Origin of the sequence: Nonomuraea sp. KM88 (assembly GCF_052245635.1) — a bacterium.
Classification (GTDB): Bacteria; Actinomycetota; Actinomycetes; order Streptosporangiales; family Streptosporangiaceae; genus Nonomuraea.
In genome coordinates, this window is sequence record NZ_JBQQCC010000004.1 from 446,875 (window position 1) to 559,656 (window position 112,782).

Consider the following 112,782-nt stretch of genomic DNA (forward strand, 5'->3'; position numbering starts at 1 on the left):
GCCGTACGCCAAGGACGGCACCCCGCTGACCGACGTCTACCTCTACGACCAGGACGGCAACCCGCTCACCACCGACCCCGAGCAGTACGGCTACACGGTCGACAGGTCGTGCGGCGAGCCGATCCTCAACCGCTACCCGCTGCCGCTGACCAGGCCGGACTACGTGAGCACCGGCTCGCCGTCGCCGTCGCCTTCCTGCGCGCAGCCGGCGCCGAGCGCCACCCCGTCGGCCGCCGATCAGGAGCCGACGTCCACGGCGACGCCGAGTCCCAAGGCGACGCGCTGATCGGGCACCATCGGTGTCATGAGCTTCGTACCTCCCGGCACCGGATGGCCAGGCGATCCGGCGACCCCTGACACTCCCGTCGCGCTCGACCCCGCGGACGTGCGCCGCCTGGCCTCCGCCAGCGACACCCTCGCGGAGCTCACGGCCAGGCAGTCCGTCTGCCGGGCCTGCCCCCGCCTGGTGGAGTGGCGCGAGGAGGTCGCCAGGGTGCGCCGGCGCGCGTTCGCGGACGAGACGTACTGGGGCCGTCCCGTCCCCGGCTGGGGTGACGAGCATCCGCGGATCCTGATCGCGGGGCTCGCGCCGGCCGCCCACGGCGGCAACAGGACCGGCCGGATCTTCACCGGCGACCGCAGCGGCGACTGGCTGTTCGCCTCGTTGTACCGCACCGGCCTGGCCGCGCAGGAGACGAGCACGCACGCGGGCGACGGGCAGCGGCTCATCGGCGCGCGGGTGGTGGCGCCGGTGCGCTGCGCGCCGCCGGCGAACAAGCCGACGCCGGCGGAGAAGAGCGCGTGCTTCCCGTGGATGGCGCGGGAGCTGGCGCTGGTCGCGCGCGACGTGCGGGTGGTGGTGGCGCTCGGCGGCTACGCCTGGCAGGCGGTGTGGCCGGCTCTCAAGGACGCGGGCTACGCGCTGCCGCGCAGCAGGCCGCCGTTCGGGCACGGCGCGGAGGTCGAGATCGCGTACGACGGCGCGCCCGTCACGCTGCTCGGCTGCTACCACCCGAGCCAGCAGAACACGTTCACCGGCCGCGTCACCGCCCAGATGCTGGACGAAGTCTTCGCCCGTGCCAGGTCACTGGCTGTGTGACGCGTCGCACCATGCCAGGAATGGCTTCATCGGACATCCTTGGCGTAGGCTTGTGAATGCTTTCACAAGCACTCCATGAGGGATGTGGCTCAGGATGAACCAGCACATTCTTATCGTCGGCGGAGGATACGTCGGCCTCTACACGGCGCTCCGGCTGCAGCGCAAACTCCACCGTGAGCTGCGCAGCGGCGAGGCGCGCATCACGATCATCGATCCGCAGTCCTACATGACCTACCAGCCGTTCCTGCCCGAGGCGGCGGCCGGCAACCTGTCCCCCCGGCACATGGTCGCGCCGCTGCGGCGCGTGCTGCCGAAGGTGCACATCCTCAACGGCACGGTCACCAAGGTCGACCACGCCGAGCGCACCGCCACCTTCCAGCCCGCCGAGGGCGAGCCGCGCCAGGTGGCCTACGACGTGATCGTCATGGCCGCCGGGTCGATCTCCCGCACGCTGCCCATCCCCGGGCTGACCGACATCGGCATCGGGTTCAAGACCGTGGGTGAGGCCATCGCGCTGCGCAACCGCGTGCTGCACCTGCTCGACGTGGCCGAGTCGGCCGACGACCCCGAGGTGCGGCGCAGGGCGCTCACGTTCGTCGTGGTCGGCGCGGGCTTCGCGGGCGTGGAGGCGCTGGCCGAGCTGGAGGACATGGCCAAGCACTCGACGCGCTACTACCGCAACATCAAGCCGTCGGACCTGCGCTGGGTGCTCGTCGAGGCCACCGACCGGGTGCTGCCCGAGGTCGGCCCCGAGATGGGCAGGTGGACCCTGGAGCAACTGCGCGAGCGCGGCATCGACGTCCGGCTCGAGACCCGCCTGGAGTCGTGCGAGGGCGGCCACGTGGTGCTCTCCGACGGCTCGGAGTTCGACGCCGAGACCCTCGTGTGGACGGCGGGCGTCAAGCCGAGCACGGTGGTCAACGACAGCGACCTGCCGCTCGACGAGCGCGGCCGGATCAAGGCCACGGCCATGCTGACCGTCGCGGGCACGGAAGGCGCGTTCGCGGCCGGCGACGCGGCCGGGGTGCCCGACGTGACCAACCCCGGCCAGTACTGCGCGCCGAACGCCCAGCACGCCGTGCGCCAGGCCAAGGTGCTGGCCGACAACATCGTGCGGTACCTGCGCGGGCAGCACCTGGCGGAATATCGCCACAAGTACGTCGGATCGGTCGCGGGGCTGGGCCTGCACCAGGGCGTCGCGAACGTCTATGGCGTCAAGCTTCGCGGATTCCCTGCATGGTTCATGCACCGCACTTACCATCTGTCGCGGGTGCCGACGCTGAACCGCAAGGTCCGCGTCGTCGTCGACTGGACCCTGGCCCTGTTCTTCAAGCGGGAGACGATCTCGCTGGGTGAGATGGAGCACCCGCGAGACGGCTTCAGGGCCGCAGTGGCGACGACTCGCCGCTAGCCCGGGAACGGCAGCGCCCCGGTGAGCCTCGCCGGGGCGTGCGGCGCCCCTGGTCGCATGAGCGGAAGGGGAACCACGGGTGGGGCTCTCAGCGGTGACCGTGCTCGGAGTGGACCGGCCCGGCGTGATCGCCGCGGTCACCGGTTCGCTCGCCGACTGCGGGGCGAACATCCAGGACTCGACCATGACGCTGCTCGGCGGCCACGTGGCGATGATGTTGCTCGTGTCGGGAGAGGTGGACGCGGCCGAGCTGAGCAAGCGCCTGTGCGCGCCCGACCTCGTGGTGACCGCCTCGGCGATCGAGGCGCGCCGCCACTTCTGCGACGACGGCGGCGGCCTCGGCTACGTGCTGACCGTCCACGGCCCCGACAGGCCCGGCATCATCTCCGCCATCAGCGCCGTGCTCGCGGCCGACGGAGGCAACATCACCGGCATGAGCACCCGGCTCACCGGGCGGCTCTACGTGCTGATCGCCGACGTCGAGCTGCCGAAGGAGGTGGACGTGGCGGCGCTCATGCGCAGGCTCGCCGCGGTCGGCGCCGGACTCGACTCCGAGATAACGTTTCGACCCGTCGAACCGGATCTGTTGTGACCCGGCCGGCGGACGGAAAGCACCGCGAGGTGATCGACGCCCCGCACCCGTTGCTGTCCACCCCCGCCGAGCCGGTGGACCCGACCGCCCCCGAGGTCGTGGCCGCCGCCGCCGATCTGCGGGCCACCCTGCGCCACGAGCCCTCCATGACCGGCCTGGCAGCCCCCCAGATCGGCCTGAGCTGGCGGCTGATCGCCTTTGACGCCGGGCGCCACCCCAGGAGCCGGTCGTGCGCCGGAGAGGTCGTCATGGCCAATCCACGGCTCGCGACGGCCGCCCGCTGGAACCACCTGCGCGAGGGGTGCGTGTCCGTCCCCGGGGTCACCGCCGACGTACGTCGTGCGACGCGCATCACCGTACATGGGCATTTGCCAGGCACGGGCGAGCCGGTCACCATCGAGGCGGATGCCGTGGAAGCCCGTTGCATTCAGCACCAACTGGACCATCTGGACGGTCTACTCTTCTTGGACAGAGTGGTGGGAGCACTATCACTTCACCGCAGTCATCACAGTTGTGACGCCTGATACGAAGTTGTGCTCCTCGGAAGCATGGTCCGTTTCGTATGATTGCGGCGCCCCCGTAGCCCAATGGCAGAGGCAAACCCCTTAAAAGGGTTGACGTGCGGGTTCGAATCCCGCCGGGGGCACCTGCCATCTTTCGCCGCCTTTAGGGCTCTGACCTGGAGGTTTGCCGCGATCGTCGAACGGGCCCCTTCGACCGTTTCCCGGCTGATATCGACTTGTTATGGAGTTGTCGCGTTCTGGGTGCTCCATCGCTGGTGGAGGCCCTGTCCTGGGGTGGGTGGCCCCGTCCGCGGACCGGCGTCCGCGTTTGCCTCCCTGGAAAACTATCCGGGCCGCCGCGACCATATTGACAAACGGGCCGCCTTCTGCTTTCCCGGACCGCCGGAGTTTCTTAGTGTGAATGGTTGACTACGGAATACAACCGCTCGCCCTTTTCCCGTTGGAAAAACTCATCACGCACCGGAAGGGCTCCGTCACGCACCCTCGCGGGAAGGCCCCCGCCGGCCGGGCCGGGATGATCTCGGCGGCTCGTGGCCGACCTCGGGAACTTGGCGCCGGAGACGTTCGTTGTCAACGCTGCCGAAGTCCCGAACCAACATCGATCTGACGCGTCAGTTGACCAAGGTGCCGCCAGGCCCCGTAGGCTCGGCGTCACAGGAGGCAGCGATGGAGAGCAAGAACCCCGTATTCAGCAGGTCGCGGCAGCAGGCCGCGGGCTGGGGCGGACCGACCCCGTCCCCCGACCAGTTGCAGAACATGTACGACGCCCCGTCGTACGCACCGCCGGCCAGGCCCGCACACCGGACCATGACCCTCGATGACGTCGTGGTGCGCGGGTTCCTCACGCTCGGGGTGCTCGTCCTGGCCGCGGCCGCGGCCTGGGTCCTCAACGTCCCGCCCATGGTCGCCATCGGCGCGGCCGTCATCGCGCTGATCATCGGTCTGATCGCCTCGTTCACGATGAGCACCAACCCGGCGCTCATCCTGGCCTACGCGGTGTTCGAGGGCATCTTCCTCGGCAAGATCAGCGCCGTGTTCGAGGGCGCCATCAGCGGCATCGTGCTCCAAGCCGTGCTGGGCACGGCATTCGCGTTCGGCGCGGTGCTGACGGTCTATTCGTTGCGCATCGTCCGCGTCACGCCCAAGCTCGTGAAGTTCGGCATCGCCGCCGCCATCGCGGCCATCGGCCTGCTGCTCGTCAACCTGCTCGTCGGCCTGTTCAACGACGGCGGCCTCGGCCTGCGCACCGACAGCCCGATCGGCTGGGCCTTCAGCATCGTCATGATCCTGATCGGCTGCTTCTTCCTGCTCCTCGACTTCGACGCGATCGAGCAGGGCGTCAAGCAGGGCGCCCCGGAGAAGTTCGCCTGGCAGTGCGTGTTCGGGCTGACGCTCAGCCTGGTGTGGATCTACCTCGAGGTGCTGCGGTTCGTCAGCTACTTCAGCAGCAGCGACTGATCGTTCGTCCCCGCGTCATCCGGGAGGGCTCCGCCGTTCAGGCGGGGCCCTCTCTGCGTACCTGTGTGCGACCGAAAATCTACCCGCCGTCACAAAATGATGCCTGACTCAGGGCTTGCCATTCGCACGCTGGTGTTGCAGTGTCAACGAAAGGAACCTTATCCGCGGAGGTGCCCATGTCCTTGAACCACTCACCGGAGACGCAGACGAAGCTGATCGCAAGGGTCCCGACCATAACGGGACGCGAACTCCCAGAGTGGTTCCAAGCCATCGACAACGGCCCGAGCTTCCTCAGATGCGATGAGCGGGCCAACTGGCTCGCCGACGAGCACGGGTTGACCCACGGCTACGCCGCCGCGATCGTCCACGAGCACGAGCGGCACCGCCGTAACCGCATGGGCTTTGTCTAAGCCCTACCATCCTCGCGCCCGTGTGCTGCACACGGGCGCGTCATCATGAGGGGATGGACGTCGACAAGGCACTGGCCTTTCTCCGCACCCATCATCACGCCATCCTCCTCACCAGGCACCGCGACGGGCGCCCGCAGATGTCGCCGGTCGTGGCCGGCGTTCAGGACGGCCACGTCGTCATCAGCACCAGGGAGACGGCGGCCAAGGTGCACAACGCCCGCCGCGATCCCAGCGTCTCGCTGTGCGCCTTCACGGACCGTTTCTACGGCGAGTGGATCCAGGTGGACGGCACGGCCGAGATCATCTCGCTGCCCGAGGCCATGGACCACCTGGTCGCCTACTATCGCGACATCTCGGGCGAGCACCCCGACTGGGACGACTACCGCGCCGCCATGACCCGCGAACGCCGCGTCATCCTCCGCATCGCCCCCACCCACGCCGGCCCGGATCGCCACGGCTAGACCACGGCCCAGAGCCGGCCACGGCGACCGGGCGACGGGGGCTCGCGTCACGGCGGGCCACCGTCGCCCGGTCAGCGGCCGTTTCCCTGGAGGGGGCCGGCCACGTGCGGCGGTTGGAGAACCGCCGCCTGCCGTACTGGCTGGATCAGGACAGGCGCTCCAGGACCATCGCCATGCCCTGCCCGCCGCCCACGCACATGGTCTCGAGCCCGATGCTCTTGTCGTGGTGCTGCAGGCTGTTGATCAGCGTGGACGTGATCCGGGCCCCCGTCATCCCGAACGGATGCCCCACGGCGATGGCCCCGCCGTTGACGTTGAGCCGGTCGAGGTCGATGCCGAGGTCGCGGTACGACGGGATCACCTGCGCGGCGAACGCCTCGTTGATCTCCACCAGGTCGATGTCGTCGATCGCCATCCCCGCCCTGGACAGCGCCTGCTTCGAGGCCTCCACCGGCCCGAGGCCCATGATCTCCGGCGACAGCCCGGTGACCCCGGTGGACACGATCCTGGCCAGCGGCGTGATGCCGAGCTCGGCCGCCTTGACGTCGCTCATCACGACGACGGCGGCGGCCCCGTCGTTGAGCGGGCAGCAGTTGCCCGCCGTGACGGTGCCGTCAGGACGGAACACCGGCGCCAGGGTCGAGACCTTCTCGTAGGTGGTGCCGGGTCGCGGGCCGTCGTCCTTGCCCACCACGGTGCCGTCCGGCAGGGTCACGGGCGTGATGTCCTTCTGCCAGAACCCGTCGGCCAGCGCCTTCTCGGCGAGGTTCTGCGAGCGTACGCCGAACTCGTCCTGGTCCTGACGGGTGACCCCCTTGAGCTGGGCGAGGTTCTCGGCCGTCTGCCCCATCGCGATGTAGATGTCGGGCACCTCGCCGTCCTCGCGCGGGTCGTGCCACTCGCGCCCGCCCTCGGCGAACGCTTTCGTACGGGCCAGCGCGTCGGTGAAGACCGGGCTCTGGGTGTCGGGCAGCGAGTCGGAGTTGCCCTTGGTGAAGCGTGAGACGGTCTCGACCCCGGCGGACACGAACACGTCGCCCTCGCCCGCCTTGATCGCGTGGAAGGCCATCCTGGTGGTCTGCAGGGAGGAGGAGCAGTAGCGCGTCACGGTGGTGCCGGGCACGTTGTCGAGCCCGAGCATCACCGCCACCACCCGGGCCATGTTGAACCCCTGCTCGCCGCCGGGCAGCCCGCACCCGAGCATGATGTCGTCGATGGACGCGGGCTCGAGCTGGGGCACCTTGGCCAGCGCCGCCTGGATCATCTGCACGGTCAGGTCGTCGGGCCGGATCTCCTTGAGCGAGCCCTTGAAGGCTCGTCCGATGGGCGAACGCGCGGTTGCGACGATGACTGCCTCGGGCATGGCCCCTCCTTTGTCGGCGCTAATAGTAGAACTATATTCCAGTTCTACGTGCAAGCCCCGAGTGGCCCCCGTTATCCGTACATTCCTGGAGCCGTGGCGGTGTGGTCGTTCACGGCGTGGATTGTCCCCTTCTCGTCGCGCCACAACCGCCACCCGTCCTGGCTGCCCGTGAACCAGGCCGGTGGCGCGGGCGCGGGCGAGACCCGCTTGCCGGTGCCGAGGTCGTACTGGCAGATGGCGGCCGTCGAGTAGAAGCCCGGCGCCTGCCCGCGCAAGGTCAGCGGCTTGGGGTCGGTGACGCAGAACGACCACCCCCGCTGCTCCTCCACGGGCACCTGCTTGCCGGTGACGAGGTCGAAGGCCGAGCCCTTGGCGTTGTGCTGGAGGAAGCCGAGTTTGTCCATCTCGTCGGGGAAGGCCAGCCACCAGCCGGAGCCGGGCACGTCGGCCGCCGTGATCTGGCCGACCACCCGCCCCGTCTCGGAGTCGAGCCGGGCGAAGCCGCCGTAGGCGCCCTGGCGGTCGACCGGCCGGACGACCGGGGCGTAGCCGGGGTTGCCGCTGGGATAGACGCGCACCACCGAGGGCCGCATCCAGTTGATCGTCCCGTCGCTGATCTCGATCGAGAACAGGCCGAACGTGGAGATTTTCTTGGTCTGCGGGTTGGTGTAGGGGGCGACGTAGCCGACGAGGTTGCCGCCCGTCGAGCCGAACGCCCACCCGCCCGACATGTCGATGCCGGGGCCGAGCGCCTGCTCGATCGGCTGCTGCCACTGGAGCTTGCCGGTCTTGAGCTCGTACGACTCGACCATGGGGTTGGCCGACAGCCTGAGCAGCAGGACCCGGCGCCCGTCCGACCACTCCACCTCGGCGATGCCGGGCAGTTTCCACAGCTGTTTGCCCGTAGCCGGGTCGAGCACCACCATGCGGGCCTTGGCCAGGGCGGTGTGCTCGGACAGGCAGACGTAGGGGCCGCAGCGCTGAGGCCCGAACGTCGAGTGCACCGGCCTGGTCCACTTGCGCACCCCGGAGAAGGCGTCGCGGGCGACGAGGGTCGCGTTCCAGCTGCCCTTCTTGGCGGGGTCGAGCGCGACGACCACGCTCTGGCCCTCGGAGGTCTCCACGACCGCGGGCGTGGAGACGCCCATGCCGGGCAGGCGGCCGGCCATCGTGGCCGGGTAGGCCCACAGGCGCTTGCCGTCGCGCAGGCCGATGGCGACGGTTTCGAGCGCGCCGTCGGACTTCAGCGACGTGGTCGCGACGACCCCGCCGCCCGCCGCCATCCGGCTGACGGCGTTGACGTCGGTGTTGTGCCAGGTCGGGAAGCTCGTCGTGGCCGCGTCGCTGCCGGAGCATGCGGTCGCGGCGAGGATTCCCGCGAGGGCGATAGACGATTTCCACAAGGGCCGGAGCACAGGCAATTCACTCCAAAATGGACGGAGAGTGACGGCTCTGGCTCGGAGGGTGACCGCGGTCAGGCGTCGTTGAGCGGCTCGCCGAGCCGCCGGCGGAACAACGTCACCCACTTGCCGTGCAGGCCCGTCGCCCGCCCGTCGACCCGGGTCGCGGTGACCTCGGTGCCGGGCTCCTCCGCGGCCGTAGCCGCCGCAAGGTAAATCGGTTGCAGTGCTTCGCCACGTGCGGGTGTGGGTTCAGGCCACAGTCTCAACGCAGCGCACACTGACGGTAGCACCGCGTAAGCGGCCTGTGCGTAACCTTGGTCAGATGGATGGAATCGATCCGGTCCGAACATTTCTGTCGGATTTGTCGCGAACTCCGGCCCCAGGACGTCGGCGAACGCCACCGTACGGCCGCCCGCGTCCACCACCGCCACCGTCTGCGCCGCCGCGAGCTGCCTGCTCCACCGTCGCGTCACCCAGCGCAGCGGCTGCGCGATCGGCCGCACCGTGCCGAGGTCGGGGCACGTGCCCACGACCACCTCCGCGCCCGCGTCCCGCAGCCGCCGCACGGCCTTGGTCAGATGGCGTACGGCCACCGCGGGCGGCGTCTGCGTGATGATGTCGTTCGCCCCCACGAAGATCACCGCCACGTCGGGGCCCATGGCCAGGGCGGCGTCGACCTGCTCGCCCAGCTCGGCCGACGGGGTGCCCGACTTGCCGGCCACGAGAAGGCGCACCGGCCGCTCCGCCACCGCGGCCAGGCCGTTCGCCAGCATGACGCCGGGGGTGTGGCTGGGCCCGCTCACCCCGAGCCCCACGGAGGTGGAGTCGCCGAGCATGGCCAGGTTGAGCGGCACGCCGGGGAAGTCGCCGTACGTGCCGTCGGAGACCGGGCCGTCCAGGCCGTGCGGCTGCCCGATGACCCTGCGGGCGAGCAACCCCTCGGCGATCAGCAGTCCGTATGCCGTGGCTCCCAGGGCGGTCAGCCCGCCACCTCCGAGAGCCGCCGCCGTCGCGATCCTCCGCGCCGCGCGCGCCACGCCAGCTGCCCACACCACGTACGTGACCTCCCTGGTCGAACTCGGCGGTAGCGTTTGCTTGAAAACTAGCTGAGGCCCCGCCACCCCCTTGGGACCTCGGCCCCAGGCAAGCTGATCAAGCTTCGGCAAAGAAGGTGAACACCTCGGTGCGCGTTTACGATTCCCTGGTCGACCTGATGGGGAACACTCCGCTCGTCCGGCTGCACAAAGTCACCGCGGGGTTGCCCGCCCAGGTGGTCGCGAAGGTCGAATACTTCAATCCCGGCGGTTCGGTCAAGGACCGCATCGCGGCACGCATGATCGAAGCCGCCGAAGCGTCCGGCGAGCTGCGTCCCGGAGGCGTCATCGTCGAGCCGACGTCCGGCAACACCGGCGTGGGCCTGGCCATCGTGGCGCAGCAGAAGGGTTACCGGTGCCTGTTCGTGGTGCCCGACAAGGTGGCCCAGGACAAGATCTCCGTGCTGCGCGCCTACGGGGCCGAGGTCGTCGTCTGCCCGACCGCCGTCTCGCCCGACCACCCCGACTCCTACTACTCGGTCTCCGACCGACTGGCCCGCGAGGTGCCCAACGCCTGGAAACCGAACCAGTACACCAACATCAACAACCCCGACTCCCACTACCACTCGACGGGCCCCGAGATCTGGGAGCAGACCGACGGCCGGGTCACCCACTTCGTGGCCGGCATCGGCACCGGGGGCACGATCAGCGGCACGGGCCGCTACCTCAAGGAGGTCTCCGGCGGCCGGGTGAAGATCATCGGAGCCGACCCCGAGGGGTCGGTCTACTCGGGCGGGTCCGGGCGCCCCTACCTCGTCGAGGGGGTCGGGGAGGACATCTGGCCGGCCACGTACGACACCAAGATCTGTGACGAGATCATCGCGGTCACCGACAAGGAGTCGTTCAACATGACCCGCAGGCTCGCCCGCGAGGAAGGGCTGCTGGTCGGCGGCTCCTGCGGGATGGCCGTGGTGGCGGCGCTGCGGGTGGCGGCCACCGCCGCGCCCGACGACGTGATCGTCGTGCTGCTGCCCGACGGCGGCCGCGGCTACCTGTCCAAGATCTTCAACGACGACTGGATGGCCGACTACGGCTTCCTGACCACCACGTCCGACGAAGGGCTGGTCGGCGATGTGCTGGCGCGTAAGGGGGCAGGGCTGCCGGAGTTCGTGCACGCGCACCCGTACGAGTCGGTCAGCACCGTCATCGCGATCATGCGCGAATACTCGGTGTCGCAGCTTCCCGTGATGAAGGAGGAGCCGCCGGTCATGGCGGCCGAAGTGGTGGGCTCCATCGTCGAACGCGATCTCCTCGAAGCCCTCTATCACGGCAGGATCTCCTCCGACGACACGATCGCCGATCACATGTCAGCGCCGCTACCCACGATCGGCAGCGGTGAACCTGTGGCGCGTGCGGTCGAAGCGCTGGAGAAGGCCGATGCGGCCGTTGTGCTGGAAGACGGCAAGCCGGCCGGCCTGATCACCAGGCACGACCTGCTCGCCTTCCTGGCCAACCACTGACCCCCTTTCCCCAGGCCGCCGCCGGACGGCGGCCTGGGGGAGGGCCGTCAGGACTACTCGATCGACCCGGTCGCGGTGCTGAAGCCCTCGTCGCCGCGCCCCTCCGCGTCGGCCCGGTCGAACAACGCGCCCTGCGGCACGGCGCTTCGGACTGCTCAGGGCAGCGCGAACTCGGCGATCACTTCCCAGGCCCCCTCGGGCGACGGGCCCGCATAGAGCCTGCCGCCCAGAGCCTCGACCCGCTCGGCCATCCCGACCAGCCCGAACCCGCCGCCGAGGCGGGCGACCCGGGGATCCGAGGCCGCACCGAAGTTGCGCACCCGCAACGTCACGACCTTCGCGTGCCGCCGTAAGTCGGCCTCCACCCAGGCGGAGCGGGATGCGTGCTTGCGCACGTTCGTGAGTGCCTCCTGCAGCACCCGGTGCAGGGTGGTTATCACCTCGGGAGGCAGCGTACGATCGTCGATCCCCTGGCCGATCTCGAACGCCACCTTCGGCCCGTCGGAGGAGAACTTCTCCGTCAGCATGCGCAGGTCGGCCAGCGTGACGCCGGGCTTGCGGGACGGGTCGTCCTCCGCGCGCAGCACCGTCACCATGCGCCGCATCGAGGTCAGCGCCTCCGAACCGGCCGCGGCGATCGCGTCCAGCGCGGGCGTCACCGCCTCGGGGCTGGTCCGGGCGACCGTCCTGGCGGCCTGGGCCTGGACGACGATGCCCGTGATGTAGTGGGCGACCAGGTCGTGCAGCTCCCTGGCCAGCTCCAGGCGTTCGGCCCTGCGTACCGAGTGGACCGCCTCCACGCGGCGCTCCTGCTGGAAGCGGAGGTAGCCGCCGACGCCGGCGGCCATCGACCAGGCCGCGAACAGCAGGAACGAGAACACCAGCCCCGAGCTGTTGTAGTCGCGCCCGATGGACTCCGACATCAGGACGACCAGTCCCGCGCACGCCAGGGCCGCGGCCCGCCGCACCGGCTCCACGTGTCGCAGCGCGCCGATGAGCAGGATGAGCAGCGACCCGGTCTCCGCCATGCCGGGCACGCCCGCGAGCCCGGTGCCGCCGATCGCCAGCGAGGCGCAGAACGACGTGGCCAGCATGACGCAGAAGCCGCGCAGGCGGTGGCGGCGCCGCAGCACCACGGCCGCCGTGCCCACCGCGCCGCAGACGGGCACCAGCCACTGGACTCCACCGATGGAGTAGGCGAGCGCCAGGTCGATCAGCCACATCATGCCGAGCCAGCCGAGCATCGCCAGCTCACTCAGCCGGCGGACCCAGTACACGACGCGCTTGGAATCCCCCACGCCCCGAGCCTAAGCCGCAAGTCGGACAGGTCGTATCAGCCGTTCGGCCGAGGAGCCGCGTACGAGACCAGCCCTTGAGCTGAGGCGGAAACCGGGCCGTTCGCCGATGCTGGAGAGGTCGGAAGGGGACAGGAAATGGTGGCCATCGGGTTCGCGCTGCTGGGTATCGGGCTGGTCGTCGGGGTGCTGCTCGCCCTGGCCGACCCCGTGCTGCTCTCCCGCATCAACGGGGAGCACGCGGAGGGCGGCAGCGGCCGCTACATCAAGGCGGACGTGGTACGGCTCCCGCCCCGGTCAGGCGGGGACCGTCAGGAACCAAGGGCCGCCTGACCATCCGTGGCTCGCGCGGGCATGGTGCGCGAGCCTCGACGGGAGCCCCTGAGGGGCGGCGTCCCGTCGGCGGCCCCGTGATCCGGAGGGGAACGGATCGCGGGCCGACTTCCGTTAACGTGGCCTGTATGAGCAACGGTTTTGAGACCCTGGCCATCCACGCAGGTCAGGAGCCCGACCCGCTGACCGGCGCGGTCGTGCCGCCGATCTACGCCACGTCCACCTACAAGCAGGACGGCGTGGGCGGCCTGCGTTCGGGATATGAGTACAGCCGCTCCGCCAACCCCACGAGGACCGCGCTCGAAGAGGCGCTGGCGGCGGTGGAAGGCGGGGCGCGCGGGCTCGCGTTCGCCTCGGGTCTGGCCGCCGAGGACACCCTGCTGCGCGCGGTCTGCAAGCCGCAGGACCATGTGATCATCCCCAACGACGCCTACGGCGGCACCTACCGGCTGTTCGCCAAGGTCAACGAGCGCTGGGACCTCCACTACGACCCGGTCCCGTTGCACGACCTCGACGCGGTGGCCGCCGCCATGACACAGAAGACGAAGATCGTCTGGGTCGAGACGCCCACCAACCCGCTGCTCGGCATCGCCGACATCGCCGCGCTGGCGCAGCTGGCCCATGACAACGGCTCGCTGCTGGTGGTCGACAACACCTTCGCCTCGCCCTACCTGCAGCAGCCGTTGTCGCTCGGCGCCGACGTCGTCGTGCACTCGACCACGAAATACGTCGGCGGCCACTCCGACGTGGTCGGCGGCGCGCTGATCGCGGCCGACAGAGGGCTCGGCGAGGAGCTCGCCTACCACCAGAACGCGATCGGCGCCGTGGCCGGGCCGTTCGACGCCTGGCTGACGCTGCGCGGGCTCAAGACCCTCGGCGTGCGCATGGACCGCCACTGCGACAACGCCGAACGCATCGTCCACCTGCTGCTCGCCCACCCGCGCGTCACCAGCGTGCTCTACCCGGGCCTGCCCGAGCACGCCGGGCACGAGGTGGCGGTGAAACAGATGAAGAGGTTCGGGGGCATGGTGTCGTTCCGCGTCGCCGGAGGCGAGGCGGAGGCCGTGGCGGTGTGCGACAGGGCCAAGCTGTTCACGCTGGGGGAGTCGCTCGGCGGCGTGGAGTCGCTCATCGAGCACCCCGGCCGGATGACCCACGCCTCGGCCGCCGGGTCGCCGCTCGAGGTGCCCGCCGACCTGGTGCGGCTCTCGGTCGGCATCGAGACCGTCGACGACCTGCTGGCCGACCTCACCCAGGCGCTCGGCTAGCCCCGCTCACCTGAACCCAGGTGCCCGGCCGGCTCCTGCGCTACCGTCCCTGGGCGCGCGACGCTGAGCCGGCTGGGCGGTTCAGGCCGTCTTGACGACGCCACCGTCGACGATGTAGTCGGTGCCGGTGACGCTGGCGGCGTGGGGTGAGGCCAGCCAGGTGACGAGCGTGGCGATCTCTTCGGGTTCGATGAACCTGCCGGTCGTCACGCCGGTGGCGGCCGGCAGTGCGGCCAGGAACTGCTCCAGCTCCATGCCGTTCAAGCCGGCGAGCAGCTCGCCGTACCGGCCCGGCGCCTCCCACATGGGGGTGCGGACGGCGCCGGGGGAGATCGTGTTGATCCGCACGCCCTGAGGGCCGACCTCCTCGGCCAGTGCCTTGCCGAACGCGGTGAGCGCCGCCTTGGCCGTCGAGTACGGCATCGGTCCGGCGCTCGGCATCCTGGCGGACACGGAGGAGATGTTGATCACGCTGCCGCGCCTCCGCAGCAGGCTGGGCAGAGCGGCGCGGGTGGCGCGTACGGCACTGAAGAGGTTCAGGTCGTACGAGTGCTGCCAGAGGTCGTCGCTCATGGCCACGAGCCCGCCGGCGATGTCGGGGGTCGCCTCGCCGCCGCCGACGTTGTTGACCAGCAGGTCGATCTCGCCCAGCTCGGCCAGCGCCTGCGCGATCACTTCGCCGGGCCCGTGAGCGGTGGACAGGTCGGCCGTCACGGCGGCCGCGCCGGTCTCCTTAAGCTCCGAGCTGATCGTCCGTGCCGCCGCGACGACCCGCATGCCCTCGCCCGTCAGCGCTCGCACGATCGCCAGGCCGAGGCCCTTGCTCGCCCCGGTCACGACGGCTGTCTTGCCGGTGAGTTGCATGTCCATGACAGCTCCCTTTTACGAATCGCATCACTTATGATGCAGAGAAGCCTATGACTTGCATCAGAATGTTGCAAGTTTATGGATAACCAGGGCGATGTCGTATCCTTCGGGGCGTGAGTGAGAGGACCAGGGCGTTGCGCTCCGACGCCGAACGCACGGTGCGGACGATCCTGGAGGCCGCGGAGCGGGTGTTCGCCGAGGATCCGGCGGCGAGCATGGAGCAGATCGCCGAGGCCGCGGGCGTGGCGCGCACGACCGTGCACCGGCGCTTCGCCTCCCGTGATGCGCTGCTGGAGGCGCTGGCCGCGGTGGCGGCCCGCGAGTTCGCCGCGGCCGTGGACGCCGCCCATCCCGAGACCACCCCGCCGCTGGTCGCGCTCTACCAGGTCACGGTCAACGTGCTGCGGGTCAAGCGGCAGTGGCCGTTCGCGCTCGACCTGACCGGACCGGAGGGCGGCGAGCCGGACTGCGCGCATGCCGAAGTGGAGCAGAGGTGCGACCATCTCCTCCGAAGGGCCCAGGAAAGCGGGGTGGTGCGTGCCGACGCCGATCTCGCCTGGGCCAAATGGATCTTCTACGCGCTGATCGGGGTGGCGGCGCGGATCCGCGAGTGCGAGCCCGACGTCGCCGCCACCCGCGTGGTCGACACCCTGCTGTGCGGCGTCGGCACCGGCCAGGGCCTGATCAGGACAGGGTCACAGCCCGGCCAGTGACGCGGCGTAGCGGAGACCGGCAAGGCCGGCGATCCGGGCCATCCGGCCGCGCTGTGGCCCGCGGCCACCGCACGATCTTCTGTCGTTCTCACGAACCCCGAATGATCACGCGGTGGCCGTCGCCAGGTGACCCCAACGCCTCAAGATCGCAAAGGTCGCTGGAGTGCTAGCCGGGCACCACCATCAGGAAGAGGATGACCAGCCAGATCACCGACAGCAGCCCGCTGATGGCGGCGATCCGGCCGTTCTGCACCTTCGCGTCGTCTTCCGTGCCCTCACTGGAGAGCGCGCGGACGGCGGTGCGCAGGTCGCGGTCGATGATGACGAGCAGCACGGCGCCCACGATGAACAACGTCATCGACGCCGTCATGTACCACCGGCCGAGCACCCCGCCACCGAGAACGATGCCGAGGATCAGCCCGAACACGAAGACGCCCAGGCTGCCGAGGCTGTAAACCCTCGTCATGCGCTGGATGTTCTGCAACACGGGCACGTTCTTGTTGCGGATGACGCGCGGAGCGGCCATCGTCGCGGCGGTGATCGGGCCGATCGTGAAGATCGCGAAACCGATGTGCAGCCAGAGAAACAGGGACGACATGCGGGAGAGACTAGTCCCCGGCGATCTCCGCCGGGGATTCGACACTCTCTTCGCCGTCCTCCGCGCAGCGCATGATCAACTCGGTCATCACGATGGCGACGACCATGAGCACGATGAGGAGTCCCGCAATCATGGAAGCTCCTCCTTCCCCGTCTGGACCGTAAATATCGTCCGTAATGACTAGACGAGCCTGCAACGGAATAAGTTCAGCGCGGGTATGGTTGGTCACCGTTCGCTTTTTCTTACCGTAAGGGCACAAGGGGGTGCCGTCCGTGGCCATCAGGCATGTCGAGCCGTACAGCGACGAGTGGTTGCAGCAGCCGATCAGCTACGTGCAGCGGGTCATCGACGTGCTGGGATCAGAGGTGGCCGGTTGGTGGGAGGGCCCGTGTGACCCGCGTGACGTCACACTGAAGCTGGCCGACGGAAGCGCGCTGGTCTGGGACGAAGAGAGCGGCTGGCGCCTGGGCACCTTCGTCTCCGGCGGGCCGGGCCTGCGCAGCGAGCTGGCCGGGGTGCGCTATCTGGGCCACGGGCTGCTGCCCAGGCCTGAGCGGGTGCCGTCGGCGCTCAGCGACGCCAGGGCAGGCGTGGGGGCCAGCTCGGCCTGGCGTCCGTGCTACCGCTCCCACCGCAACTGCCGCGACGGGTTCGACGTCGCCCTCGACTTCTACTGCCGTCTCGTCGACGCCTGACCTCGTCGGCCACCGTTCGCCCCGGACGACGGGGCGAACTCGTCGGCCGGGGAGGCGCAGAGTGGCCGTCAGAGCGGCGCCGGCGGGGTGTGGAGGACGAGCAGGATGTGCTCGTCGTCGCCGTGTCTGACCGTGCCCGCGCGCTGAAAACCGTGCTTCTCCAGCAGCCGGACCGAGCCGGTGTTGGCGTGGAAGGGGTCGGCGTGGAGCGGGCGGATGCGCTCCTGGCGCAGGAAGAGCTCCATGGCCCGGCTGCCGATGCCCCGGCCCCAGAACGCCCGGCCGAACCAGTAGCCGATGAAGCGCCTGTCATCCTCCCACCAGGCCACGAGGTTGCCCGCCAGGTCGCCGTCGACGGTGACCGCCTGGACGAAGACCTTCGGGTCACCGAGGACCCGCGTGGTCCAGTGGCGCATGAACGCCTCCCGCTCCCTGGGCGCGAACCTGGACCGCCGCGCGGCCTCGGCATCGTGCTCGTGGGCCAGGAACACCTCGAGGTCGGCCGTCTCCACGTCGCGCAGGCACACGTCTTCGTTCATGGTCTGCGAGTGTGGCAGAGAGCACCGACAGTTCAGCGGGCCCGGCGCAGCCGGAGGAAGTCGCTGACCACGTATTCGCCCAGCCGCTCGGCGCTGGGGGAGAAGACGCGGCCGCCGTTCCTGCGGGCCACCTCGTCCACGAACTCCTTCAGCCGGTCGTCAGCCGCCAGCATGAAGACGTTGAGGGTGGCCCGCCGCCGGGTCATCTTGTCGACCTCGGAGAGCGTGAGCTCCAGGGTCTCGCTCGACGGCGGCCACTCGAAGGCGGACCTGCCGTTGCGCATCAGGTGCGCGGTGGGCTCGCCGTCGGTGACCACCAGCACCACGGGCTCGAAGTCGGGGTGACGGTCGAGGTGGCGGCCGGCGATCAGGAGCGCGTGGTGCAGGTTGGTGCCCTGGACCATGTCCCAGTCGAGGCCCGCCAGCTCGTCGGGCTGCAGCACCCTGGCGTAGTTGGAGAAGCCGATGATCTGTACGGCGTCCTGCGGGAACTTGGAGGCCACCAGCGCCTGGAGGGCCAGCGCCGTCTGCTTGGCGGCGGCCCAGGTGCCGCGCAGGGCCATCGAGTAGGACAGGTCGACGAGCAGGCACACGGCCGCGGCGCTGCGCCGCTCGGTCTCGGCCACCTCGAAGTCGTCCACCGACAACCGCACGGCCGCCCGCCCACCGTCCCGTCCGGCCCGCGCGGTCTCCTGGCCGGTACGGATCGCGACGCCGCCGCTGCGGACGCCGTTGACCAGGGTGCGGACCACGTCGATGGGCTGCTCGTCGCCGAAGCGCCACGGCCGTGACGAGCCGGTGAGCTCGCCGGCCGAGCCCGCGTCGTGCTGGTCGTGGTCGCCGCGGCGGCCCGCGTCGAGCGAGGAGAAGACGCGGCGCAGGGCCGTCTCGCCGAGCCGGCGCACCGCCTTCGGGGTGAGCTCCAGCTTGCCGCGCCGGCGCAGGAGGTAGCCCTGCTCCTCCAGCTCGCGTTCGATGCGCTTGAGCGCCTCCAGGTCGTCGACCGCGGAGCGGCCCAGCGCACGGCGTACGGCGGCCTCGTCGATGTCGTCGAGCCGCGCGCCCGGGTAGTCCTGGCGCAGGGCGGTTTCCAGCTGGGTGAGGTCGGCGAGTTCTTCCAGGGCGGTGACGGCGTCGCCCATGCCGAGGAGCTCCTCGCCGGTGAGGCGTTCGGGGGCGTTCCAGGCGAGGTCGGGGCGGCGCGCGTGGAGGGCTTCGCCGAGGCGGCGCATCTGCTCGGAGAGCCCGGCCTGGTCGAGGGTCTGGTTGATGAGGCCGGCGAGCTCTTCGCGCTGGCGGGGCGTCATCGAGGCCAGCATGCGCTGCGTGGCGGCGGCGCGGCGGGCCAGGATGTCGACGAGCTCTTCCAGGTCGCGCGGCTTCTCGGGGAACAGGTCGCCATGCCTGGCCATGAAGGCGTCGAAGTCGGCCTGGGTGTGCTCGCCGCGGGCGTCCTTGTCCAGCATGTCGTTCAGGTCCGACATCATCTGGCGGACGCGTTCCATCGCCTCGGGGTCCGGGTTCGCGAGCGCGTCGCGCAGGCCCCTGAACTGGCTGTCGAGGACCTCCCGCCGCAGCAGGTCACGCAGTTCCTCGAACGTCTGGCGCGCGGCGGCCGAACGCCACTCGTACGTGCTCAGCTCCTGGATGGCGGCGGCGGTGTCCTCGGGCAGCGCGTCGAGCCCCGCCTCCCGCAGCCGCGCCTCGTCGGAGGGGTCGGGGAACAGCTCGGCCCGCTCCTGGCCGATGGCCTTGTCCAGCAGCGCCCGTGCCTTCTCCAGCGTGCCGTCGAGCCGCCCCCGCTCGCGCAGGTCACGGCGGCGCCTGCGGACCTGCTTGAGCATGTCGTCGAGGCCCCGGCGGTCCTGCGCGCCGGGCAGACCGCGCTTCAGCAGGTCGCGCAGCGCGTGGACGGGCGTCGAGCCCGACAGGATCGCATCGCCCATCTCGTCGAGCGCCGCCCGCACGTCGTAGGGCGGGGCCAGGGGATCGGGGCCATCGTGGTACTCGCCATAGCGAAAGGCCATCACAGGACCACGCTAACCCCACAAGCGCGGTCACGCGTCCCCGAAAACCTCCCATACCTGGTCGAGGGAGTCGGCTCCGGGGGTGTACTCGATCTTCACCAGCACGGGATGGTGGAGCGACTTGAGCGCCTTCGTCAGGTCGGCCGGGGTGCAGGGCTTCTTGCCCAGGCCGTTCGCGTCCGCGTTGACCGGCCGGCCCGCGAGCCAGCCGCTCCCGCACCGGGCGGTGGTGCGGTAGAAGCTCGTGGCGTACGTGTAGCCCAGCTTGATCTTCTTACCGCCGGACGCGAACACGACGGCGGTGTCGTCGATCCGCTGGATCATGCCGCGCGCGGAGCGCTGGTCGGGCCGGTCGGCGACCACGAACTCGTTGACCCTGGTGACCTTGCCCCCACGGTGCTCGACGCGCACCGGTACGGGGCCGCGCCCGAGGCCGGTGGACAGGTCGCGGGGCGAGCACCTGGTGCGCCCGAGCCCCTTGCGGTCGACGGCCACCCGGCCCTCGGTCTCCTTCAGGTCGCAGGCGACCGTGATCCGCCCGTAGGCGGCCCTGGAGTAGTCGAGCCTGAGCTCCTTGGCGCCCGGGGTCGCCTTGAGGCGGTAGCCCAGGAAACCCTTCTGCTTCACGAACGAGGCGGATCGGGGCACGATGCGCAGGCGGTCCTGCCCGTCGGACCAGGCGTACCCGTAAACGGTCTTGGTGGTGGCGGCCTCGGCTGGCGCGGCGACGCCGCACAGAACGAGAGTGGCTGCGGTGGCGCAGGCAAGCGGGCGCATGGACGGTCTCCCCCGACGTCGTGAGCTGGTATCACGTAAGACGCGGGAGACCGCCCAGATGTTCACGTCCGGTAGACGGTCACTCCGTCAACGTCTTCCTTGGACAGGCGGCGCATGAGGTAGAGGCCTTCGAGCGCGAACTCCAGGGCCGCCGCCGCATGACCCGGCGACTCCTCGCCCGCGCCCATGCCCAGCCTCGACATGACCTTCGCCAGCCCGGTGACCGGCCCGATCCGGTGCAGCAACTCCCCGGCGGGGACGAGCTCGCCCGACTCGACCTGGTTGCCCTCGGCGAACTTGTCGGTCACCGGCGACAGGTCCATGCCGCCCAGCCGGTTCCTGAACGTCTCCGCGGTCGCCCTGCGCAGCAGGTGGGCCAGGATCTCGGTCTCCCGGCCCTCCTCGCTGACCTCGAACTCCACCTTGCCCCGCAGGCTGTGCACCACGCAGGCCAGGTCGACCACGCGCGCGACGGCCTGCTCCTCGCCCGCGAGGGCCGCCCTGCGCACCGCCGAGGCCGCCGCGGTCTCGGCGGCCGCGATCGAGAACCGCGCGGACACGCCGGAACGGGCGTCGACCGCGGTCGACTCGCGGACCAGCCTGGTGAACCGGGCGATCACCTCGACCAGGTGCTCGGGGATGTCGGCCCCGATGTCGGGCATGGACTCCTGGCGGATCAGCGTCAGCTCGTCCTCGACCGCCAGCGGGTAGTGGGTGCGGATCTCGGCGCCGAACCGGTCTTTCAGCGGCGTGATGATCCGGCCCCTGTTGGTGTAGTCCTCGGGGTTGGCGCTGGCGATGAGCAGGATGTCGATCGGCAGTCGCAGGTTGTAGCCGCGCACCTGGACGTCGCGCTCCTCCAGCACGTTGAGCAGCGACACCTGGATGCGCTCGGCCAGGTCGGGCAGCTCGTTGACGGAGAACACGCCGCGGTTGGTGCGCGGGACCAGGCCGTAGTGGACCGTCTCGGGATCGCCGAGCGTGCGCCCCTCGGCGATCTTGATCGGGTCGACGTCGCCGATCAGGTCGCCCACGGAGGTGTCGGGTGTGGCGAGCTTCTCGCCGTAGCGCTCGTCCCGGTGTTTCCACGCGACCGGCAGCTCGTCGCCCAGCTCGCGCGCCAGCGCCTGGCAGCGCGTGCAGGCCGGTGCGTACGGGTGGTCGTTGATCTCGCAACCCTCGACGACCGGCGTCCACTCGTCGAGCAGCCCGGTGACGGTGCGGATGAGCCGGGTCTTGCCCTGGCCGCGCTCGCCCAGCAGGACCAGGTCGTGGCCGGCCAGCAGGGCCCGTTCGAGGTGGGGGAGCACGGAGTCGTCGAAGCCCACGATGCCGGGGAAGCGGGGCTCACCCGCCCGCAGCTTGGCCAGCAGGTTTTCCCGGACCTCGGCTTTGACGGTGCGATGAACGTGGCCGCTCTCTCGCAACGTGCGGAGAATACGTGGCTGATGCACGGGATCGAGACTACGTCCCCCGCGAGGAATGCGGCAGAGTCTTTCGCATCTGGCGGAGATTTCGGATCTTGACTATTGCGTGGCGGTTCGTGCGCGTGCTTGTCCCTTTAGTGGGGAGAATCGGGCCTAGGGAACTTGGACATGTCGAGGGGAGGCGAGACGCGTGGCCTTGATGACGAGCCGCTTCGCCGACGGCCTCGCCGTGGGTTCCGACCTGGTGGAGGCCGCGGAGAGTGCCGTCGGCCGGGCACTGTCGAGGCTCAGCGGCCAAGCCGACCTGGTCTGCTTCTTCATCTGCGGCGACGAACCTGACGACGTCGCCCGCGCCGGCGAGGCCGCGATGAAGCTCGCGCCCGAAGCACACGTGATCGGATGCAGCGCCACGGGAGTGATCGGCGACGGTCAGGGAGTGGAGCTGACGCCCTCCGTGAGCGCCTGGGCCGCGACCCTGGACGGGGCGAGACTGACCACGTTCGCGCTGGAGACGCTGGCCGCCGAGGACAGGTTCGTGGTGGTCGGGCTGCCGGAGCGCAACGGCGACGACCATGTGGCGATTTTGCTGGCCGATCCGTACACGTTCCCGACCGACGCCTTCGTCGAGCGCTCGGCCGACGTGCTGGGCGACCTGCCGCTGATCGGCGGGCTCGCCAACGGGCTGCAGGGCCGGGGATCCGTACGGTTGTTCGCTGACGGAGAGATCTACTCCGAGGGCGCGATCGGCGTGCTGATCAGCGGGGAGGTGAAGATCAGCACCGTGGTGAGCCAGGGCTGCCGCCCTATCGGCCCCAGCATGGTGGTCACCGCGGCGGAAGAGAACCTGCTGCTCGAACTGGCCGGGCAGCCCGCGCTGGCCCGGCTCGAGGACATCGTCAGCGAGCTGGACGAGGACGACCGCGAGCTGGTCGCCTCCGGGTTGCAGATCGGCGTGGCGATGGACGAATACGCCGAACGCCACGAACGCGGCGACTTCCTCATCAGAGGAGTCATCGGCATCGATCCCGAACGCGAGGCCGTGGCCATCGGCGACATCGTGGAGATCGGCAGGACCGTGCGCTTCCAGGTGCGCGACGCGGCCACCGCCGACGAGGACCTCTATGACCTGCTCGACGCCCACCGCGAGGAGATCGGCAAGGTGGACGGGGCGCTGCTGTTCTCCTGCAACGGCCGGGGCTCGGCCATGTTCGGCACCGCCGACCACGACCCGGTCGCCCTGCGCGACACGCTGGGACCCATCGGCGTGGCGGGTTTCTTCGCGGCCGGCGAGGTCGGTCCCGTCGCGGGCCACAACCACGTGCACGGCTTCACCGCCTCCGTCCTGGTGTTCTCCAACTCAGCGGGCGGGCCATGAACCGTACGGCGGGCCGTCGGTGATCCTCGCGATCGACGTGGGCGGCACCAAGATGGCCGCGGGCCTGGTCGCCCACGACGGCACGGTGGTCGAGGCCCGGCGCTCCGCCACCCCGCAGGACACGGACGCCGGCACCCTGTGGAAGACCCTCGTGGATCTCATCGAGCCGCTGTCGCAGCGGGTCGAAGGAGTGGGGGTGGGGTGTGGCGGGCCGATGCGCTGGCCCGAGGGCGAGGTCTCGCCGCTGAACATCCCCGCCTGGCGCGGCTTCCCCCTGCGCGCCCGGCTGGCCGCGCGTTTCCCCGGTTTACCGGTACGCCTCCACAACGACGCGATCTGCCTGGCCGTGGCGGAACACTGGAAGGGGGCCGGGCAGGGTGTCGCCGACATGCTGGGCATGGTCGTCTCGACCGGGGTGGGGGGCGGGCTCATCCTGAACGGCAGGCTGGTGAACGGCAGGACGGGCAACGCCGGGCACATCGGGCACGTGGTGGTCGAGCCGGCAGGAGGGCCGCGCTGCGGTTGCGGCGGCCACGGTTGCCTGGAGGCCGTCGCCCGCGGCCCCGCCCTCACCGACTGGGCCCTGGCCCATGGCTGGACCCCCGGAGCCGTTCCGGCGGACGAACCTGCGCGAGGAACAACCGGCGCAGATGCGCCACCTGCCGCGATGCGGGACGCGGGGGTGGCTTACCGGGAGGATCGGGCCGTCACCGGGAGGGCGCTGGCGGCCGACGCGCTGGCCGGGGACCCGGTCGCGCTGCGGGCCATGAGCCGGGCCGGGCGCGCGATCGGCCTCGCCATCGCCTCCGCGACCCACCTGTGCGACCTGGACCTCGTCACCGTCGGCGGCGGGTTGTCCCAGGCAGGCGAGCCGCTGTTCGGCCCTTTGGAGGAGGCGCTGCGCGAGCACGCCAGGGTGGAGTTCGCCCGCCGGGTCAAGGTCGTGCCCGCCGCTCTCGGCCAGGAGGCCGGGCTGGTGGGAGCCGCCGCGTTGATCCTCGCGACGGACAGCTACTGGAGCACGTGAAGGCCCGGCGGCCCTTCTGCTCGGGAGGGCCGCCGGGCCGGGGAACGGGCCGGCGAATGGTCCAGCGTGAGGGACCGCCGGCCGCGTCAGGTGCGTTATCGGGTCTTGGGGTCGAGGTGGGGCCCCGCGTCCCGGCCCTCCGTCTTGGTCGAGAGGCTCGGCCCGCCGTCCTCGTCCGTGCCCGCGTCGTTCGTGCCCGTGTCGTTCGTGCCCTGCTCGCTCGTGTCGTCCGCGCCGGGGGACGGGATGGACATCGAGGTCGCCTGGCAGGGGGCGACGGAGCCCCTGACCACCTGCAGATGGGTCGCGACCGGCGGCTTGTCGTCGCCGTCCCTGGCCTTGGTGACGGCCAGGACGAGTGTCTCGCCCGCGGGCACCTGCCCCTTCTCTATCGAGAACGAGATGCCGTCGCCCGCCCTGCCGATGCTCACCGCGAGCTGCCCCTTCACGGACCCCGCCCGGCCACGGGACCCTTGGCAGGTCTGCCCGAACGGCAGGTAGTCGACCACGGCCTTCACCCCGGCGCCGGCCAGTTCGGACTGCAGCCCCTCCGGATCGGTCAGCTCGTTGATCTGCACCCGCACTCCGCCGTCGGCGGCCCTGGTCACCGCGTAGGCCGGGCCGCCGGTCATCCCGGTCAGCATCAACACAGCCGTGGTGGCCGCCGCAGCCCCCGCCACCGCGGCGGACAGCCCGATGAAGCGCCGCCGGGAGCTACGCCGAACCGGTGTCACAGTCGTCATCTCATCCTCCGCCGTCCTTGCCGTGATCTCTTCCTTGAGTGCACTGAGAAGGCGCTCTTCGAAGGTGCTCATGCGTGTCCTTCCAGGTACACGGTCGATGGCGAAGCGACGTTTTCCAGAGCACGTCTGGCCCGATGCAGTCTGACTCGTGCGGTCACCTGCTTGATGCCCAGAGCCTTCGCGGCCTCGGTGACGGTGAGCTGATCGATCACGACGAGTTCCAGCACCGCGCGTTCGCCCTCCGGCAGACCCCGCATGGCCTCCAGAGCGCTGCGCATCCGGCGCTCGGCGTCGATCCGCTCCTCCATCCGGACGAGATCGTCGTCGTCCATCAGCCGGCGGCCCGCGACGCGGCCGGCCGCCCGCGCCTCCCTGGCCGCCTGGCGATGTCGTGCCGACACGACGTTGCGCGCGACGCCGTACAGCCATGCGATCTCGCTGCCCCTGCCGGGCACGTAGGCGTGCGCCGAGTCGAGGGCCGCCAGGAAGATGTCCGCCGTCAGGTCGGCGGCGAGATGAGGATCGCTCACTCGCCGGACCACGAACTTCATGACGGCATCGACGTGGCGGCGATAGAAGGCCTCAAAGGCCGCAGGGTCTTCGTTGAGGCGCACTGGCCTCGCTCCCTTCGTCGTTCGCCCTTACATCCGTACTTGGACGGAGCGACGAGAAGCGTTTCCCCGCGGCCCGCGGTCAGGCGGGGCGGCGGGGTTGGTAGAGCCAGGCGGCGAAGAGGGGCTTGAGGTCCTTGCCCGACATCCGCTCGGCCAGCTCGATGAACTGCTCCGTGGTGACGTGACCGTAGCGGTTGTCGGCGGCCCACGCCTTGAGCAGTCTGAAGAACGTGCCGTCGCCGACGGCCCGCCGCAGGGCGTGCAGCGTCATGCCGCCGCGGGTGTAGACGGACTGGTTGAACAGGTCGTCGGGCTTGGCCCGCCCGGGCGGGTATTTCCACATCGGGTCGCCGGCGGGGCGGTTGTGATGGCCCTCGAAGATCTCGTCGGCGGTCTTCTTGCCCTTGTGCTCGGACCACAGCCACTCGGCGTAGGTGGCGAACCCCTCGTTGAGCCAGAGGTCCTTCCAGCGGCGGATGGTCAGGCTGTTGCCGAACCACTGGTGCGCCAGCTCGTGGGCGATGATGCCCTCGTCGGGTTCGAAGCCGCCGTAGAGCGGCTTGGTCTGGTTCTCCAGCGCGTAGCCGGCGGTGTAGTCGTCGACCACGCCGCCGGTCGAGCCGAACGGGTAGGGGCCGAAGACCGTGGACCAGTAGTCGGTGATCTCGCCGGAGGCCTTGTAGAGCTTGTCGAGCGAGGAGGCGAACCGGGGGTCGGCGGCGGCGAGGTTGGGCACGCCCGCGGGCGTGCTGCCCTTACGCAGCTTGAAGGTGCCCATCGTGGCCGTCGCCAGGTAGGTCGCCATTGGATGGCGCTCGCTCCACCGGTAGGTGGTCCTGCCGCCGGACGTCGTGGGCTCGCCGGTCAGCTCGCCGTTGGCCAGCGCGGTGACCCCGGCGGGCACGGTGATCGTGAACGCGAACGTGGCCTTGTCGGATGGGTGGTCGTTGCTGGGGAACCAGGTCTTGGAGCCGTTGGGCTCGGAGGCCACGAACGCGCCGTCGGCGGTCGGGATGAACCCGAACGTGCCGAGGTTGGTGGTGCTCGTGGCCGGCTGGGGGCGGCCGGAGTAGCGGACCCGCGCGGTGAACGTGGCGCGGTCGTCGATCGGCTTGGCCGGCCGCACGGTCAGCTCGCCGCCCTGGTGGGTGAACGTGGCGGGGGAGCCGTTGACCGTGACCTGGCGCACGTCGAGCCCGAGCAGGTCGAGGTTGAAGCTCGACAGGCCCTGGGTGGCGCCGGCCTTGATGGTGGCCACGCCGTCCAGCCGCCTGGTCGCCGGGGTGTAGTCGATCGCGAGGTCGTAGTGGCTGACGTCGTAGCCGCCGTTGCCGTCGTCGGGGAAGTCGGTGTCGCCGATGCCGGACGCGCCTGGCCGGTGCCCGGCCGCGGCCGGCGCGTCCGCGGGCGAGCAGGCCAGGAGGCTGGCGAACGTCGCCAGCAGCGCGATCGCGCGCCTGTGTTGTCGCATGGGCGGACGAGCCCCCTTCGCATCGTGACGAGAATCCTACGGTGAGTCAGGCGAGGACGACGACCGTCCTCGCGACCTTGTCGTGGATGGCCTGCTTCCGGGGGTCGAAGAGGATCCAGGCAAGGTCGAGCAGGAGGCCGACGCAGCAGGCCCAGGCGAGTGCGCTCATCACGGCCTGCCTGATCGCGGCCTGTCCCACGCCTATCTTGGCCCCGTTCTCCTGCACGACGCGGATTCCGAAGAGCTTCTTGCCCAGCGTCTGACCATTCCAGAAGGCATGCAGGAGCCAGAAGTAGAGGAAAGCCACGAGTCCGGCCGCGAAGGTGTGCTCCACCGGATAGCGCTCCCAGCCGCCCCTGGCGCCGTCCCAGGCGTATTCCCAGCTCGTCCAGGTGAAGGGGGCGGTGGCGACGTTGACGATGAGCCAGTCGAGAAGTCCGGCGAACAGCCGCCGCCACCGTCCCGCCAGCCCCGGTGGTGGCGATCCCATGAAGTGCTGATGGCCACCACCGGGTCGGGACAAACTAAAGGTTGCCCCTGCGTTCCTGCTCGCGCTCGATGGCCTCGAAGAGCGCCTTGAAGTTGCCCTTGCCGAATCCGAGCGAGCCGTGCCGCTCGATGAGCTCGAAGAAGACCGTGGGCCGGTCCTGCACGGGCTTGGTGAAGATCTGCAGCAGATAGCCGTCCTCGTCGCGGTCGACGAGGATCCCGCGCTTCTTCAGCTCCTCGATCGGCGCCCGCACCTCGCCGATGCGCGCCCGCAGCTCGGGGTCGTCGTAGTAGGAGGCGGGCGTGTCGAGGAACTGCACGCCGCCGGCCCGCATGTGGTCGACCGTCGTGAGGATGTCGTTGGTGGCCAGCGCGATGTGCTGCACGCCCGGGCCGCGGTAGAACTCCAGATATTCGTCGATCTGCGACTTCTTGCGGCTGACGGCCGGCTCGTTCAGCGGGAACTTGACCTTCCGCGTGCCGTCGGCCACGACCTTGGACATGAGCGCCGAGTATTCGGTGGCGATGTCGTCGCCGATGAACTCCGCCATGTTCGTGAAGCCCATGACCTTGCGGTAGAACTCCACCCACTCGTCCATCTTGCCCAGCTCGACGTTGCCGACGCAGTGGTCCACCGCCTGGAACAGCCGCCCGCCCTTGGCCGCGGGCGGCGCCACCAGAGGCTCGGCCGGGGCGTAGCCGGGCAGGTAGGGGCCGCCGTAGTTGGCCCTGTCGACCAGCGTGTGCCGCGTCTCGCCGTAGGTGGCGACGGCCGCGAGCAGCACCTTGCCGTGCTCGTCCTCCAACGTGTACGGCTCCGCCAGCCCCTCGGCCCCGTGCGCGACCGCGTGGGCGTAGGCCGCCTCCACGTCGGGCACCTGGATGGCCAGGTCGATCACCCCGTCGCCGTGCTCGGCGACGTGCCGCGCCATGTCGGTGCCCGGCCTGATCGAGGCCCGGAACTCGAACGTGGCACTCCCCGAGGTCAGCACGTACGCGGCCACGTCGGGGCTGCCGTTCTCCGGCCCCCGGTAGGCCACCAGCTTCATGCCGAACGCGGTCGAGTAGTAGTGGGCCGCCTGCTTGGCGTTGCCGACGGCGAACACCACGGCGTCCATGCCGTTAACCGGAAAGACATCATTCATAGCTCCAACTCTCGATATTCCTAGACGAGTTGCGCAAGAGTTACCTTGTACGGTGGACAATCTGACTAGCATCTATGGGAGAAGTCCGGTAAATCTGTACAGCATGACGATCGATGACCTGGACGCCCGACTGATCGCCCTCCTGACGGCCGAGCCCCGGCTGGGCGTGCTCGAATGCTCGCGACGGCTCGGCGTGGCGCGTGGCACGGTCCAGGCCCGGCTGGACCGGCTGGTCGCCCGGGGCGTGGTCACCGGGTTCGGGCCCGACGTTTCCCCGGCCGCGCTCGGATATGACGTGACGGCGTTCGTCAGCATGGAGATCAGGCAGGTCGCGGGGCACGACCCCGTGGCCGACCGGCTCGCCCGCATCCCCGAAGTTCTGGAGGTGCACACGATCACCGGCGACAGCGACCTGCTGTGCCGCGTGGTGGCGCGGACCAACGCGGATCTGCAGCGCGTCATCGATCAGATCGTCGATGTCCACGGCGTGCTCAGGACTAATTCGATCATCGCCCTTGACACCCCGGTTCCCTACCGAGTGTTGCCATTGGTCGCCGATGTTCCGCGGCACGGGGCGCTCTAGCCGTACTATCACTGGGGGACGAGGCACCGTCATCGACCGTTTAACCTTGGCATTCGCCCTGCTTGCAGGGGGTCGGGCGGCACGTGACTAAGGGGGTCGAGAGTGCGGAGCGGTGGTGGAAACAGGATGCGAAAACGGCGGATTCTCCGACTTCTGGCCATTTCTTTCGGCGCCGCAATCCTCGTACTTGTCGGACTTTTTGCCATCGCGTGGGCGATGACGCCGATTCCCGACAGCACCCAGAAACAGGCCACCGCACAGGGCTCGGTGATCTATTACCGCGACGGCAAGACCGTGCTCGCCCGGCAGGGCGTCGACCGCAAGAAGGTCGAGCTGGCCCAGGTACCCCGGCACGTACGCGCCGCGGTCATCGCCGCCGAGAACCGCTCGTTCTACGAAGACGCCGGCGTCTCGGTCAAGGGCACCGCCAGGGCCGTCTGGTCGACCATCACCGGGCAGCAGCTCCAGGGCGGCTCGACGATCACCCAGCAGCTCGTGCGCAACTACTACAGCGGGCTCAGCCAGGAACGTTCCGTCACCCGCAAGTTCAAAGAGATCCTCATCGCGATGAAGGTCGACCAGTCCAAGCCGAAGGACTGGGTGCTGGAGCAATATCTCAACACGATCTACTTCGGCCGGGGCGCCAACGGCGTCCAGTCGGCCGCCCAGGCCTACTTCGGCAAGGACGTCGGCGAGCTGAGCGTGGCCGAGGGCGCCTATCTCGCCTCCGTCATCCAGCAGCCCAGCCGCTTCGCCGCGCCCAAGGGCCCCGACCTCGCCGCCGCCAGGGCCCGCTGGAAGTCGGTGATCGACGCGATGGGACAGACCGGCGCGCTCACCCCCCAGCAGGTCGCCGCCCAGCGGTTCCCCGACCTCACCACGCCGAAGAAGCCGTTCGAGCTCAAGGGCCAGGCCCAGTACATGCTGGAGCAGGTCACCGCCGAGCTCAACCGGCGCGGCCACAGCGACGAGGACATCAACTCCGGCGGGCTTAAGATCGTCTCCACGTTCGACAAGAAGCTCATGCAGGCGGCCAAGCGGGCGGTCACGAACGCGCTGCCCGACGCCACGCCGGAGAAGGTCCGCACCGGGCTGGCGGCCGTCGACCCCGCGACGGGCGAGGTCGTCGCCTTCTACGGCGGCCGGCCCTCCCAGTCGGCCTACTACGACAGCGCGTTCTCGGCCAAGGTCATGGCCGGCTCGACGTTCAAGCCGTACACCCTGGCGGCCGCCCTGGACAACGGGTTCGACCTGTCCACCCGGGTCGACGGCAACTCGCCGCTGCAGGTCGCCTCGGCGTCCAAACCGATCCCCAACGACAGCGGGCGCTCGTACGGCCAGATCAACCTGATCAGCGCCACCCAGAACTCCGTCAACACCGCGTTCGTCGACCTCGGCCAGAAGGTGGGCCTGGACAAGGTCGCCGAGGTCGCCGAGGCGGCCGGCATCCCCGCCTCCCAGCTCGACCGGCACAAGACCGCCGCGTCGTTCCCGCTCGGCGTGGCCTCGGTCAGCGCCGTCCAGAACGCCTCAGGGTTCTCCACGTTCGCCAACGAGGGCGTGCACATGGAGGCCCACGTGGTCAGGTCCGTCACCGACGCCGAGGGCCGCGAGGAGGTCGTGAAGCCGGCCTCGACCCGGGTGGTCGGCGAGCAGGCCGCCGCCGACACCACGTACGCGATGCAGCACGTCGTGAAGTACGGCACCGGCGCCGCGGCCAGGCTGTACGACCGTCCGGTGGCCGGCAAGACGGGCACCACGGACAAGTCCAAGTCGGTCTGGTTCAACGGCTTCACCCCGCAGCTCGCGGCGGCGGTCACCATGTTCCGCGACGACAACGCCACCGTCACCATCCCCGGCTACGGCACGCAGTTCGGCGGCCAGCTGCCGGCGCAGATCTGGCGGGCGTTCATGACCGAGGCGATGGAGGGCAAGCCGGTCGAGGAGTTCCCCGAGCCGTCCGACCTCGGCTACGGCTACGACTACTCGGCGCCCACCGACGACGGTGACGTCCCCGAGCAGGAGGACACGCCTCCGGTGAACCCCGACGACGGGGACACGTCCGAGCCGGAGATCACCGCGCCGCCGCTCACCGACGACCCGTCCGCCACGGGGGAGCCCGACGCCGACCGGCAGGAGAGCCGGCCGGACGAGCCGTCCGACGACCCGCCCGCGCTGCTGCCCGAGCAGCCGCTGGGACGGCAGGACGATGCCCCCGCCGACGCGCCCGCCAACAGGGGCGCCCGCTCCGACGACCGCGCCGGCCGCTCACCCGCCGGCTAGCCGTCCGGCAGGCTCGCCGCCCGCCAGATGTCCGGCCGGTTTCACGGGGTCAGCCGGACAGCTCGGCCTGGAGGTCCTCGACCGTGGTGACGGGCATCCGGCAGGTGAAGCCCCGGCACACGTAGGCCGCGGGCGCCCCGCCGACCGGCTGCCGTCCCTCCAGCAGCGCGGGGTACGCCTGCCGGGGCACGAGCGGATCGCCGGAGCCGCGGTCACCGTCACCGGGTCCGAGCGCGACCACCGCGCCCGGCACGTCGGCGAGCAGCGCCGCGCGGTGCAATGCGGCCGTGCGCGGGTCGTCGGGCGGTCCGACGACGGCCACCTCGACGGGCCCGTCGAGCGCCGCGCGCGCCACCGCCAGCCCCCAGCCGGCGAACCGGGCGTGCTGGTCCGCCAGCACGGACACGGTGCCCAGCGCGGCGTGGGCGGCCTCCCGGTGCCGGGTGGAGCCGGTCAGCGCCCCGTAGGAGAGCAGCGCGCCCGCGGCGGCGTACTGGCCTGAGGGGGTGGCGTTGTCGGTCGGGTCCTGGGGGCGCTGGAACAGCCGCTCGGCGTCGTCGGCCGTGTCGTAGAAGCCTCCCGCGCCGTCGGCGAAGCCGTCGAGCACGGTGTCGAGCAGCGTGCCGGCCAGCCGGAGCCACCTGGCCTCGCCGGTGACGCCGTACAGCGTGATCAGCCCTTCCGCCAGGTTGGCGTAGTCGTCGAGCACCCCGTCGTTCGTGCCGGCGCGGCCGTCGCGCGAGGTGCGCAGCAGCCTGCCGTCCACCACGTGGGTGCCGGCGAGCAGGCCGGCCGCATCGGTGGCGGCGGCGACGAGCTCGGGCCGCTCGAACACCAGGCCGGTCTCCGCCAGCGCGGCGATGGCCAGGCCGTTCCAGGAGGCCACGACCTTGTCGTCGCGCCCCGGGCGCACGCGCCGCTCCCTGGCGGCCAGCAGCCGCTCGCGGACGCCGGCGTAGCGGGCGGGGTCGCCGGGGTCGTCCGGCAGCTGCAGCACGGACGTGCCGTGCTCGAACGTGCCGGTCACGTCGAACAGCCCGGCGGCCCACCGGCCGTCGTCGTCGCCGAGCACGGCGCGCAGCTCCTCGGGCGTCCAGACGTAGAACTTGCCCTCCACGCCCTCGCTGTCGGCGTCGAGCGCCGAGGCGAAACCGCCCTCGGGCGTGCGCATCTCGCGCAGCAGCCAGCCGGCCGTCTCCAGCGCGACCCGCCTGGCCAGCTCGCCGCCGCCCGCCTTCCACCAGTGGGTGTAGACGCGCAGCAGCAGGGCGTTGTCGTAGAGCATCTTCTCGAAGTGCGGCACGACCCACTCCGCGTCCACGCTGTAGCGGGCGAACCCGCCGCCGAGCTGGTCGTACATGCCGCCGCGGGCCATGGCCTCCAGGGTCTGCCCGCTCATCTCGCGCTCCCCCGAGCGCAGCAGGAACTCCAGCACCATGGACGGCGGGAACTTGGGCGCCCCGCCGAACCCGCCGCGCGCGGCGTCGAAGGTCTCGCGCAGGTTGGCGATCGCGCGGTCGAGCGTGTCGGCGTCCGGCAGCGGGCCGCTGGGCAGCGTGGTGTGCGTGTTGAGCGCCTCCACCACCTTCGCGCCCTGCCGCAGCAGGCTCTCCTTGTCGCCCGTCCACACGCGGTGCACCTCGGTGAGCAGGCGCTGGAAGTGCGGGCGCGGGAAATAGGTGCCGCAGTAGAACGGGTGCCCGTCCGGTGTCGCGAACACCGTCATCGGCCAGCCGCCCTGGTGCGTCATGGCCTGCGTGGCGCCCATGTAGACGGCGTCGACGTCGGGCCGCTCCTCGCGGTCGACCTTGATGTTGACGAAGTGCTCGTTCATGAGCCGTGCGGTCTCGGCGTCCTCGAAGCTCTCGTGGGCCATGACGTGACACCAGTGGCACGCCGAATAGCCCACGCTGATGAGCAGCGGCACGTCGCGGCGCCTGGCCTGCGCGAACGCCTCCTCGCCCCACGGATGCCAGTCGACGGGGTTGTCCGCGTGCTGGAGCAGGTAGGGGCTCGTCGCGTCTTTCAAGCGGTTCATCACGACCTCCAGCTCCCCACCCTAGACGCCGCCATGAACGAAGATCGTGACCAGGCCCCTCGGCCGCCCGGGCTGACTGGCGCGGTGATGACGGCGTAGGTTACGGATGGTGGACGTGACTCCTCCGCTCCTTGAAGGGAGTGGCTTCTCGCTAAGCCGCTTGCGCAGCCTGGCGGAGGGCAAGCCCTGCCCTCAAGATGTTGACCGCCGCGTTGACGTCGGCGTGCGCGGCATGCCCGCACGCCGTACAGGCGAAGTCGGCCTGGGTGACGCGGTTCTCCTTCGCGCTGTGCCCGCAGCGGGCGCAGGTGCGGGAGGTGCCGGCGGGGTTCGCCGCGATCAGCTCTCGACCGGCGCTTTCAGCCTTGTGCGCGAGGATCGTCAGGAACACCCCCCAGCCAGCGTCCAAGATGCTCCGGTTCAACCCGGACTTCTGCGCGACATTCCGGCCGGGGGCTTCGATCGTGCCGGACGCCGAGCGGGTCATGTTCGCGATCCGCAGGCCCTCGTGCACGATCACGTCATAGGTGCGGACCAGGGCGAGCGCGGCCTTGTGCGCGCCGTCCAGACGTTGCCTGCGCACCCTGGCGTGCAACGCGGCCACGCGGGCCACCGCCTCACGCCGCCGCTTGGAACCCCGCCTCTTCCGGAACCCCGGCGCGCGTCCGGCCCTGACGCGGTCGAAGAACGCGCGGAAGGCCTTGTCGAGCCGTCGCAGGGTGGCCTGCTGCGAGGAGAACGACCAACACCCCTGCCCGTCCGGGTCATCACCCCGGATGTGTTTCAGCTCGGCCGACTGATCGCCGTAACGGACGCTCACCCCCGCCCTGGCCTAGGCGGTGCGCCGGTGCTCCAAGGCGGCGTTGTAGAGCTGGCGGTGGTCTTCCGGACACGCCGCCAGCGCCGCCGCCTGCCGGGCGGTGGGGCGCAGCAGGAATCGGAACGACCTGCGCACACCCACCTCCCATCACGTTCGGTAACGACATCGCCACGATATCGGCTGGCGCCGACTAAATCAGGAAGAACATCCGTGATGCGCAGACCTGACAGGTCAGGGCACACTCGGGCCTTGACGGCCCTCCCGCTCCCGATTCACCCGTCGCCTCAAGGCGACGGTCCCCTCGGGAGACTCTGATGGACGTGGACATGGATTTCGTCTGCCGGCAGGCGGGCCGCCCGGTGACCGCGCTCACGCGCAGGGACGTGGCACGGGCGCTGCTCGCCGTGCCCTCGGGGGTGGCGCTGGTGGCGCTGCCCGACCTGCGGCGCGCGATGATGTCGGCGGGCAACCCGCTCTCCCGCCCGTTCTGGGAGTCCGCCAAGGCCACGCTCCGGTCGATCGAGTCAGGCGTGGCCACCGTGGGCGACGTCCAGCGCTGGATCGAGTCCACCGGCACCGAGCCGATCCTCATGACGCCCAGCTACTTCGTCTGGCCCGAGGAGAACGAGCGCGGGCCCGTCGCGGCCGAGATGTTCGCCCGCCTGGTGGCCTTCCTGGAGGAGCGGGTCGTGTCGGGGGAGATCGATCCCGACGCGCTGGCGGAGGGCGTCCCCGAGGCCCGCAGGGCCTATGAGGAGCTGCAGGAACACTGGCTGAGCACGCCGCTGCCCGACGGCCGGGTGCCCGGCTTCGCGGTCAGCGACGAGCAGGACGAGGAGGTGTTCTCCGCCTGGGACGAGGAGGAGGCCTTCGCGCTGTCCGAGCTGCGGCGCATCATCGCGGGCCTGCCCAGGCAGCCCGACCTGCCCGCCGACGAGCTGGAGCAGGCCGCCGTACGCCTGCGCGCGCTGCTCGCCCTGCCCGGCTACCCCGCCAACGTGTTGCGGGCCTGCGCCGGCTTCGAGGAGCAGCCGATGCCCGACGACGACCAGGACCTGTGGCTGACCGTGGCGGCGGGCGTCGTGGCCCCCGTCTCCGACCTGCTGGAGAACGGCGACCTGCTGGAGGAGTTCGTCGACCTCGACGGGGAGATCGGCATGGAGGACGCGACGCTGGCCCATCTCCACGCCATCCAGTGCGCCGACTGGCTGGCCGGGGTGGCGGCGCTGGCCAGGCTCGGGCCGGGGGTGCTGGCCTCGCCCGAGCGGATCGCCCGGCTCATCGCGGAGTCGGAGGACATCGACGTCGACGAGCAGGACGGCGACGACCTCGGCGCCACCGAGGGGTTGTTCGCGCCGGTGGTGAGCCTGTGGGGCTATCTCGGCATCGTCGACGAGGACGACGTGCTCACCCCGCTGGGCTGGTGGGGGTTGCCCAAGGCGCTCGAACGGGCCTGGTCGCCCGCCGAGTGAGGCTCAGCGGGCGTCGGTGATGTCCTGGAACTCGGGGTGGCGCTCGATGTATTGGGCGACGTAGGGGCAGAGCGGCACGATGCGAAGGCCGGTGTCGGCGCTCATCCGCAGCGCGTGGCCGGTCAGCTTGCCCGCCAGCCCCTGCCCCTGGAACTCCGGCAGCACCTCGGTGTGCGTGAAAACGATCTTTGTGGGCAGCAGGCGGTAGTCGGCGAACCCGGCGACCTTGCCGTCCACGTGGATCTCGAAGCGGCTCTCCGTCGGGTTGTCGACCACGTCCACCGGCATCTACTCGGCCTTCTTCTCGGTCGTGTCGCCTTCGTGCGGCACCTGGATCTTCGTCATCTGCTTGTTCATCGACTTGATCAGAAAATAGAGCGCCAGCCCGATGAGGGCCACCACGGCGAAGCCGAGCACACCCGGACTCACATCACCAGCTGCTAGTAGGGTCACACCTCCAGTCTGCCACCGGCACCCCATGCTCCGGTCAGTGGCAGGCAGGCGAGACGTCGTCGGCGTGGATGCCGGCGAACAGGTCGTCCTCGGGCAGCCCGGTGTCGACCAGCGAGCGCGCCAGGTGGTAGTCCTCGGTCGGCCAGATCTCCTGCTGAAGCTCGCGCGGGCAGACGAACCAGAAGCCGTCGGGGTCGACCTGGGTGGCGTGCGCCAGCAGGGCCTCGTCGCGGATCTGGAAGTAGTCGCCGCACGGCACCCGCGTGGTGACCGGCCACTTGGCGGGGCGGTCCTCCCAGCGGGAGATCCAGTCGGCGTAGGGGGAGCCGAGGCCGCGCTCGGTCATCGCCTCGTGCAGCGCCTCGAAGCGCTCCTTGGTGAACCCCATGTGGTAGTAGAGCTTCAGCGGCTGCCACGGGTCGCCGGCGCCGGGATAGCGGTCGGGATCCCCGGCCGCCTCGAACGCCTCGACGGAGACCTTGTTGGTCATGATGTGGTCGGGGTGGGGGTAGCCGCCGTCGTCGTCGTACGTGATGATCACGTGCGGCCTGAAGTCGCGTACGGCCGCCACCAGCGGGGCGGCGGCGTCCTCCAGCTTCTGCACGCCGAAGCAGCCCTCGGGCAGCTCCTCCTCCTCGTTCTCCGGCAGGCCGGAGTCGACGAAGCCCATGAAACGCTGCTCGACGCCGAGGATCTCGCGCGCCCGCTCCATCTCGGCTCTGCGGACCTCCCCGATGTTGGCAACGATCTCAGGGCGGTCCATCTTGGGGTTGAGCACTGATCCGCGTTCGCCTCCGGTGAGCGTGCACACCAGCACGTCGACACCTTCACGCACATAGCGCGCCATCGTGGCGGCGCCCTTGCTCGACTCGTCGTCAGGGTGGGCGTGGACGGCCATCAACCTCAACGGTGCACTCACGGGCGGGCTCTCCTCAACGGACCGGTCAGTCACCCAGAGACGTTAGTTTCTGCTGGGCGGTCGCGAGGGCACTCCCCCCGCGGGCGACAATTGTCTCGGATAACGCTGAGGGAGTGCAGGGAGATTCCGCCATGGCCACCAGAGATGTCGAGAACGGGCCCGTTCTCGGCACACCCGACGACTTCCCCGATCGTCCGCGGCGAAGGGGGCGGCTCGTCGTGCACCTCGTGATCGGCGTGCTGGTGGCCATCATCGCTGGTGGATGGGGCTACGTGATGTGGTCGATGACGGCGGGCGGCTCGGGCGCGCCGTCGCAGGTCGTGACGTTCAACGTGGACGGCCCGACCCGCGCGGAGATCACCTTTGAGGTGTACAAGCCAGACGATAGAGTGGCTGTCTGCCGCCTGCGGGCGCTGGATGTCAATCATGGGGAAGTCGGCAGCAAGGAAGTAAGAATCCCGGCTGGTGAGGGTAGTAAGCAGCTCAAGGAGAGCCTCGACACCAGCGGTCAGGCCACTTCCGTCCACATCCAGTACTGCAATCTCGTATAGTGAGACATTTGGGGAAGCGTTGGAGCGACTGACTTGTTAGCCTTTCGCAATTCAACCGTACGTAACCTCAAGTGACCTCAGGGCCCCCTAGGCAAGCAAGGAGAACCCGTGGCCGACTCTCGCGATGAGAACGTCACATGGCTGACGCAGGAGGCGTACGACCGCCTGAAGGCGGAGTACGAGTATCTCTCGGGCCCCGGGCGCGTCGACATCGCCAAGAAGATCGAGGCCGCCCGGGAAGAGGGTGACCTGCGCGAGAACGGCGGCTACCACGCCGCCAAGGACGAGCAGGGCAAGATGGAGGCCCGCATCTTCCATCTCCGTCAGATCCTCGACAACGCCCAGGTCGGAGAGGCTCCCAAGGCCGAGGGTGTGGTGGGCCCCGGCATGACCGTCACCATCAGGTTCGTCGGTGACGACGACGAGGTGACCTTCCTGCTCGCCTCCCGCGAGGAGAGCGGGGCGCCGATCGACGTCTACTCGCCCAAGTCCCCGCTCGGGGCGGCGATCAACGGCAAGAAGATCGGTGAGAAGGCGACCTACGCCCTGCCCAACGGGCGCCAGAACACCGTCGAGATCCTCGAGGCTGTGCCGTACATCGGCAACTGAATCCCATGGACAACGACCGCCGGGCCCACGTTGGCCCGGCGGACTTTTCGCATTCATCCGGGATTCGGCAGGACCTTAGCTTTCTGGTCAAGTCGCGTAAGCGGCGTGACACGTACAAACTGGTGCCGTTCATCGTGGTGGCGCTGGTCGCGGTGCTGACCGCTGACGTGCTGCTGCTCGCCCAGTTCCAGGACAGTCCCGCCGTCGTGCGGGCCGAGCCCGAGCAGACGCTCATGGCCCAGCAGCGGCCCCAGCCCGGCCGGCCCCAGCAGCAACCACAGCAACAACCCCAGCAGCAACCACCGTCGGCGAGGACCGTCCAGCCGGTGGCGCCGCTGGACAAGCTGCACAAGCCCAACCTGTTCGTGCTGTCCCGCAAGCCGTTCACGCGGCAGCAGTTAGAGAAGGTGGCGAAGGTGCGCGGCGTGCGGGCGCTCGAGCTGGCCGACGCGGCGTCCGTCACGCTCGACGGCAAGCGGGTGCAGACGCTCGCGGTCGACCCGTCCACGTTCCGGGCCTTCACTCCCAAGGTGACCGCCGCCTCCGACGCGCTGTGGCAGAACGTCGCGGCCGGAGACGTGGCGGTGTCGTTCGTGCTGGGCAACGACGGCGGGCTCTCGCTGCACCGCCAGGTGGCGGGCCCGGCGGGGCCGCTGCGCATCGGCGCCTACGCCACCACCGGTTTCGGCGCGGTCGACGCGGTCGTGTCCAAGGACGTCGGCCGTACGCTGGGGCTGCCGCACGACAACGCGCTCATCGTCAGCGCGCCCAAGACCAACTCCGCCAAGCTGCGTGACCGGATCCTCGCCAAGCTGCCCAAGGGCACGCAGGCGGTCATGGTCAACCCGGTCCTGCCGCCGCCGCAGAAGGTCAAGCAGAACTGGCCGGCCGGCTCGTTCATGACGGGTGAGCAGCTCACGGCGGCGCTGAAGGCGGCCGTGTCCAAGCTCGGCAGGCCCTACGTGTGGGGCGCCGAGGGTCCCGACACCTTCGACTGCTCCGGCCTGGTCCAGTGGGCCTTCGCCCAGGCGGGGGTGCGGATGCCGCGGGTGACCCACCAGCAGTGGGTGACGGGACCGCAGGTGCCGCTGTCGCAGGCGCAGCCCGGTGACCTGCTCTTCTGGCGCAACGACCCGACCAACCCCGCCTACATCTCGCACGTGGCGATCTACTGGGGCGACGGGAAGATGTTGCACGCGCCCCGCACGGGCGACGTGGTCAAGATCGTCCCTGTTAGCCGGCGCAACCTCGCCGGAGTCGTCAGGGTCAGCCCCGCCGCCGCCTCCAGGGTTCGCTAGACCTTCCCGCGCGCGCACACCTTCGTATCCCCGGATGCGATCTACCGAGCAGCGGTGTAATGATGATTACATGGCTACAGATGACGTGACGGCAGAGATTCACGGCTGGTTCGCCGGGAGGCTCCCCGGCGAGTGGTTCACCGGCGCGCCCGAGATCGTCAGGGACCGCGAGGAGATCGCGGTGCTCGGCCGGCTGCCCGACCCGCCGGGTGACGTTCCCGAGGCCGAGCGGTCCGCCCTGATCGACGGGCTGGCCAGACGCTTCAGGGAGGAGACGCGCGAGCGGCGCATCGAGATCGCCAGGGAGGCCGAGCACAAGTTCCGCCAGAAGGTCTCCTGGGGTGTCGTCTGCGGTGGCCGGACTGTGATGTTCACCACACTCTCCGTGCCCGTGATGACCCGCCTGCGCCAGTCGGAGCGCCGCGTGCTCGACACGCTGGTGGCCGCCGGCGTGGCCAGGAGCCGCAGCGACGCGCTCGCCTGGTGCGTACGCCTGGTCGGCAAGAACGCCGACACGTGGCTGAGCGATCTGCGCGACGCGCTCCAGCACGTGGACCGGGTTCGCTCCGAGGGGCCCGACGTCAATTCCTAGAGCACCCAGCGGAAACGGCCGGCGGAATGGACTAAACCACTTCGAAAATTGGTTTAGACCAGCTGAATTGGACTGGACCACTGCCGGAAATCGCTTCTTTTAAATCCGTTCCCGTTGGGTAGGCTCCCCCAATCGTCAGGGTCGCTGCCTGCGACGACGGCGGTGCCGACAGGTCTATGCCAATTGGCTTTCCGACCGTCTCGTCGTTAATGATGACTGGGCCCTGAGAGAGTGGAGGAGTCACCGCCGTGTCCGTTTCCGTGGAAGTGCCCGCACCGACCAGCAATAGAGAATTGGCCGCGTGGGTAAAGGAGATCGCTGCCCTGACCCAGCCCGAGCGCATCGAGTGGTGCGACGGGTCAGAGGAGGAGTGGACGCGTCTCACCAACCTCCTCGTCGAGCAGGGGACGTTCACGCGCCTGGCCGCCAGGCCCAACAGTTTCTACGCCAAGTCCGATCCGAGCGACGTGGCCAGGGTCGAGGACCGCACGTACATCTGCTCGGAGCGCGAGGAGGACGCCGGGCCCACGAACAACTGGATCGCGCCCGGCGAGATGCGCGAGACGTTCGGCGAGCTGTTCAAGGGCTGCATGCGCGGCCGCACGATGTACGTCGTGCCCTTCTGCATGGGCCCGCTGGGCGGGGAGATCTCCCAGCTCGGCGTCGAGATCACCGACTCCCCGTACGTCGCCGTGTCCATGCGCGTCATGACCCGCATGGGCGACAGGGCGCTGCGGCTCATCGAGGAGCGCGGGCAGGGCTCGTTCGTCAAGGCCGTGCACTCCGTGGGCGCGCCGCTGGAGCCCGGCCAGCAGGACGTGCCGTGGCCGTGCAGCTCCACCAAGTACATCAGCCACTTCCCCGAGACCCGCGAGATCTGGTCCTACGGCTCCGGCTACGGTGGCAACGCCCTGCTCGGCAAGAAGTGCTACGCGCTGCGCATCGCCAGCGCCATGGCCCGCGACGAGGGCTGGCTGGCCGAGCACATGCTCATTCTCAAGCTGACGCCGCCGTCGGGCGAGGTCCGCTACATCGCCGCCGCCTTCCCGAGCGCCTGCGGCAAGACCAACCTCGCCATGCTCCAGCCCACGATCCCCGGTTGGAAGGTCGAGACGATCGGCGACGACATCGCCTGGATGCGCTTCGGCGAGGACGGCCGCCTCCACGCGATCAACCCCGAGGCGGGCTTCTTCGGCGTCGCGCCCGGCACCGGCGAGGTGACCAACGCCAACGCGGTCAGGACGCTCTGGGGCAACAGCATCTTCACCAACGTCGCCCTCACCGACGACGGCGACGTGTGGTGGGAGGGCCTGACCGAGGAGCCGCCCGCCCACCTGACCGACTGGAAGGGCCGCTCGTGGACGCCTGACAGCGACGAGCCGGCCGCCCACCCGAACGCCCGCTTCACCACCCCCGCCTCCCAGTGCCCGATCATCGCACCCGAGTGGCAGGACCCCAAGGGCGTGCCCATCTCGGCGATCCTGTTCGGCGGCCGCCGCGCCACCGCCGTTCCTCTGGTGACGGAGTCGCTGAGCTGGGAGCACGGCGTCTTTCTCGGAGCCAACGTCGCCTCCGAGAAGACCGCCGCCGCCGAGGGCAAGGTCGGCGAGCTGCGTCACGACCCGTTCGCGATGTTGCCGTTCTGCGGCTACAACATGGGCGACTACTTCGGCCACTGGCTGGACGTCGGCCGGCGCAAGGGTGCCGTGCTGCCCCGGATCTACTACGTCAACTGGTTCCGCAAGAACGCCGACGGGAAGTTCATCTGGCCCGGCTTCGGCGAGAACAGCCGCGTGCTCAAGTGGATCGTCGACCGGCTCAACGGCGAGGCCAAGGCGGTGCCCACCCCCATCGGCCTGCTGCCCGCCGACCTCGACACCGAGGGCCTCGACCTGTCCGAGGAGGACCTCGAGGCGCTGCTGACGGTCGACCGCGAGGTGTGGCGCGAGGAGGCCGCGCTGATCCCGGCCCACTTCGAGAAGTTCGGCGCGCACCTGCCGAAGGAGCTGTGGGAGGAGTACAACGCGCTGCTCGACCGCCTCGGCTGAGCGCTGTCCCCTTGTGCGGTACGGCCGCGCCGTCTACCTTGGCGGCTTGCCGTACCGCACAGGAGGGCCGCAGTGGACTACGCCCTGATCGTCGCCGCGCTCGTCGTGATGGTCCTGGTCACCGCGGCCGAGAATCGTGTCGAACGCGAGCGGAGACGTGTCCAGGGGACGGCGTCCGCCGGGGCGGGCCACCGGCTGGACCCGTACGAGCTGGCCTATCTGTCCGGCGGGCCGCGCCGGGCGCTCAACACGGCGCTGGCCGTGCTCGCGTCGGGCGGCGCCGTCCGGGTCTCGCGTGGCTCGCGGGTCACCGCCGTGCACGGCGCGCAGCCCTCGCCGGTGCCGCTTGAGCAGGCGGTGCTCGACGCGCTGGCGGCGCGGCCTGGCGGCTACCAGGCGAGCGAGCTGCGCCGCGAGCTGGAGTCGCATCCCGCGCTCACCGAGCTCGCCGCCGGGCTGGAGCGCCGAGGGCTGATCGTGCGGCAGTCGGCGTTCGACACGGCGCGGCGGCACTGTGGCCTGCTGCGGCTCGCGGTGGGCGGGGCCGCGGGCTACCTGGTGCTGGTGATCGTGCTGGCGGTCGCCGGCGTGGCGGGCAAGGAGACGGTGTACGTCGGGGCGGTGTTCTTCAGCCTGTTCGCCGTCGCCTCCGGTCTCATCGGGCTCTACCGGCAGAAGCGCAGGCTGCGCAACGTCGTCACCGGCCAGGGACGCGAGGTGCTGAGGTCGGCCCACGCCCACCATCCGAGGGGCGTACGCGATCCGCGCTCGCTCTCCCTGGCCGTGGGGATCCCGGTCGCGCTGTACGGGCTGAGCGAGTCGGGCGACCAGCTGCTCTGCGACGAGCTGTCCGTCGGAGCACCCGGGGCCGACTGCGCCGGCGCCTGCGGCAGCTTCAGCGGCTCCGACGGCACCACCTTCGGCGGCACGGACTTCGGCGGCGGGTCGTCGGGCTGCGGCGGTGGGTCGTCGGGCTGCGGCGGAGGAGGATCGGGCTGCGGTGGCGGTGGCGGCTCGTGATCGCCGTGACGTAAATGAGCAGAACGAAACCTTGACCTTCGCCCTGGCGTCCTTCTGGTAACAGCCTGTTCCGGCTGTCTGGAGGGAGGCGTCATGGACCTGTTCCTGCTGATCCTCTCGGTGGCTCTGCCCGCCGTCGTCGGTGCCACCGTCTTCTCGATGAAACGCGAGCGTGCCGCCGGCCAGGAGGCCCTGGTGGCCCGTGGTGCTCCCGACCTGGACCACTACGATCTCGCCTATCTGGCGGGCGGGCCCGGCCAGGTGGCAGGCACGGCCATCGCGCTGCTGGCCGGCTCGGGGGACGTGCGCGTGTCACGCGGGGGCCACGTGCACAGCGTGCACGCGCCGTCCGTGACGCGCGACCCCATCGAGCGGGAGACGCTCGCCCAGGTCGCGACGGTGTCCGGGCTCCAGTCGTCCGCGCTGAAGCGCAGGGTGGGCGGGAGCCTGGCCATGGACGCGCGCCGGCGGAACCTCACAGAGCTGGGGTTGGTCCTGCCCGCCCGCCGGGTCAAGCGGCTGGGCCGGCTGGCGATCCGGCTGCGCGCGGTCTCGGGGCTGGCGTTGACGGCGGCGGTGGCATGCTTCGTATCCACCCCGGCGCTGTTCCCCCTGCTCCTCCTGACGGGCACGGGCATCGGCGCGGCGGTGATGGCCGGTGATCACCGCAGGTCCTGGCGGAGCACGCTCACCGCCGAGGGAGCCGAGCGGCTCGACCAGGCAAGAGCGGGCCACCCCAGGGGCACGGGCGACGGTCCCGTGTACATCGCCCTGTACGGCCCGGCCGAGTCGCCCGACCCGCGCCTGCGGACCGAGCTGGGCGTCATGAGGTCGCCGCGCCGGAACTCGCGGCGGGCGACGTACCGTGGCACGGGAGGCGTCGGCTCCTGCGCCGGCGGCGGTTGCGGCGGAGCCTCGCACGGCGGCTCGAGCTGCGGCGGCAGCGCCGGTTGCGGCAGCGGTTGCGGAGGAGGAAGTTGACATGGCCGAGCTTGGAGTGGGCATCGGCTGGCGGAGCGAGCTCGACCTGACGATCGAGCGGATGGACGGCGTCGACTTCCTCGAAGTGGTCGCCGAGAACGTCAGGCCGGATCGGCTGCCCGAGTCGTTACGCGTGCTGCGTGAGCGGGGCCTGCCGGTGATCCCGCACGGGGTGTCGCTCGGGGTCGGTGACGCGGAGCCGCCCTCGCCCGCCAGGCTCGCTCATCTGGCCGCCTGCGCGCAGGCTCTCGGCGCGCCGCTGGTCAGCGAGCACCTGGCATTCGTACGCGGGGGCGGCGTCGAGGCCGGGCACCTGCTGCCCGTGCCGCGCACCCGCGAGTCGCTGCGGGTGGTCACCGAGAACGTGCGGCGGGCCCAGGACGCCCTGCCCGTGCCGCTGGCCCTGGAGAACGTCGCCGCCATCTTCGGCTGGCCCGAGGACGAGCTGACCGAGGCCGAGTTCCTCGCGGAGCTGGTCGCGGCCACCGGCGTCGGGCTGCTGATCGACGTGGCCAACCTCTACACCAACCAGGTCAACCTGGGTCTTCCTGCCGTGGCCGCGCTCGACACGCTCCCGCTGGAGCACCTCGCCTACGTCCACGTGGCCGGCGGGTACGAGCACGGCGGCATCTGGCACGACACCCACACCAAGGTCGCCCCGCAGCCGGTGCTCGACCTGCTGACCGAGCTGTGCGCCCGCGCCACGCCGCCCGGCGTGCTGCTGGAATGGGACGACGACTACCCGAGCGACGCCGTCCTGGCGGCCGAGCTGTCCCGGATCAGGGCGGCCATGTCCCTGGCGGGAGAGCCGCGGTGACCGACGTGCAGGTCCCCGGCGGTGGAGCCGCGGCGACGGACGAGGCGCGGCGGCGGCTGGCGGAGGCGCAGGGGCGGGTGGTGGCGGCCCTGGTCACGGGGGCGGAGCCGCCTGAGGGCTTCGACCGGGAACGGATGCGGGTGCAGGCGGCGAGCCTGCTGGCCAAGCGGCGCGGCATCGTGGCCAGGCTCCGCCCCGACGCGGCCGCCGCCGCGGGCCCCGACCTGGCCGCCGAGTACGCCGCCTACGCGCGTTCCCGCAGCACGCCGCCGCCCGGCTATCGTGCGGACGCCGACGACTTCGCCGCCTGGTTGCGAGCCCGTGGCCGCATGCCCGCGCCGCCCGGGAAGGTCCGCTGGTGGTCTCGTCTCCTGCCCGGGAACGTGGGCCGGTCCCGGCCGGACGGCTGGCCCGGGTAACCGGCGACATCGCCCGCGTTCATCCGGCTGTTCGAGCGGAAACCGTGGACCAGCAGGCGGGCCGGCGTGGAGCGCCGGCCGTACGGCACCACGCGAGGTGTAACTCCGTGTTTCACTCCAGGACGAAACACGGTGACACGCCGGACTGATCGAGGACGGGCTGCTGTCACTGGGAGCGCAGCTACGGCGGCCATGGAGGGCTGCGCGGGCGGCGTCGCGGCTCGTGGCTCCGGCGGCGGCGGGATGCGCCCTGTGGTGGGTCCTGGCTCTGGGCACGCTCCCGCTCCTGCGGGACCCCGGCGGCGTGGCGCTCGTCAACGGCGTGCCCGCCGTGGTGGGGCCGCTCCCGGCAAGGGTGCTGGCCTGGGCCGCGATGGTGGCCGCTGCGGCGACGGCCGGGCTCGGGCTCCTGCTGCCCACCCTGGTGACCATGGCGGCGGGATCGCTCCTGGGGCGCCCCGTACCGTTCCCTGTCGCGTTGCGGGTCGCGCTTCGGCACCGGAGGGCGCTGCTGGTGCTCGCCGCCGGCGGCGCGGCGGTTGTGGCCGGGGTGACGGTCGCCATGACGTTCATGGTGTCCTTCTGGGCGAAGGCGGCGCTGGCGGGGGTGGCGGCGGTCGTGCTGCTGCCGCTGTTGCCCGCCGTACCGGCTGTGGTTCTGGAGGGCCGGACGGCGCGGCAGGCACTGAGCCGCGCGTTCGCCCTGGCGGGCGGGCGCACGGTGGTGATCACGTGCGTGCTGGCGCTCTGCCCGGCGGTGGCGGTGCTCGACTGGTGGCCGCCGGGACGGCTGGCGATGCTGCCCGTGCTCATGGCCTTGATGGCCACGGCGGTGACGCTGGTGTTCCTGCTCGCCCTGACGCACGGCTGGCGCGGTGACGCCCCGATGGCGTTCCGCGCCGTGGTGGACGGGTTGCCGGCCGAGCCGCCTGCCCCGGCCGGGAAGCGTGCCGCGCCGGTGATCGCGCTGGCAGGGCTGGCGCTGCCGGGCCTGCTGCTGATCGGCGTGACCGCGGCCAACCCGATGGACTGGCCCGCCTACCAGCGGGGGGAACGGTCCGGCAGCGGCGAGCTCACGTCCTTCTCCCACTTCTCGGTGTCGGCGGACGGCCGGGCCGTACTGGTCCGCGACGACGCGTTGCTGCTGGAGTGCGCCGACGCTCTGTGCACGGGGCCCGGCAGCTCCGACGTACACGCAGCGGCCCGGCGGGCGACGGCGGTGGCCGGGCGTGCGCTGAAGCTGTGCTGGTATCGCGACAGGGGCTGCGGACCCGGTGACGGGCTGCCCCTTCCGGAGTTCCCGAGCGCGGTCGCGGCGGCGTCCCTGCCGGGCGGGCCTGGCCCGGTGGTCGCCGTCCTCGCAGCCGAGCCTCGGTCCCGCTCGTCCCTGTGGCTGCTGTACTGCGGAGATCCTGACTGCGGCTCCGCCACGCGCAGGCAGATCGCCGAGGTGGAGGAGCCGTTCCGCCCTGCGGACGACCAGCAGCTCGCGGTGGCGGTGACGCGAGATGGACGGCCCGTGGTGGTCCGGCACAACTGGGGCATCGGCGAGGTCGCCGTGTTCAGCTGTGACAGTCCGGAGTGCGGCAGCGTTCGCCGTACGGTGCCGGCCACGTCCGCCCGGCCCGCCGATGCGGAGGCGGCCGGCTGGGGGACACCGCGACCGGCCGTCGCGATCGGCCAGGACGGGTATCCGCGGGTGCTCTACCACGACGCGAGCAGCGCCACCCCGGTGTTGCTGGAGTGCGCAGATGCAGCCTGCGCCGCCGCGCGCAGGGTGCCGGTCCCCGCCGCGGCTTCGCGCGGTGTGCGCAGCACACTCGCCGTGGACGGAGCGGGCCGCACTCTCGTGGCAGTCTTCGCCCCCGGCGGCGTGGTGCACCTGGCGACGTGCGCCACCGGCACCTGTGCGGCACGTCCGGTCGGCACGGTCGACGGCACCGCACGTGCCGTCCACCTGGCGATCGACGGTGCGGGGCGCCCGCTGCTGGCCTGGATGTCGGAGCCGGAGGGCGGCGGCTGGCACCAGACGATCATCCGGCCGGTCACCGGCTGAGGCCCAGCTTCCTCGGCGTGGGCGTGCCCTGGCAGGAGCCGTCCCGCGCGTCCGCTCCGCACGACGATCTCCGCGGGGCCCTGGGCGGCGCCAGCGATCTTCGGCCGGGAAGAAAGCCGAGATCAACTGATCTACAAGCTCGCGCGGGCAGGATCGGCGGCGGAGGAAATCATGTTCTTCAAGATTCTCGGACCGCTGAGTGTCGAACGCGACGGGGACGAAGTGCCGCTCGGGGGCAGCTTCCAACGCGTCGTCATGGCGATGCTGCTGCTCGATGCCAACCGGGTCGTTCCCGTCGACAGATTGATCAACGCTGTCTGGGGCGAGGCCCCGCCGACGACCGCGCGTAACCAGATCCAGATCAAGATCTCCCAGCTGCGTCGTACGCTCGGGGACGTCGCGCAGCCGTACGAGTTCCTCATCACCACACCCCCCGGATACCTGATCAGGGCGGGGCAGGGCCGGCTCGATCTCGCCCACTTCGACGAGCTGACCGGCCGGGCACAGCGAGAGGAGCCCGACCGCGCTGCCAGGAGCCTGCGCGAGGCGCTGGCACTCTGGCGCGGCCCCGCCCTGTCCGACATCAGCAGTGACCTCGTTCAGACGATCGCGCACGGCCTGCAGGAACGCCGGTTGCTCGCCCACGAGCAGTGCATCGAGTTGGAACTGGCGGCGGGCCACCACCAGCGGCTGGTCACCGAACTGCGCGCCCTCGTCCAGGACAATCCCCTGCGGGAGCGGCTGCGCGGCCTTCTCATGCTCGCTCTCTACCGCTCGGGGCGGCAGGCCGAGGCGCTCGACGCCTTTCGCGCCTATCGGGAGATGCTGCTCGACACGCTGGGCCTGGAGCCCGGTGACGAGCTCCGGCGGCTCGAGGTGGCCATTCTCAACCAGGAAGCCGAGCTCGAGAACGCTCCCGTGGTGCCGCGGCGGACGCCGATCCCCAGGCAGCTCCCTGCGGTGATCTCCCGCCTGGCGGGGCGCGACCCGGAACTGCGCCGCATCGGCTCGCTCCTGGGCGAGACAAGCGCGGGCGCCGAGTTGCCCGTCGCCGCCATCGTCGGCCGAGCCGGCGTGGGCAAGACCGAGCTGGCTCTCCAGGCAGCCCATCGGCTGGCGCCGGCATACCCGGACGGTCAGCTCTACGTCGACCTGCAAGGCGGCGAGGTGCAGCCCACCGACGTGCTGAGCCGGTTCCTGCGCGCCTTGGGCGTTTCGGCGGTGCCGCGTCTGGAGGACGAAAGAGCCGCCCTGTTCCGCTCCATCGTCGCCGGCGGCCGGATGCTCCTCCTCGTCGACAATGCGGGCACGTTCGAGCAGATCCGGCCGCTGCTGCCGGGCGGCGCGCCCTGTGCCGTCCTGATCACCAGCCGCCACCGGCCCATCGGACTACCGGAGGATCAGATCATCCGCCTTGAGGTCCTGGACCAGGACAGCGCGGTCGAGCTGCTCACCTACGACATCGGCGCACAGCGCGCCGCACTGGAGCCCTCACCGGTTCGGACGCTCGCCGAGCAGTGCGGCGGGTTGCCCCTGGCGCTGCGCATCGCCGGGGCACGCCTGGCCGTGCGGCCGCTGTGGTCCGTTCAGACACTGGTCGACCTGCTCGGCGACACCCGTAACATGCTCGACGTACTCAGCCATGGCGACCTGGAAGTGCGGGCCGGCCTCGACGTCAGCTACCGCGGGCTGTCACCCCGGGCCCGCGCGCTGTTCCGGCGGCTCGGCCTGCTGGACAGCCCGCAGAGCGCCCCCTGGCTCGGCGCCGCGCTGCTCGGCGACGACGCCGACGGTGCGTTCGACGAGCTGGTCGAGGCGTCACTGCTGACGCGCAGGGGCCATCGGTATGTCATGCATGACCTGGTACGCGTCTACGCCGGCGAGCAGGCCACAACCGACGAGAGCCCGGAGCAGCGTCAGGCCGCGGTCGATCGTGCCTGCACGGCCTTCCTGTCTCTGGCCGACCTGGCGCACCAGCGCTACTACGGCGGCCATTTCACCCTGCTCAGAGGCAAGGCCGTCGGCGACCACCAGGCCGCGGCCCGGGCCGACGAGCTCTTCGGCGATGACCCGCTCAGGTGGCTGGACGACGAGCGGCTGACGCTCCTGGCGACCGTACGGCAGGCCTCCGGACACGGCCTCGACGAGCTCTGCTGGAACATCGCGATGACCGCGATCACTCTCTTCGAGACCCACGGCTACTACGATGAGTGGCGCAGCCTGACCGAGATCGCGCTCGAGGCCTGTCGCCACGCGCACAACAGACGCGGCGAGGCGGCGATGATGTACTCACTGAGCACGCTCGCCATCTTCCAGCAGCGCTACAGCGAGGCGCAGCCCCTGCTGCTGCAGGCCATCGACATCTTCGAGCAGATCGGCGAACCGCACGGCACGGCTCTCGCGCTGCGCAACCTGGCGCTCTCGCAGCGAGTCCGGGGCGATCTCGACGCCGCGCTCGAAAGATACCGTCAGGCACTTCGCCTGCTCGAAGAGGTGGGAGATCGGGCAGCGGAAGGTCATGTCCTGGTGAGCATCGCGGTCATACACCTTGAGGAGGGCCGGCTGGGGGAGGTCGAACCCCTGCTCGACCAGGCGTTGGAGATCTTCAGGGGGGAGGGCGTGCAGCGGGGCGAGGCTCAGGCGCTCAACCGTCACGCTGAGCTCTCCTTGCGGCGCGGCGAGCCGGGAAGGGCGCTGGAGTCGTTCGAAAGGGCTCTCAGCATGGTGCGCGGCATGCGTGACCGGATCGGCGAGGCATACGTCCTGCACGGAATCGGCGCGGCGCAGGCGGCCCTGGGCCGGGCGGCACCCGCCCGGCGGGCCCTGTCACAAGCCCTGGCGCTCGCCCAGGACCTGCGCGAGCGCCATATCGAGGGACGGTCCAGGCTTTCGCTCGGCCTGCTGCTCGAACAGCAGGAGGATCCGGAAGCTGTGACGCACCTTAGGGAGGCCCACGCGTTGTTCGCCGCCATGGAGGCGGAACGGTGGCGGGCGAAGGCCGCCACCGCCCTGTCCCGCCATGGGTGAGTCCCTCACCGCCGCGGATCGTCCGTCCAGCTCATGTCACACGTCCAGGGGAAGTTGGGATCGCATGTGCCCGGGGTGTGATGCACGGCGAAGGCCGGCGTACCGGATGCCACCGCGAAGGCGGCGACTAGCCCGAAGGTGACCAGAAGTTTTCGCATGTCTCCCCGTATCTTGATCTCCCGGCTGTCGCGGCCGGACGCGGGACAACCGTAGACACGGCCGCTTTAGATCGGCTTTCGCGCAGGCAACGTCCTGTGCGTCGCCGCCCGGCCCGGCCAGTCCTGAGCCGGTCGCCCGCGTTTAGCCGACTTTCGTCCGGAAACTGTCAGGGGATGGGGGGACTGCGCTGTGTCGATGGTTCTTATCTGAGCGTCACGCCCATCGCGTGCAGGGACAGCGTCGGCAGGCCGTACGAGATCACTCTGGAGTTGCACCGGGACGGCACGCCTTACGGCAGCGTGGGGGAGCGGTGCGGCTGGCTGCTCGCGCGCCTCGCGCGCGGTGTGGACGAGGCCCGCAGGGACGGCGGCGCGGCCGGGCGGTGGGCCGATCCCGACGATCGTTTCCCCGGCGAGGCGTCCGACAGCGAGCTGTTCTCCTTCCGCTACCGCACGCGCTCCGGCGCGGGCGGCGGTGAGCTCCGCTGCCAGTTGCGCACCATCCCGAGGTGGCAGCCCGTGACCGGGGAGTGGCGGCTGACCCGGCGGGCCTATGTGGAGGCGTGGTGCGCCACGGGCGTGGGCACGCGGGCGGTGCTGACCTCGGCCGAGCTGTCAGGGTTCGTACGCGGGCTGGTGGAGGAGGCCGAGGGGTGTCTGGACGGCAGAGACTTGGCCAGAAATCCAGTCCAGGGGGCAGGCACGGGCGAATCACGGTGATAATTGCGTGTTAGGTCACAGCACCGCTGGGAGGCACGTCCGTGGGCCTGCGCAATCTGGTCTACCGGCTCTATGAGCACCGGCTGGAGGCCAAGCTGTCCAAGGACAGCGTCCCCCGGCATGTCGGGGTCATCATCGACGGCAACCGCCGCTGGGCGCGGGCGATGGGCATGCACGACGTGGCCCGCGGTCATCGCAAGGGCGCGGACAAGATCTCGGAGCTGCTCGGCTGGTGCCGCGAGACCGGGGTCGAGGTCGTCACCGTGTGGATGTTGTCCAACGACAACCTCAACCGGCCGCGGGACGAGCTGGAGCCCCTGCTACGCATCATCGAGGACGTGACGCGGGAGCTCGTGGCCGAGGGCTGGCGGATCAGCCCGGTCGGAGCGCTCGACCTGCTGCCGGACCGGACGGCGAATGTCCTCAAAGAGGCAAAAGAAGTCTCCTCGCACCGTCCAGGCCTGATTGTGAACGTTGCAGTTGGGTATGGAGGAAGGCGTGAGATTGCCGATGCGGTGCGCTCACTCCTCCAGGAGCATGCGAGCAAGGGGGCGAGCATCGAGGACCTCGTCGAGGTGCTCGATGTGGAGCACATCGCGGAGCATCTTTACACTCGCGGCCAACCCGACCCGGACCTCCTCATCCGGACCTCGGGCGAGCAGCGCTTGTCGGGCTTCATGCTCTGGCAGAGCGCCCATTCGGAGTTCTACTTCCACGAGGCCTACTGGCCGGACTTCCGCAGGGTCGACTTCCTCCGAGCGCTGCGCGATTACGCTGCGAGACACCGGCGTTACGGTTCCTGACGCGACATCTGGGTATTCAGGACGTAACGTTGGAAATGTCCGGCCACAGGACGGACATTTCGGAGAGGGCCCGCCTTTGCATCGTGAACTGCCGAGGGGGGCCGGACCCCGGCTCCGACGGCACGTAGCGGTCGGGGATGCGGGTCCGGTCCGATTCCCGCCTCGTCTGCAGGGTGCCCGCACCTATGGGCGCCCGGGGGAGAACGTGTGGCAGTGTCCTCGAGCAACCCTACGACCAAGCCGGCCAAGCGCACGTACGTGCTCGACACCTCGGTCCTGCTGGCCGACCCGGCGGCAATGACCCGCTTCGCCGAGCACGACGTCGTCCTTCCCATCGTGGTCATCACGGAGCTGGAAGGAAAGCGGCACCATCCCGAGCTCGGCTATTTCGCGAGGAAGGCCCTGCGCTACCTCGACGAGCTGCGCGTCCAGTACGGCAGGCTCGACGAGCCGATGCCGACGGGGGATGGAACGATCAGGGTTGAGCTCAACCACAGCGATCCGTCCATCCTGCCCGTGGGCTTCCGCCTGGGAGACAACGACACCCGCATCCTGACCGTGGCCCGCTCGCTGGCCGCCGAGGGCTGCGACGTCGTCCTGGTGTCCAAAGACCTGCCGCTGCGGGTCAAGGCCGCCTCGATCGGCCTGTCGGCCGAGGAATACCGCGCGGAGCTGGTGCACGAGTCCGGCTGGACGGGGATGGCCGAGCTCCAGGTGACCGCCGAAGACGTCGAGACGCTCTTCGACCAGGGCACCGCCGACGTCGAGGAGGGCAGGGAGCTGCCCACGCACACCGGCCTGCGGCTGCTGTCGGCCAAGGGCTCGGCGCTCGGCAGGGTGCTGCCGGACAAGTCGGTCAAGCTCGTACGCGGCGACCGCGAGGTGTTCGGCCTGCACGGTCGCTCCGCCGAGCAGCGCATCGCGCTCGAGCTGCTGATGGATCCGGAGATCGGCATCGTCTCGCTCGGCGGCCGGGCCGGCACCGGTAAGTCGGCGCTGGCCCTCTGCGCAGGTCTGGAGGCGGTGCTGGAGCGTCGGCAGCACCGCAAGGTGGTCGTCTTCCGCCCTCTCTACGCCGTGGGCGGCCAGGAGCTCGGCTACCTGCCGGGCACCGAGGGCGAGAAGATGGGCCCGTGGGCGCAGGCGGTCTACGACACGATGGGCGCGATCACCTCACCCGAGGTGATCGAGGAGGTGCTCGACCGGGGCATGCTGGAGGTGCTCCCGCTGACGCACATCCGCGGCCGCTCGCTGCACGACGCGTTCGTGATCGTGGACGAGGCCCAGTCGCTCGAACGCGGCGTGCTGCTCACGGTGCTGAGCCGGATCGGCGCCAACTCGCGGGTCGTGCTCACCCACGACATCGCGCAGCGCGACAACCTGCGGGTGGGCCGGCACGACGGCGTGGTGGCGGTGGTGGAGAAGCTCAAGGGCCACCCGCTCTTCGCGCACGTCACGCTGACCAGGTCCGAGCGTTCCCCGATCGCCGCCCTGGTGACGGAGATGCTGGAGGACATCACGCTCTGATCACTTGAGCTCGCCGCAGGTGTACCGCCCCTCCGTCTTGGAGGGGCGGTTCTCGTTCTCCCGTACGATCTTGACCAGTTCGAACGCCGCGTCCTGCTGGGCGGTGCAGACGATCTGGGCCTTGCCGAGCTTGGTCAGCGTGCCCTCGCCCCTGATGTAGACGGTCAGCGTCGAGGTGCGCGGGAGCTGCACCTCGTCGCGCTGGATCGGGTTGAGCGAGTCCTTGATCCCGATGTACGTGAAGCCGCGCAGCGCCGTGTCCCGGTTGCCGAGCGGCTTGGTCGACGCGTCGAAGAGCGCCCCGAGCAGGCTGCCGACGGTGTCGTTGTCGACGTCGGCGGGTTCCAGGATGAGCTCGCCGTCCTTGAGCAGGTAGATCGTCTTGGACGGCGGGGGGATCCTGGTGGTCGGGGCGTTGCCGCGGTCCTGGACGTCGGTGGGCGAGATGCCGCAGGCCGCGGCGCCGACGAGCGCGACGACGGTGAGGATGCGTTGGGCTTTCATGCGTGGGGCAACCAGACGGTGAAGAGGGTGCCGGGGTTCTGGGCACGTACGGAGATCGTGCCGCCGTGCAGGTGCACGTTGGCCTTGGCGATGGCGAGGCCGAGACCGCTGCCCTGGCTGCGCGACCGGCCGGCGCCGGCCTTGAAGAAGCGGTCGAAGACGTGCGGCAGCGCCTCGCGGGGGATGCCCTGGCCGTGGTCGCGCACCTTCACTTCCAGGCCGCTCTGCGTGGTTCTTGTGCTGACCAGCACCGGTGGCCGGCCGTGCTTGAGCGCGTTGCCGACGAGGTTGGCCACGATCACGTCGAATCTGGCGGGGTCCAGGTTGACGGCCAGTCCCTGGGGGGCCTTCACGGTCACCTGGTCGCTCCAGCCGCGCACGGCCAGGCAGTCGTCGATGGCCTCGGCCACGTTCACCGGCTCGAGGTTGAGCGTGGCCGTGCCCGCGTCGAAGCGGCTGATTTCGATGAGGTGCTCGACCAGCCCGCGCAGGCGCTCGATCTCCCTGAGCACCAGGCGTACGGCCTCGGCCGGCGCCTCGGGCAGCCGGCCGGCCTCCTCGGAGAGCATGTCGGCGACGGCCGTCATCGAGGTCAGCGGCGTGCGCAGCTCGTGGGAGACGTCCGCCACGAACCTGCGCGACATGGCCTCCAGCGAGCGCAGCTCGGCCACGCTCAGCTCCAGCGCCGCGGCGGCGTCGTTGAACCTGCTGGTGAGCTCGGCCAGCTCGTCCTGGCCGTGGACGGGCAGCCGCGTGTCCAGCCGGCCCTGGCCGAGCGCCTGCGCGGCCGCGCTCAGCCGCCGGACCGGCAGCAGCACCTGCCGGGCCGACAGCAGCGCGACGACCAGCGCGATCAGCACGATGACCACGCCGGCCTGGATGAAGGTGATCCTGAGCGTGGCCAGCTGCCGCTCGTCGTCCTTCAGCGGGAAGAAGACGAACGCCCGCAGGTCCGTCGCCTCGACCCTGCTGCCGGCCTCCCGGTAGACCTCGGCGCCGACGATGAGCCAGAGCTCGCCCCGGATGATCTTGCGCTGGGTGACGACGCTCTGCTTGGCGCGGCCGTGGAGCTCGTTGGGGACGTCGCTCATGGACATCGGGCCCTCGGAGGCGATCAGGGCGCCGTACTCGATGAGGACGCTGCGGCCCGGCCCGTTGAGCGCGTGGGCGAGGCGGCCGAGCTCCCTCGCCGTGGGGGCGGCCTCGCCCGGCCTGAGCCGCCCGATGGGGAAGGTGATGCTGCCGAGCTCCCTGGTGACCTGGTCGAGCGCCGTGGTCTCGGCCCGGGTGACGAGCGCGGTCTTGGCCAGCTCGAAGCCGATCGTGGCGACCAGCAGCGAGGCGGCCACGGCCACGAGCGTGAACGTGATGACCAGGCGGGCGCGCAGCCCGGTGGGCACAGGGATCACGGAGGGCTGAACCGGTAGCCGAACCCGCGCACCGTGTGGATGAAGACGGGTTCGCCCGGCCTTGGCTCGATCTTCGCGCGCACCCGCTGCACGCAGGCGTCCACCAGCCGCGAGTCGGCGATGTGCGTGTGGTCCCACACCTCGCGCAGCAGATAGCGACGGTTGAGCACCTGGCCGGGGTGCCGGATGAGCTCCAGGAGCAGCCGCAGCTCGGTCGGCGTCAGGTGGATCTCCTTGCCGGCGAGCGTGACCTTGAGCGCGCCCCGGTCGATCACGAGGTCGCCGAAGGTGATGCGGTCGGAGGCGGCCGACTCGGCCCGGCGCAGGATGGCGCGGATGCGGGCGTCCAGGACTCTGGGCTCGACGGGCTTGATCACGTAGTCGTCGGCGCCCGCCTCCAGTCCGACGACCACGTCCAGGTCGTCGCCGCGGGCGGTGAGGAGGATGACGGGGAGCTGGTCGAGCTTGCGTATGCGGCGGCACACCTCGATGCCGTCGATCCCGGGGAGCATGACGTCGAGAATCGCGATCTCGGGGCGGCGGGCCCTGATGTGGTCGAGCGCCTCCTCGCCCGTCCCGTAGGACGTGACGGAGTGCCCCTGCCGCGTCAGCGCGAGTTCGAGTGCCGTGCGGACGGAGGGGTCGTCTTCTACAAGAAGGATGCCAGCCACGCGCACATTATTGTTCCATGTCCTAAATATCCGAGTTACGTCACCAAATCGTGACAATCCGTAGATGATGTTATGACGTGCCGAGTGTGGAGCCCGTGTTCGCAGCTAATGCTGCAAAGGTGTGAGGAATGTCACACCGATCGGGAAACTCCACGCTAACCCGACAGTTAGCCAAACTTACGCCAAGCGATTCCCGCGTTTCGGTTGCGGACCACCCCCCAGGACAGGGCAAGCTCGTGGACCGTGAGCCCCGGTCCGCAGTTGAGCGAGCGCCCTCGCGAGCGCCACCCGAAGGATGCCCCTCCCTCGGCGCGGCGACGTTCGCGTGTCACGCCGAAGCGCGTCATCATCGTCGCCGTCACGCTGGTGATCGTCTTCGGCGGCGGTGGCTTCGTCGCCTATCGCGCCGTCCAGAACGCCAACAGGCCGCAGCAGGCCGCGCTCTCCGTCGACGACTTCGCCAAGCTGGCCGGCGGTGACCTGTCGGCACCCGACCCAGAGACCGACGCGCTGAAGAACGCCGCCGAGCAGGCCTACCGCGCCGACCAGCTGAAGAAGGGCCGCTCGGGCAAGGGCAAGGACAAGGACTTCGACTGGGTCGTCCCCGAGCGGGCCCCCGGCGGTGACGGGTTCCCCGCCGCGAACTTCCCGCCGGGCAGCACCCCCTCGCCGGGCAGCAACAAGGCCACCGCCAAGTCCATGCTCGCCGCCAGCGGCTGGGGCAACGACCAGTGGGGCTGCCTGGAGCGGCTCTGGCAGAAGGAGAGCGGCTGGAACGAGCGGGCGATGAACCGCTACTCCGGCGCGTACGGCATCCCGCAGTCGCTGCCGGGCACCAAGATGGCCAGCGCGGGTGCCGACTGGCAGACCAACGCCGCCACCCAGATCAAGTGGGGCCTCGGCTACATCAAGGGCCGCTACGGCACACCGTGCGGCGCCTGGGCCCATTCACAGTCGGTGGGCTGGTACTAACAGGTCAACTTTCCTCCTCTAATCAGCAAGTCGCCGCGTCCGATCGGGTATATCGGCGCACGCTGGCCGCATGGGTGTGAAGGTCAGTGTGATCGTCGTTGTCTGCAATCCGGGTGACACCGCCGACGCGTGCATCCGCTCCGCGCTGGAGCAGACGATGCCCGCGGACGACTACGAAGTGATCTTCGTCGACGACGGATCGTCCGACGGCATCGGGGAACGGCTGGACACCATCGCCTCGGCCCGCCCCAACGTCCGCGCGCTGCACCTGCCGCACACGGGTACGCCGATGCGCGGCCGAAACGTCGGCCTGGCCGCGGCCACCGGCGACTACGTCTACTTTCTCGACCAGGGCGACCGCCTCGAACGTGACGCGATCGCCCGCATGCACGACCGCGCGATGGAGACCGACGCCGACGTGCTGATCGGCCGGCTGGTCCGCGACTACGGGTCGCCGATGGCCGCGTTCGAGCGCAGCACCGCACGCGCCGACGTCCTGCGCGACAAGCTGCTCACCCTGCTCCTGCCGCAGCAGCTCTACCGGCGCACCTTTCTGGAGCAGCACGAGCTCGGCTTCCCCGTGCCCGGCGGGCTGATGGGGGAGCAGGCGTTCGTGATGCGGGCGTACCTGCACGCCAAGTCCATCGCCGTGCTGGCCGAGCACGTCTGCTGCCACCTCGGCCGGCGCCCCGTCGCCGAGGACGAGCCGCGGGCGATCGTGAAGGAACTGCACGCGCTGCTCGACGACATCGACACCTACGTCGGCGAGGGCCGCCAGCGCGAGCGCATGTACGCCCACTGGTTCCGCTCCGTCGTCCTGCGCCCGCTGCTGACCAGCAAGTTCGCCGACTCATCCGTCGACCGCGGCATGCACTTCCGGGTGGTCCAGGAGCTGGTGTTCCAGCGCTTCCCCGAGCGGCTCGACACCTACCTGCCCGTTCAGATGCGCGTGGTGGCCGCGTACGTGCGCACGGGACGCCTGGACCAGATCGTGCTCCTGTCCAACTCCACCAGGCGGGCGGGCCTGCGCTCCGACCTGACCGAGGTGCGCTGGGACGCCCAGGTCCTGGTGCTCGGGCTGACCGTGGAGGTGCACGGCGGCGACGGCACACCCGACAGGTACCGTGCCGACGGCGACCGCCTGCACTGGATCCCGCCGCGCTCGATCGACACGAAACGCCTGCCGGAGAGCGTCACCGATGTCACCGACGCGGTCGAGCGGGCGCGCATCGAGGTCTACGTCCGGCACACCGAGACGGGGCTCGTGCACTTCCTGCCGCTGACCCAGCACGTGGAGCGCGTCCAGGACGGCCGCCGCCGCTTCCGCGTGCAGATCAAGGGCGAGGCCAGGCTCGACGTCACCAGCGCCGCGCTCGGCGAGCCGCTCAGGCCGGGGCAGTGGGAGGTGCACGTACGCATGTTCGGCGGCGCCAACCAGGCCAGGAGCCGCGTCAGCCGCGCCAAGGGGCCGCTCAACTGCCTGGGCGTGCTGGCCCAGCGGCCCAGGATGCGGCTCGTGGTGCCGTGCTGGACCGACCAGGGTGAGCTGGGCCTGGTCATCGAGCCGCGTTCGTTCTCGGAGTCGATCGCCCTCGTGTCCCCTGGCGTGACGGTCAGGCACCTCGACGGCCACCTGTACGTCGTCCTGCCGGTGCCGTACGTGCCGCCCAGCGGAGGGCCGCCGCTGGAGCTGGTGCTGCGCAGCACCGGGCGGCGTGCCCGCGAGGTGTGCGCTCCCGCGCTGGTCGAAGCCGGCGTGCCGGGCAGGTTCGCCGGGCAGCTCGTGGCCAAGCTGCCGGTCAAGCGCATCATGCCGGAAGACGACCACTTCGGCCCCGGCACCTGGCTATCGTCGCTGCGCTCGTCGGACGGGGAGTTCGGGCTCAGGTTCGCGCTGGAGATGCGCAGGGGCCGGATCGAGGTGCGCCCGGCCGCCGCGGCCGACCCCGAGCGCCGCTCGCCCATGGGCCGCGACACGCTGCTGCACCGGATCGGCCGGCGGCTGCCCGGCGCGCGCCACATGGTCCGGATGGCGCGCGCGGGCGGCCACCGGTACCTCAAGGAGTGACCCTGCCCTGCGGCCTGGGCTCGGCCAGGTCGCTGCCCCGGGTCTCGCGCGCGGCGTAGACGGAGACGAGGGTGAGCACCGCCGCCAGGCCGAGGTAGGCCGAGATCGGCACGCTGCTCGCGTACTCTCGCAGCAGCGCGACCGCGATGATCGGCGCCAGCGCGCCGGCCACGATCGCCGAGAGCTGCGCCCCGATGGACACGCCGGTGTAGCGCGTCCTCGTGGCGAACAGCTCCGAGAAGAAGGCCGCCTGCGGGCCGTACATCATGCCGTGGAAGAGTAGGCCGACGGTGACGGCGAGGGTGATCGCCAGGAAGTTGCCCGTGTCCACGAGCGGGAAGAACGCGAAGATCCACACCCCGATCCCGGCGGCGCCCGCCAGGTAGGTGGGGCGGCGGCCGACGCGGTCGGACAACGCGCCCCACATCGGGATCGTCACGAAATGGATGGCCGAGGCGATCAGCACCGCGGTCAGCACCGTGGAGTTGTCGATCTGCATCTGCTTGGCGTACGTGATGACGAAGACGGTCAGGAGGTAGAAGGAGATGTTCTCCGCCAGGCGGGCGCCGATCGCGATGATCACGTCCTTCCAGTGGTGGCGGAGGACGCCCACGATCGGCGCCCGTTCCTCCGGCTCGGCCTGCTGGAACACCGGCGACTCGCTGATCGACAGCCGGATCCACAACCCGACCAGCACCAGCGCGCCCGACAGCAGGAACGGCACCCGCCAGCCCCACGACAGGAACGCCTCGTCCGACTGCCAGGCGGCCAGCGCCGCCAGCACGCCGGTGGCCAGCAGGTTGCCGCCGGGGGCGCCGGCCTGCGGCCACGACGCCCAGAAGCCGCGCCGCTTGTTGTCGCCGTGCTCGGAGACGATCAGCACCGCGCCGCCCCACTCGCCCCCGAGTGCGAAGCCCTGCACCAGGCGCAGCCCCGTCAGCAGCAGCGCCGCGGCCGGGCCGAGGGTCTCGTACGTCGGCAGGCAGCCGATCAGGAACGTCGCCGTGCCCATCATCAGCAGGCTGACGACCAGCAGCGTCTTGCGGCCCAGCCGGTCGCCGTAATGGCCGAAGACCAGGCCGCCGAGCGGGCGGGCGACGAACCCGACGGCGTAGGTGAGGAACGCCAGCAGGGTGCCGGTCAGTGGATCGGAGCCGGGGAAGAAGAGCTGATTGAACACGAGGGCGGCTGCCGAGCCGTAGAGGAAGAAGTCGTACCACTCGATGGTGGTGCCGACCAGGCTCGCGGCGACGACCTTCTTGATGGAAGTGGCCATGCCGGTCACGGTAGGGAGTGACCGGCGTCACTCATATGGCGTCGGAACCTACAGTCTACGTGGTCGATGTGTGGCCGAGCCGGTGCAAGCGGAGCGCGAGCTGGATCTCGAGCGCGCGTCCCGGCTCCATCCAGCCCTCGCCGAGCAGCTTGCCGACCCGGTCGAGCCGCTGCGTGACGGTGTTGACGTGGATGTGCATGGCCTCGGCCGTACGCGATGGTGACCCGCCCGAGCCGAAGTAGGCGGACAACGTGTCGACGAGCGCGGTGCCCCTGCGAGCGTCGTACTCGATCACCGCGCCGAGCGTCGAGTCCACGAAACCGCGCACGTCACGGCCGTCGCCGACGAGCAGGCCGACGAAGCCCAGCTCGGCCGCGCTCGCGCCGTCGCCCGCACGGCCGAGCGCGATGAGCGCCTCCGCGCACCGCCGCGCCTCCTGGTAGGCCCTGGCGACGTGCTGAGCCCCGGGCGGCTCCCTGCCCTCACCCGGCATGGCGGACGCGCCCGCCGTGGCCGGGCTCTGCAGGGACGCGCTCAGCTCGGCGGCCACCCGCTGCGCGGCGCCGCCCGCGTCGGCGCCCGGCAGCAGCAGCACGACCTCGTCGCCGCGCCCGGCGGCCAGCCCGTGCCGCATCGTGGCCTGCGACGACGCCCAGAACGCGGCCCGTTCGCGCTGCCCCGCGTGCTTGGCCACCACGACGACGTGCGGCGCGCCGAGATCGACGCCGAGCCGGTGCGCCCGGTCGGCCAGCCCGGGGGAGCCGGGCCGCGCGATCAGGTCGTCGAGCAGCTCGCCCCTGACCCGCCCCTCGGCCTCCGCCACGCTCCGGCGGAACAGCAGCAGCAGCGCGCACACGAGGGCCGCCCGCTCCAGGATTCGCTCGTCGGCGTCGTCGCTGCGCAGGACCAGCGTGCACAGCGGCTCGCCGCCGACGTCCACCGACGCGATCAGCAGGTCGCCCCTGCGCACGGTGCGGCCCAGCGCCCTCGACGCCTGCGCGGCCTCGAACACCTCCTGGTCGAGCTCCCCGACGTCTCCGGTGAGCGCCCGGCCCAGGTCGTCCAGCACCGCCAGCGAGCCGCCGAGCACGTCGGTCACCACCGCCGCGACGTCCTCGATCCCGCCGCCGCGCAGCACCAGCGAGGTCATCCTGTCGTGCGCCAGCGCGGCCCGCTCCACGGCCTCACTGTGCGCCCTCGCCGTCCGGTGGGCCTGGGAGAGCTCCTCCAGCGCGTTCCTCGTCTCCTGCAGCAGCCTGGCGTTGTCGATCGCCACCGCGGCGTGCGCCGCCAGGCTGGCCAGCAGCGACACCTCCTCCTGGTGGAACGGCCGCGCGCTGCGGTTGGCCGCCATCAGCACGCCGATCACCCGCTGCCCCAGCCGCAGCGGCACGCCCAGGATCGCGACCAGGCCCTCCTCCGTGACGGCCTCGTCGATGTCGTCCTTGTGCCGGAACCTCGCGTCGGCGAAATAGTCGGCCGTCGAGTACGGGACCGCCGTCTGCGCCACCAGGCCGCCCAGACCCGACCCCATGGCCAGCCGCAGCGCACGGAACTTCGCCGAGATCGACCCGTCGGTGACCCGCATGTACGTGTCGCCCCGGTCTGGGTCGTGCAGCGTCATGTACGCGATGTCGGTGGCCAGCAACTGCCTCGCCCGGTGCACGATGGCCTCGAGCACGGCGTCGAGGTCGCGCAGCGCGGCCAGGTCGCCGGCCGTGTCGTACAGCGCCGACAGCTCGGCCTCCCGCCTGGCGCGCCTCTTGAGCAGGTCGCGCACCTTCAGCGCCTCGACCTTGGCCTGTTCGAGCTCCACGATCGTGGCCGGGTCCGCGCCCGCGGCCCTCGCCGCGATGATCGGACCCTCGAACTCGACCGCCGACGCCTCCCTGGCCAGCAGTTCGAGGAAGGTGGCGCCGGTCACCTGGCCGTCCAGCCGCCGTCCACAGGGAGCGACACGCCGGTGATAAACGCCCCGCCGGGTCCGCACAGGTAGGCGACCAGCTCGGCCACCTCCTCCGGCTCGATCAGCCGCTTGATCGCGGCCGGCTGGAGCATGATGTCCGTCACCACCTCGTCGGGCGCGATGCCGTGCACCCTGGCCTGGTCGGCGATCTGCGCCTCGACCAGCCCGGTGCGGACGTAGGCGGGGCAGACGCATGTCGAGGTCACCCCATGGGCCGCCCCTTCGAGCGCGACCACCTTGGAGAAGCCCTCCAGCCCGTGCTTGGCCACGGTGTAGGCCGATTTGTACGGGGAGGCCCGCAACCCGTGGACCGACGAGATGTTCACGAACCGGCCCCAGCCCCTGGCGTACATGCCGGGCAGCACCTCGCGCGCGATCAGGAACGGCGCCTCGACCATGACCCTGAGCATCGCCGAGAACACCTCCGGCGGAAACTCCTCGACCGGCGCGACGTGCTGGAACCCCGCGTTGTTGACCACGATGTCGACGGGCTCGCCGGGCAGCGCGGCCACGAAGCCGGGCTCGCTCAGATCGGCCACGACGGCCACGCCGCCGATCTCGTCGGCGACCTCCTTGGCGGGCTCGGCCCGCAGATCGACGACCAGCACCCTGGCTCCCGCCGCGGCCAGCCGCCGGGCGCAGGCCGCCCCGATGCCGCCGCCCGCACCCGTGACCAGCGCGGTCCGCCCCGTCAGCTCCTTCGCCATATCCCTTTACCTTAGGCGCTCGCCGCGCCCAGGCGCATGGGTGCGTGAGACATAGAACAGTGTCGTCTTATGTGGCCGACGAGGTCTGCTATGTTGGATCGCATGATCGCGTATTCGTTCCTGTGGTGGCCCGCCTCCTAGGCGGACCTTCCAGCGCATACGCACACGGCCGCCTCGACGAGGTGGCCGCACTCATGTCGCACGCGCCCCCGTCGAGCACTGACGAAAAGGGACGCTCACCATGACCGGCACCACCACGCCCGGCACCGCGACCGGGCAGACGACCGGGCAGACGACTGGGGCCACCACCTGGCCGCAGCTGCTCACCCTGCTGCTCGACGGCGTGTCACTCACCTCGCGCCAGGCCGCCTGGGCCATGGACCAGATCATGTCGGGCGCGGCCACGGACGCGCAGATCGCCGCGCTCGCCGTGGCGCTGCGGGCCAAGGGCGAGAGCGTGGCGGAGGTGTCAGGGCTGGCCGACGGCATGCTGTCGCGATCGGCCGCCATCAGGGTGTCCGGCGACCCGGTCGACCTCGTCGGCACCGGCGGCGACCGCGCCAACACCGTCAACATCTCCACCATGGCCGCCGTCGTGGCCGCCGCCGCGGGCGCGAAGGTGGTCAAGCACGGAGGTCGGGCCGCCTCCTCCATGGCCGGCGCCGCGGACGTCCTGGAAGAGCTCGGCGTGGTCGTCAACCTGCCGCCCGGCGCCGTGGTCGCGGTCGCGGAGGAGGTGGGCATCACGTTCTGCTTCGCGCCGGCGTTCAACCCGGCGCTGAAACGCACCTCCGGACCGCGCCGCGAGCTGGGCGTGCCGACGGTCTTCAACTTCCTGGCCCCGCTCACCAACCCCGCACTGCCCGCCGCGCAGGCTGTCGGCGTCTTCCACCCGGCGATGGCGCCGGTCATCGCGGGCGTCCTGGCCGAACGCGGCGGCTCGTCCCTCGTCTTCCGCGGCGACGACGGGCTCGACGAGCTCACCACGTGCGGCCCTTCGACGATCTGGGTCGTACGGCACGGCACGGTGACGCGGACCGCCTTCGACCCCGCCGACCTGTCGATCCCGCGGGCCCGCCCTGACGACCTGCGCGGCGGCGACGCCCGGCACAACGCGGCGGTGGCCCGCGCCGTCCTCGCGGGAGAGCCGGGCCCCGTACGAGACGTCGTGCTGCTCAACGCGGCCGCCGCCGTGGTCGCCGCCGGCGGGGTGCCGCCGGCCGCCGAGCTCACCGCCGCCCTCGCCGCCGCCCGCAAGCGGGCCGCCGACGCCGTCGACTCCGGCGCCGCCGCGGCCCTGCTCACCCGCTGGGCGCAGGCCACGCAGCGGGCGCGGCCGTCCTAGGGACGGGTCATCGACAGAACGTCGAGCGCGGCGTCCAGCTGCTCCTCCGTCAGGGTGCCGTCGGCCACGTGGCCGCGCTCGATGACGACCTCGCGGATCGTCTTCCGCTCCGCCAGCGCCTGCTTGGCGATCTTGGCCGCCTCCTCGTAACCGACGTACCGGTTCAGAGGGGTGACGATCGACGGGGACGACTCGGCGTACTCGCGCAGGCGCTCCACGTTCGCCGTGATGCCGGACACGCAGCGGTCGGCGAGCAGCCGCGAGACGTTGCCCAGCAACCTGACCGACTCCAGCACGTTGCGGGCGATGACCGGCAGCTGCACGTTCAGCTCGAAGTTCCCCGACGCGCCGGCGAACGTGATCGCCGCGTCGTTGCCGATGACCTGCGCCGCGACCATGCCCGCGGCCTCGGGGATGACCGGGTTGACCTTGCCCGGCATGATGGACGAGCCGGGCTGCAGGTCGGGCAGGTTGATCTCGCCGAGCCCGGCGCGCGGGCCGGAGCCCATCCAGCGGAGATCGTTCGCGATCTTGTTCAGCGAGACGGCGACCACCTTGAGCTGCCCCGACAGCTCGACGATCGAGTCCTGCGCGCTCTGGGCCTCGAAATGGTCCCTGGCCTCCAGGAACGGGATGCCGGTCGCCTCGCGCAACTTCTCGATCGCCACCTGGGCGAACCCGGCGGGGGTGTTGATGCCCGTGCCCACGGCGGTGCCGCCCAGAGGCAGCTCCAGCACGTGCTCCAGCGCCGCGGTGACGCGTACGACACCGTGCTCGATCTGCGTGGCGTACCCCCCGAACTCCTGGCCCAGAGTCACCGGGGTCGCGTCCATCAGATGGGTGCGCCCCGACTTCACCACGCCCTCGAACTCGATCGCCTTCGCCCGCAGCGCCTCCGCCAGATGCCGCAGCGAGGGCAGCAGGTGGTAGGTCACCTCGGTCGCCGCCGCCACGTGGATCGACGTGGGGAAGACGTCGTTGGACGACTGGGAGGCGTTCACGTGGTCGTTGGGGTGCACGGGCCGGCCCAGCCGCTCCTCGGCGAGCGTCGCGATCACCTCGTTGGCGTTCATGTTGGACGAGGTGCCCGAGCCGGTCTGGAAGACGTCGATCGGGAAGTGGGCGTCGTGCTCGTTCTCGGCCACGTCGGCGGCGGCCTGCGCGATCGCCTCGGCCATGTCCTTCTCGATCACGCCGAGCTCGCCGTTGACCTCCGCCGCCACGGCCTTGATCAGGGCCAGCGCGGCGATGTGGGACGGCTCGATCGGCCGCCCGGAAACCGGGAAATTCTCCACCGCCCGCTGGGTCTGCGCGCGCCACCGTGCTCCCGCGGGCACGCGAACCTCACCCATCGAGTCATGTTCGATCCTGAACTCGCTCATGACTTCAGTCTGGCTCACGGATCCGGGGCCGCCGGGAAGCGCCCCGCGTTCAGCTCGAGATGAGGGCCACGATCAGGATGGCGATCACCACGGCCGCGGCGGCGGCGACCGCCATGAGCACCAGCATGCCGTTGCGGTTGCCCTCGGATCGCTGCTCCGGCTGGCCGGCGATGGCGAACAGGTCGGTGCCCAGCCCGCCCTGCCCCCCTCCGGACCCCCTGCCCTGCGGCACCGGCGGCTGCTGCCGCGAGCCGGGCTCCTGGTCGGTCGGCGGGTAGACCTGCTGGCCCGGCGACCCGCCCTTCGGGATGCGCGTGGTCATGAACGCGCCCTCGTCACCCTGCCCCGGGGGCGGCGTGCCCTGCTCGGGAGCCGAGGGGAAGGGGCCCTTGGGCCGCGAGATGCTGACCGTGCGCTCCGGATCGAACCCCGCCTCGGGGGACGCGGTCCCGGGCGCACCGCCCTGCGGCCCGGCGCCGCCCGCGGTGTTCCCCTGCGCACCCAGGCGCTGCTCACCCTGCGGGCGCCCGATGCTCTGCGGAACGGTGGGCGCGTTGGAACTCCGCACCGGCGCTCCGGCCCCGTACGGCCCGGCCCCCTGCCCGCCAGGCCTCTGGTTCCCGGGCCCGTGACCGCCGGGCCCGTGACCGCCGGGCCCGTGACCGCCGGGCCCGTGACCGCCAGGTCCTTGCCCACCGGGTCCTTGCCCACCGGGTCCCTGTGCTCCGGGGCCCTGCGCTCGGGGTCCCTGCCCGCCGGGTCCCTGGCCACCGGGTCCGCCAGCGCCCTGCCTTCCGCCGGGACCGCCGGGACCGCCACCCGCGCCCGGTGCCGGGCCGGGCCTGCAGCCCATCGGATTTGTGGCACCGGGGCCCTGCCCAGGTGCTCCGGACCCGCCCGGTCCTTGCCCGGAGCGGCCCTGCTCGTGTCCTGGGCCGCCGAAGGCGCCCTGCGGACCCGGCGCGCCTTGGCCCGGACCGGGTGTGGTGAAGGCGTTCGGACCTGGCGTGGACGGGCCGGAGTGCCCCTGCCCCGGTCCGCCGGTCCCACTCGGCCCGCTGAACGCCCCCCGCGGCGCCGGACCGCCCGGCCCGTACGCGGGGCCTCCGGGACCCTGCCCGACCCCTCCAGGAGCTTGCCCGGGCCCCCCGGGACGCTGCCCGTGACCCCCCGGACCCTGGCCGGGGCCGCCCTGGCCCTGGGGCGCTCCCGGTCCGCCAGGCGCGTGTCCTGGCCCGCGCCCGCCCGGGCCGGCACCCTGGCCACCAGGGCCGGGCGCCTGGTCGGCGGGGGTCTTCTGGGCAGTGAACGGATCGGGCAAAGCGGCCTCCTGCGCCTTAAGAGCCTCGGCCGTGAGCACCGGCATCTCGCTCGTGGGGGTGTCGGCGACCATGCGCAGCAGGGTCTCCGCCTTGGCAGCGCCGAGACGCTGCCGATAGTCCTTGTTCAGCAGCCCGTTCAGCACGGGACGGAGCCGCCCCGCCTGCGTGGGCGGGTCGGCGCTCTCGGTGAGCAGTGCCGCCAGCGTCTCAGCGACCGTGGACCGTTCGTACGCCGGCCGCCCCTCGACCGCGAAGTAGAGCGTGGCCCCGAGCGCCCAGATGTCGGACTCGGGCCCGGTGTAGTCGCCCCTGGCACGTTCCGGGGCGGTGTAACCGGGGGAGCCGATCACCATGCCCGTTTTCGTGAGCCGGGAGTCGCCCTCGGCCTTGGCGATGCCGAAGTCGGTCAGCACCACGCGCCCGCTCTCGGTGATGAGCACGTTGGCGGGCTTGACGTCGCGGTGGGTGATGCCCTGGGCGTGCGCGGCGCGCAGCGCGCCGAGCAGGTCGACGCCGATCTCGGCCACGAGCCGGGGCGGCAGCGGACCCTCCTCGTCGATCACCTGCTCCAGCGAGCGGGCCTCGATGAGCTCCATGATGATCCACGGGCTGTCGTCGTGGATGATCACGTCGTGGATGGAGGCCACGGACGGGTGGTTGATCCGGGAGGCGATGCGGCCCTCGCGGACCATGCGTTCGCGCAGCTCCGTCCGTTGTTCCTCGGTGAGCACCGGGTCCTGGCGGATCTCCTTGACCGCCACCTCGCGCCCGAGCGCGCGGTCGCGTGCGCGCCACACGGTGCCCATGGTGCCCCGGCCGAGCGGGGTGATGAGCTCGTAGCGCTCCGCGAGCAGGCGTGTCTGCTGTTCCGGCATGAGAAGAAGATATCGATTCTCGCTTGGGAAGTGCTTTACCCTCGCTTGCGAAGTTCTCTTGGCCAGAACCGCCGAGGAAGGCACAACTTTATCACCGTCGCTTTCAAACGGGCATAAGCCGACGGCGACGGCCGCGCTTCAACGCGCTTCCTGTGCACACCCTCGCCGGGTTTGCGTTCCTGCCTCGGCGCGGGCACGGTGACGGTCTGCGTCTCGGCGCGGTGCAGCCCGCGATGCGCGGGCCTGCGTGTGAAAGACGGCGGCGTGAGGGCCGGCACCGGGCGTGCGGATCTGGGCTTGCGCGGGGTCAGCGGCTCCTCCGCCGAGCCTCCCGCGGCCACCCTGGCCAGCATCAGCGAGGCGCGTACGGAGTCGAGCCTGGTCTGCGGGTCGATCCGCAGGAGCGCGTCGAGCACGGGGGCCAGCGGGCCGGCCTTGCTCATCGGGATCGGCTCGCCGCTGGTCAGCGCCGCGAGCGCGGCGGCGGCCGTACGGCGGCCGTGCAGGCCCCTGCCCTCGACGGCGGTGTAGAGAGTCGCCCCGAGCGACCACAGATCGCCCGCGGGGCTGGCCTTGGAGCCGAGCACCCGCTCTGGCGCGATGTAACCGGCGGACCCCAACACGATGCCCGCCTGGGTAATGGAAACGTCACCTTCGAGTGCGGCCAGGCCGAAGTCGGTGAGCACCGCGCGGTCCTCGGTCACGAGCACGTTGCTCGGCTTGACGTCGCGGTGGAGGATGCCTTTCGCGTGCACCGCGCGCAGCGCGCCGAGGATCTGCCGGCCGATCTCGGCGGCCCTGCGCGGGGGGAGCGGCCCGCGCTCCTGGATGAGCTGCTCCAGAGACCTGGCACGGAGCAGCTCCATCACGATCCATGGCCGGTCGTCCTCGGTGACCACGTCGAACACGGTGATGACCGAGGGGTGGGTGACCATGGCGGTCGCCCTGCCCTCGCGCTCCGTGCGGGCGCACAACTCGGCGCGCAACTCCTCGTCGAGCACGGTGGGCAGGCGTACTTCCTTGACCGCCACGTCGCGGTCGAGCAGCTCGTCATGCGCCCGCCAAACGGTGCCCATGCCGCCACGACCAACCGGCTCCATGAGCCGGTAGCGCGCGGCGAGTAGGTAACCGGAGGGCGCACGCATGCCTGGCAGCTTACCTATTTGTGTAAACCGACCAGTAGAGGCGTGGCCGATAAAATGTTGCGAAGTTAAGTCAAGTGGCCTGACTCGTCACGTCGGCAAACCTCGTGGTCCACGTCATCCCTGTTGATGAGGCCCCACAGTTTCTCGACGTGCACGTTCCGATAGTCGGCTTCTCCGCCGTGAACGGCCGAGCTCGCAGTTCCTCGCCCTCGTCTCGCCGGCGTCGACGGTCCGGTCCGCGTCGGGCGGCGTGACTCTCTGCCCAGCCCGCCTCCTCACTCTCGAAGGGCCGGCGAGCGGCGCCCACCGACGAGATCATCCGCTGCCGGAAGCGTGTTCGCGCAGCTCGCCGGGGTAAGTGTGCCCATCGGCACACTCTTGTCGCCGATATCGGCGGATGATGCCTGGGAGGGAATGTCAGCCGGTCAACTCGCTCGCTTACGGGCGTCTAGGGGGCGCCGTCAGCGGGTTGTAAGGGTCCCGAAAGCGGGCGGGGGCATGGTAAAGCCATGAGGGAGGGCCAAGTCCTGGGCCACCGGAAATGTCGGAGCCGAGCGTCAGACTGGAGGCACAGGCCGAAGTCCTCCCACCGATGCCAGATCGTTGAAGGACGTGATGGAGATGCGCCAGACCCAGGTTCGCCGCCGGCCGAAGAAGCCGGCCGGAACCGGCCTGGACCTTCGCACGCCGTCCGGGCGCCTGCTGCCCTATTGAGACCACGACCAGGAGCGCTATCTGAGAGGTGCGCGATGTGCAGTCACCACCCCGTTTGCCCCAGTGCCGACTCGCCCGACCGTGAGGCGTCGCACGTGATCGCTTCCCACCCTGACCAGGGGTGGAGCCTGCTCTGCAACGGCGTCGTGCTGTTCGACGACACCGGCCTGCTGCTGCCCGACGGCTCCGTCGTGGCACCGCACCGGGCACCGGTGGCCGCGTGACCGCCCACCTCCGGCCGGAGCCGCCGCGCCAGGCACCCGCCGGCGCCTGACCGCGGCTCCTCAACCCCCCGGGCCGCCGGCGCCCCGCGGTCGCCGGCATCCGCCCGCCGGCGACCCCCCGCGCGGAACCCCTCGCCGCCGTCAGCGGCGGCCGATGGACAGGACCGGGCCCGTCCTGTCGGTGAAGAAGTCGTCGCCCTTGTCGTCCACGACGATGAACGCGGGGAAGTCGACCACCTCGATCTTCCACACGGCCTCCATCCCGAGCTCGGGATATTCGAGCAGCTCGACCTTCTTGATGCAGTCCTGCGCCAGCCTGGCCGCGGGGCCGCCGATGGAGCCGAGATAGAAGCCGCCGTGCTGCTCGCACGCCTCGGTGACCTGCTTGGACCGGTTGCCCTTGGCCAGCATCACCATCGACCCGCCGGCCGCCTGGAAACGCCCGACGTACGAGTCCATGCGCCCGGCCGTCGTCGGCCCGAACGAGCCGGAGGCGTAACCGTCGGGGGTCTTGGCCGGCCCGGCGTAGTAGACGGCGTGGTTCTTGAGGTATTCCGGCATCTCGCCGCCGTTGTCGAGCAGTTCGGCGATCTTGGCGTGGGCGATGTCGCGGGCGACCACGAGCGGTCCGGTGAGGGAAAGCCGCGTCTTGACCGGAAATTTCGTCAGCTGGGCGAGGATCTCGGGCATGGGCCGGTTGAGGTCGACCTGGACCACGTCGTCCGAGAGGTGTTCGTCGGTGGTCTCCGGCAGGAACCGCGCCGGGTCGGTCTCCAGCCGCTCCAGGAACACGCCCTCCGGCGTGATCTTGGCCAGCGCCTGCCGGTCGGCGGAGCAGGACACGGCGATGGCCACGGGGCAGGAGGCGCCGTGCCTGGGCAGGCGGATGACGCGCACGTCGTGGCAGAAGTACTTGCCGCCGAACTGCGCCCCGATGCCCAGCTTCTGGGTCAGCTCGAAGACCTTGGCCTCCATCTCGAGGTCCCGGAAACCGTGCCCGGACGGCGACCCCTCGGTGGGGATCGAGTCGAGGTAGCGGGCGCTGGCGTATTTGGCGGTCTTGAGCGCGTATTCGGCGGACGTGCCGCCGACGACGATCGCCAGATGGTAGGGAGGGCAGGCAGCCGTTCCCAGCGAGCGGATCTTCTCCTCCAGGAAGGCCAGCATGCGCTTCTCGTTGAGCACGGCCTTGGTCTCCTGGTACAGGAACGACTTGTTGGCCGAGCCGCCGCCCTTGGCCATGAACAGCAGTTTGTACTCGTCGGGGTGGCCGTGGGGGTCCTCGGCGTACAGCTCGATCTGGGCGGGCAGGTTGTCGCCGGTGTTCTTCTCCTCCCACATGCTCAGCGGAGCCATCTGGGAGTAACGCAGGTTGAGCCGGGTGTAGGCGTCGTAGACGCCCCGCGAGACGTGCTCGGCGTCGCGCCCGTCGGTCAGCACGTGGCGCCCGCGCTTGCCCATGACGATCGCGGTGCCGGTGTCCTGGCACATGGGGAGCACGCCGCCGGCCGAGATGGAGGCGTTCTTCAGCAGGTCGAGCGCGACGAAGCGGTCGTTGCCGCTGGACTCGGGGTCATCGACGATCTTGCGCAGCTGGGCGAGGTGGGAGGTTCGCAGGAAATGGGAGATGTCGTGGATCGCCGTCTCGGTCAGCAGCCGCAGCGCCTCCGGCTCGACCTCGAGGAACGTACGCCCGGCCGCCTCGACCTTCCGCACCCCCTCCGTGGTGATCAGCCGATATTCGGTCTCGTCGGCTCCCAGCGGCAGCAGGTCGGTGTAGTCGAACTCGCCCATGTCCATCCTTTCGGTCACCCAAGAGGTTAACGGGTGACCCGGGCTTCACGCCTCGGAGACGGCCGCCTGCGCTCGCGCCCGCGACCGGCCCGCGGTGAGGCCGAGCGTGATGCCGGCGATCACCAGCCCGGCTCCGAGCAGGTCGTACGCCGTCGGCATGGCGATCCCGAGCACCGCCCCCGTGACGATCGCGCCGACCGGGATGAGACCGGCGAACAGCCCGGCCAGCCCGGGGCCCAGCCGGGGCAGCGCGGAATACCAAAGGAAGAAGGCTCCGACGGTCACCACGATCGCCAGGTAGGCCAGCCCCAGCCCTTCGGCCACGGTCGGCGTACGCACCATGTCGGGCCCTTCGTAGGCCAGCCCGACCAGGGCCAGCATGGGCACCGCGAGCGCCGTCGAGTACGCCGCCACCCTGATCGCGCCCAGCTTCGGCAGCAGGGGGATGGCCAGCAGGGAGAAGCTCAGCTCGCCCACGAGCGCGCCGAGGGCCCAGAGCAGGCCGGGCAGGTTGCCGCTGCCGAGGCCGGTGGCCAGGGTCGCCCCTGCCACCACCACGCACGCTCCGACGAGCACCCGTGGCGCGGGCCGCCCGCCGGCCAGCGCGAGCCAGAGCGGCACGGTGCCCAGGATGGTGCCGACCAGCGCGGGCCCGGAATCGTTGGTGGACTCGATCACGCAGACGTTGAAGACCACCAGACCGAGCAGGGTGAGCCCGGCGAGGCACAGGCCCTCCCGCAGCGTCAGCCGGAGGAGGGGCAGGCCGAGTATTCGCGTGATGACGAGCAGGATGACGGCGGCCACGAGGTAGCGCACCGCCTGCCCGCCGTAGATGGGGTAGTCGCCGATGAGGCCGGAGACGCCCGCCAGCGTCCCGACCAGGAACATGGCGGAGGCCGCGCCCACGATGCCGTGTCTCATGTGCGGGATGCTAGGAGAACGATGGTTCGGGAAAACAGTCCAATACCGCGCTGGGGCAGAGGACCAATATGGCAGATCTCCACATTCAGATAGATCGAGACCATGGAGGGATCGCTGGTCAGATCGCCTCCGAACTGCGCGATGCCATCAGGGGCAGCCGGCTCGCCCCCGGCACCCGCCTGCCCGCGACCCGCGAGCTCGCCACCGACCTCCAGGTCTCCAGGGCCGTGGTGGTGGAGGCGTACGAGCAGCTCGTCGCCGAAGGGTTCCTGGTCTCCCACGTGGGCGTCGGCACCCAGGTCACCCCGGCGCCGGCCGCCGGAGCAGCACCCTGGCAGCGTGCGGCGACGCCGGCCCGGCCCGCCTCGGACACCCCCGCGCCGTATTACGGTCATCGTCCCACCTCTCCTGACCTGGGCCACTTCCCCCGTGAACGCTGGCTCGCGGCGGTCAGGCACGTCCTGGCCACCGTACCCTCGGACGCCCTCGACTACGGGGACCCTGGCGGCGTGCCTGAGCTGCGGGAAGAGCTGGCCGGATACCTCAGGAGGGTCAGGGCGGCCGACGCGCGCCCGGAGAACCTCATCATCGTCGGCGGCGTGGCGCAGGGGCTGAGTCTCGTGCTCCACGTGCTGTCCCGGCGGCGCGCGCTCCGGCTCGCCGTGGAGGACCCGACGAGCCACCGCCAGGCGCCCCTGCTCAGGAGAGCGGGCGCGCACCTCGTCCCGGTGCCCGTGGACGAGGAGGGCCTCGACGTGCGCAGCTTGAGCGGTGACGCGGTGCTGGTGACGCCGGCCCACCAGTTCCCGACCGGTGTGGTGCTCTCCCCGTCCCGCAGGGCGGCGCTGATGGAGTGGGTCCACGTGGGCGACCGGGTGATCCTGGAGGACGACTACGACGCCGAGTTCCGCTTCGACCGCGACCCCGTCGGCTGCCTGCAGGGCCTGGCGCCCGACCGCGTGATCCTGTCGGGCAGCGTCAGCAAGGCGCTCGCGCCCGGCCTGCGCCTGGGCTGGGTGGCCGCGCCGCCCGACCTGGCCGAGGACGTGCGCCGGGCCAGGGGCGAGCTCGACCTGGGCTCGCCGGTCATCGAGCAGTACGCGCTGGCGCACTTCCTGCGCACCGGCGGCTACGACAAGCACCTGCGCCGCATGCGCAGGGAATACCGCCGCCGCAGGGACGCCCTGGTCAGGGCGCTGGCCCGCGAGCTTCCCGAGATCAGCGTCAAGGGCATCGACGCGGGCCTGCACGTCTACCTGGAGTTGCCGGACGGCTGGGACGAGCCGCGGACGGCGCGGGTGGCGCGGGAGCTGGGGTTGTCCGCCGAGCCTGTGGGCCCCATGCGCCGGTCGCCAGGGAGGCCGGCGGTGGTGGTGGGGTTCGCGCGGCTGCCCGGTCACAAGGCCGCCGAGGCCGTCCGAGGCTTAAAAGTAAGTATGTCAGGACATGCTATGGATTAAAGGTTTCATATCCGCCTGGGCGGAGGCTCCGGCGGGGACGGGAGACGTTCATGCGTGTGGGACTGTTCGGGCTGGGCCGGATCGGGGCCTTCCACGCCGCGACCATGGCCGCCCATCCGCTGGTGGACGAGCTGATCGTGGCCGATCCCGTGCGGACGTCCCCGTACGGCAGGCCGGGAGACCCCTTCGAGTCGGACGCCGTGGTCATCGCCACCCCGACCAGCACCCACGCCGAGCTGATCGTCCGAGCCTGCGCACTCGGCATCCCGGTGTTCTGCGAGAAACCGGTCGCGGGCACGGTGGCCGAGACCGTCAAGGTGCTGGAGGCGCGCGCGGGCAACCGGGTGCACGTCGGGTTCCAGCGCCGGTTCGACCCCGGGTACGCGGCCGCCGCGCGGGCCGTGCGCGACGGCGAGCTGGGGGAGCTGCACCGGGTCCACCTGGTCACGGCCGACCCCGCGCCGCCGCCCGCCGCGTACATCCCGCTGTCCGGGGGCATCTTCCGCGACTGCCACGTCCACGACTTCGACGCCCTGCGCTGGGTGACCGGCCGCGAGGTGGTGTCCGTCTACGCGCGGGGCGCCAACCGCGGCGCCGCGTTCTTCGCCGAGGCGGGCGACGTGGACACCAGCGCCGCGCTGCTCACGCTGGATGACGGCACGCTGGCCACCCTGCAGGGCTCGCGCTACAACGGCGGCGGGTACGACGTGCGCATGGAACTCGCGGGCACCCGCCGCACCCAGGCGGTGGGGCTCGGCCCGCGCGCCCCGCTCCACACGACCGAGGGCAAGCGGGAACCGGACGATCCCTGGCCCGACTTCGTGACCCGCTTCGCGACCGCGTACCGCGACGAGATCGACTGCTTCCTCCGCGGCGGCCAGGGCCTCTGCTCGATCGAGGACGCTCTGGAGGCCCTGTACATCGCCGAGGCCGCCGACCTGTCGTTGCGCGAAGGCCGTCCCGTCGACGTGGCGGAGGTGCGGTGATGAAGCTCGCGGGAGCGCCCATCTCGTGGGGCGTGTGCGAGGTCCCCGGCTGGGGCCACCAACTTCCGCCCGACCGGGTGTTGTCCGAGATGTGCGAGCTCGGCCTCACCGCGACCGAGCTGGGCCCTCAGGGTTTCCTGACGCCCGGTCTCATCGAGCGGTACGGCCTGCGCCTGGCCGGCGCCTTCGTGCCCGTCGTGCTCCACGACCCGGGCCACGACCCGCTGCCGGGCCTGCCGGAAGACGGGCTGCTCGTGCTGGCCGCCGCCACGGGCGACGACGGCTACGACACGCGCCCCGAGCTCGACGCCGCCGGCTGGGCCACGCTGCTGGGCAACCTCGACCGGATCGCCGCCGCGCTCGGCCCCCGAGCGGTCCTGCACCCGCACGTGGGCACCATGGTCGAGAGCCGGGCCGAGGTCGAGCGGGTGCTGGAGGGCAGCTCGGTACCGCTCTGCCTCGACACCGGCCACCTGCTGGTCGGCGGCACCGACCCGGCCGCCCTGGTCGAGGCGGCGGCGTCGCGAATAGCACACGTGCATCTCAAGGACGTCGACGCCCGCCTCGCCGCCCGGGTCGCCGCCGGGACGCTGCCCTACACGCAGGCGGTGCGCGAGGGCGTCTACCGCCCGCTCGGCCAGGGCGACGTGGACATCGAGGCCATCATCACCGGCCTGACCAGGAGCGGCTACGACGGCTGGTACGTCATGGAGCAGGACGTCATCCTGTCCGGCCCTGACGACCGGCCGGTCGAGGACGTGCGGCGGAGCCTCGCCTACCTCGACGGGGTGGTGGGCGCGGGCTGACCGGTGCGGCTCCTGGGCTCGAAGCCGGGCGCGAGCACGATGATCGCGGCCGCCAGCACCAGCGGCGCGGCGAACGCCGCCCGCATGTCCGCGGCGTCCGCGATGCCGCCCACCAGGGCCGCGCCCACGATGAAGCCGACGTAGTTGAAGAGGTTCACCCTGGCGATGGCGACCCCGGTGCCCGACGGGTCGAGCCGGCCGGCCGCCGAGAACGACTGCGGCGCCACCACCGACAGCCCGACCCCGGTCAGCCCGAACGCCGCGATGCCGAGCGGCTGGTTCGGGGCCAGGACGACGCCGAGGAAACCGGCGGTGGCGATCACGCCGCCGATCCTGACGATGGCGGCGGGGCCGTACCTGCGGACGGCGAGGTCGCCGCCGAGCCTGACGGCCAGCGTGGTCGCCTGGTAGGCCACGTAGGCCAGCGGGATCACGCGCGGGCCCGCCGCCAGCACGTCCTTCATGAACACGGTGTTGAAGTTGGACACGGCGGCGTCGCCGACGTACAGGAAGCCCATGGCCAGGCAGAGGGGCACGATCGGCCGCCAGGGGAAACGGCCCGGGGTGGTCCCTGGGGCGGCCGCGGCCTTCTCCTCGTCCGGCGCGCACAGGCCGGGGCCCGCGTAGAGGGAGCCGGCCAGCGCGAACACCATCGGGATCGCCATGATGAGCGGCAGCGGGAGATCGGCGGCCACCGACGCCCATAACGCTCCGGCCATGCCGAACGCGCTCCACACGCAGTGGAAGCCGTTGAGCACCTGGACGCCGTACCTGCGCTCGACCGCCACGCCCTGCATGTTGATGCCCGCGTCGACCGCGCCCACGGCCAGGCCGAACACCAGCAGCACCGGCACCAGCAGCGGCACGCTCGGCGCGACCCCGGCCAGCACCACGGCGGCGGCCACCACCGGCTGGGCGACCCGCAGCAGGACCCTGCTGCCGTGGCGGGCGGCGAACGCCCCCGCCGCCACGCTGCCGACCCCCGCGAAGACGGGAACGATCAGCAGGAGGAGCGTCAGCGTGCCCTCGTCGAGCTCGTGCTTGTCCTGCAGGGCGGCGACCTGGATGAGGAGCGAGGCGAACGACAGGCCCTGCACGGCGTAGACGACGTACGTGGCGAGCCGGGCCTGGCGATCACGCGAGGACGGCACGGCGGCCTCCTGATCGGGGGTGGATCAAACGTGAGGCGGAGTCAGGTTAGCCGCAGAACCAGCCGTTCCGCCAGCAAGCAGACCGGGTTTCAGCGACCGGTTCCCCGGAGTGGCCGCCCACACGCCGAGCGCCAGCAGCGCCGCCACCTCCGTGACGGCCAGGCCGCGCTCCACCAGCCCGAGAGGCATGACCCGATACCACGGCAGGCCGTTGCGCGTGCCGACGAACACCACCGTGCCGATGCCCACCACCCACAACACCGAGCAGACCCCGAGCCCGAACGCCACCAGCGTGGCCCGCGACCGCTCGCGGCGCCGCCACGGCCCGGTGATGAGCACGACCGCGAGCGGCAGGCACAGGAAGGCCAAGAAACTGCCCACCCGGTGGATGCTCCCGCTCACGCTCGGCCCCACCGACCAGTCGTGCTTCTCGAACCAGGCCGTCATGAGCAGGCCGACGCTCCACCCCATGAGCGCCACGGTGCCGAGAACACCGGCCAGCTTCCTGCGCGCCAGGGACACCCCGATGCCCACGGACCCCGCCGCCAGCAGACCCACGGCGAACCCGAAGATCCAGCCGTCGGGGCCCAGGCCGTGCTCGCTGATGGTCCGCCTGATCGGGTTCATCCCGTCGAGGCTGGACACCTCCAGGCCGAAAATGACCGCAATGCCCGCGCCTGCCGCGCCGAGACCCCACCGCGCCGGTTGATGCACGCGCACACACCTCCTAAGCCTGATCAACGGCCGGGGGCGCGCACGGATTCCGCGCGGGGCGAACTTCTCGCGGCTCGCCCCCCGGGGCGCCGCCTTCCGCCACGCCGAGACGAACGAGGACCTGGCCGGGGAGATCGTCGCCTCCCCGGCGCGAATCGGCTGACGCGGACCGGTTCGGGACGAGCGCATCCAGCGAGCGCCAGATATCGTCAGAAGTGTGAACGAACGCGCTGGATCGTGGTTGCCCAAGCTGCAGGAAGTGGGAGAGCGGCTGGCCGAGGAGTGGGTGTCGGCCCGCCGCCCGCCGGCGTCCGGCGACGCACCGCAGCCGCACGAGCTACGCGCGTCCGACGCCGACCGGGAGCGCATCGCCCAGGTCCTCCAGGACGCCCACGCCGACGGCCGGCTCTCCCTGGAGGAGCTGGAGGAACGGCTCGGCGTGCTCTACTCCTCGCGCACGCTCGGCGAGCTGGCCTCGCTCACCGCCGACCTGCTGCCCGCCGAGGACCAGCCGCTCAACCTCGACGACCGTCCGGTGTCGGCCATCTTCAGGAAGGAGCAGCGCGGCGGGCGCTGGGTCGTGCCCGCCGAGCTCGCCGTGACGGCCATGTTCGGCACGACCAAACTCGACTTCCGTGACGCGATCCTGCAGAACCGGCGGATCATCATCAACGCCACCCTCGTCTTCGGCGGGCTGGAGATCCACGTGCCCGAAGGGCTCGAGGTGATCAGGGTCGCCAGGGACAAGACCGTCCGGCTGACCAAGCAGCCGACGGAGCCGGGCGGTCCCGTCGTCGAGGTGCGCACGACCAACTTCGCCGGCGAGGTCAAGGTCAAGGAGCCACCCCGCCGCAAGCGCCGCCGCTGACCGCGCCCCATCGGCGCCGGGCCCGCCGCCTCAGCCCGCGGTGTCGAAGTTGATCGCGCTGTACGCGCGCAGCTTCCAGAGCTGGTGCTCGCTCTCGATCTTGCGGATCGTCCCCGACCGGCCTCGCATGACCAGCGATTCCGTCACCGCCGAGCCGGCCCTGAACCGCACGCCCTGCATGAGCTCGCCGTGCGTGATGCCGGTCGCCGCGAAGAACACGTCGTCCGACCTGACCAGGTCGTTGGTGGTGAGCACCTGGCCGAGATCGTGCCCGGCGTCGACCGCCCTGCTCCGCTCGGCGTCGTCGCGGGGCCAGAGCCGGCCCTGGATCACGCCGCCCAGGCACTTGAGCGCGCACGCCGCCACGATGCCCTCGGGCGTGCCCCCGATGCCCAGCATCAGGTCGATGTTCGTACCGGAACGGGCCGCCATGATCGCGCCGGCCACGTCACCGTCGGTGATGAACTTGATCCGCGCGCCCGTCTCCCTGATCTCCTTGACCAGCCGCTCATGCCTGGGCCGGTCGAGCACCACCACGGTCACGTCGGACGGCGAGCAGTGCTTGGCCTTGGCCACCGCGTTGATGTTCGCGGACACGGGGGCCTCGATGTCGACCACGCCGGCCGCCTCGGGGCCGGTGACCAGCTTCTCCATGTAGAACACCGCGGACGGGTCGTACATCGAGCCGCGCTCGCTCACGGCGATCACCGACACCGCGTCGGGCATGCCCAGCGCCGTCAGCCTGGTGCCGTCGATGGGGTCGACGGCCACGTCGCAGGCGGGGCCGCTGCCGGCGCCGACCTGCTCGCCGTTGAACAACATCGGGGCGTGGTCCTTCTCGCCCTCGCCGATGACCACCACGCCGTTCATCGACACCGTGTTGATCAGCTGGCGCATGGCGTTCACCGCCGCGCCGTCGGCGCCGTTCTTGTCTCCCCGGCCGACCCAGCGGGCCGCCGCCATCGCGGCGGCCTCCGTGACCCGGACGAGCTCCATCGCCAGGTTGCGATCGGGGGCGTGCTCGCCCGTGGCGAGCTGGGCCGGTACGGACGTCTCGTCGGACATGATGCGTGGCCTCCTCGTGGAACCTCTACGTCGATCGTAGTTGCCGCCATATTCCCGCTCCGGGCGGGATAATCTGCCCTGTCGACATTGCTCCTCTGCCCGGAAGCGGGGAAAAGGCGGCCTCGGTAAGCTTCGACTGGTCGTTCTGCCTGCCGGAGAACGGGTTCCGCGCCGGAGGTCCCGCCTCCGCCGTGGAGCAGGATGGCGCCTCGCCGTGGAGGAGATCCGAATGAGCGATGTGGAAAACGTGGTGGCCCAGTCGCGCACGTCCGAGCGGGGCGCGGCCACACGCAGCTCGCTGCTGGCCGCAGCCAGGGAGGTCTTCGTCTCCAAGGGCTTCGCGGAGGCGGGCGTGACCGACGTGGTGGCCAGGGCGGAGGCCAGCGTGGGCAGCCTCTACCACCACTTCTCCGGCAAGGCCGACCTCTACCTCACGTTGTGGGAGGAGTTCCAGGCCGGGCTGTCGCAGCGCACCAAGCTGGCCGCCCGCGCGGCCCGCGCGGGCGGCGAGACAGACCCGATGCGCGTGTTCGTCAGCGCCGCCCGCGCCTATCTGGAGGGCTGCCTGGAGGAGCGCGAGCTGGCCGCGCTCTTCCTGCGCGGCGACGGCCCGCCCGGCTTCGACGTCATCATGCGCGACCGGCTCCGCAAGTGGGCGCAGCTCAACGCCACCCTGTTCGAGGACGAAGGCGCGCTGGTCGTGGTGATCACGGGGGCGCTGGCCGCGGCCGTGTCCGAGGTCGTACGGTCAGGCGACCGGGGCCTGGCCGAGGACGCCCTCGCCATCATCGGCCAGATCCGCCCGGCCACTTCGGCGACCGCCTCGTCCAGCGGGTAACCTCGCCAGGTGTGCGACGGTTCACCGAAGGTTTCTACGGCTACGCGGTAGCCCTGCTGGTCTGCCTGGTGGGAGCCGGGGTGTTCCTGCTGGTCACCCCGCAGAGCCGCGATGAGCACATCCCCCGGGTCGACTACTCCATCACCGTCGCCAACTTCGGCCACGAGGTGCCCTACGGCGTGTGGGCGCCGCGGAACGACCCGGCCGGATGGATCCCCAACAGCAACCGGATCGCCGCCGGCACGAGCGGCGCCAAGGTCCTCTACCTCGGTTACGCCACCGCCGAGCGGGAGCACGCGATGTTCGCGCAGAGCGACGAGAAGCCGCCTGCCGGGTTCGCGAGCCGCATGGCCAACAGCGACAAGGCCGTGGGCACGCAGCAGATCGGCGGGGTCACGTGGGAGCAGCGCTTCCGCGAGGACAAGAACCAGCGCACCCTGGTGCGGATGCTGCCCGACGTGACCCTGGTGATCACCGGCACCGCCGGCTGGCCCGAGCTGGCCGAGCTGGCCGCCCTCCTCCAGCAACGCCCTCAGGGCTGACTCGCGCCCGCCAGGGCATGCTTTGCCGCTCGCGTGCGGGTACGCGCCTGCGCCCGGGCACGCGCCGTCGCGTCTAGGGTGGGTGCCGTGGCAGACGAGAAGGCACCCTCATATGAGCAGGCCCGCGAGGAGCTGACCGAGGTGGTGCGCCGCCTGGAGACCGGCGGGCTCACGCTGGAGCAGTCGATCGAGCTCTGGGAGCGGGGCGAGAAGCTGGCCGCCGTCTGCGAGGAGTGGCTGCAGGGGGCCCGGGTCAAGCTCGCCGCGGCCATGGCCCGCCGCTCCGATCCGACGTCGGACGACGCGGGCGACGCCCCGTTCTGACCCGCCCACGTCGGGCGACGCCACGTTCCGACCCGCCGGCACGCATGGTGGCTGGGCGGTGCGGCGCGATCGCCGCACCGCCGTCCTGGCTGCGGGCCCGCCGCGCCCCCCTTGTGCCCGACCGCCGCAAGGCTGCTGCGGCCGGGCCGGCGCCTTCCGCCTGCGGCGGGACCCGCTGCCGTTCCTGCCGCGGCCGGTCCGGGGCCTGGTGGCCGGTCGCGGTTCAGGAGCGTCAGGAGCCGGCCGGCACGAGGACGACCACCGGGATGCGGCGGGTGGTCTTGGCCTCGTACTCGGCGAACTGGGGTGCCTGCGCCACCATCCGCGCGTAGAGCCGGTCGCGTTCCTCGCCCTCCACGGCGACGGCACTGGCCTCGAACGTGTCCGCGCCGACCTCGATGGTGGCCTTGGGGGTGGCGCGCAGGTTGTGGTACCACGCCGGGTGCTTGTCGGCGCCGCCGGCGGACGCGATGACGACGTGGCGGTCGCCGTCCGGCAGGTACATCAACGGGGTGGTGCTCTGCTTGCCGCTCTTGGCTCCCGTGGTGGTGAGCAGCAGCAGCGGCGCCCCCTCGAACATGCCCCCGACCCGCCCCTCGTTGGCGCGGAACTCGGTTATGACCTGCTGGTTGAAATCCTTCATCACAGCTCCTCAGGGAATCGGAGAGATCTCCGGTTCGAAGATTAATCGGAGAGTTCTCCGTTTACAAGCTGTATGCTCCCCCCGTGTGCGGACGCCGAATCCTGCCCGTGATCGGGCAGCCCCAGCCGGAACGGGCCGACGCCGCCCGTAACCGACGGAAGATCATCGAGGTGGCCGCCAGGATGATCGCCGAGCACGGCGCGGACGACATCTCGCTCGACGAGGTGGCCCGCGTCGCCGGCGTCGGGGTCGGCACCGTCTACCGGCGCTTCGGCGACCGCACCGGGCTCGTCCTGGCCCTGATCGACGACCAGGAGCGGCAGTTCCAGGAGTCCTTCCTCGCCGGGCCGCCGCCGCTCGGGCCCGGTGCCCCCGCCGCCGAACGGATCACCGCGTTCCTGGACGCTCTGGTCGACCGGGTCGTGGCCCAGCACGGGCTGTTCGTGCAGCTGGAGAAGTGCGGCAAGACCATCCGGTACGGCGGGCCGTACCGGGTGCACCACGTCCACCTGGCCACGCTGCTCGCCCAGGCCTGCCCTGCGGCTGACCCGGCGTTCCTGGCCGACGCGCTCCTCGCGCCCGCCAACGCCCGCCTGATCGCCTTCCAGCAGGAAGAGCGCGGCATGACGATCGAGGAGATCAAGGCCGGCCTGGGCCGGCTGGCCACGGTGGTCAGCCGCGGCTACAGCGTCCCGCCCGGAGGCAGCCAGCGGTAGCCGGGGCCGGTCTCCTGGGCCAGCCACCCGTTCACGCTCGCCAGCCCTCTCTCGTTGACCTGGGCGTCATGGATCCCGTACGCCCGCCGCGCCCGCACCGCGCGTACGAAGTCGATCACCTCGGCCGTCTTCAGCCACGACGCCTGCAACGGCACCAGCAGCGTCTCCACCGGCTCCTGCGGCACGTGCAGCGAGTCTCCGGGATGGTAGAGGGCGTGCTCGACGAGGTAGCCGATGTTGGCACAGTCGGGCAGACCGCCATAGATCGGCGCGTGCCGCCCACCGCAGGCCCGCACGTGGAAGCCCGCCACCGAGAGCTCCTCACCGGCGCTCACCGGTGTGTACGGCAGCCGCCCCAGCTCGGCCCCGGCCGGCGCGTACACCCGCACACCCGCCCCCAGCAGCCGCAGCACGTCAGCGTGGTCGCCGTGCTCGTGCGTGACCAGCACCGCGTCCGCGCCGTCCAGAGCGGAGGGCTCGGTCCACGTCCCCGGGTCGATGACCAGCCTGCGCCCCTCATGCTCCACGCGTACGCAGGCGTGCGTGAACTTCGTGACCTTCATTCGCCGGAGCTCAGGTCAGGTCTCATCGGGCTCCTCCGCGCGCACGGTCAGGCGGTCGTCCGTGAGGCGGATCGTCAGCACGGTGCCGGGGGAGACGTCCTTCGCCCGGCGCACCACGTCACCGGACGGGTGCTGCACGATGGCGTAGCCGCGCTCCAAGGTGGCGGCAGGCGACAGCGCGACCAGCCGGGCACGCAGGTGGGTGAGGTCGTCGGACGCCCGGTCGAGCGAACCGGTCAACGACCGCCTGGCGCGCTCGCGCAGCGCGTCCACCTGCTCGGCCCTCCGTTCGAGCTCGCGTACGGGATCGGCCAGTGACGGCCGGGACCGTACCGACGTCAGCCATGACATCTCGCGGTCGAGCCAGCCGCTCAGCACCCGCCGGCCCCGGTCGCGCAGCTGGCGCACCAGCGTGAGCTGCTCGCCGACGTCGGGCACGACCTTCTTGGCCGCGTCGGTGGGCGTGGAGGCGCGTACGTCGGCCACCAGGTCGAGCAGCGGGCTGTCCTGCTCGTGGCCGATCGCGCTCACCACCGGGGTGCGGCAGGAGGCCACGGAGCGCACCAGCGTCTCGTCGGAGAACGGCAGCAGATCCTCCAGAGAGCCGCCGCCCCGGGCGATGACGATCACGTCGACGGAGGAGTCGGCGTCGAGCCTGCCCAGCGCCTCGGTCACCTCGCCCACCGCGTACGGTCCCTGGACGGCCACCTCCTCGACCTTGAACCGCACGGCGGGCCAGCGCCTGCGGGAGTTCTCCAGCACGTCGCGCTCGGCCGCAGAGTCGCGGCCGCAGATGAGCCCGATCGTGCCGGGCAGGAAGGGCAGCCGCCGCTTCCTGTCGGCGTTGAACAGCCCCTCGGCGGCCAGCAGCTGCCTGAGGCGTTCGAGCCTGGCCAGCAGCTCGCCCACGCCGACCGGGCGGATCTCCATCGCGGTGAAGGCGAACGATCCTCTGTTGACCCAGAAGTCGGGCTTGACGTGCACGACCACCCTGGCGCCGTCGGCCGGTCTCGGCATGGCCGCCTCATAGACCCCGCGAGGGGCGGTGACCCTGGCCGACACGTTGGCGACCGGGTCACGCAGGGTCATGAACACCGTGCCGCCGCGGGCGCTCAGGTCGGTGATCTGGCCCTCGACCCAGACGGTGCCGAGCCTGCCGATCCAGCCGCCCACCATCTGCAGGACAGTGCGGATCGGCAAGGGTGACTCAGGCGAGGTCTTCGAGCTCATGGCGGAAGACTACGCGGCGGGGAGGCTCGCTTCCCGCGGCCGGACGTTTCTTCCCCGCTATTCGCCGGCCTGCAGCTTGGCGAGGCGGTTCTCGAACATGCGGATGACCTCGGCCCTGGCCGTCGTCGCCCGCTCGTAGGCCAGGAAGGCGCTGATCTGCTCGGCGGTCTTTCCGCGCATCCTCGCGCGGAGGGAGGCGACGGTCAGCTCCGCGTAGCCGGGCAGCGGCTCGGCCAGGTCGGTCACCGGGGCCGTCACGGGCTCGGGCGCCGCGGCGGGCTCCTTGGCGGCGGACTTCCTGGCGGCGGGCTTCCTCGCGGCCTTGGGCTTGGCCTGCGTCGCCTTCGGCTTCGCGGCAGGCTTCGCGGCGGGCTTCGCGGCGGCGGCCCTCTCCGCGACGGCGGGCTCCTCCGTGACCGCCGGCTTGTCCTCGACGGCGGGCTCCGCGGCCTCGGGCGTGGCGGGTGCCGCCGCTGCCTGCGCGGTCCTGGCTTCGGCGGGCTTGACCTCCGGAGCCTTCGCCTCCGCGGGCTTGGCTTCGGCGAGCTTCGCCTCCGCAGCCTTCGCCTCCGCGGGCTTGGTCTCCGCGGCCTTGCCCGTGGGCTCGGCGGGCTCGGCGGGCTCAGCGGTGGCGGGCTCCGTCTTGCCGGCCGGGGCGAAGATGACCGGGTCGGGCCTGCTCTTGCCGGTGCCGTTCGGCTCGGCGGCCCCCGGGCGAGGGGCGAAGATGACCGGCTCCTTGCGGGCGGGCTTCTCCTCGTCCTCCGCGGCGGGCGCGGCGAGCTGGTCGACGGCGGGGCGGGAGTCCTGCTCCTCCTTGTCGCCCGAGCCCCTGACGGAGTTCTTCACCCGGTCGACGAGCAGCATCGCCTGCCCGGCGGCGCTGAGCGCGGTCTGGGCGACGAGAAGTGGCAGGTCCTTGGCCTTCTCCTTGAGCTCGTCCTTGTTGGTAACGGTTTTGGCGATGTTGCGTATCACGTCGCTGAGGGACATGTACGTCTCCCTGGGAGGTCAGTATTGGACGGCCAGTGTGGCAAACCGCGGGCGGCCACGCACGCGCGGGCCTACTGGCCGCTCCACGTAGCATAAGAAGTATGGAGCCCCAGACCCCCACTTCCCGCCGAGTCCTCGTAGCCAAACCACGTGGCTACTGCGCCGGAGTCGATCGAGCCGTGGTAGCGGTCGAGAAGGCTTTGGAGCAGTACGGCGCGCCGATCTACGTGCGCAAGCAGATCGTCCACAACACCCACGTCGTCAAGACGCTCGAGGCCAGGGGTGCCATCTTCGTCGAGGAGACCGAGGAGGTGCCGGAGGGCGAGATCGTCGTGTTCTCCGCCCACGGCGTCGCGCCCGTCGTGCACGAGGAGGCCAGAGCCCGCCGGCTGCGCACCATCGACGCCACCTGCCCGCTGGTCACCAAGGTGCACAACGAGGCGAAGCGGTTCGCGGGCCAGGACTACGACATCCTGCTGATCGGGCACGAGGGCCACGAGGAGGTCGAGGGCACCTCCGGCGAGGCGCCCGACCACATCCAGCTGGTCGACGGGCTCGACGCGGTCGACAAGGTGCAGGTGAAAGACCCGAGCAAGCTCGTGTGGCTGTCGCAGACCACGCTGTCGGTCGACGAGACCACCGAGACGGTCGCCCGGCTCAAGGAGCGTTTCCCCACGCTGATCGACCCGCCGAGCGACGACATCTGCTACGCCACCCAGAACCGGCAGGTCGCGGTCAAGGAGATCGCCGCCGACTCGCAGCTGGTCATCGTGGTCGGCTCGGAGAACTCCTCCAACTCCAAGCGGCTGGTCGAGGTGGCGAAAGACTACGGCGCCGAGGCCGCCTACCTCGTCGACGACGCCACGTTCATCCGTGACGAGTGGCTCGACGGCGTCACCACGGTCGGTGTGACCAGCGGCGCGTCCGTTCCCGAAGAGCTCGTGGACGGGGTGCTGGCGCGGCTGGCCGAGCACGGGTTCGGCGACGTGACGGAGGTGCAGCCGGTCGACGAGCGCATGCGCTTCGCCCTGCCCCACGAGCTGCGTAAGGACCTGCGGGTCTCATGACGCGGGGCGATCGGAACCTGTCTCAGTCGTCGCCGCGCGGCGTGCCGTACACCTTCGGCTCGAAGTAGCCCTCCGGCTCGGGCACGAACGGCTGGCGCGGGCGCGGCACCTCCGCGCCCGCCTTCAGTTCCTCGCGCAGGTCGCGTACGTTGTCCCGCAGCCCGCGCCGCCACGCGACGCCCAGCACGGCGGCCGAGCCGGCGAACAACCACGGCGCCCCCTGCGTCAGCGACGTGTAGAGCCCGAGCGCCAGCGACTGCACGATCGACACCGAGCCGAACGCCCGGCCGAGCTCGACGAAAAGCGTGGCGCAGAAGAACACCAGCGGCGGCGTCACCACCAGTGACAGCAGCTCGCGCCGGTTGACGAGCAGCACGCCCAGCAGGCTGGCCACGACGAACGCACCGCCCACCAGGTGGGGGACGTCGAGCAGGGCGGTCAGCACGTAGCCCGCGAGGGTGGCGACCAGGGAGAGCGCGATGGCGCCGCGCGCGGTCAGCTTGACCGCCGAACGCCTGCCTTTCCCGGCCACTGGCCCACCCCCGTCTACTGCGACCCGTTGGCCAACTTACCGTTCGGGTGCGAAATCAGTGACGAGGTTGGCTGAGAAGCGGTTTCGAGCAGTTCGGGTGAGGCGAGGGGCCTGGGCAGCCCTTCGAGCATCTCGGGGGAGTCGAGGTCGCCGTCGACGACGCCCAGATCGTGCAGCTTGCGCGCGGTGACCAGCACGCGGCTTTCGAGCGATCCGACCGACTTGTTGTACGCCTCCACGGCCCGCGTCAGCGCCCTGCCGAGCGAGTCGACGTTCCTGCCCAGGGTCGAGAGCCGTTCGTACAGCTCCTTGCCCAGCTCGAACACCGCCCGCGCGTTCTCGCTGAGCGCCGCCTGCTGCCAGGCGTAGTGCGCGGTGCGCAGCATCGTGATCAGCGTCGTCGGCGTGGCGATGTGCACCCGCCGCGTCATGGCGTATTCCAGCAGCCCGGGGTCGCGTTCGAGGGCGGGCGCCAGGAACGCCTCGCCGGGGATGAACAGCACGACGAACTCCGGCGACGGGTTGAACCCCTGCCAGTAGGACTTGGCGGCCAGCCGGTCGATGTGCTCGCGCACGTGCCTGGCGTGCGCGTCGAGCCTGACCGTGGCGAGCGACTCGTCGGACGCCTCCGCGGCCTCCAGGTATGCCGCCAGCGACACCTTGGAGTCGACCACGATGTTCTTGCCGCCGGCCAGCCTGACGACCATGTCGGGCCGCATGGAGCCCTCGGCGACCTGTTCGTCGAAGTCGCAGTAGCGCTGCATCCCGGCGATCTCGGCGACCCTGCGCAGCTGGAGCTCACCCCACCGGCCGCGCGCCTCGGGCCGCTGCAGGGCCCTGACCAGGGCGGTGGTCTGGGAACGCAGCTGCTCGTGGCTCTGGCGTACGAACTCCATCTGCTTGGCCAGCTCCGCACGCGCGGCGCGCTGGCCCGACTCGGTGTCGCGCAGCTGCGACTCGACCCGGGACAGCGCGTCCTTCAGCGGCTCGACCAGGTGCTCGACGGCCTGCCTGCGCTGCTCCAGGTCGCCGGTGGCCTCGGCGCGGCTGGCGGCGAGCCTGGTCTCGGCCAGCTCCAGGAAGCGCACGTTGTTGACGTCGAGCGCGCGCGTGGACAGGGCCTGGAAGCGTTCGGCGAGCTGCTCCTCGACGTAGACCAGCTTCTCCGCGGCCGACCTCGCCCGGGCGTCGGCCTCGGCCACCCGCACCGCCGCGCGTGTCCTGGCGACGAGGAAACCGATGAGCAGCCCGACGGCGAGACCTGTGAGAAGCGAGATGACATCCACTTCATCGATGATTGCAGGACTCCCGGGCGCGGATCTCCCCGACACGCTTGGGCGTTCCGCTTGTGCGCCGAGACTCTCGTCGCCGAGAGTAGTGGGATGGACACGCTCGCGAAGCAGGTGGTGGTGGGCGTCTCGGTGGCGGCGGCGCTGGTCGCGCTGGCCGGGGCCGTCATCGCCGGCGCGGCGAGGAGTTCGCGGCCCGAGCGGACGCCGGGGCCTGCCGCGCTGCGCTGGTCGCCGGGCGCGTGCGTCACCGGCGACTTCGCGCTGACCCCGTGCAACGGCGGCGTCTCCGAGGTGGTGGCCATCGCTCCCGACCCGCCGGGTCCGGGCGACTGCCCCGAGGACACCGACGACGTCCTGCGCGTCGGGCCGGGCCGTACGGCGTGCGTACGCAACTTCCTCGACCCGCACCCCGGAGCCCCCGGCGGTGGCGGCGGCCTGCTCAGGGCGGGCGACTGCGTGGCGCACGACGGCCGCGAGCGGCCGTGCAGCCGGTCCGGCTGGTACGGCAGAGCCGTCGCGATCACGCCGGACGCCGCCGCCTGCCCCGAGGACACCCTGGACACCCTCGGCAGCGGCACCAGGACGGTCTGCCTGGGCCCTGGCGGACAGGTGCTCGACCGGGGCGCGTGCGTGGCGCGGCCGCCGGGCCGGGTGGCCGACCGCTCGGACGTCACCCGGGTGGCCTGCGGCTCGGCCCGGGCGTGGGCCAGGGTGCTGTCGTTCGAGTCGGCCGCGAAGGACTGCCCGGCGCGCTCCGAGCGATACCTGCGCTCGGCCTCCGCCCCGCGCCCGGTGACCTGTCTGGACGTGCTGAGCAAGTAAACTCGACGTCCGTGAGTCTCTCCATCGGCATCGTCGGCCTGCCCAACGTCGGCAAGTCCACGCTCTTCAACGCGCTGACCAAGTCCGGCAACGCGCTCGCGGCGAACTACCCGTTCGCCACGATCGAGCCCAACGTGGGCATCGTGGGCGTGCCCGACGACCGCCTGCCCAAGCTGGCCGAGATCTTCGGCTCGGCCCGCATCCTGCCCGCCAAGGTCGAGTTCGTCGACATCGCCGGGCTGGTCAAGGGGGCTTCCGAGGGGCAGGGAAGGGGCAACCAGTTCCTCGCCAACATCCGCGACACCGACGCGATCTGCCAGGTCATCCGGGTCTTCAACGACCCCGACGTCACCCATGTCGACGGCGAGATCTCCCCCAAGCGCGACATCGAGACCATCAACACCGAGTTGATCATGGCCGACCTGCAGACGGTCGAGAAGGCCGTCCCGCGCCTGCAGAAGGAGGCGCGCAACAACAAGGACAAGAAGGTCGCGCTCGAGGCCGCGGAGGGCGCCCTGAGGGTGCTGGAGACCGGCAAGACCATCTTCGAGAGCGGTCTCGACCGCGACGAGCTGCGCGAGCTGCACCTGCTGACGGCCAAGCCCTTCCTGTACGTGTTCAACCTCGACTCCGACGAGCTGGCCGACGCGGCGCTCAGGGAGCAGCTGTCCACGCTGGTCGCGCCGGCCGAGGCCGTCTTCCTCGACGCCAAGATCGAGTCCGAGCTGGTCGAGCTCGACGAGGAGGAGGCTCTTGAGCTGCTGCAGTCGGTCGGCCAGGAGGAGTCGGGCCTGCGCCAGCTGGCCAGGGTCGGCTTCGAGACGCTCGGCCTGCAGACCTACCTGACGGCAGGCCCGAAGGAGACCAGGGCCTGGACGATCAGCAAGGGCGCCACGGCGCCGGAGGCGGCCGGCGTGATCCACACCGACTTCCAGCGCGGCTTCATCAAGGCCGAGATCGTCTCCTTCGACGAGCTGGTCGAGGCGGGCTCCATCGCCAACGCCAGGTCCGCGGGCAAGGCCCGCATCGAGGGCAAGGACTACGTCATGCGCGACGGTGACGTGGTGGAGTTCCGCTTCAACGTCTGACCGGACGGTCCCGGGAAAGGATCGGACGTCTGATCCCGGGACGACTGATGCGTCAACCTCTGCGGGCGTCCGCGCGTCGAATCGTCACGGCGTTCACGCTGACTCGGGAGACCCTCATGATCCGTCGCATCATCCGGAAACGACGCCCCGCACCCACGCTCACGGGCATCAGCCTCGAGGAGGAGCTGGCCCTGATCAGGGTCGAGCTCATGTACGGCCTGCGTGTCAACCGCGAGGCGTACCTCCGCAGAAAGGTCGACGAGCGCAACGAGATGGTGACCCGCATGCGCGAGCAGGGCCCCGCGGGCATGCTGGCCGATCTCCGCGGCTCCCTGGAGCGGGCGGTGCAGCCGACGGTCGTCGACCTGGACAGCAGGCGCCGGTCGCACTCGTCTCAGGATCCTGAGCCCGCCTGACGCTCCGCCTCCGTTCGTGACCTATGCCGAATCCGCAGGTCGCGAGAGTCCATGCGCGATTTGGACAGGAATCCGTGGCCGCCGCGCTATGCGTTTTTAGGCGTTTGGCCTGGTCAAAAGCCGTTTACGCCGGGAACTCACTGGAATCGGGTCTGGGCCCTGTCATGCGGGCCCGGTTTGCCGTGAGGACGGTCATGCCGCAGCATGGGCGTGGCTTTCCTGGAACAATGGCGGAGACCGGATAGGGTGACTACTTCACCGCGGATGATGGGGATCGGCAACGGACGACACCGCGCCAGCCGGGGGGATCGGCGCGAGCGGAGGCGTGATGGCTCGTAGGTCTACCGTCCAGCACGATCCTCGGATCGCTGGCGAGCCCGAGCTTTCCGCGCGCCTCGACACGGACGACTTCGACGCGCCGCCGCCTCGCCGGCCCCGGCGCGGCGGCTGGTCGGGCGGCGGCGGACGGTGGCTGGTATGGACCGGCCGCATCATTCTCTGGGCACTTATTGTGGTTGTCGTGGTGAATGGGATTCGTGCCCCATTTGAGAGGTTTACCCAGCAGGAGGTTGCCGCGCCCAATGGTGCGGTGCAGGAGCACCATGGATTCCCCGCCGAGCGAGGCATGGCATTCGCCGCCCAGTTCGCGGGCGTCTACCTGAATTTCAACCCCGACGACGCGGCGAGCAGATCCAGCAAACTCGCCGCGTTCCTGGCCCAGGGCATGGACCCGCAAATGGGCTGGGACGGCTTCGGCAAGCTGGCGGCCGTCGCCATCCAGGCCTACGACATCGAGGCGGCCGACGCCCACAACGCGGTGGTGAGCGTGGCCTTCCAGACCGGCCCGCGCAGGATGATGGTGTCGGTCCCGATCTACTTCTCCGGCGACGACGCCGGAGAGAGGTTCGTCGTCTCAGGGCGTCCGGCGATCCTGCCCGCCCCGGCCCCGGCCGACCTCCCCCAGGTGGCCAAGCCCGAAACCGACGACGCGGCCGCGGCAGAGCTCAAGCCGCAGCTGGAGGGCTTCTTCAAGGACTACGCCGACGGCGACGCCGCCGGGCTGCAGCGCTACGTCGCCGCAGGCAAGAGCCTGCCGAGCTTCGGCGGCGCCTTCACCTTCGCGGAGCTCAAGGAAGTCGTGGTGCCTGTGGGGGGTGCCACCAGAGAGATCCAGGCGGTGGTGGTGTGGACGGTGCCGAACGGCGACGCCCCGCCCACTCCCGACTCCACCGACCCGGCGGCGGCCGGCGGGCGTCTGGAGCAGGCTTATCGCCTGACCGTCGAGAAGCAGGGCGACAAGTGGTTCGTCGCCGATATCCGCGGCGCCGGCCGGGTCGCTGATTAGGGCATGGCCACGCTGCTGATCGGTACCCCCCGGGAGGACAAGAAGTGACCTATAAGACCGTACTGCTCACCTTGATCGAGATGACGCCGACACCGGTGTCGACCGGCATCGACACCGGAGGGCTCGCCGACTTCCTGCGCGCGTTCTTCGCGCCGCTGTTCCTGGTCGTCGTCTCCGTGGTCGCGCTGTTCTTCCTCTTCACCCGCGAGATCACGCGGTTCGTGCAGTTCCTCATCCTGGCCGTGGCCATCGGAGTGATCTTCTACGTTCCCAACATCATCGAGGTGACGGCGAAGGCGATCGCGGGCGCGCTGGGCATCACGTAAGGGTTGAGACCGCTCCCCGGCGGTCATGAACGAGCGGGCGAGAGGAGGGCCGTGTGGACCTGCCCACGTACACGAACATCTGGCGGATAGAGAAGCGGCTGTACAAGCTGTACGACCTTCGCCTGCCGATGCCGCTGCCGATCGTCTGGATCGGCGTCTTCGTCGGAGTGTTCGTTCCGTGGTCGCTCCTGCTGGTCCTGGTGGGCGTGCCGGTGGAGATGCCGTGGCACGTGCTGTTCCTCGTCCCGCCCGGGATCGTCACGTGGTTGTCCACCCGTCCCGTCATCGAGGGCAAGCGGCTCACCGAACTGCTCGAGTCCCAGCTCCGCTACCTCGGCCAGCCCAGAGCCTGGTACCGCCTCGCGCCGGGCGCCGAGCCCGAGACCGTCACGTTCTCCGCTCGCGTCTGGCGCGCCACCCCCGCCAGGGTCAAGGCGAAGAAGCCGCGCAAGGCCCGCCAGGCGCAGCGCAGGCGCGAGGGCCAGCGGACCACCGGGCCTCGCCAGGTGCGGCCCGTCGTGGCCGCCGCCGCTGCCGCTGCCGCGCAGGCCCCGGTGGGCGAGCAGCCGGGCGCGCGTCCCGGCTGGGGCACGCGCCGCGGCACCGCGCCGGCGCTCAAGGCCCAGGCACACCAGGCGCCCCCCTCGCCGGCACGCGGCACCGCGGGAGGCGCGATCCGGCGCGAGAAGGGGCTCTCAGGCGGCGCTGAACGCCGTCACGACCGCTCGCCCGTGCCGTCACCGGGCTCCGGCGCGCCCGAGCCCGGTGACAGGCGTACATCGTCCGGCGAGACGGACGCCGAGGCGCGGGCCGCGCGGGACGCGGTCGTCCCGATCAAGACGGCGGAGAGCCGCAAGCCCGTCGCCGGCAAGCCGATCGACACCGAGGCGCTGCGGAGGTTGAGAAGGCTCGCGGCGAGCGCCGACGCGCCCGCCGGGACGCCGGAGCCCGCACCGGCCGAGCGCCCCCGCGACGATGCGCGCCCCGACGCCGGTGACGATGCGCGCGACGGCGCGCGCCACGACGGGGGACAGCGGCGGGACGGCGGGCGGCACGAGGACGAGGTCGCACGCGATCAGCACAGGAAGGGGCAGCCGCCCCGGCTGGGGCCGGCCCTGGTGCTGAAGGGCACGCAACGGATCTGGCCACCGCTCAACCCCGACGCCAAGCCCCTGCCCCGCCCCGCAACGCCCACGGACGACCGCGCGGCAGGCACCTCCACGGGAGCCGCTCCCGCAGGAGACGACCGCACAAGAGCCACTCCCACGGGAGCTCACGCAGGAGATGACCGCGTGGGAGCCTCCGCGACAGAGGACGACCGCGCAGAAACCGTCCCTACGGCGCCCGACACGGCGAAGGCCGACGACGTTCCCCCGGCCGCTGCCGGTGACGCGCCTGGGGCCGCTGACGTTCCGCCGGTTGCCGCTGGTGACGCGGCCTCCGAAGAGGTGGACAGCCCTTCGGAGGGTGCCGTCGCGAGGGGGTCAGGAGACGGCACACCGGCCGCCGTCCCGCCGCGAGCGGGTGACGCCGCGCAGGACGTGCCTGACGCCGTCGGTGTCGGGTCCAGGAGCGCGAAGGACGAAGAGGCGGGGAACACCTCCGGCCAGGTCGCGGACGTACGGGAAGCGCCAGGCACCCCGCAGCCCTCGACGCGGGGCCAGGCGGTGGGCCGTCGGGTGAGGCCGACGCTGGTCCCCGTCGACGGGCCCGGACCGGGCAGGACGACCGGCGAGGGCCGCGACGCGCCCGGATTCGACGTGTCACGGGAGCGCGACGCCCCTGCGCCCGCCACGGCCGGCGGCCGCGACGCGCCTGCGCCCGGTACGGCAGCCGACCGTGACGCCCCTGCGGCGCGTGCCCGTGACGCCCGGGTGGCTGGTGGGCGCGGCGGTCAGAGGGCCGCGGGACGGGAGGCGCCGCCGTTGCGGAGCGAACCCGGACGGGGCGGAGAGCTGGTGCCACCGGTGCCCGGGCCGCGTCCGGGTGAGGGCCGGGTGCGCCGGGTCGAGTCGGTGGTCGGGCGCGACTCCGGCGGGTGGCGGCGGATCGCCCAGGTGGTCGTCGGCGGAGGTGGCGTACGCACCGACGGCTCCGAGATCGACGAGGCCAGGGCGAGGGCGGTGTTCAGCGGCAGCCGCAGGGTCGTCGTGCTGGGCTGCACCGGCGGAGCCGGGCAGAGCACGACCGCGCTCATGCTCGGCCACACGTTCGCCCGCTACCGCGACGACAGGGTGGTGGCCGTCGACGCCAACACCGGCGGCAGCACCCTGACCAGCAAGATCGAGCTGGAGACCCCCGAGACGCTCACCTCGTTGTTGTCCGGTCTCGACCGGGTCAGCGGCTATCTCGCCATGCGCGGATACACCACCAGGACGGCCTCCGGGCTCGAGGTGATCAGCGCGGACACCGACGCCGGCGCCGAGCAACGCCTGGCGGACCGGTCCCTCTTCTCCGACCACCGGCTGGGCGAGTCGATGCGCCTGCTGGACCGCCACTACAAGCTGGCCGTCATCGACCCGGCGGCGGCGCTGGCGGCACGGGTGCTGCCGTACGCCGACCAGCTGGTGCTCGTGGTGCCGGCGAGCGAGGAGGCGTCCGAGGCGGTGGCGATGACGTACGAGTGGCTCGACGGGCACGGCTGCGCGGAGCTGCGCAGGCGTGCGGTGATGGTCGTGAACGGCGTCAGCAGGCGTTCGATGGCCGACGTCGAGCAGGCGGAGGCGGTGGCCAGAGGCAGGTGCCGGGCCATTGTCAGGGTCCCCTGGGAGGACGATCTGGCGCCCGGCGGTGCGGAGGTCGTCGACCCGGGGCAGTTGCGCGCGGCCGGGCGGCGGGCCTACCTCGCCCTCGCGGGCGTGGTGATAGCGGGCTTCGCGGCACAGGCACAGACCGTCCGACCGAGCGAGGAGGAGTTGGCGAGTGACCCCCCGGGCACGAGAATCGGTGAGCGATAAGTGAACAAGCGAGCAGGCCTGGCCCGTTCATGCGCTGAGGGGGCGGCATGAGCAGGGCATCACGAGCGCACCAGCGCCTCGCGGTCCGCTATTTCGACGACCGCATCCTGCTCACGGACACCTGCGCATGGGCGTACTTCAGACTCCCGACGGTCAGCTACGAGTTCGTCACGCCTGAGGAGCGCGAGGCGCTGGCCACCAACATCACGATCGCGCTGGCCGCGATCAGGATGCCCGACGCCGAGGTTCACCTGAGGGTCGCGCACCGCACCTACCCCGCGGCGGAGTGGGCCATGGCGCTCAACGCCACGTCCGACGAGGGGCCGGGCTGGCGCGACTACCTGGAGGAGATGTACCGGCACGTCTGGGCGAAGGACTTCTGGTCGAAGGAGGTCTATCTCGGCGTGCGGCTCGGGCCGCGCGGCAAGCAGCTCGGCAGCGGCGTGCTCAGCCAGCTCCTCGGCTTCTACCAGAAGACCGAGAAGTCTCTCGGCATGGAGGACGACCATGTGCCCGACAGCGAGATCGGGCGGTGGACGGAACAGGCGGAGCGGCTGGGCAGGGCGCTCGCGTCGAGCGCCCTCTACGCCAGGCACGCCACCTCCGTGGAGGTGGCGTGGTTGTTCCAGCACGCGGCCGCGGGCGCCCTGGGCGACCCGCCGCCGTCGGCGAGCCCGAAGCGGCGCTGGGGCAGGGGCGAGATCGAGGCGCTGGTGGAGGGCGAGATCCACAACGGCAGGTCGTTGTTGCGGATCGTGCAGCCGCAGGGCGACTCGTACGTGGCTCATCTGTCGTTCGCGCGTTTCCCCGATCTCATGCCGTTCCCCGACGGCGAGCCGTGGATGCACTTCGCCGACCAGCTCGCGTTCCCCGTGGAGATCTCGTCGCGGATGCGGCTGATCCCGCCGGTCAAGGCGTCCAAGGACGTCGCGCGCAAGCTGGCGCACGCCCGTGACATGGACCACCACATTCGAGAGGCGGGCGCGGAGGCGCCGCTGGCGCTGGCGGAGCAGATCGACGCGGCCAGGATGCTGGAGCACGGCATCACGAAGGAGCGGCTGCCGTTCGTGTACGGCTGGCACCGCCTGATCGTGTCGGCCCCGACCGAGGACATCTGCGTGCAGCGGGTGGAGGCGGTCGTCGAGCACTACCGCGACATGGGCATCGACGTGGTCAACTCGACCGGCGACCAGTTCTCGTTGTTCCGTGAGGCGTTGCCGGGGGAGAAGGTGCAGGTCAACGCCTATGCCCAGCGGCAGCCGCTGCGGACGATCGCGGGCGGCATGGCCACGGCGACCGTCGACCTGGGCGACCGGCTGGACGACGGCAGCGAGGGCTGGCTGGGCCCGTACATCGGCGAGACGGTGGGCAGGGCGCGCAGCATCGTGCACTTCGACCCGCTGCTGGCGGCCAGCCGCAACCGCCCGACCGCCATCGCGATCACCGGCGAGCCGGGCGGCGGCAAGACGACGCTCGCGCTGCTGATGATCTATCAGATGGCGTTGCGCGGGGTGACGGTCGCGGTGATCGACCCGAAGGGCGACGCCGAGTCGCTCGTACGGCTGCTCGACAAGCGGGGGCGTAAGGCGCGCATCATCCCGCTCGGGTCGGCGGCGCCCGGGCTGCTCGACCCGTTCTCGTTCGGCGACGACATCGCGGCGAAGAAGACGATGGCCACCGAGACGCTGCGCCTGCTGCTGCCCCGCATGTCGGAGGAGCGCGAGTCGGCGATGATCCAGGCGGTGGCCGCGGTGTCGAACGCGCCCGACCCTTCGCTGGGCAAGGTCGTCGACTTCCTGGAGCAGGCCGGCGACGCCGCGTCGAAGAACCTCGGCGCGGTGCTGCGCTCCATGTCGGAGATGCACCTGGCCAGGCTCTGTTTCGACCCCTCCGGCGGCGACCAGATCGACACGGAGGGGTGGACGACCGTGTTCACGCTGGGCGGGCTGACGCTGCCCGACGTGGCCACGACCAGGGACGACTACTCCTACGAGCAGCGGCTGTCGGTGGCCCTGCTCTACCTGGTGTCCCAGTTCGCGCGCAGGCTGATGAACGGCCTCGACCGGCGCGCCCCCAAGGCGATCTTCCTGGACGAGGCGTGGGCGATCACCTCCACGCCCGAGGGCGCCAAGCTGGTGCCCGAGGTCAGCCGGATGGGCCGCTCCCGCAACACCGCTCTGGTGCTGGTCTCGCAGAACGCGGGAGACCTGCTGAACGAGCAGGTGACCAACTGCCTGTCGTCCGTCTTCGCGTTCAGGTCCACCGAACGGGTGGAGGTGGACCACGTCATGTCCCTGCTCGGGGTGGAGCAGTCGGAAGAGCACAAGGCCGTGCTGCGCTCGCTGGGAAACGGCGAATGCGTGTTCCGTGATCTGGATGGCAGGGCGGGCCGTATCGGAGTAGACCTGATCTCCGAGGAACTTCTCCGTTGGCTCGACACGAACCCCACACACGACAAACCCGTCGCCGACGGGCATGATGATCTTCAGGGGGGCGTGGGCAGAGCGCAGGAGGTACGGTCATGAAGGTCCGGCTATCCCGACGACTCGCGCTGGCGTTCGCGCTCGTCACCGCCGTGCTCGTGGTGCCCGTCGTGGTGGGCGGTGTGTCCGCCCCGGCGGCCGCGGCGCCCTGCGACCTGTCGGGCGCGCTCGCACCTGAGGTGATCGGCGGCGGCACCGACGGCATGATCCAGCCGCCGCCCCCCGAGGGCGGGGCGCAGGCTCCGACCACCAACTACGGCCAGTTCGGGATGAGCGGCCAGTTCTGGCACACCCACGAGCTGGGCTGTTCCGACTACGTCGCCGTGCTCGGCAACATGTGGGCCAACGGCATCTTCACCGCGGCGAAGGCCGTCGACCGGCTGACGATCACCACGTACCAGGCGGCGGCGACGGAAGGGCCGCTGCAGTCGATCAAGGACGTGGTCGACGACATCGTCACGAACCTGGCCAACGCGATGTACTGGCCGCTCCTCCGCCCGATCGTGATCATCGGCGCGATCTGGCTGGCCTGGTACGGCCTGATCCGCAAGCGGGCCACCACGACCGCTGAAGGCGTGATCTGGATGGTCCTGGCGGTCACCGTCGCGGTCTGGTTCTTCAGCCGGCCCGGCGACTTCACCGGGCTCGGCAAGGTGGTCACCGACAAGACCGGCGAGGTCGTCAACTCGGCGTTCTCCGGCCTGCCCGGCGCGGGCGGCGCGTCCTGCCTGCCGCCTCCGGGCGACGCCGATCCCGAGCTCAAGCCGGGCGGCTTCGGTCAGGGCGGCACGCCGGGCGTCGAGCAGAACGCCGACGCGCTGTGGTCCACGCTGGTCTGCAAGCCGTGGCTGGTGGGCCAGTTCGGCACCGCCGACCCGCAGCAGCCCATCGTGCGCGACTTCGGCCGCAAGATGCTGGAGATCCAGTCGATCCCGCCCGCCGTCGCCGGCCAGCCCGCCCCCGACGTGGGGGCCCGCCAGTCGGAATACGCGGAGCTGGCCTCCCAGCTGAGGAACGACCCCCGCTACACCGTCTTCTCCGGCAGGGACTGGTCCAACCGGCTAGGCGTGGCCGTCGGCGCGTTCATCGCCGCGCTGGTGGCCGGCACGCTCATCTTCCTGGTGGCGGTCTCGCTGCTGGTGTTGAAGGTGGGCTTCCTGCTGCTGCTCATCCTCGGGCCGATCTTCCTGCTCATCGGGGTGCATCCGGGCAGCGGGCGGATCATCGCCATGCGCTGGGTTGAGATGCTCGTCGGCACGCTGCTGAGACAGGCCGTGCTGACGATCGTGCTCAGCGTGCTCGTGTACGGCTACGCGCTGATCATCTCCACGGCCATGCCGTGGGGGCTGCAGGTGCTGTTCATGGCCCTGCTGACGATCGCGGTGTTCTTCTACCGCCGCCCGTTCCAGCACCTGTTCGCCTCGCTGAACGGCCACACGGTCACCACCCGCATGCTCGGCGAGGCGGCCAGCTCGTCCGTGCTCGAACGGTCCGCGGGCGCGCTGCCGCCGGTCGCGTCGGCCAGGATCGGACGCTGGGGGCTGCGCAAGGCCGAGCCGGTTATCAGGGCGGCGGCCGCGGCCAACCCGGCGGGTGCGGCGGCCACGGCGGCGACCGGGCAGGCGAGGGTACGCGCCGAGGAAGGCGAGGGCACTCCTTCCGGCACCCGCGTGCCCGCCACGGCGGCGCCCCTCGACACCGACCAGCAGGGCGGCAAGGCGGCGACCAGGGCGCCGCTCGAACCACGCAGGGGCACGGCGCCGCCGCTCAATCTGGGCACGCCCACCCGCACGCGCGGCGGGGCGGGTGGCGCCAGGCCCGGCGGCGGTCCTGGAGGCTCCGGTGGCGCGGCCGGCGCGGGCGCGGGCTCCGGCGGGTCCGCGGGCTCCGGCGGCGGCTGGTTCGGCGGCGGGTCCGGTGGCGGCTGGGCGCGGCGCGGCGGCTCGTCGGGCGGCTCGCGTAACGGCTCGTCCGGCGGCTCGCGCGGGTCCCGGTTCGGCGGGTCGGGCGGCACACGTTCCCGCGGCCCCGGCGGCGGGCTGTTCGGCGGATCGAACGGTTCCGGCGGCTCCGGCAGGACGCGGTCCGGCGGCGGCGGAGGAGGCCAGGCCTGGCCGCGCGGCGGCCAGGCGGGCTCCCGGATCTTCAGCTCCGGCGAGTCGTCGTCCCGCTCCTCGGAGGCGCCACCGCTCTGGCTGCGCAGCGGCAGCGACGGTGGCGGCTCCGGGGGTGACAGCCCCTCCGTGCCGTTCTGGCTCAAGCCGAACTCCCCGGACAAGGACTGAATGTGACTCCTCCGCGCCCTGAAGGGAGCGGCTTCTCGCCCCGCTTGCGCGGGAGACGACGGCCAAGCCCTGACCGATGCCCGAAAGCACGAAGCCGATCCCATCCGGAGGCGGCGACAATGGCTGAGGTTCTGGCGACGGTCCCCTCGGGAGGATCTGATGGCACAGCCAGGTGACCGGCGCGGGCTGGCCTTCGCCGTCATCGTCGTGGTCGTCGCCGCGGTCGGCGTCTACCTGACGATCGGTCCGCCCTCGGAGGAGCAGGCGGAGCCCGCGCCTGAGGCGACCCCCGCGGCCGTCACGCCGGTGGCTTCGAGCACGCCGCTGGCGACCGCGAGCGCCGAGCCGTTCGACGTCTACTCCTACCTGCCCATGCAGAAGGAGCAGCTCGCCGCGGCCGCGGACCTGGCCGAGCGGTTCACCGCCGAGTACGGCACGTTCCGTTACGACGAGGATCCGGCGGCCTACGCGACGCGGCTGAAGGCGTACACGACGGCCGAGTTCGGCAACGAGCTGACCAGAACGCTCTCCTCGGCGGGCACCATCGAGCAGAACCGCAACGACGAGATCGTCTCCACGGCCACGGCCAGGCTGAAGGAGATCAGGCAGGTCGAGAAGACCTCCATCGTCTTCGTGATCAGCGCCAGCCGGCAGGTCGCCGCGAAGAGCGGCGGCAAGCAGCACAACGAGGAGTACGCGGTCACGGTGAGCCAGGAGGGAGCCGACTGGCGGGTCTTCGATCTCCGTCCGTCGACGGAGGGCCAGGAGGGGGACATTCTGGAGTGAAAGGTACGCGTCTCGCCCTGGTGATCGGTCTCGCCGGGGCGTTGATCCTGGTGGCGGTCATCGTCTCGCCGATGTTGCTGATCTCGTTGCCGTCCTTCATCTCCGGCGGCGGCTCCATCGACTGCGAGGACGACACGCAGGTGGAGGAGGTGTCCGACTCGGGCTCCTCCGACATTCCCGGCAGATACCTGGAGCTGTACAAGAAGCACGGCAAGAAGATCGGCGTGCAGTGGAACATCCTGGCCGCCGTGGGCAAGCGCGAGACCGACCACGGCCGCTCCGACCTGCCCGGCGTCAAGAACGGCACCAACCACGCGGGCGCGGCGGGGCCGATGCAGTTCCTGATCTCCACGTGGGGCGGCAAGGCCAGGATCCCGATGTCGTCCGACTTCAACGGTTACGCCTCCGACGGCGACGGCGACGGCGTGGGCGACGTCTACAACCCGGCCGACGCCATCCTGGGCGCCGCGAAGATGCTCAAGCGCAACGGCGCGCCGGAGAACGTGCGGCAGGCGCTGTTCGTCTACAACCGGGCCTGGTGGTACGTCGACCAGGTGGTCGAGATCGCCAGGAAATACGCCAGGTCCGGCGAGGTGAAGGTGCCGCCGCAGGCCTCGGAGGAGTGCGACGACCCGCTGATCGAGGCCGCGCCGAGCGACGTCGTGGCCAAGATCCTCGAGTACGCGCTCGACCAGCGCGGCAAGCCGTACCTGTGGGGCGGCACGGGGCCCGACGCGTTCGACTGCTCGGGCGTCATCTACGCGGCCTACCGGGCGGCGGGGTTAGTGATCCCGCGTACGACGTTCGTGCAGTGGCCGTTCGGGGTGAAGATCCAGGAAGGGGACGAGCAGCCGGGTGACCTGGTGTTCTTCAACTCCGGTCCCGGCACGTCCGCGAACAACCCTGGCCACGTCGGCCTGGTCGTGTCCAAGGGCAAGATGCTGGAGGCGCGCTGCCGGCTGTGCGGGCCGATCAAGGTCACCAGCTACCAGGCCCGTACCAACCGGGTCGGCTTCACCCGCCCTCTCCAGAACCCCGACGTGCTCGAACAGCTCAAGAAGCTGCAGAATCCATCCCGGTGAGGAATGTGACGTGATGAGCACGGTCGTGGTCGTGGCCGCGGTGATTGTCGCCCCTGGCGGCCGGGTGCTCGCGGCCCAGCGCGCCGAGCCGGCGGCGCTGGCCGGCGGGTGGGAGTTCCCCGGCGGGAAGGTGGATCCGGGGGAGGACGAGCGGGCGGCGCTCGTGCGGGAGTGCCGCGAGGAACTCGGCGTCGAGATCGCGGTGGGCGAACGCGTGGGCGGTGACTGGCCGCTCTCGGCGGGGTATGTCATGCGCGTGTGGCTGTGCTCCCTGATCTCGGGCGTGCCCGAAGCCAAGGAGCACCTGGCGCTGCGGTGGCTCGGGCCAGGCGACTATTACGACGTCGACTGGCTGGGCGCTGACCTGCCCATCATGAAGACCGTGGAGAACCTGCTGCCCCAGTGATGGACTCCTCACCCTGTGTGTCATGATGGTGACTCAGTGTGATTTGTCGCAACGGGGGAGTGGGAATGATGCGGCGTGGCTGGATCATTGCCGGAGCCCTCCTTCTGACGGCGGTGCCCTGTGTGCCCGTGGGGGCCACGGGGGTGTCGCTGGTGCTCGAGCGGATCAAGGGGTCTGACGGCGCGGGCAAGCGGGTCAGGACGGGGGACGTCCAGCGGTTCAAGGTACGGCTGAACGGGATGGGCAGGGGTGCGAGGGTCGCGGTGGCGGCCAGCCCGGCGGAAGCGCTGGCGGAGGTCGTCTGCGCCCCGTCGCCCGATCGTCCCGCCTGGAGTTTCGGGCCGGGGGCTGTCATGCCGGAGCATGCCGGCATTCCCGGGGCGAGCCGGGAGGAGCCTGCGGGAGGCTCCCGGGCGGAGGTGGTGACGGCGGGCGAGGTGGCCTCCGAGGAGCTTGCCGTACGCGCGTTGTCGGTCCCTTCCGGCTCCACCCGCGCCAGCGCCACCCTTCCGGGAACGCGGGTGTGCAGGCTGGGCGAGGTCGCCGGGGAACGATCCGTTGAGGTGACGCTCACCGCACCGGCCGGGGTCAGGGCCGTGGCGCTGGCGGCGGCCGCCTGGATGCGCACCGGCACCGGTGACGGGCTGACGACCACGGCCGACACCGTCTCCACGCGGGTCACGAGCACCGTACCGGCGCCGCCGGGTTCGTCAGGACCGGAGGAGTCCGGCGGCGGGGCACGGGTGCCCTACGGTGTGCGCGACCGGTCGCAGGACGCCGGCCATCCCGCTGTCGCCGAGGGACCGGCCGGCCCTGGGGCGGGGGAATGGCCTGGCGCGGAGTTCTGGCCGCCGTCCGGTGCCGTGGCAGGGGGTTGGTGGCCTCCCGGTCCCGGCGTGGACGGCCCGCGGCCCGTCGGTCCCGGGGCGGGGGATGGACCGCCTCCAGGTTCCGGCGTGGACGGCCGACGGCCCGTCGGGCCGGAGACGGGAGACGGGCCGCCTCCCGATTCTGGCGAGGCACGTTCACCCGCGGGTGTCGCTGTGGAAGGACGCCGACCGGCCGGCGCCGAGCGGCATTCCCCGGTGCGGCGCGGTGCGGGCGATCCTGGGGTGCGGGAGCGTGGCGTGGAAGCGTGGGAGCCTGTGGAGGCCGGCGCGCAGGAGCACGGTCAGGCGATCCGCGAGTTGGAGGGTACGCGGCGCGAGGCGCAGGAACCACCGGCCATGCGGGGCCAGGCTGAGGAGCAGGGGCCGCCCGCCGTCTCCCCGCAGCGGGCGCCGGGAACGTCAGCGCAGGAGCAGGGAGCGGATCCCGAGCCCGCGCAACAACCGCCTATCGGGACCCAGGCTCAGGGCTCCCCATCCAACGGCTCTCGGTCTCATGGGGGAGCGCAGTCGCGGGGGTCCGGCCAGCCCCAAGGCGCGGTGCCTCAGGCTGTCGCACCTCAGGGCGCCGGGCAGCCTCAGGGCGCCGCGCAGCCTGGCGCAGCGCAGGCTCAGAAGACGGCGCAGCCTCAGAAGACCGCGCAGGCTCAGAAGACGGCGCAGGCTCAGGGCCGGCACTCCCTGCCCGCGCAGAACCGGGGGGCAGTGCAGGCTCAGGGCTCGACCCGGTCCCACGGGTCCACGCAGTCGTTGCCCCACGGGAACGTGCAGGAGATGCCTGACGGGTTCGCGCACGCGTTCCCCGATGGGGCGCCGCAGGTGGCGGCGACCGCGGGAACCGTTCCGTCCCCGGAGATGTCGTTCCCGCCGGCCGCAAGTCCAGGGTCGGCCCCGTTGCCGTTCGAAATGGTGTCGTCGGTCAAACGTGTGCGCCCGGAAGAGGGGGTCAGCATCGTGGACGGCGCGACGGGTTTCTGGCTGGCGGCCGCAGCCGTCGGACTGCTGCTGGGGGCGTTGAGACTCATTGTCACGGTACAACAGGGCCGTAACCGTAAATTGGAGTTGTAAATCAGTCTTTACTGTTACTTTGACCCGGCTAGTATTCCCTTGACCATGGTTTCGGGACTGGCGGAGGGCAACGGTGGAGCGCAGGCGAGCGACAGCCGTGTCCGCGATCGTCCTGGCGCTGGGCCTCGCCGGTGCGGGCGCGGCCCCGTTCATCGTGCAGAGCGCCAGCGCCTCCACGGCGGCGTACGACCCGGTGGAGGGGTGCAATCCCGGCGATGTGTGCGATGCGTGGCCGGGGAATCCCGAGACCACGGTGACGGTCACGGCGACGGCGGGCGAGCCCCCTCCTGACGAGCCGGAGGAGGATCAGGATCCGCAGACGACGATCACCCAGACCGTCACCGCGACTCCTACGAAGACCACCAAGAGCCCCACGCCGAAGAAGACCACCAAGAGCCCGACCCCGAGCACCACGCCGTCCACCCCGCAGCAGCAGCCGCAGCCGCTTCCCACGCAGAGCGTCGAGGTGCCGCCCAGCACCTCCGCCCCCGCCACTCCTGAGGAGAGCGTGGAGATGCCGACCGTCGCGCCGACCGAGACGCCCCCCAGCGCGCCGTTGAGCGAGACGCCGCCTGCCTCCTCCGAGGAGGTGCCGCTGGAGTTGCGGAACGCGGCGCCCGAGTTCGACCAGCGCACGCTGACGCAGAAGCTCAGCATCCCGGCGCTGGTGCTGGTGCTCCTCGCGCTCTTCGCCGTCCTCATCTTCGAGGGGCGGCTGCGCCGGATGGCCCACGCGGCGGCGGTACGCAAGGCGGGGCCGATGGCCCCGCCGGAGATGCCTCCTGGCGGCGGCTACCCGGCGGGCCCGGGCTACGCCACGGCCGGCTTCCCCGCCCCCGGCTATCCGGGCGGCACGGCGTACGCGCCGATCATCAGCTTCGTCCCCGTGCAGACCTATCCGGGCGGCCAGGTGCAGTACGGCGCCGTCTACCAGGACCCGCAGCCGGCTCCGCCGCAGGACTACCCGCACGAGGAGCCGCCCCCGGCGGAGGAGCCGGTGGTGTTGCACCCGGACGAGTTCGGCTCCTACAGCCACGAGCCGCCCAAGCAGAGCGAATACCGTGACCCGTTCGAGCCGGTGATCCCGCCTGCGGACATTCCGCCGGGGGGTGCGAGCCCGTTCGACGAGGAGAGAGAGCGTCCGAGCGCGCCGGCCTCGGCCGCGGAGCCGGGTGACGCGGAGCCCTGGCAGGGCCCGTCGGCCTCGCTGTTCGAGCCGCCCGTCCGCGGCGGTAACTACGACCCGCTGCCCTACCTGCCCGCTGACGGCGACGTGACCGCGATCCAGCCGCTGCCGGACCAGGAGCCGGAGCCCGAGCAGCCGGCAGGCACGCAGGAGGGCCAGGAGCCCCCGCAGGAGGCGCCGGGCGACGCCAAGCGCAAGCGCCGCTGGGGCCGCAAGAAGTAGGGCGCAAGGCAGGCGCACGCCGCGAAGGACGTGGACGCACGAAGGCGGGGGCCGGATCATCCGGCCCCCGCCTTCCGTGTCAGCGCCCTACGAGGTGCGCTTGAAGATCTTGTTGCCCAGCCACACCAGCGGGTCGTACTTCCGGTCGACCACGCGCTCCTTCATGGGGATCAGCGCGTTGTCGGTGATCTTGATGTGTTCGGGGCAGACCTCGGTGCAGCACTTGGTGATGTTGCAGTAGCCGAGCCCGTGCTCCTCCTGGGCCGTCTCCTGCCGGTCCGCCACGTCGTACGGGTGCATGTCCAGCTCGGCGATCCGCATGAGGAAGCGCGGGCCGGAGAAGGCCGGCTTGTTCTCCTCGTGGTCGCGGATCACGTGGCAGATGTTGTTGCACATGAAGCACTCGATGCACTTGCGGAACTCCTGGGACCGCTCGACATCGACCTGCTTCATCCGGAACTCGCCTGGCCGGACGTCGGCCGGCGGGGTGAAGGACGGGACCTCCCGGGCCTTCTGGTAGTTGTAGGACACGTCGGTGACGAGGTCCTTGATGACGGGGAACGTGCGCATGGGCGTGACCGTGATGGTCTCGTCCTCCTCGAAGGTGGACATCCGGGTCATGCAGCCCAGCCGCGGCTTACCGTTGATCTCCATGCTGCACGAGCCGCACTTGCCCGCCTTGCAGTTCCAGCGCACGGCCAGGTCGGGCGCCTGCGTGGCCTGGAGCCGGTGGATGATGTCGAGGACGACCTCGCCCTCGTTGACCTCCACGGTGAAGTCCTCGAGCCTGCCCTCGCCGCCCTCACCGCGCCAGACCTTGAACTTTGCCTTGTAGCTCATGACTTCGCTATCCCGTCGAACTCGGTCATCTCTTCGTCGGTGAGGTATTTGCTCAGCTCGTCGCGTTCGAAGAGGCTGATCAGATCGTCGCGCATGCGCGGCTGGATCCTCTCCTCGACGCGGACGGCCGAGCCGCCCTCGGTGGAGCAGACGAGCAGCTTGCGGCGCCACTCCGGGTTCATCCCGGGGAAGTCGTCGCGGGTGTGCCCGCCGCGGCTCTCCTCGCGCAGCAGCGCGGCGCGCGCCACGCACTCCGACACCAGCACCATGTTGCGCAGGTCGATCGCGAGGTGCCAGCCGGGGTTGTAGACGCGCGAGCCGGCCGCGCCGACCAGCGCCACGCGCTCCTTCAGCTTCTCCACGACCTGGAGAGCCTCGGCGACCTCGTCGGGCTTGCGGATGATGCCGACGAGTTCGTTCATGGTGCGCTGGAGCTCGTGGTGCACCTCGTAGGGGTTCTCGCCGCTGCGTCCGAGCGGTGCGATCGCCTCCTCGCGGGCCGCTTCGACCGCGTCGTCGGCCACCTTGGGCCGGGCCGCGAGCCCGTCCACGTACGCCGCCGCGCCCGCGCCCGCCCGGCGACCGAACACCAGCAGGTCGGACAGCGAGTTGCCGCCCAGCCGGTTGGAGCCGTGCATGCCGCCGGAGACCTCGCCGGCCGCGAACAGGCCGGGCACGGCCGCCGCGCCGGTGTCGGCGTCGACCTCGACGCCGCCCATGATGTAGTGGCAGGTCGGGCCCACCTGCATGGGCTCGGCGGTGATGTCGACGTCGGCCAGCTCCTTGAACTGGTGGTGCATCGACGGCAGCCGCTTCTTGATCTCCTCGGCGGGCAGCCGGGTGGAGACGTCGAGGAAGACACCGCCCTGGGGCGAGCCGCGACCGGCCTTGACCTCGGCGTTGATCGCGCGGGCCACCTCGTCACGCGGCAGCAGCTCCGGCGGGCGCCGGTTGTTGGCCTGGTCGGTGTACCAGCGGTCGCCCTCTTCCTCGCTGGTGGCGTACTTGTCCTTGAACACGTCGGGGACGTAGTCGAACATGAAGCGCTTGCCCTCGGAGTTGCGCAGCACGCCGCCGTCACCGCGGACGGACTCGGTGACGAGGATGCCGCGCACGGACGGCGGCCAGACCATCCCCGTGGGGTGGAACTGGATGAACTCCATGTTGATCAGGTTGGCGCCGGCGAGCAGGGCCAGGGCGTGGCCGTCGCCGGTGTACTCCCAGGAGTTGGAGGTGACGACGTAGGACTTGCCGATCCCGCCGGTGGCCAGGACGATGGCCGGCGCGTCGAAGAGGATGAAACTTCCCGACTCGCGCCAGTAGCCGAACGCGCCGGAGATCGCGTCGCCGTCCTTGAGCAGCCGGGTGACCGTGCACTCGGCGAAGACCTTGATGTAGGCCTCGTAGTCGCCGTGGGTCTCGTAGTCCTCCTGCTGGAGGGCGACGACGCGCTGCTGCAGGGTGCGGATCATCTCCAGCCCTGTGCGATCACCCACGTGGGCGAGCCGTGGATACTCGTGCCCGCCGAAGTTCCGCTGGCTGATCTTGCCGTCCTTGGTGCGGTCGAAGAGCGCGCCCCAGGCCTCGAGCTCCCAGACGCGGTCGGGCGCCTCCTTGGCGTGCAGCTCGGCCATCCGCCAGTTGTTGAGGAACTTGCCGCCCCGCATGGTGTCACGGAAGTGCACCATCCAGTTGTCGTCGGGGTTGACGTTGCCCATCGCTGCGGCGGCGCCGCCCTCGGCCATGACGGTGTGCGCCTTGCCGAACAGCGACTTGCAGACGATCGCCGTGCGCTTGCCCTGCTGGCGCGCCTCGATCGCGGCCCGCAGGCCGGCGCCGCCCGCGCCGATGACGACGACGTCGTACTCGTGGCGCTCTGTGTTCATCGGGTTTTCCACTGAAGCTGGTCCTTACGCGAACGGGAAGGCGATGATGCCCTTGGCGACCAGGCGTACATAGAGGTCGGCGCCCATGACGGAGAACATCGAGGCCCACGCGAGCTGCTGGTGCTTGGCGTTGAGCTTGGAGACGAACGTCCAGGCCCGATAGCGCAGCGGGTGACGGGAGAAGTGGTTGAGCCGGCCCGCGGTGATGTGGCGGCACGAGTGGCAGCCGAAGGTGTAGCCGAGGATGAGCACGGCGTTGAGGAGCAGGATCCACGAGCCGAGGCCCAGCGGCTTGTGCACCAGCGCCAGGACGGCGTCGTAGGTGAGGATGGCGCCGATCACCACCGCGAAGTAGAAGAAGTAGCGGTGGATGTTCTGGATGATCAGCGGGAACCGGGTCTCGCCGGTGTACTTCCCATGGGGCTCCTGCACGGCGCACGCCGCCGGCGACAGCCAGAACGAGCGGTAGTAGGACTTGCGGTAGTAGTAGCACGTCAGCCGGAACCCGCCGGGCAGGCCGAGGATCAGCAGCCCCGGCGGGAGCGCGTACCAGCCGCCGACGGGCGCCCATCCGAACAGCCGCGCGCCGTCGCAGACCTCCTGAGTCGTCAGGCAGGGCGAGGCGAACGGGGCGATGTAGGGATCGACGAAGTTGCTCGTGTCGATGATCGCCCACACGCCGTAGACAAGGAATGAGCTGAGCCCGAGGAACGTCACTAGCGGTACGAGCCACCATCGGTCGGTGCGCAGCGTGCGCACCTTGACCTGGGCACGCTGCCTTCTCGCTGGTGCGTCGGGCGTCGTTTGGGTCATCGCGGACCTCTCCACCTCCCGCGGACCCATCGCGCAGGGGGTCCGTGGTTTTCGTATTCGCTGGGCGCGCGGATGGCGATCTCCGCTCAGGCGCGCGTTGGTGGGGGATACGTTACGACGACAGGATCGAGTTTAGTGAGCGGGGTCACTCACAATTTCGATGACCCGCTGTGATTCCTGTCACGTAGGTGCGTCACATGGGCTGCCCCGAGGTAGGAAGTTTAACCACCGTTACGAAAAAATTATCTATCTGTCGGACAACACGGATAAATTGCTCAAAGTCCACCGGCTTGGACACGTACGCGTTGGCGTGCAGCCGGTAGCTGCGCAGAATGTCCTCCTCGGCCTCCGACGTCGTCAGGATCACCACCGGGATCGTGCGCAGCACCGGGTCGTCCTTGACCTCCCGCAACACCTCGCTGCCGCTCATCCTCGGCAGGTTGAGGTCGAGCAGGATGAGGTCGGGGCGGGTCGCGTCGCGGTAGTCGCCCTCCCCGCGCAGGTAGGCCAGCGCCTGCTCGCCGTCGTTGACCACGTTGAGGCGGTTGCGGACCTTGTTGAGGTCGAACGCCTCCTTCGTCAGCAGGATGTCCGCCTGGTCATCCTCGACGAGAAGCACATCGATCGGTCGTACGTCCATCGTGATCAGCCTCCAGCCACAGGTAGTGTCCAGCGGAACGTCGTGCCCCTGCCCTCGGTGTCACCGTCCAGCCACAACCGGCCACCGTGGTACTCGACGATCTTGCGGCACAGGGCGAGCCCGATTCCGGTGCCGGGATAGACGTCGCGGGGGTGGAGGCGCTGGAAGATCAGGAAGATACGGTCGGCGTACTTCGGCTCGATCCCGATGCCGTTGTCGGAGCAGCTGAACTCCCACATGTCGCCGGACCTCTCCGCACCGATGTGGATGCGCGGAGGCTCCTCGGCGCGGAACTTCACGGCGTTCTCGACCAGGTTCTGGAAGAGCCGGGTGAGCTGCATCCGGTTGCCGGTGACCCGGGGCAGCTCGTCGCGGGTCACCGTGGCGCCGGTGTCCTCGATCACGGCCGAGAGGTTCTCCAGCGCCGCGTCCAGCGCCACGCCCGACTCGATCGCGGTCTTGCCGCTGGTGACCCGGCCGACCCTGGAGAAGCCGAGCAGGTCGTTGATGAGCAGTTGCATGCGCTTGGCGCCGTCGACCGCGTAGTGGATGTACTGCTTGGCCCGGTCGTCGAGTTGCGTGCCGTACCGCTGCTCCAGCATCTGGGTGAAGCTGGCGACCTTGCGCAGCGGCTCCTGGAGGTCGTGGCTGGCGACGTAGGCGAACTGCTCCAGCTCGCCGTTGGACCTGCGCAGCTCCTCGCTCTGGTCGGCGGCGACCCGCCAGGCCGCGACGATGCGGTCGCGCATGGAGTCGACGTGGCCGGCCAGCTCGGCCAGCTCCGCCGGCCGGTCGACGTGCAGGACGTGGTCGAAGTCGCCGCCGGCGACCGTACGCACCTGTGTGGTGAGCCGGTCGATGGGGTTCAGGACGAAGTGGCGCACGATGAACGCCAGCCCGATGCCGCAGGCGAGCAGCACCGCGAACACCACGATCAGCGTGACGTTCAGCCGGGTGAGCTGCGCGGCGACCTCGGGGGGCGGGGACAGCTCCATCGTGCGGGCGCTCATCACCAGGACGACCGTGACCCCGGCCACGAACGCGATGCCGGCGATCGCCCCGACGAACAGGAACCAGCGGGCGACCGGCAGCCGGCCCAGCCCCGTGGGCTCCGGGGCGGGCGGCAGCGGGTGGATGCTCATGCTTTCCTCCTGCGCAGCAGGATCACGGCGAGGTCGTCGCTCAGCGTGCCGACGTGGGTGATGAGCCGGTCGAGGTCGATGTCTCCGTGGGCGTGTACGAGCTCGATCAGGCCGTCCACCCCGATCTCCCCGTCGGGCTCGCCCACGGCCGCCTCGATCAGGCCGTCGGTGTAGAGCATCATCGTCCACTCCTCGCCCAGCGGGACGTCGATCACCCGCCACTCAACGTCGGGGAAGATGCCGAGCGGTGGGCCGGAGGGCGTGTCGCACACCGCCTCGGCGCCTCCGTCGCGCACCAGCACGGGAGGCGGGTGGCCGATCACGTGCATCTTCGCGTGCAGCAGGTCGGGGGAGATGGTGGCCGTGCAGAGCGTGGTGAAGATCTCGGGGGCCTGGCGCTCGGCCCGCAGCAGCGCGTCGAGCGTGCGCAGCATCGTCTCGTCCGTCTGCCCGGCCAGCACCAGCGTGCGCCAGGCGATGCGCAGCGCCACTCCGAGCGCCGCCTCGTCGGGTCCGTGCCCGCACACGTCGCCGATCACGACGTGCAGGGAGCCGTCCGGCGTCTGCACGGTGTCGAAGAAGTCGCCGGCCAGCGTGCCGCCGCTGCCCGGAAGGTAGCGGGTGACGTGCTCGATCGCGTCGGTACGCAGCAGCGCGTCGGGCAGCAGCGCGCCCTCCAGCCTGGCGTTCTCCTTTGCCGTCAGCTCCGCCTGCAGCAGCGCCAGGTGGGCCAGGTCGGCCCGCTTGCGCTCCATCGCGTATCGGATGGCTCTGGCGAGCAGCCGCGCGTCGATGTCCTGTTTGACCAGGTAGTCCTGGGCGCCGGCCTGGACGGCGCCGACGCCGACGTGGACGTCCCGCAGGCCGGTGAGCACGAGCACGGCGGCGTGCGGAGCCAGCTCCAGGACCTCCTCCAGGGCCTCCAGGCGGTTGGCGTCGGGCAAGGTCAGGTCGACCAGCACGCACTGGATCTGCTCGGTCAGCTTCTCCTTCGCCTCGCGCAGACTTCGCGCCCGGAAGATCCTGGGTGGGGCTTCCGCCTCCTTGAGCAGCTCTTCGACGAGGAAGGCGTCGCCGTCGTCATCCTCGATGAGGAGCAGCGTCAGCGTTATTGAGAGATTTGCCGTCAAGACGCCTCTTCGGGG

General features: G+C 70.8%; 106 protein-coding genes and 1 tRNA gene (1 of these 107 only partly in view). 59 read left to right on the forward strand and 48 right to left on the reverse strand.

Annotated elements, in window-relative coordinates; genetic code table 11:
• The 9 genes from ACTWPV_RS15500 to ACTWPV_RS15540 form a co-directional block, all read left to right on the forward strand.
• On the forward strand, positions 1–286 hold the 3' end of the coding sequence (locus ACTWPV_RS15500; RefSeq protein ID WP_443152286.1) for a hypothetical protein. The gene continues 620 nt to the left of window position 1, outside the view; 286 of the gene's 906 nt are visible here — the last part of the coding sequence; the start codon falls outside the window, past its left edge; its stop codon occupies positions 284–286.
• Between the two features lie 18 nt (positions 287–304).
• Positions 305–1,099 carry a uracil-DNA glycosylase gene (locus ACTWPV_RS15505; protein WP_443152287.1) on the forward strand — a complete coding sequence of 265 codons (795 nt, stop codon included), beginning with the start codon at positions 305–307 and terminating at the stop codon, positions 1,097–1,099.
• A 94-nt stretch (positions 1,100–1,193) separates the two neighbouring features.
• Positions 1,194–2,510: an NAD(P)/FAD-dependent oxidoreductase gene (locus tag ACTWPV_RS15510; RefSeq protein WP_443152288.1), complete on the forward strand. Its 1,317-nt coding sequence runs from the start codon at positions 1,194–1,196 to the stop codon at positions 2,508–2,510.
• A 79-nt stretch (positions 2,511–2,589) separates the two neighbouring features.
• Complete coding sequence (locus tag ACTWPV_RS15515; protein WP_132597469.1) at positions 2,590–3,102, forward strand: glycine cleavage system protein R; 513 nt, start codon at positions 2,590–2,592, stop codon at positions 3,100–3,102.
• Between the two features lie 29 nt (positions 3,103–3,131).
• Positions 3,132–3,626 carry a peptide deformylase gene (locus ACTWPV_RS15520; RefSeq protein WP_347646246.1) on the forward strand — a complete coding sequence of 165 codons (495 nt, stop codon included), beginning with the start codon at positions 3,132–3,134 and terminating at the stop codon, positions 3,624–3,626.
• 49 nt (positions 3,627–3,675) lie between these two features.
• Positions 3,676–3,748 (forward strand) — tRNA-Leu (locus ACTWPV_RS15525).
• A gap of 544 nt (positions 3,749–4,292) precedes the next feature.
• On the forward strand, positions 4,293–5,084 hold the full coding sequence (locus tag ACTWPV_RS15530; RefSeq protein ID WP_347646247.1) for a Bax inhibitor-1/YccA family protein: 792 nt from the start codon (positions 4,293–4,295) through the stop codon (positions 5,082–5,084).
• Positions 5,085–5,260: 176 nt separating this feature from the next.
• Complete coding sequence (locus ACTWPV_RS15535) at positions 5,261–5,494, forward strand: DUF4287 domain-containing protein (protein ID WP_347624108.1); 234 nt, start codon at positions 5,261–5,263, stop codon at positions 5,492–5,494.
• A gap of 53 nt (positions 5,495–5,547) precedes the next feature.
• Positions 5,548–5,955, forward strand: coding sequence for a PPOX class F420-dependent oxidoreductase (locus ACTWPV_RS15540; protein WP_347646248.1), 408 nt, complete (start codon positions 5,548–5,550; stop codon positions 5,953–5,955).
• A gap of 145 nt (positions 5,956–6,100) precedes the next feature.
• Here the strand turns inward: ACTWPV_RS15540 and ACTWPV_RS15545 are convergent, their stop codons facing one another.
• The 3 genes from ACTWPV_RS15545 to ACTWPV_RS15555 all read right to left on the reverse strand — a co-directional run bounded on the left by ACTWPV_RS15545 (position 6,101) and on the right by ACTWPV_RS15555 (position 9,776).
• Complete coding sequence (locus ACTWPV_RS15545; protein WP_347646249.1) at positions 6,101–7,318, reverse strand: acetyl-CoA C-acetyltransferase; 1,218 nt, start codon at positions 7,316–7,318, stop codon at positions 6,101–6,103.
• A 71-nt stretch (positions 7,319–7,389) separates the two neighbouring features.
• Positions 7,390–8,721, reverse strand: a complete 1,332-nt coding sequence (locus ACTWPV_RS15550) for an outer membrane protein assembly factor BamB family protein (RefSeq protein WP_443152289.1) — start codon at positions 8,719–8,721, stop codon at positions 7,390–7,392.
• Between the two features lie 71 nt (positions 8,722–8,792).
• A complete protein-coding gene (locus ACTWPV_RS15555) occupies positions 8,793–9,776 on the reverse strand; it encodes an SGNH/GDSL hydrolase family protein (protein WP_443152290.1) in 984 nt (327 codons plus the stop codon).
• A gap of 128 nt (positions 9,777–9,904) precedes the next feature.
• Between ACTWPV_RS15555 and ACTWPV_RS15560 the strand changes: the two genes are divergently transcribed.
• Positions 9,905–11,275, forward strand: a complete 1,371-nt coding sequence (locus ACTWPV_RS15560; protein ID WP_347646252.1) for a cystathionine beta-synthase — start codon at positions 9,905–9,907, stop codon at positions 11,273–11,275.
• A 155-nt stretch (positions 11,276–11,430) separates the two neighbouring features.
• Here the strand turns inward: ACTWPV_RS15560 and ACTWPV_RS15565 are convergent, their stop codons facing one another.
• Positions 11,431–12,573: a sensor histidine kinase gene (locus ACTWPV_RS15565; protein WP_443152291.1), complete on the reverse strand. Its 1,143-nt coding sequence runs from the start codon at positions 12,571–12,573 to the stop codon at positions 11,431–11,433.
• Between the two features lie 135 nt (positions 12,574–12,708).
• Between ACTWPV_RS15565 and ACTWPV_RS15570 the strand changes: the two genes are divergently transcribed.
• Together ACTWPV_RS15570 and ACTWPV_RS15575 are read left to right on the forward strand one after the other, a co-directional pair.
• Complete coding sequence (locus tag ACTWPV_RS15570) at positions 12,709–12,903, forward strand: hypothetical protein (protein WP_443152292.1); 195 nt, start codon at positions 12,709–12,711, stop codon at positions 12,901–12,903.
• A 128-nt stretch (positions 12,904–13,031) separates the two neighbouring features.
• A complete protein-coding gene (locus ACTWPV_RS15575) occupies positions 13,032–14,171 on the forward strand; it encodes a cystathionine gamma-synthase (protein WP_347646254.1) in 1,140 nt (379 codons plus the stop codon).
• A gap of 81 nt (positions 14,172–14,252) precedes the next feature.
• On the opposite strand, the gene ACTWPV_RS15580 is transcribed toward ACTWPV_RS15575, so the two are convergent.
• Complete coding sequence (locus ACTWPV_RS15580; protein ID WP_443152293.1) at positions 14,253–15,041, reverse strand: oxidoreductase; 789 nt, start codon at positions 15,039–15,041, stop codon at positions 14,253–14,255.
• Between the two features lie 110 nt (positions 15,042–15,151).
• On the opposite strand from ACTWPV_RS15580, the gene ACTWPV_RS15585 reads away from it, so the two are divergent.
• Positions 15,152–15,751 carry a TetR/AcrR family transcriptional regulator gene (locus ACTWPV_RS15585; protein ID WP_443152294.1) on the forward strand — a complete coding sequence of 200 codons (600 nt, stop codon included), beginning with the start codon at positions 15,152–15,154 and terminating at the stop codon, positions 15,749–15,751.
• A 166-nt stretch (positions 15,752–15,917) separates the two neighbouring features.
• On the opposite strand, the gene ACTWPV_RS15590 is transcribed toward ACTWPV_RS15585, so the two are convergent.
• Together ACTWPV_RS15590 and ACTWPV_RS15595 are read right to left on the reverse strand one after the other, a co-directional pair.
• Complete coding sequence (locus tag ACTWPV_RS15590; protein ID WP_347646257.1) at positions 15,918–16,349, reverse strand: hypothetical protein; 432 nt, start codon at positions 16,347–16,349, stop codon at positions 15,918–15,920.
• Between the two features lie 10 nt (positions 16,350–16,359).
• Positions 16,360–16,482, reverse strand: coding sequence for a hypothetical protein (locus ACTWPV_RS15595; RefSeq protein ID WP_347646258.1), 123 nt, complete (start codon positions 16,480–16,482; stop codon positions 16,360–16,362).
• A 139-nt stretch (positions 16,483–16,621) separates the two neighbouring features.
• On the opposite strand from ACTWPV_RS15595, the gene ACTWPV_RS15600 reads away from it, so the two are divergent.
• Positions 16,622–17,044, forward strand: a complete 423-nt coding sequence (locus ACTWPV_RS15600) for a DUF6292 family protein (RefSeq protein WP_347646259.1) — start codon at positions 16,622–16,624, stop codon at positions 17,042–17,044.
• 68 nt (positions 17,045–17,112) lie between these two features.
• Here ACTWPV_RS15600 and ACTWPV_RS15605 read toward each other — a convergent pair whose 3' ends face one another.
• The 4 genes from ACTWPV_RS15605 to ACTWPV_RS15620 form a co-directional block, all read right to left on the reverse strand.
• On the reverse strand, positions 17,113–17,583 hold the full coding sequence (locus ACTWPV_RS15605; RefSeq protein WP_347646260.1) for a GNAT family N-acetyltransferase: 471 nt from the start codon (positions 17,581–17,583) through the stop codon (positions 17,113–17,115).
• A 32-nt stretch (positions 17,584–17,615) separates the two neighbouring features.
• Positions 17,616–19,610, reverse strand: a complete 1,995-nt coding sequence (locus ACTWPV_RS15610; protein WP_443152295.1) for a vWA domain-containing protein — start codon at positions 19,608–19,610, stop codon at positions 17,616–17,618.
• Positions 19,611–19,640: 30 nt separating this feature from the next.
• Entirely contained in the window at positions 19,641–20,387 is a 747-nt protein-coding gene (locus ACTWPV_RS15615; protein ID WP_443152296.1) for a hypothetical protein, read from the reverse strand.
• Positions 20,388–20,449: 62 nt separating this feature from the next.
• Positions 20,450–21,841 (reverse strand): sigma 54-interacting transcriptional regulator, encoded by a 1,392-nt coding sequence (locus ACTWPV_RS15620; protein ID WP_443152297.1) that lies wholly within the window; start codon positions 21,839–21,841, stop codon positions 20,450–20,452.
• Between the two features lie 172 nt (positions 21,842–22,013).
• Between ACTWPV_RS15620 and ACTWPV_RS15625 the strand changes: the two genes are divergently transcribed.
• The gene (locus ACTWPV_RS15625) at positions 22,014–23,189 is read left to right on the forward strand and encodes an FIST signal transduction protein (protein ID WP_443152451.1); all 1,176 of its coding nucleotides are present in this window, start codon (positions 22,014–22,016) and stop codon (positions 23,187–23,189) included.
• A gap of 19 nt (positions 23,190–23,208) precedes the next feature.
• Positions 23,209–24,216 carry an ROK family protein gene (locus ACTWPV_RS15630; protein WP_443152298.1) on the forward strand — a complete coding sequence of 336 codons (1,008 nt, stop codon included), beginning with the start codon at positions 23,209–23,211 and terminating at the stop codon, positions 24,214–24,216.
• A gap of 95 nt (positions 24,217–24,311) precedes the next feature.
• Here the strand turns inward: ACTWPV_RS15630 and ACTWPV_RS15635 are convergent, their stop codons facing one another.
• From ACTWPV_RS15635 to hppD, 5 genes are all read right to left on the reverse strand, one after another.
• Positions 24,312–24,959: a twin-arginine translocation signal domain-containing protein gene (locus ACTWPV_RS15635; protein ID WP_443152299.1), complete on the reverse strand. Its 648-nt coding sequence runs from the start codon at positions 24,957–24,959 to the stop codon at positions 24,312–24,314.
• Positions 24,960–25,027: 68 nt separating this feature from the next.
• Positions 25,028–25,573 (reverse strand): RNA polymerase sigma factor, encoded by a 546-nt coding sequence (locus ACTWPV_RS15640; protein ID WP_347646266.1) that lies wholly within the window; start codon positions 25,571–25,573, stop codon positions 25,028–25,030.
• A 79-nt stretch (positions 25,574–25,652) separates the two neighbouring features.
• Entirely contained in the window at positions 25,653–27,044 is a 1,392-nt protein-coding gene (locus ACTWPV_RS15645) for a M1 family metallopeptidase (RefSeq protein WP_443152300.1), read from the reverse strand.
• A 46-nt stretch (positions 27,045–27,090) separates the two neighbouring features.
• Complete coding sequence (locus ACTWPV_RS15650; protein ID WP_347646268.1) at positions 27,091–27,534, reverse strand: RDD family protein; 444 nt, start codon at positions 27,532–27,534, stop codon at positions 27,091–27,093.
• A gap of 34 nt (positions 27,535–27,568) precedes the next feature.
• A complete protein-coding gene (gene hppD / locus ACTWPV_RS15655; RefSeq protein ID WP_443152301.1) occupies positions 27,569–28,678 on the reverse strand; it encodes a 4-hydroxyphenylpyruvate dioxygenase in 1,110 nt (369 codons plus the stop codon).
• A gap of 103 nt (positions 28,679–28,781) precedes the next feature.
• Here hppD and ACTWPV_RS15660 point away from each other — a divergent pair, with 103 nt between their 5' ends.
• Both ACTWPV_RS15660 and ACTWPV_RS15665 read left to right on the forward strand, forming a co-directional pair.
• On the forward strand, positions 28,782–29,261 hold the full coding sequence (locus ACTWPV_RS15660; protein WP_347646270.1) for an Lrp/AsnC family transcriptional regulator: 480 nt from the start codon (positions 28,782–28,784) through the stop codon (positions 29,259–29,261).
• A gap of 216 nt (positions 29,262–29,477) precedes the next feature.
• Positions 29,478–31,544 carry a transglycosylase domain-containing protein gene (locus tag ACTWPV_RS15665; RefSeq protein WP_443152302.1) on the forward strand — a complete coding sequence of 689 codons (2,067 nt, stop codon included), beginning with the start codon at positions 29,478–29,480 and terminating at the stop codon, positions 31,542–31,544.
• 49 nt (positions 31,545–31,593) lie between these two features.
• Here the strand turns inward: ACTWPV_RS15665 and ACTWPV_RS15670 are convergent, their stop codons facing one another.
• The 3 genes from ACTWPV_RS15670 to ACTWPV_RS15680 form a co-directional block, all read right to left on the reverse strand.
• The gene (locus tag ACTWPV_RS15670; RefSeq protein WP_347646274.1) at positions 31,594–33,582 is read right to left on the reverse strand and encodes a thioredoxin domain-containing protein; all 1,989 of its coding nucleotides are present in this window, start codon (positions 33,580–33,582) and stop codon (positions 31,594–31,596) included.
• Between the two features lie 151 nt (positions 33,583–33,733).
• A complete protein-coding gene (locus ACTWPV_RS15675) occupies positions 33,734–34,402 on the reverse strand; it encodes an RNA-guided endonuclease InsQ/TnpB family protein (RefSeq protein WP_443152303.1) in 669 nt (222 codons plus the stop codon).
• A 12-nt stretch (positions 34,403–34,414) separates the two neighbouring features.
• A complete protein-coding gene (locus ACTWPV_RS15680; RefSeq protein WP_443152304.1) occupies positions 34,415–34,537 on the reverse strand; it encodes a helix-turn-helix domain-containing protein in 123 nt (40 codons plus the stop codon).
• 179 nt (positions 34,538–34,716) lie between these two features.
• Between ACTWPV_RS15680 and ACTWPV_RS15685 the strand changes: the two genes are divergently transcribed.
• Complete coding sequence (locus ACTWPV_RS15685; protein ID WP_443152305.1) at positions 34,717–35,874, forward strand: hypothetical protein; 1,158 nt, start codon at positions 34,717–34,719, stop codon at positions 35,872–35,874.
• Positions 35,875–35,877: 3 nt separating this feature from the next.
• Here ACTWPV_RS15685 and ACTWPV_RS15690 read toward each other — a convergent pair whose 3' ends face one another.
• Genes ACTWPV_RS15690 through mca form a run of 3 tightly spaced genes read right to left on the reverse strand, consistent with a single transcriptional unit; the run spans position 35,878 to position 37,246 of the window.
• On the reverse strand, positions 35,878–36,162 hold the full coding sequence (locus ACTWPV_RS15690) for a GNAT family N-acetyltransferase (RefSeq protein ID WP_347646275.1): 285 nt from the start codon (positions 36,160–36,162) through the stop codon (positions 35,878–35,880).
• The gene (locus ACTWPV_RS15695) at positions 36,163–36,327 is read right to left on the reverse strand and encodes a hypothetical protein (RefSeq protein WP_347623317.1); all 165 of its coding nucleotides are present in this window, start codon (positions 36,325–36,327) and stop codon (positions 36,163–36,165) included.
• A gap of 34 nt (positions 36,328–36,361) precedes the next feature.
• Positions 36,362–37,246, reverse strand: a complete 885-nt coding sequence (gene mca, locus ACTWPV_RS15700; protein ID WP_347646277.1) for a mycothiol conjugate amidase Mca — start codon at positions 37,244–37,246, stop codon at positions 36,362–36,364.
• 131 nt (positions 37,247–37,377) lie between these two features.
• Between mca and ACTWPV_RS15705 the strand changes: the two genes are divergently transcribed.
• The 14 genes from ACTWPV_RS15705 (at position 37,378) to ACTWPV_RS15770 (ending at position 53,872) form a co-directional block, all read left to right on the forward strand.
• Positions 37,378–37,797, forward strand: coding sequence for a DUF4307 domain-containing protein (locus ACTWPV_RS15705; protein ID WP_347623315.1), 420 nt, complete (start codon positions 37,378–37,380; stop codon positions 37,795–37,797).
• Positions 37,798–37,905: 108 nt separating this feature from the next.
• Entirely contained in the window at positions 37,906–38,406 is a 501-nt protein-coding gene (gene greA, locus ACTWPV_RS15710) for a transcription elongation factor GreA (RefSeq protein ID WP_132328896.1), read from the forward strand.
• 122 nt (positions 38,407–38,528) lie between these two features.
• On the forward strand, positions 38,529–39,704 hold the full coding sequence (locus ACTWPV_RS15715) for a C40 family peptidase (RefSeq protein WP_443152306.1): 1,176 nt from the start codon (positions 38,529–38,531) through the stop codon (positions 39,702–39,704).
• Positions 39,705–39,774: 70 nt separating this feature from the next.
• The gene (locus tag ACTWPV_RS15720) at positions 39,775–40,296 is read left to right on the forward strand and encodes a hypothetical protein (protein ID WP_443152307.1); all 522 of its coding nucleotides are present in this window, start codon (positions 39,775–39,777) and stop codon (positions 40,294–40,296) included.
• A 248-nt stretch (positions 40,297–40,544) separates the two neighbouring features.
• Complete coding sequence (locus ACTWPV_RS15725; RefSeq protein WP_443152308.1) at positions 40,545–42,344, forward strand: phosphoenolpyruvate carboxykinase (GTP); 1,800 nt, start codon at positions 40,545–40,547, stop codon at positions 42,342–42,344.
• A gap of 72 nt (positions 42,345–42,416) precedes the next feature.
• Complete coding sequence (locus tag ACTWPV_RS15730) at positions 42,417–43,364, forward strand: TIGR04222 domain-containing membrane protein (protein ID WP_443152309.1); 948 nt, start codon at positions 42,417–42,419, stop codon at positions 43,362–43,364.
• A 93-nt stretch (positions 43,365–43,457) separates the two neighbouring features.
• Positions 43,458–44,345, forward strand: a complete 888-nt coding sequence (locus ACTWPV_RS15735; RefSeq protein ID WP_443152310.1) for a TIGR04222 domain-containing membrane protein — start codon at positions 43,458–43,460, stop codon at positions 44,343–44,345.
• A 1-nt stretch (position 44,346) separates the two neighbouring features.
• Positions 44,347–45,162 carry a DUF692 domain-containing protein gene (locus ACTWPV_RS15740; protein ID WP_347646283.1) on the forward strand — a complete coding sequence of 272 codons (816 nt, stop codon included), beginning with the start codon at positions 44,347–44,349 and terminating at the stop codon, positions 45,160–45,162.
• Positions 45,159–45,581, forward strand: coding sequence for a hypothetical protein (locus ACTWPV_RS15745; protein ID WP_443152311.1), 423 nt, complete (start codon positions 45,159–45,161; stop codon positions 45,579–45,581). Before ACTWPV_RS15740 ends, ACTWPV_RS15745 begins: the two co-directional genes overlap by 4 nt.
• A 223-nt stretch (positions 45,582–45,804) precedes the next feature.
• Positions 45,805–47,637, forward strand: coding sequence for a hypothetical protein (locus ACTWPV_RS15750; protein WP_443152312.1), 1,833 nt, complete (start codon positions 45,805–45,807; stop codon positions 47,635–47,637).
• A gap of 171 nt (positions 47,638–47,808) precedes the next feature.
• A complete protein-coding gene (locus tag ACTWPV_RS15755; protein ID WP_443152313.1) occupies positions 47,809–50,664 on the forward strand; it encodes a BTAD domain-containing putative transcriptional regulator in 2,856 nt (951 codons plus the stop codon).
• A 332-nt stretch (positions 50,665–50,996) separates the two neighbouring features.
• Positions 50,997–51,542 (forward strand): hypothetical protein, encoded by a 546-nt coding sequence (locus ACTWPV_RS15760; protein WP_443152314.1) that lies wholly within the window; start codon positions 50,997–50,999, stop codon positions 51,540–51,542.
• Between the two features lie 41 nt (positions 51,543–51,583).
• Positions 51,584–52,345 (forward strand): isoprenyl transferase, encoded by a 762-nt coding sequence (locus ACTWPV_RS15765; protein ID WP_347646288.1) that lies wholly within the window; start codon positions 51,584–51,586, stop codon positions 52,343–52,345.
• A gap of 207 nt (positions 52,346–52,552) precedes the next feature.
• Positions 52,553–53,872 (forward strand): PhoH family protein, encoded by a 1,320-nt coding sequence (locus ACTWPV_RS15770; protein ID WP_347646289.1) that lies wholly within the window; start codon positions 52,553–52,555, stop codon positions 53,870–53,872.
• Here the strand turns inward: ACTWPV_RS15770 and ACTWPV_RS15775 are convergent, their stop codons facing one another.
• The 3 genes from ACTWPV_RS15775 to ACTWPV_RS15785 are packed head-to-tail and all read right to left on the reverse strand — an operon-like array spanning position 53,873 to position 56,456.
• Positions 53,873–54,376: a hypothetical protein gene (locus ACTWPV_RS15775; RefSeq protein ID WP_443152315.1), complete on the reverse strand. Its 504-nt coding sequence runs from the start codon at positions 54,374–54,376 to the stop codon at positions 53,873–53,875.
• The gene (locus ACTWPV_RS15780; RefSeq protein ID WP_443152316.1) at positions 54,373–55,785 is read right to left on the reverse strand and encodes a sensor histidine kinase; all 1,413 of its coding nucleotides are present in this window, start codon (positions 55,783–55,785) and stop codon (positions 54,373–54,375) included. Before ACTWPV_RS15780 ends, ACTWPV_RS15775 begins: the two co-directional genes overlap by 4 nt.
• Positions 55,782–56,456 (reverse strand): response regulator transcription factor, encoded by a 675-nt coding sequence (locus ACTWPV_RS15785; protein ID WP_347646292.1) that lies wholly within the window; start codon positions 56,454–56,456, stop codon positions 55,782–55,784. Before ACTWPV_RS15785 ends, ACTWPV_RS15780 begins: the two co-directional genes overlap by 4 nt.
• Positions 56,457–56,717: 261 nt before the next feature.
• Here ACTWPV_RS15785 and ACTWPV_RS15790 point away from each other — a divergent pair, with 261 nt between their 5' ends.
• Entirely contained in the window at positions 56,718–57,428 is a 711-nt protein-coding gene (locus ACTWPV_RS15790) for a lytic transglycosylase domain-containing protein (protein ID WP_443152317.1), read from the forward strand.
• Between the two features lie 70 nt (positions 57,429–57,498).
• Positions 57,499–59,496 (forward strand): glycosyltransferase family 2 protein, encoded by a 1,998-nt coding sequence (locus ACTWPV_RS15795; RefSeq protein ID WP_443152318.1) that lies wholly within the window; start codon positions 57,499–57,501, stop codon positions 59,494–59,496.
• On the opposite strand, the gene ACTWPV_RS15800 is transcribed toward ACTWPV_RS15795, so the two are convergent.
• Genes ACTWPV_RS15800 through ACTWPV_RS15810 form a run of 3 tightly spaced genes read right to left on the reverse strand, consistent with a single transcriptional unit; the run spans position 59,486 to position 63,445 of the window.
• Complete coding sequence (locus ACTWPV_RS15800; protein WP_443152319.1) at positions 59,486–60,772, reverse strand: MFS transporter; 1,287 nt, start codon at positions 60,770–60,772, stop codon at positions 59,486–59,488. The two genes, ACTWPV_RS15795 and ACTWPV_RS15800, sit on opposite strands and share 11 nt — an antisense overlap.
• A 55-nt stretch (positions 60,773–60,827) precedes the next feature.
• The gene (locus ACTWPV_RS15805; protein ID WP_443152320.1) at positions 60,828–62,696 is read right to left on the reverse strand and encodes a helix-turn-helix domain-containing protein; all 1,869 of its coding nucleotides are present in this window, start codon (positions 62,694–62,696) and stop codon (positions 60,828–60,830) included.
• Positions 62,693–63,445, reverse strand: a complete 753-nt coding sequence (locus tag ACTWPV_RS15810; RefSeq protein WP_443152321.1) for a 3-hydroxybutyrate dehydrogenase — start codon at positions 63,443–63,445, stop codon at positions 62,693–62,695. Before ACTWPV_RS15810 ends, ACTWPV_RS15805 begins: the two co-directional genes overlap by 4 nt.
• A 241-nt stretch (positions 63,446–63,686) precedes the next feature.
• On the opposite strand from ACTWPV_RS15810, the gene trpD reads away from it, so the two are divergent.
• Complete coding sequence (gene trpD, locus ACTWPV_RS15815; RefSeq protein ID WP_443152322.1) at positions 63,687–64,790, forward strand: anthranilate phosphoribosyltransferase; 1,104 nt, start codon at positions 63,687–63,689, stop codon at positions 64,788–64,790.
• Here trpD and ACTWPV_RS15820 read toward each other — a convergent pair.
• Genes ACTWPV_RS15820 through ACTWPV_RS15830 form a run of 3 tightly spaced genes read right to left on the reverse strand, consistent with a single transcriptional unit; the run spans position 64,787 to position 69,514 of the window.
• Entirely contained in the window at positions 64,787–66,172 is a 1,386-nt protein-coding gene (locus tag ACTWPV_RS15820) for a class II fumarate hydratase (protein WP_443152323.1), read from the reverse strand. The two genes, trpD and ACTWPV_RS15820, sit on opposite strands and share 4 nt — an antisense overlap.
• Before the next feature lie 49 nt (positions 66,173–66,221).
• Positions 66,222–68,369, reverse strand: a complete 2,148-nt coding sequence (locus tag ACTWPV_RS15825) for a serine/threonine-protein kinase (RefSeq protein ID WP_443152324.1) — start codon at positions 68,367–68,369, stop codon at positions 66,222–66,224.
• 35 nt (positions 68,370–68,404) lie between these two features.
• Positions 68,405–69,514: a serine/threonine-protein kinase gene (locus ACTWPV_RS15830; protein ID WP_443152325.1), complete on the reverse strand. Its 1,110-nt coding sequence runs from the start codon at positions 69,512–69,514 to the stop codon at positions 68,405–68,407.
• A gap of 749 nt (positions 69,515–70,263) precedes the next feature.
• On the opposite strand from ACTWPV_RS15830, the gene ACTWPV_RS15835 reads away from it, so the two are divergent.
• Positions 70,264–70,452, forward strand: a complete 189-nt coding sequence (locus ACTWPV_RS15835; RefSeq protein ID WP_347623292.1) for a DUF5999 family protein — start codon at positions 70,264–70,266, stop codon at positions 70,450–70,452.
• Between the two features lie 141 nt (positions 70,453–70,593).
• Here the strand turns inward: ACTWPV_RS15835 and ACTWPV_RS15840 are convergent, their stop codons facing one another.
• Together ACTWPV_RS15840 and ACTWPV_RS15845 are read right to left on the reverse strand one after the other, a co-directional pair.
• Complete coding sequence (locus ACTWPV_RS15840) at positions 70,594–72,246, reverse strand: fumarate hydratase (RefSeq protein WP_443152326.1); 1,653 nt, start codon at positions 72,244–72,246, stop codon at positions 70,594–70,596.
• A gap of 45 nt (positions 72,247–72,291) precedes the next feature.
• Complete coding sequence (locus ACTWPV_RS15845) at positions 72,292–73,167, reverse strand: DMT family transporter (protein WP_443152327.1); 876 nt, start codon at positions 73,165–73,167, stop codon at positions 72,292–72,294.
• 68 nt (positions 73,168–73,235) lie between these two features.
• On the opposite strand from ACTWPV_RS15845, the gene pdxR reads away from it, so the two are divergent.
• From pdxR to ACTWPV_RS15860, 3 genes are read left to right on the forward strand one after another with little or no spacing between them, the layout of a single operon-like run.
• Entirely contained in the window at positions 73,236–74,627 is a 1,392-nt protein-coding gene (gene pdxR, locus ACTWPV_RS15850; protein WP_443152328.1) for a MocR-like pyridoxine biosynthesis transcription factor PdxR, read from the forward strand.
• A gap of 50 nt (positions 74,628–74,677) precedes the next feature.
• Positions 74,678–75,613 (forward strand): Gfo/Idh/MocA family protein, encoded by a 936-nt coding sequence (locus ACTWPV_RS15855; protein WP_443152329.1) that lies wholly within the window; start codon positions 74,678–74,680, stop codon positions 75,611–75,613.
• Positions 75,613–76,419, forward strand: a complete 807-nt coding sequence (locus ACTWPV_RS15860; RefSeq protein WP_347646305.1) for a TIM barrel protein — start codon at positions 75,613–75,615, stop codon at positions 76,417–76,419. The genes ACTWPV_RS15855 and ACTWPV_RS15860 overlap by 1 nt, the downstream gene beginning before the upstream one ends.
• Here ACTWPV_RS15860 and ACTWPV_RS15865 read toward each other — a convergent pair.
• Together ACTWPV_RS15865 and ACTWPV_RS15870 are read right to left on the reverse strand one after the other, a co-directional pair.
• Complete coding sequence (locus tag ACTWPV_RS15865) at positions 76,389–77,570, reverse strand: MFS transporter (protein ID WP_443152330.1); 1,182 nt, start codon at positions 77,568–77,570, stop codon at positions 76,389–76,391. The genes ACTWPV_RS15860 and ACTWPV_RS15865 overlap by 31 nt on opposite strands.
• A gap of 24 nt (positions 77,571–77,594) precedes the next feature.
• Positions 77,595–78,284 (reverse strand): DUF998 domain-containing protein, encoded by a 690-nt coding sequence (locus ACTWPV_RS15870; protein WP_443152331.1) that lies wholly within the window; start codon positions 78,282–78,284, stop codon positions 77,595–77,597.
• A gap of 217 nt (positions 78,285–78,501) precedes the next feature.
• Here ACTWPV_RS15870 and ACTWPV_RS15875 point away from each other — a divergent pair, with 217 nt between their 5' ends.
• Positions 78,502–79,152 carry a DUF1707 SHOCT-like domain-containing protein gene (locus ACTWPV_RS15875; protein ID WP_443152332.1) on the forward strand — a complete coding sequence of 217 codons (651 nt, stop codon included), beginning with the start codon at positions 78,502–78,504 and terminating at the stop codon, positions 79,150–79,152.
• Positions 79,153–79,182: 30 nt separating this feature from the next.
• Here ACTWPV_RS15875 and glpX read toward each other — a convergent pair whose 3' ends face one another.
• Positions 79,183–80,217 carry a class II fructose-bisphosphatase gene (glpX, locus tag ACTWPV_RS15880; protein ID WP_443152333.1) on the reverse strand — a complete coding sequence of 345 codons (1,035 nt, stop codon included), beginning with the start codon at positions 80,215–80,217 and terminating at the stop codon, positions 79,183–79,185.
• Between the two features lie 229 nt (positions 80,218–80,446).
• On the opposite strand from glpX, the gene ACTWPV_RS15885 reads away from it, so the two are divergent.
• The 3 genes from ACTWPV_RS15885 to ACTWPV_RS15895 all read left to right on the forward strand — a co-directional run bounded on the left by ACTWPV_RS15885 (position 80,447) and on the right by ACTWPV_RS15895 (position 81,921).
• Positions 80,447–81,055, forward strand: a complete 609-nt coding sequence (locus ACTWPV_RS15885) for a TetR/AcrR family transcriptional regulator (protein ID WP_347646310.1) — start codon at positions 80,447–80,449, stop codon at positions 81,053–81,055.
• Positions 81,056–81,066: 11 nt separating this feature from the next.
• On the forward strand, positions 81,067–81,597 hold the full coding sequence (locus tag ACTWPV_RS15890; protein WP_443152334.1) for a DUF4245 domain-containing protein: 531 nt from the start codon (positions 81,067–81,069) through the stop codon (positions 81,595–81,597).
• Positions 81,598–81,684: 87 nt separating this feature from the next.
• Positions 81,685–81,921 (forward strand): exodeoxyribonuclease VII small subunit, encoded by a 237-nt coding sequence (locus ACTWPV_RS15895; RefSeq protein ID WP_132512172.1) that lies wholly within the window; start codon positions 81,685–81,687, stop codon positions 81,919–81,921.
• 232 nt (positions 81,922–82,153) lie between these two features.
• On the opposite strand, the gene ACTWPV_RS15900 is transcribed toward ACTWPV_RS15895, so the two are convergent.
• A complete protein-coding gene (locus ACTWPV_RS15900) occupies positions 82,154–82,564 on the reverse strand; it encodes a nitroreductase family deazaflavin-dependent oxidoreductase (protein WP_443152335.1) in 411 nt (136 codons plus the stop codon).
• Positions 82,565–82,647: 83 nt separating this feature from the next.
• Here ACTWPV_RS15900 and ACTWPV_RS15905 point away from each other — a divergent pair, with 83 nt between their 5' ends.
• Positions 82,648–83,280, forward strand: a complete 633-nt coding sequence (locus ACTWPV_RS15905; RefSeq protein WP_443152336.1) for a TetR/AcrR family transcriptional regulator — start codon at positions 82,648–82,650, stop codon at positions 83,278–83,280.
• On the opposite strand, the gene ACTWPV_RS15910 is transcribed toward ACTWPV_RS15905, so the two are convergent.
• The 3 genes from ACTWPV_RS15910 to ACTWPV_RS15920 are packed head-to-tail and all read right to left on the reverse strand — an operon-like array spanning position 83,247 to position 86,066.
• Positions 83,247–83,843 carry an MBL fold metallo-hydrolase gene (locus ACTWPV_RS15910; protein ID WP_443152337.1) on the reverse strand — a complete coding sequence of 199 codons (597 nt, stop codon included), beginning with the start codon at positions 83,841–83,843 and terminating at the stop codon, positions 83,247–83,249. The two genes, ACTWPV_RS15905 and ACTWPV_RS15910, sit on opposite strands and share 34 nt — an antisense overlap.
• A gap of 15 nt (positions 83,844–83,858) precedes the next feature.
• Positions 83,859–85,073 carry an exodeoxyribonuclease VII large subunit gene (xseA, locus tag ACTWPV_RS15915; RefSeq protein WP_443152338.1) on the reverse strand — a complete coding sequence of 405 codons (1,215 nt, stop codon included), beginning with the start codon at positions 85,071–85,073 and terminating at the stop codon, positions 83,859–83,861.
• Positions 85,074–85,130: 57 nt separating this feature from the next.
• Positions 85,131–86,066, reverse strand: coding sequence for a hypothetical protein (locus ACTWPV_RS15920; protein WP_443152339.1), 936 nt, complete (start codon positions 86,064–86,066; stop codon positions 85,131–85,133).
• A gap of 101 nt (positions 86,067–86,167) precedes the next feature.
• Between ACTWPV_RS15920 and ACTWPV_RS15925 the strand changes: the two genes are divergently transcribed.
• On the forward strand, positions 86,168–87,133 hold the full coding sequence (locus tag ACTWPV_RS15925) for a 4-hydroxy-3-methylbut-2-enyl diphosphate reductase (RefSeq protein WP_347646317.1): 966 nt from the start codon (positions 86,168–86,170) through the stop codon (positions 87,131–87,133).
• Between the two features lie 22 nt (positions 87,134–87,155).
• Here the strand turns inward: ACTWPV_RS15925 and ACTWPV_RS15930 are convergent, their stop codons facing one another.
• Together ACTWPV_RS15930 and rmuC are read right to left on the reverse strand one after the other, a co-directional pair.
• Complete coding sequence (locus ACTWPV_RS15930) at positions 87,156–87,665, reverse strand: DUF6542 domain-containing protein (RefSeq protein WP_443152340.1); 510 nt, start codon at positions 87,663–87,665, stop codon at positions 87,156–87,158.
• 14 nt (positions 87,666–87,679) lie between these two features.
• Positions 87,680–88,951 carry a DNA recombination protein RmuC gene (rmuC, locus tag ACTWPV_RS15935; RefSeq protein WP_443152341.1) on the reverse strand — a complete coding sequence of 424 codons (1,272 nt, stop codon included), beginning with the start codon at positions 88,949–88,951 and terminating at the stop codon, positions 87,680–87,682.
• A 96-nt stretch (positions 88,952–89,047) separates the two neighbouring features.
• On the opposite strand from rmuC, the gene ACTWPV_RS15940 reads away from it, so the two are divergent.
• From ACTWPV_RS15940 to ACTWPV_RS16000, 13 genes are all read left to right on the forward strand, one after another.
• On the forward strand, positions 89,048–89,779 hold the full coding sequence (locus tag ACTWPV_RS15940) for a hypothetical protein (protein ID WP_443152342.1): 732 nt from the start codon (positions 89,048–89,050) through the stop codon (positions 89,777–89,779).
• Positions 89,780–89,790: 11 nt separating this feature from the next.
• Positions 89,791–90,867: a redox-regulated ATPase YchF gene (ychF, locus tag ACTWPV_RS15945; RefSeq protein WP_347646320.1), complete on the forward strand. Its 1,077-nt coding sequence runs from the start codon at positions 89,791–89,793 to the stop codon at positions 90,865–90,867.
• Between the two features lie 116 nt (positions 90,868–90,983).
• A complete protein-coding gene (locus ACTWPV_RS15950; protein WP_347646321.1) occupies positions 90,984–91,283 on the forward strand; it encodes a hypothetical protein in 300 nt (99 codons plus the stop codon).
• Between the two features lie 328 nt (positions 91,284–91,611).
• A complete protein-coding gene (locus ACTWPV_RS15955; protein ID WP_347646463.1) occupies positions 91,612–92,628 on the forward strand; it encodes a conjugal transfer protein in 1,017 nt (338 codons plus the stop codon).
• Between the two features lie 80 nt (positions 92,629–92,708).
• Positions 92,709–92,954 (forward strand): hypothetical protein, encoded by a 246-nt coding sequence (locus tag ACTWPV_RS15960; protein ID WP_246091063.1) that lies wholly within the window; start codon positions 92,709–92,711, stop codon positions 92,952–92,954.
• Between the two features lie 53 nt (positions 92,955–93,007).
• On the forward strand, positions 93,008–95,911 hold the full coding sequence (locus tag ACTWPV_RS15965) for a TcpE family conjugal transfer membrane protein (RefSeq protein WP_443152343.1): 2,904 nt from the start codon (positions 93,008–93,010) through the stop codon (positions 95,909–95,911).
• 47 nt (positions 95,912–95,958) lie between these two features.
• A complete protein-coding gene (locus ACTWPV_RS15970) occupies positions 95,959–98,436 on the forward strand; it encodes an ATP-binding protein (protein ID WP_443152344.1) in 2,478 nt (825 codons plus the stop codon).
• Positions 98,433–100,679 carry a type IV secretion system protein gene (locus tag ACTWPV_RS15975; protein WP_443152345.1) on the forward strand — a complete coding sequence of 749 codons (2,247 nt, stop codon included), beginning with the start codon at positions 98,433–98,435 and terminating at the stop codon, positions 100,677–100,679. The genes ACTWPV_RS15970 and ACTWPV_RS15975 overlap by 4 nt, the downstream gene beginning before the upstream one ends.
• Positions 100,680–100,838: 159 nt before the next feature.
• Positions 100,839–101,465: a hypothetical protein gene (locus ACTWPV_RS15980; RefSeq protein ID WP_347646325.1), complete on the forward strand. Its 627-nt coding sequence runs from the start codon at positions 100,839–100,841 to the stop codon at positions 101,463–101,465.
• Positions 101,462–102,547, forward strand: coding sequence for a C40 family peptidase (locus ACTWPV_RS15985; RefSeq protein WP_443152346.1), 1,086 nt, complete (start codon positions 101,462–101,464; stop codon positions 102,545–102,547). Before ACTWPV_RS15980 ends, ACTWPV_RS15985 begins: the two co-directional genes overlap by 4 nt.
• Before the next feature lie 13 nt (positions 102,548–102,560).
• On the forward strand, positions 102,561–102,953 hold the full coding sequence (locus ACTWPV_RS15990) for a (deoxy)nucleoside triphosphate pyrophosphohydrolase (protein ID WP_443152347.1): 393 nt from the start codon (positions 102,561–102,563) through the stop codon (positions 102,951–102,953).
• Between the two features lie 122 nt (positions 102,954–103,075).
• Positions 103,076–104,908: a hypothetical protein gene (locus ACTWPV_RS15995; RefSeq protein ID WP_443152348.1), complete on the forward strand. Its 1,833-nt coding sequence runs from the start codon at positions 103,076–103,078 to the stop codon at positions 104,906–104,908.
• Positions 104,909–105,005: 97 nt separating this feature from the next.
• Entirely contained in the window at positions 105,006–106,316 is a 1,311-nt protein-coding gene (locus ACTWPV_RS16000; protein ID WP_443152349.1) for a hypothetical protein, read from the forward strand.
• Positions 106,317–106,403: 87 nt separating this feature from the next.
• Here ACTWPV_RS16000 and ACTWPV_RS16005 read toward each other — a convergent pair whose 3' ends face one another.
• The 6 genes from ACTWPV_RS16005 to ACTWPV_RS16030 all read right to left on the reverse strand — a co-directional run bounded on the left by ACTWPV_RS16005 (position 106,404) and on the right by ACTWPV_RS16030 (position 112,767).
• A complete protein-coding gene (locus ACTWPV_RS16005; protein ID WP_132600105.1) occupies positions 106,404–107,156 on the reverse strand; it encodes a succinate dehydrogenase/fumarate reductase iron-sulfur subunit in 753 nt (250 codons plus the stop codon).
• Positions 107,153–109,042, reverse strand: a complete 1,890-nt coding sequence (locus ACTWPV_RS16010; protein ID WP_347646330.1) for a fumarate reductase/succinate dehydrogenase flavoprotein subunit — start codon at positions 109,040–109,042, stop codon at positions 107,153–107,155. The genes ACTWPV_RS16005 and ACTWPV_RS16010 overlap by 4 nt, the downstream gene beginning before the upstream one ends.
• A 24-nt stretch (positions 109,043–109,066) precedes the next feature.
• Positions 109,067–109,855: a hypothetical protein gene (locus ACTWPV_RS16015; RefSeq protein ID WP_347646331.1), complete on the reverse strand. Its 789-nt coding sequence runs from the start codon at positions 109,853–109,855 to the stop codon at positions 109,067–109,069.
• 193 nt (positions 109,856–110,048) lie between these two features.
• On the reverse strand, positions 110,049–110,495 hold the full coding sequence (locus ACTWPV_RS16020) for a response regulator (RefSeq protein ID WP_443152350.1): 447 nt from the start codon (positions 110,493–110,495) through the stop codon (positions 110,049–110,051).
• A gap of 5 nt (positions 110,496–110,500) precedes the next feature.
• Positions 110,501–111,637, reverse strand: a complete 1,137-nt coding sequence (locus tag ACTWPV_RS16025; RefSeq protein WP_443152351.1) for a sensor histidine kinase — start codon at positions 111,635–111,637, stop codon at positions 110,501–110,503.
• A complete protein-coding gene (locus ACTWPV_RS16030) occupies positions 111,634–112,767 on the reverse strand; it encodes a PP2C family protein-serine/threonine phosphatase (protein WP_443152352.1) in 1,134 nt (377 codons plus the stop codon). Before ACTWPV_RS16030 ends, ACTWPV_RS16025 begins: the two co-directional genes overlap by 4 nt.
• Between the last annotated feature and the right edge of the window lie 15 nt (positions 112,768–112,782).

What these genes read in the sequence shown, in the direction of transcription:
- hppD (WP_443152301.1), bottom strand. Translation starts at nt 28,678, where the DNA reads ATGAATGATGTCTTTCCGGTTAACGGCATGGACGCCGTGGTGTTCGCC.
- ACTWPV_RS15840 (WP_443152326.1), bottom strand. Translation starts at nt 72,246, where the DNA reads ATGGGCGAGTTCGACTACACCGACCTGCTGCCGCTGGGAGCCGACGAG.
- pdxR (WP_443152328.1), top strand. Translation starts at nt 73,236, where the DNA reads ATGGCAGATCTCCACATTCAGATAGATCGAGACCATGGAGGGATCGCT.
- ACTWPV_RS15990 (WP_443152347.1), top strand. Translation starts at nt 102,561, where the DNA reads ATGAGCACGGTCGTGGTCGTGGCCGCGGTGATTGTCGCCCCTGGCGGC.
- ACTWPV_RS15855 (WP_443152329.1), top strand. Translation starts at nt 74,678, where the DNA reads ATGCGTGTGGGACTGTTCGGGCTGGGCCGGATCGGGGCCTTCCACGCC.
- ACTWPV_RS15705 (WP_347623315.1), top strand. Translation starts at nt 37,378, where the DNA reads ATGGCCACCAGAGATGTCGAGAACGGGCCCGTTCTCGGCACACCCGAC.
- glpX (WP_443152333.1), bottom strand. Translation starts at nt 80,217, where the DNA reads ATGTCCGACGAGACGTCCGTACCGGCCCAGCTCGCCACGGGCGAGCAC.
- ACTWPV_RS15960 (WP_246091063.1), top strand. Translation starts at nt 92,709, where the DNA reads ATGACGCCGACACCGGTGTCGACCGGCATCGACACCGGAGGGCTCGCC.
- ACTWPV_RS15720 (WP_443152307.1), top strand. Translation starts at nt 39,775, where the DNA reads ATGGCTACAGATGACGTGACGGCAGAGATTCACGGCTGGTTCGCCGGG.
- ACTWPV_RS15535 (WP_347624108.1), top strand. Translation starts at nt 5,261, where the DNA reads ATGTCCTTGAACCACTCACCGGAGACGCAGACGAAGCTGATCGCAAGG.
- ACTWPV_RS15545 (WP_347646249.1), bottom strand. Translation starts at nt 7,318, where the DNA reads ATGCCCGAGGCAGTCATCGTCGCAACCGCGCGTTCGCCCATCGGACGA.
- ACTWPV_RS15910 (WP_443152337.1), bottom strand. Translation starts at nt 83,843, where the DNA reads ATGAAGGTCACGAAGTTCACGCACGCCTGCGTACGCGTGGAGCATGAG.
- ACTWPV_RS15580 (WP_443152293.1), bottom strand. Translation starts at nt 15,041, where the DNA reads ATGGACATGCAACTCACCGGCAAGACAGCCGTCGTGACCGGGGCGAGC.
- ACTWPV_RS15925 (WP_347646317.1), top strand. Translation starts at nt 86,168, where the DNA reads ATGGAGCCCCAGACCCCCACTTCCCGCCGAGTCCTCGTAGCCAAACCA.
- ACTWPV_RS15845 (WP_443152327.1), bottom strand. Translation starts at nt 73,167, where the DNA reads ATGAGACACGGCATCGTGGGCGCGGCCTCCGCCATGTTCCTGGTCGGG.
- ACTWPV_RS15825 (WP_443152324.1), bottom strand. Translation starts at nt 68,369, where the DNA reads ATGCCGGAACAGCAGACACGCCTGCTCGCGGAGCGCTACGAGCTCATC.
- ACTWPV_RS15885 (WP_347646310.1), top strand. Translation starts at nt 80,447, where the DNA reads ATGAGCGATGTGGAAAACGTGGTGGCCCAGTCGCGCACGTCCGAGCGG.
- ACTWPV_RS15950 (WP_347646321.1), top strand. Translation starts at nt 90,984, where the DNA reads ATGATCCGTCGCATCATCCGGAAACGACGCCCCGCACCCACGCTCACG.
- ACTWPV_RS15760 (WP_443152314.1), top strand. Translation starts at nt 50,997, where the DNA reads ATGGGGGGACTGCGCTGTGTCGATGGTTCTTATCTGAGCGTCACGCCC.
- ACTWPV_RS15650 (WP_347646268.1), bottom strand. Translation starts at nt 27,534, where the DNA reads ATGGGATCGCCACCACCGGGGCTGGCGGGACGGTGGCGGCGGCTGTTC.
- ACTWPV_RS15975 (WP_443152345.1), top strand. Translation starts at nt 98,433, where the DNA reads ATGAAGGTCCGGCTATCCCGACGACTCGCGCTGGCGTTCGCGCTCGTC.
- ACTWPV_RS15615 (WP_443152296.1), bottom strand. Translation starts at nt 20,387, where the DNA reads ATGCGCCCGCTTGCCTGCGCCACCGCAGCCACTCTCGTTCTGTGCGGC.
- ACTWPV_RS15530 (WP_347646247.1), top strand. Translation starts at nt 4,293, where the DNA reads ATGGAGAGCAAGAACCCCGTATTCAGCAGGTCGCGGCAGCAGGCCGCG.
- ACTWPV_RS15590 (WP_347646257.1), bottom strand. Translation starts at nt 16,349, where the DNA reads ATGTCGTCCCTGTTTCTCTGGCTGCACATCGGTTTCGCGATCTTCACG.
- ACTWPV_RS15820 (WP_443152323.1), bottom strand. Translation starts at nt 66,172, where the DNA reads ATGAGCGAGTTCAGGATCGAACATGACTCGATGGGTGAGGTTCGCGTG.
- ACTWPV_RS16010 (WP_347646330.1), bottom strand. Translation starts at nt 109,042, where the DNA reads ATGAACACAGAGCGCCACGAGTACGACGTCGTCGTCATCGGCGCGGGC.
- ACTWPV_RS15810 (WP_443152321.1), bottom strand. Translation starts at nt 63,445, where the DNA reads ATGGCGAAGGAGCTGACGGGGCGGACCGCGCTGGTCACGGGTGCGGGC.
- ACTWPV_RS15755 (WP_443152313.1), top strand. Translation starts at nt 47,809, where the DNA reads ATGTTCTTCAAGATTCTCGGACCGCTGAGTGTCGAACGCGACGGGGAC.
- ACTWPV_RS15540 (WP_347646248.1), top strand. Translation starts at nt 5,548, where the DNA reads ATGGACGTCGACAAGGCACTGGCCTTTCTCCGCACCCATCATCACGCC.
- ACTWPV_RS16005 (WP_132600105.1), bottom strand. Translation starts at nt 107,156, where the DNA reads ATGAGCTACAAGGCAAAGTTCAAGGTCTGGCGCGGTGAGGGCGGCGAG.
- ACTWPV_RS15575 (WP_347646254.1), top strand. Translation starts at nt 13,032, where the DNA reads ATGAGCAACGGTTTTGAGACCCTGGCCATCCACGCAGGTCAGGAGCCC.
- ACTWPV_RS15595 (WP_347646258.1), bottom strand. Translation starts at nt 16,482, where the DNA reads ATGATTGCGGGACTCCTCATCGTGCTCATGGTCGTCGCCATCGTGATG.
- ACTWPV_RS15920 (WP_443152339.1), bottom strand. Translation starts at nt 86,066, where the DNA reads ATGTCCCTCAGCGACGTGATACGCAACATCGCCAAAACCGTTACCAAC.
- ACTWPV_RS15635 (WP_443152299.1), bottom strand. Translation starts at nt 24,959, where the DNA reads ATGACGACTGTGACACCGGTTCGGCGTAGCTCCCGGCGGCGCTTCATC.
- ACTWPV_RS15735 (WP_443152310.1), top strand. Translation starts at nt 43,458, where the DNA reads ATGGACCTGTTCCTGCTGATCCTCTCGGTGGCTCTGCCCGCCGTCGTC.
- ACTWPV_RS15660 (WP_347646270.1), top strand. Translation starts at nt 28,782, where the DNA reads ATGACGATCGATGACCTGGACGCCCGACTGATCGCCCTCCTGACGGCC.
- ACTWPV_RS15645 (WP_443152300.1), bottom strand. Translation starts at nt 27,044, where the DNA reads ATGCGACAACACAGGCGCGCGATCGCGCTGCTGGCGACGTTCGCCAGC.
- ACTWPV_RS15690 (WP_347646275.1), bottom strand. Translation starts at nt 36,162, where the DNA reads ATGCCGGTGGACGTGGTCGACAACCCGACGGAGAGCCGCTTCGAGATC.
- ACTWPV_RS15835 (WP_347623292.1), top strand. Translation starts at nt 70,264, where the DNA reads ATGTGCAGTCACCACCCCGTTTGCCCCAGTGCCGACTCGCCCGACCGT.
- ACTWPV_RS15610 (WP_443152295.1), bottom strand. Translation starts at nt 19,610, where the DNA reads ATGGCCTTTCGCTATGGCGAGTACCACGATGGCCCCGATCCCCTGGCC.
- ACTWPV_RS15685 (WP_443152305.1), top strand. Translation starts at nt 34,717, where the DNA reads ATGGACGTGGACATGGATTTCGTCTGCCGGCAGGCGGGCCGCCCGGTG.
- ACTWPV_RS15980 (WP_347646325.1), top strand. Translation starts at nt 100,839, where the DNA reads ATGGCACAGCCAGGTGACCGGCGCGGGCTGGCCTTCGCCGTCATCGTC.
- xseA (WP_443152338.1), bottom strand. Translation starts at nt 85,073, where the DNA reads ATGAGCTCGAAGACCTCGCCTGAGTCACCCTTGCCGATCCGCACTGTC.
- ACTWPV_RS15830 (WP_443152325.1), bottom strand. Translation starts at nt 69,514, where the DNA reads ATGCGTGCGCCCTCCGGTTACCTACTCGCCGCGCGCTACCGGCTCATG.
- ACTWPV_RS16015 (WP_347646331.1), bottom strand. Translation starts at nt 109,855, where the DNA reads ATGACCCAAACGACGCCCGACGCACCAGCGAGAAGGCAGCGTGCCCAG.
- ACTWPV_RS15900 (WP_443152335.1), bottom strand. Translation starts at nt 82,564, where the DNA reads ATGAAGGATTTCAACCAGCAGGTCATAACCGAGTTCCGCGCCAACGAG.
- ACTWPV_RS15670 (WP_347646274.1), bottom strand. Translation starts at nt 33,582, where the DNA reads ATGAACCGCTTGAAAGACGCGACGAGCCCCTACCTGCTCCAGCACGCG.
- ACTWPV_RS15970 (WP_443152344.1), top strand. Translation starts at nt 95,959, where the DNA reads ATGAGCAGGGCATCACGAGCGCACCAGCGCCTCGCGGTCCGCTATTTC.
- ACTWPV_RS16025 (WP_443152351.1), bottom strand. Translation starts at nt 111,637, where the DNA reads ATGAGCATCCACCCGCTGCCGCCCGCCCCGGAGCCCACGGGGCTGGGC.
- ACTWPV_RS15570 (WP_443152292.1), top strand. Translation starts at nt 12,709, where the DNA reads ATGGTGGCCATCGGGTTCGCGCTGCTGGGTATCGGGCTGGTCGTCGGG.
- ACTWPV_RS15505 (WP_443152287.1), top strand. Translation starts at nt 305, where the DNA reads ATGAGCTTCGTACCTCCCGGCACCGGATGGCCAGGCGATCCGGCGACC.
- ACTWPV_RS15605 (WP_347646260.1), bottom strand. Translation starts at nt 17,583, where the DNA reads ATGAACGAAGACGTGTGCCTGCGCGACGTGGAGACGGCCGACCTCGAG.
- trpD (WP_443152322.1), top strand. Translation starts at nt 63,687, where the DNA reads ATGACCGGCACCACCACGCCCGGCACCGCGACCGGGCAGACGACCGGG.
- ACTWPV_RS15510 (WP_443152288.1), top strand. Translation starts at nt 1,194, where the DNA reads ATGAACCAGCACATTCTTATCGTCGGCGGAGGATACGTCGGCCTCTAC.
- ACTWPV_RS15740 (WP_347646283.1), top strand. Translation starts at nt 44,347, where the DNA reads ATGGCCGAGCTTGGAGTGGGCATCGGCTGGCGGAGCGAGCTCGACCTG.
- ACTWPV_RS15860 (WP_347646305.1), top strand. Translation starts at nt 75,613, where the DNA reads ATGAAGCTCGCGGGAGCGCCCATCTCGTGGGGCGTGTGCGAGGTCCCC.
- ACTWPV_RS15955 (WP_347646463.1), top strand. Translation starts at nt 91,612, where the DNA reads ATGGCTCGTAGGTCTACCGTCCAGCACGATCCTCGGATCGCTGGCGAG.
- ACTWPV_RS15775 (WP_443152315.1), bottom strand. Translation starts at nt 54,376, where the DNA reads ATGAAAGCCCAACGCATCCTCACCGTCGTCGCGCTCGTCGGCGCCGCG.
- ACTWPV_RS16020 (WP_443152350.1), bottom strand. Translation starts at nt 110,495, where the DNA reads ATGGACGTACGACCGATCGATGTGCTTCTCGTCGAGGATGACCAGGCG.
- ACTWPV_RS15625 (WP_443152451.1), top strand. Translation starts at nt 22,014, where the DNA reads ATGACGAGCCGCTTCGCCGACGGCCTCGCCGTGGGTTCCGACCTGGTG.
- ACTWPV_RS15800 (WP_443152319.1), bottom strand. Translation starts at nt 60,772, where the DNA reads ATGGCCACTTCCATCAAGAAGGTCGTCGCCGCGAGCCTGGTCGGCACC.
- ACTWPV_RS15665 (WP_443152302.1), top strand. Translation starts at nt 29,478, where the DNA reads ATGACGCCGATTCCCGACAGCACCCAGAAACAGGCCACCGCACAGGGC.
- ACTWPV_RS15940 (WP_443152342.1), top strand. Translation starts at nt 89,048, where the DNA reads ATGGACACGCTCGCGAAGCAGGTGGTGGTGGGCGTCTCGGTGGCGGCG.
- ACTWPV_RS15795 (WP_443152318.1), top strand. Translation starts at nt 57,499, where the DNA reads ATGGGTGTGAAGGTCAGTGTGATCGTCGTTGTCTGCAATCCGGGTGAC.